Origin of the sequence: Picosynechococcus sp. NKBG042902 (assembly GCF_963864045.1) — a bacterium.
GTDB lineage: Bacteria > Cyanobacteriota > Cyanobacteriia > Cyanobacteriales > MRBY01 > MRBY01.
Genome location: NZ_CAWLTV010000072.1, coordinates 1 through 115,343, shown reverse-complemented (window position 1 = coordinate 115,343; position 115,343 = coordinate 1). Strand labels below are relative to the sequence as shown.

General features: G+C 48.8%; 95 protein-coding genes, 5 tRNA genes and 2 pseudogenes (1 of these 102 running past the window's edge). 62 read left to right on the top strand and 40 right to left on the bottom strand.

Annotation, left to right across the window (positions count from 1 at the left end):
- Positions 1-144, top strand: partial view of a ribonuclease PH gene (gene rph / locus AACR41_RS10825; RefSeq protein WP_030006668.1) — the 3' portion only. It extends 579 nt beyond the left edge of the window; only the last 144 of its 723 coding nucleotides appear in the window; its start codon lies off the left edge, out of view; it ends in the stop codon at positions 142-144.
- A 38-nt stretch (positions 145-182) separates the two neighbouring features.
- Here the strand turns inward: rph and AACR41_RS10820 are convergent, their stop codons facing one another.
- A complete protein-coding gene (locus AACR41_RS10820; protein WP_223209893.1) occupies positions 183-1,100 on the bottom strand; it encodes a tetratricopeptide repeat protein in 918 nt (305 codons plus the stop codon).
- 239 nt (positions 1,101-1,339) lie between these two features.
- On the opposite strand from AACR41_RS10820, the gene AACR41_RS10815 reads away from it, so the two are divergent.
- From AACR41_RS10815 to AACR41_RS10805, 3 genes are all read left to right on the top strand, one after another.
- On the top strand, positions 1,340-3,367 hold the full coding sequence (locus AACR41_RS10815; protein ID WP_030006666.1) for an elongation factor G: 2,028 nt from the start codon (positions 1,340-1,342) through the stop codon (positions 3,365-3,367).
- 128 nt (positions 3,368-3,495) lie between these two features.
- Entirely contained in the window at positions 3,496-3,744 is a 249-nt protein-coding gene (locus AACR41_RS10810) for a Ycf34 family protein (RefSeq protein WP_030006665.1), read from the top strand.
- 82 nt (positions 3,745-3,826) lie between these two features.
- The gene (locus tag AACR41_RS10805; protein WP_030006664.1) at positions 3,827-4,207 is read left to right on the top strand and encodes a hypothetical protein; all 381 of its coding nucleotides are present in this window, start codon (positions 3,827-3,829) and stop codon (positions 4,205-4,207) included.
- Positions 4,208-4,234: 27 nt separating this feature from the next.
- Here the strand turns inward: AACR41_RS10805 and AACR41_RS10800 are convergent, their stop codons facing one another.
- Together AACR41_RS10800 and rpsD are read right to left on the bottom strand one after the other, a co-directional pair.
- A complete protein-coding gene (locus AACR41_RS10800) occupies positions 4,235-5,377 on the bottom strand; it encodes a hypothetical protein (protein WP_030006663.1) in 1,143 nt (380 codons plus the stop codon).
- A gap of 127 nt (positions 5,378-5,504) precedes the next feature.
- Positions 5,505-6,113 (bottom strand): 30S ribosomal protein S4, encoded by a 609-nt coding sequence (rpsD, locus tag AACR41_RS10795; RefSeq protein ID WP_030006662.1) that lies wholly within the window; start codon positions 6,111-6,113, stop codon positions 5,505-5,507.
- A gap of 313 nt (positions 6,114-6,426) precedes the next feature.
- Here rpsD and AACR41_RS10790 point away from each other — a divergent pair.
- Positions 6,427-6,511, top strand: a tRNA-Leu gene (locus AACR41_RS10790).
- A gap of 155 nt (positions 6,512-6,666) precedes the next feature.
- On the opposite strand, the gene AACR41_RS10785 is transcribed toward AACR41_RS10790, so the two are convergent.
- Both AACR41_RS10785 and AACR41_RS10780 read right to left on the bottom strand, forming a co-directional pair.
- Positions 6,667-6,918, bottom strand: a complete 252-nt coding sequence (locus AACR41_RS10785; RefSeq protein ID WP_012307691.1) for a hypothetical protein — start codon at positions 6,916-6,918, stop codon at positions 6,667-6,669.
- Between the two features lie 104 nt (positions 6,919-7,022).
- Positions 7,023-7,343 carry a Mo-dependent nitrogenase C-terminal domain-containing protein gene (locus AACR41_RS10780; RefSeq protein ID WP_045441732.1) on the bottom strand — a complete coding sequence of 107 codons (321 nt, stop codon included), beginning with the start codon at positions 7,341-7,343 and terminating at the stop codon, positions 7,023-7,025.
- 244 nt (positions 7,344-7,587) lie between these two features.
- On the opposite strand from AACR41_RS10780, the gene modB reads away from it, so the two are divergent.
- Together modB and AACR41_RS10770 are read left to right on the top strand one after the other, a co-directional pair.
- Complete coding sequence (modB, locus tag AACR41_RS10775) at positions 7,588-8,289, top strand: molybdate ABC transporter permease subunit (RefSeq protein WP_030006660.1); 702 nt, start codon at positions 7,588-7,590, stop codon at positions 8,287-8,289.
- Between the two features lie 91 nt (positions 8,290-8,380).
- Positions 8,381-8,451, top strand: a tRNA-Gly gene (locus AACR41_RS10770).
- 107 nt (positions 8,452-8,558) lie between these two features.
- On the opposite strand, the gene AACR41_RS10765 is transcribed toward AACR41_RS10770, so the two are convergent.
- From AACR41_RS10765 to AACR41_RS10740, 6 genes are all read right to left on the bottom strand, one after another.
- The gene (locus AACR41_RS10765) at positions 8,559-9,518 is read right to left on the bottom strand and encodes a DUF362 domain-containing protein (protein WP_030006659.1); all 960 of its coding nucleotides are present in this window, start codon (positions 9,516-9,518) and stop codon (positions 8,559-8,561) included.
- Positions 9,519-9,640: 122 nt separating this feature from the next.
- Complete coding sequence (locus tag AACR41_RS10760; protein ID WP_030006658.1) at positions 9,641-10,741, bottom strand: branched-chain amino acid ABC transporter permease; 1,101 nt, start codon at positions 10,739-10,741, stop codon at positions 9,641-9,643.
- Positions 10,742-10,806: 65 nt separating this feature from the next.
- The gene (locus AACR41_RS10755) at positions 10,807-11,490 is read right to left on the bottom strand and encodes a 4'-phosphopantetheinyl transferase family protein (RefSeq protein ID WP_052349642.1); all 684 of its coding nucleotides are present in this window, start codon (positions 11,488-11,490) and stop codon (positions 10,807-10,809) included.
- Positions 11,491-11,500: 10 nt separating this feature from the next.
- The gene (mdh, locus tag AACR41_RS10750; protein WP_030006656.1) at positions 11,501-12,472 is read right to left on the bottom strand and encodes a malate dehydrogenase; all 972 of its coding nucleotides are present in this window, start codon (positions 12,470-12,472) and stop codon (positions 11,501-11,503) included.
- Between the two features lie 15 nt (positions 12,473-12,487).
- Complete coding sequence (locus AACR41_RS10745) at positions 12,488-12,703, bottom strand: NAD(P)H-quinone oxidoreductase subunit O (protein WP_012307699.1); 216 nt, start codon at positions 12,701-12,703, stop codon at positions 12,488-12,490.
- Between the two features lie 44 nt (positions 12,704-12,747).
- Positions 12,748-13,347 carry a chromophore lyase CpcT/CpeT gene (locus AACR41_RS10740; protein ID WP_030006655.1) on the bottom strand — a complete coding sequence of 200 codons (600 nt, stop codon included), beginning with the start codon at positions 13,345-13,347 and terminating at the stop codon, positions 12,748-12,750.
- 312 nt (positions 13,348-13,659) lie between these two features.
- Here AACR41_RS10740 and AACR41_RS10735 point away from each other — a divergent pair, with 312 nt between their 5' ends.
- Entirely contained in the window at positions 13,660-14,688 is a 1,029-nt protein-coding gene (locus AACR41_RS10735) for a hypothetical protein (protein WP_030006653.1), read from the top strand.
- Here the strand turns inward: AACR41_RS10735 and pyrC are convergent.
- From pyrC to AACR41_RS10720, 3 genes are read right to left on the bottom strand one after another with little or no spacing between them, the layout of a single operon-like run.
- Complete coding sequence (gene pyrC, locus AACR41_RS10730; protein ID WP_030006652.1) at positions 14,685-15,725, bottom strand: dihydroorotase; 1,041 nt, start codon at positions 15,723-15,725, stop codon at positions 14,685-14,687. The genes AACR41_RS10735 and pyrC overlap by 4 nt on opposite strands.
- 56 nt (positions 15,726-15,781) lie before the next feature.
- Positions 15,782-16,678, bottom strand: a complete 897-nt coding sequence (locus tag AACR41_RS10725; protein ID WP_030006651.1) for a branched-chain amino acid ABC transporter permease — start codon at positions 16,676-16,678, stop codon at positions 15,782-15,784.
- 1 nt (position 16,679) lies between these two features.
- Complete coding sequence (locus tag AACR41_RS10720; RefSeq protein ID WP_030006650.1) at positions 16,680-17,630, bottom strand: branched-chain amino acid ABC transporter permease; 951 nt, start codon at positions 17,628-17,630, stop codon at positions 16,680-16,682.
- Between the two features lie 138 nt (positions 17,631-17,768).
- Between AACR41_RS10720 and AACR41_RS10715 the strand changes: the two genes are divergently transcribed.
- The 3 genes from AACR41_RS10715 (at position 17,769) to argC (ending at position 21,375) form a co-directional block, all read left to right on the top strand.
- Complete coding sequence (locus AACR41_RS10715) at positions 17,769-19,064, top strand: PAS domain-containing sensor histidine kinase (RefSeq protein ID WP_030006649.1); 1,296 nt, start codon at positions 17,769-17,771, stop codon at positions 19,062-19,064.
- A gap of 839 nt (positions 19,065-19,903) precedes the next feature.
- Entirely contained in the window at positions 19,904-20,158 is a 255-nt protein-coding gene (locus tag AACR41_RS10710) for a hypothetical protein (RefSeq protein ID WP_041443573.1), read from the top strand.
- 158 nt (positions 20,159-20,316) lie between these two features.
- Entirely contained in the window at positions 20,317-21,375 is a 1,059-nt protein-coding gene (argC, locus tag AACR41_RS10705; RefSeq protein ID WP_012307707.1) for an N-acetyl-gamma-glutamyl-phosphate reductase, read from the top strand.
- On the opposite strand, the gene AACR41_RS10700 is transcribed toward argC, so the two are convergent.
- Positions 21,372-23,621: an ATP-dependent helicase gene (locus tag AACR41_RS10700; protein WP_030006648.1), complete on the bottom strand. Its 2,250-nt coding sequence runs from the start codon at positions 23,619-23,621 to the stop codon at positions 21,372-21,374. The genes argC and AACR41_RS10700 overlap by 4 nt on opposite strands.
- A 398-nt stretch (positions 23,622-24,019) precedes the next feature.
- Between AACR41_RS10700 and AACR41_RS10695 the strand changes: the two genes are divergently transcribed.
- From AACR41_RS10695 to AACR41_RS10685, 3 genes are all read left to right on the top strand, one after another.
- Complete coding sequence (locus tag AACR41_RS10695; protein ID WP_223209892.1) at positions 24,020-25,147, top strand: septal ring lytic transglycosylase RlpA family protein; 1,128 nt, start codon at positions 24,020-24,022, stop codon at positions 25,145-25,147.
- 37 nt (positions 25,148-25,184) lie between these two features.
- On the top strand, positions 25,185-26,168 hold the full coding sequence (locus tag AACR41_RS10690) for an ABC transporter ATP-binding protein (RefSeq protein WP_030006646.1): 984 nt from the start codon (positions 25,185-25,187) through the stop codon (positions 26,166-26,168).
- A 203-nt stretch (positions 26,169-26,371) separates the two neighbouring features.
- Entirely contained in the window at positions 26,372-29,311 is a 2,940-nt protein-coding gene (locus tag AACR41_RS10685) for a calcium-translocating P-type ATPase, PMCA-type (RefSeq protein WP_030006645.1), read from the top strand.
- Positions 29,312-29,317: 6 nt separating this feature from the next.
- On the opposite strand, the gene AACR41_RS10680 is transcribed toward AACR41_RS10685, so the two are convergent.
- The 3 genes from AACR41_RS10680 to AACR41_RS10670 all read right to left on the bottom strand — a co-directional run bounded on the left by AACR41_RS10680 (position 29,318) and on the right by AACR41_RS10670 (position 30,921).
- Positions 29,318-29,794 carry a Spy/CpxP family protein refolding chaperone gene (locus AACR41_RS10680; RefSeq protein ID WP_198161459.1) on the bottom strand — a complete coding sequence of 159 codons (477 nt, stop codon included), beginning with the start codon at positions 29,792-29,794 and terminating at the stop codon, positions 29,318-29,320.
- Between the two features lie 108 nt (positions 29,795-29,902).
- The gene (locus AACR41_RS10675) at positions 29,903-30,325 is read right to left on the bottom strand and encodes a hypothetical protein (protein ID WP_030006643.1); all 423 of its coding nucleotides are present in this window, start codon (positions 30,323-30,325) and stop codon (positions 29,903-29,905) included.
- The gene (locus AACR41_RS10670) at positions 30,322-30,921 is read right to left on the bottom strand and encodes a sigma-70 family RNA polymerase sigma factor (RefSeq protein WP_030006642.1); all 600 of its coding nucleotides are present in this window, start codon (positions 30,919-30,921) and stop codon (positions 30,322-30,324) included. The genes AACR41_RS10675 and AACR41_RS10670 overlap by 4 nt, the downstream gene beginning before the upstream one ends.
- Positions 30,922-31,068: 147 nt before the next feature.
- Here AACR41_RS10670 and AACR41_RS10665 point away from each other — a divergent pair.
- Positions 31,069-31,140, top strand: a tRNA-Asn gene (locus tag AACR41_RS10665).
- Between the two features lie 179 nt (positions 31,141-31,319).
- Positions 31,320-33,713 (top strand): transglutaminase TgpA family protein, encoded by a 2,394-nt coding sequence (locus AACR41_RS10660; protein WP_030006641.1) that lies wholly within the window; start codon positions 31,320-31,322, stop codon positions 33,711-33,713.
- A gap of 2 nt (positions 33,714-33,715) precedes the next feature.
- Here AACR41_RS10660 and AACR41_RS10655 read toward each other — a convergent pair.
- Positions 33,716-33,802: transfer RNA gene (locus AACR41_RS10655), tRNA-Ser, on the bottom strand.
- Between the two features lie 296 nt (positions 33,803-34,098).
- Positions 34,099-36,144 carry a SpoIIE family protein phosphatase gene (locus AACR41_RS10650; RefSeq protein ID WP_030006640.1) on the bottom strand — a complete coding sequence of 682 codons (2,046 nt, stop codon included), beginning with the start codon at positions 36,142-36,144 and terminating at the stop codon, positions 34,099-34,101.
- A 613-nt stretch (positions 36,145-36,757) separates the two neighbouring features.
- On the opposite strand from AACR41_RS10650, the gene AACR41_RS10645 reads away from it, so the two are divergent.
- On the top strand, positions 36,758-39,448 hold the full coding sequence (locus tag AACR41_RS10645) for a DUF3131 domain-containing protein (RefSeq protein WP_223209891.1): 2,691 nt from the start codon (positions 36,758-36,760) through the stop codon (positions 39,446-39,448).
- An 87-nt stretch (positions 39,449-39,535) separates the two neighbouring features.
- On the opposite strand, the gene AACR41_RS10640 is transcribed toward AACR41_RS10645, so the two are convergent.
- On the bottom strand, positions 39,536-40,618 hold the full coding sequence (locus AACR41_RS10640) for a hypothetical protein (protein WP_223209890.1): 1,083 nt from the start codon (positions 40,616-40,618) through the stop codon (positions 39,536-39,538).
- A gap of 482 nt (positions 40,619-41,100) precedes the next feature.
- On the opposite strand from AACR41_RS10640, the gene AACR41_RS10635 reads away from it, so the two are divergent.
- The 5 genes from AACR41_RS10635 (at position 41,101) to AACR41_RS10615 (ending at position 46,247) form a co-directional block, all read left to right on the top strand.
- A complete protein-coding gene (locus tag AACR41_RS10635) occupies positions 41,101-42,993 on the top strand; it encodes a glycosyltransferase family 2 protein (protein ID WP_223209889.1) in 1,893 nt (630 codons plus the stop codon).
- Complete coding sequence (locus AACR41_RS10630; RefSeq protein ID WP_339367637.1) at positions 42,990-43,463, top strand: hypothetical protein; 474 nt, start codon at positions 42,990-42,992, stop codon at positions 43,461-43,463. The genes AACR41_RS10635 and AACR41_RS10630 overlap by 4 nt, the downstream gene beginning before the upstream one ends.
- 52 nt (positions 43,464-43,515) lie before the next feature.
- On the top strand, positions 43,516-43,848 hold the full coding sequence (locus tag AACR41_RS10625) for an STAS domain-containing protein (RefSeq protein WP_030006637.1): 333 nt from the start codon (positions 43,516-43,518) through the stop codon (positions 43,846-43,848).
- Between the two features lie 534 nt (positions 43,849-44,382).
- A complete protein-coding gene (locus AACR41_RS10620; RefSeq protein WP_030006636.1) occupies positions 44,383-45,555 on the top strand; it encodes an NAD(P)/FAD-dependent oxidoreductase in 1,173 nt (390 codons plus the stop codon).
- A 14-nt stretch (positions 45,556-45,569) separates the two neighbouring features.
- Complete coding sequence (locus AACR41_RS10615) at positions 45,570-46,247, top strand: HAD-IA family hydrolase (RefSeq protein ID WP_030006635.1); 678 nt, start codon at positions 45,570-45,572, stop codon at positions 46,245-46,247.
- Between the two features lie 118 nt (positions 46,248-46,365).
- On the opposite strand, the gene AACR41_RS10610 is transcribed toward AACR41_RS10615, so the two are convergent.
- Positions 46,366-47,223 (bottom strand): urease accessory protein UreD, encoded by an 858-nt coding sequence (locus AACR41_RS10610; RefSeq protein WP_030006634.1) that lies wholly within the window; start codon positions 47,221-47,223, stop codon positions 46,366-46,368.
- A 267-nt stretch (positions 47,224-47,490) separates the two neighbouring features.
- Between AACR41_RS10610 and glgA the strand changes: the two genes are divergently transcribed.
- The 3 genes from glgA (at position 47,491) to accC (ending at position 50,844) form a co-directional block, all read left to right on the top strand.
- Positions 47,491-48,963 carry a glycogen synthase GlgA gene (glgA, locus tag AACR41_RS10605; RefSeq protein ID WP_030006633.1) on the top strand — a complete coding sequence of 491 codons (1,473 nt, stop codon included), beginning with the start codon at positions 47,491-47,493 and terminating at the stop codon, positions 48,961-48,963.
- Positions 48,964-49,104: 141 nt separating this feature from the next.
- On the top strand, positions 49,105-49,386 hold the full coding sequence (locus AACR41_RS10600) for a hypothetical protein (RefSeq protein WP_030006632.1): 282 nt from the start codon (positions 49,105-49,107) through the stop codon (positions 49,384-49,386).
- A gap of 111 nt (positions 49,387-49,497) precedes the next feature.
- On the top strand, positions 49,498-50,844 hold the full coding sequence (gene accC, locus AACR41_RS10595) for an acetyl-CoA carboxylase biotin carboxylase subunit (RefSeq protein ID WP_030006631.1): 1,347 nt from the start codon (positions 49,498-49,500) through the stop codon (positions 50,842-50,844).
- A 65-nt stretch (positions 50,845-50,909) separates the two neighbouring features.
- Here accC and AACR41_RS10590 read toward each other — a convergent pair whose 3' ends face one another.
- Positions 50,910-51,395 carry a hypothetical protein gene (locus AACR41_RS10590; protein ID WP_030006630.1) on the bottom strand — a complete coding sequence of 162 codons (486 nt, stop codon included), beginning with the start codon at positions 51,393-51,395 and terminating at the stop codon, positions 50,910-50,912.
- Between the two features lie 256 nt (positions 51,396-51,651).
- Here AACR41_RS10590 and AACR41_RS10585 point away from each other — a divergent pair, with 256 nt between their 5' ends.
- The 6 genes and pseudogenes from AACR41_RS10585 to AACR41_RS10560 all read left to right on the top strand — a co-directional run bounded on the left by AACR41_RS10585 (position 51,652) and on the right by AACR41_RS10560 (position 57,330).
- Positions 51,652-51,939: a YggT family protein gene (locus AACR41_RS10585; RefSeq protein WP_012307731.1), complete on the top strand. Its 288-nt coding sequence runs from the start codon at positions 51,652-51,654 to the stop codon at positions 51,937-51,939.
- Positions 51,940-52,026: 87 nt separating this feature from the next.
- A complete protein-coding gene (locus tag AACR41_RS10580) occupies positions 52,027-52,506 on the top strand; it encodes a hypothetical protein (protein WP_030006629.1) in 480 nt (159 codons plus the stop codon).
- Between the two features lie 76 nt (positions 52,507-52,582).
- Complete coding sequence (locus AACR41_RS10575; RefSeq protein WP_030006628.1) at positions 52,583-53,878, top strand: homoserine dehydrogenase; 1,296 nt, start codon at positions 52,583-52,585, stop codon at positions 53,876-53,878.
- A 150-nt stretch (positions 53,879-54,028) separates the two neighbouring features.
- Positions 54,029-56,781, top strand: a pseudogene (locus tag AACR41_RS10570) (class I SAM-dependent DNA methyltransferase).
- 7 nt (positions 56,782-56,788) lie between these two features.
- Positions 56,789-57,187 (top strand): nucleotidyltransferase family protein, encoded by a 399-nt coding sequence (locus AACR41_RS10565; RefSeq protein ID WP_052349639.1) that lies wholly within the window; start codon positions 56,789-56,791, stop codon positions 57,185-57,187.
- A complete protein-coding gene (locus tag AACR41_RS10560; RefSeq protein ID WP_012307736.1) occupies positions 57,184-57,330 on the top strand; it encodes a hypothetical protein in 147 nt (48 codons plus the stop codon). The genes AACR41_RS10565 and AACR41_RS10560 overlap by 4 nt, the downstream gene beginning before the upstream one ends.
- Here the strand turns inward: AACR41_RS10560 and AACR41_RS10555 are convergent, their stop codons facing one another.
- Together AACR41_RS10555 and AACR41_RS10550 are read right to left on the bottom strand one after the other, a co-directional pair.
- Positions 57,331-57,915: a Uma2 family endonuclease gene (locus AACR41_RS10555; protein ID WP_030006626.1), complete on the bottom strand. Its 585-nt coding sequence runs from the start codon at positions 57,913-57,915 to the stop codon at positions 57,331-57,333. It abuts the gene before it with no gap.
- 41 nt (positions 57,916-57,956) lie between these two features.
- Positions 57,957-58,538 (bottom strand): TIGR04376 family protein, encoded by a 582-nt coding sequence (locus AACR41_RS10550; RefSeq protein ID WP_030006625.1) that lies wholly within the window; start codon positions 58,536-58,538, stop codon positions 57,957-57,959.
- 79 nt (positions 58,539-58,617) lie between these two features.
- Between AACR41_RS10550 and AACR41_RS10545 the strand changes: the two genes are divergently transcribed.
- The 4 genes from AACR41_RS10545 (at position 58,618) to AACR41_RS10530 (ending at position 62,977) form a co-directional block, all read left to right on the top strand.
- Positions 58,618-58,706: transfer RNA gene (locus AACR41_RS10545), tRNA-Ser, on the top strand.
- Positions 58,707-58,921: 215 nt separating this feature from the next.
- Positions 58,922-61,486, top strand: coding sequence for an alpha-glucan family phosphorylase (glgP, locus tag AACR41_RS10540; RefSeq protein ID WP_030006624.1), 2,565 nt, complete (start codon positions 58,922-58,924; stop codon positions 61,484-61,486).
- Between the two features lie 180 nt (positions 61,487-61,666).
- Positions 61,667-62,152, top strand: a complete 486-nt coding sequence (gene apcD, locus AACR41_RS10535) for an allophycocyanin subunit alpha-B (protein WP_012307741.1) — start codon at positions 61,667-61,669, stop codon at positions 62,150-62,152.
- A 279-nt stretch (positions 62,153-62,431) separates the two neighbouring features.
- Positions 62,432-62,977, top strand: a complete 546-nt coding sequence (locus tag AACR41_RS10530) for a hypothetical protein (RefSeq protein WP_030006623.1) — start codon at positions 62,432-62,434, stop codon at positions 62,975-62,977.
- A gap of 246 nt (positions 62,978-63,223) precedes the next feature.
- Here the strand turns inward: AACR41_RS10530 and AACR41_RS10525 are convergent, their stop codons facing one another.
- The 3 genes from AACR41_RS10525 to AACR41_RS10515 all read right to left on the bottom strand — a co-directional run bounded on the left by AACR41_RS10525 (position 63,224) and on the right by AACR41_RS10515 (position 65,579).
- Positions 63,224-63,775 carry a hypothetical protein gene (locus AACR41_RS10525; protein ID WP_030006622.1) on the bottom strand — a complete coding sequence of 184 codons (552 nt, stop codon included), beginning with the start codon at positions 63,773-63,775 and terminating at the stop codon, positions 63,224-63,226.
- 106 nt (positions 63,776-63,881) lie between these two features.
- On the bottom strand, positions 63,882-64,724 hold the full coding sequence (locus tag AACR41_RS10520; RefSeq protein WP_030006621.1) for an SWIM zinc finger family protein: 843 nt from the start codon (positions 64,722-64,724) through the stop codon (positions 63,882-63,884).
- A 69-nt stretch (positions 64,725-64,793) separates the two neighbouring features.
- Positions 64,794-65,579 (bottom strand): M15 family metallopeptidase, encoded by a 786-nt coding sequence (locus AACR41_RS10515; RefSeq protein WP_084150002.1) that lies wholly within the window; start codon positions 65,577-65,579, stop codon positions 64,794-64,796.
- A 135-nt stretch (positions 65,580-65,714) separates the two neighbouring features.
- On the opposite strand from AACR41_RS10515, the gene AACR41_RS10510 reads away from it, so the two are divergent.
- The gene (locus tag AACR41_RS10510) at positions 65,715-66,650 is read left to right on the top strand and encodes an AEC family transporter (protein WP_030006619.1); all 936 of its coding nucleotides are present in this window, start codon (positions 65,715-65,717) and stop codon (positions 66,648-66,650) included.
- Here AACR41_RS10510 and aroC read toward each other — a convergent pair.
- On the bottom strand, positions 66,647-67,741 hold the full coding sequence (gene aroC / locus AACR41_RS10505) for a chorismate synthase (RefSeq protein ID WP_030006618.1): 1,095 nt from the start codon (positions 67,739-67,741) through the stop codon (positions 66,647-66,649). The genes AACR41_RS10510 and aroC overlap by 4 nt on opposite strands.
- Positions 67,742-67,938: 197 nt before the next feature.
- Here aroC and AACR41_RS10500 point away from each other — a divergent pair.
- Positions 67,939-68,968: pseudogene (locus AACR41_RS10500) on the top strand (ABC transporter permease).
- Here the strand turns inward: AACR41_RS10500 and AACR41_RS10495 are convergent.
- Positions 68,969-69,832, bottom strand: coding sequence for an energy-coupling factor transporter transmembrane component T family protein (locus tag AACR41_RS10495; protein WP_030006617.1), 864 nt, complete (start codon positions 69,830-69,832; stop codon positions 68,969-68,971).
- 131 nt (positions 69,833-69,963) lie between these two features.
- On the opposite strand from AACR41_RS10495, the gene AACR41_RS10490 reads away from it, so the two are divergent.
- Positions 69,964-70,815 carry a universal stress protein gene (locus tag AACR41_RS10490; RefSeq protein ID WP_030006616.1) on the top strand — a complete coding sequence of 284 codons (852 nt, stop codon included), beginning with the start codon at positions 69,964-69,966 and terminating at the stop codon, positions 70,813-70,815.
- Positions 70,816-70,908: 93 nt separating this feature from the next.
- Here AACR41_RS10490 and psbM read toward each other — a convergent pair whose 3' ends face one another.
- Both psbM and AACR41_RS10480 read right to left on the bottom strand, forming a co-directional pair.
- Positions 70,909-71,013 carry a photosystem II reaction center protein PsbM gene (gene psbM, locus AACR41_RS10485; RefSeq protein ID WP_012307751.1) on the bottom strand — a complete coding sequence of 35 codons (105 nt, stop codon included), beginning with the start codon at positions 71,011-71,013 and terminating at the stop codon, positions 70,909-70,911.
- Between the two features lie 132 nt (positions 71,014-71,145).
- A complete protein-coding gene (locus AACR41_RS10480; RefSeq protein ID WP_012307752.1) occupies positions 71,146-71,442 on the bottom strand; it encodes a 2Fe-2S iron-sulfur cluster-binding protein in 297 nt (98 codons plus the stop codon).
- A 172-nt stretch (positions 71,443-71,614) separates the two neighbouring features.
- Between AACR41_RS10480 and AACR41_RS10475 the strand changes: the two genes are divergently transcribed.
- The 9 genes from AACR41_RS10475 (at position 71,615) to AACR41_RS10435 (ending at position 81,673) form a co-directional block, all read left to right on the top strand.
- Positions 71,615-73,585, top strand: coding sequence for a hypothetical protein (locus tag AACR41_RS10475; RefSeq protein ID WP_030006615.1), 1,971 nt, complete (start codon positions 71,615-71,617; stop codon positions 73,583-73,585).
- Between the two features lie 39 nt (positions 73,586-73,624).
- Positions 73,625-74,365, top strand: coding sequence for an HAD family hydrolase (locus AACR41_RS10470; protein ID WP_030006614.1), 741 nt, complete (start codon positions 73,625-73,627; stop codon positions 74,363-74,365).
- A gap of 5 nt (positions 74,366-74,370) precedes the next feature.
- Complete coding sequence (locus tag AACR41_RS10465) at positions 74,371-75,426, top strand: metallophosphoesterase family protein (RefSeq protein ID WP_030006613.1); 1,056 nt, start codon at positions 74,371-74,373, stop codon at positions 75,424-75,426.
- A 75-nt stretch (positions 75,427-75,501) separates the two neighbouring features.
- The gene (locus AACR41_RS10460; RefSeq protein ID WP_012307757.1) at positions 75,502-75,702 is read left to right on the top strand and encodes a hypothetical protein; all 201 of its coding nucleotides are present in this window, start codon (positions 75,502-75,504) and stop codon (positions 75,700-75,702) included.
- A 79-nt stretch (positions 75,703-75,781) separates the two neighbouring features.
- Entirely contained in the window at positions 75,782-76,354 is a 573-nt protein-coding gene (locus AACR41_RS10455) for a Uma2 family endonuclease (protein WP_030006612.1), read from the top strand.
- Between the two features lie 161 nt (positions 76,355-76,515).
- Entirely contained in the window at positions 76,516-77,340 is an 825-nt protein-coding gene (locus AACR41_RS10450; protein WP_041443935.1) for a tetratricopeptide repeat protein, read from the top strand.
- Between the two features lie 107 nt (positions 77,341-77,447).
- Positions 77,448-79,706 carry a molecular chaperone DnaK gene (dnaK, locus tag AACR41_RS10445; protein ID WP_030006611.1) on the top strand — a complete coding sequence of 753 codons (2,259 nt, stop codon included), beginning with the start codon at positions 77,448-77,450 and terminating at the stop codon, positions 79,704-79,706.
- A gap of 98 nt (positions 79,707-79,804) precedes the next feature.
- On the top strand, positions 79,805-80,752 hold the full coding sequence (locus AACR41_RS10440) for a DnaJ C-terminal domain-containing protein (protein WP_030006610.1): 948 nt from the start codon (positions 79,805-79,807) through the stop codon (positions 80,750-80,752).
- A 9-nt stretch (positions 80,753-80,761) separates the two neighbouring features.
- Positions 80,762-81,673, top strand: a complete 912-nt coding sequence (locus tag AACR41_RS10435) for an RluA family pseudouridine synthase (protein ID WP_030006609.1) — start codon at positions 80,762-80,764, stop codon at positions 81,671-81,673.
- Here AACR41_RS10435 and AACR41_RS10430 read toward each other — a convergent pair.
- The gene (locus AACR41_RS10430) at positions 81,662-82,528 is read right to left on the bottom strand and encodes a mechanosensitive ion channel family protein (protein ID WP_012307763.1); all 867 of its coding nucleotides are present in this window, start codon (positions 82,526-82,528) and stop codon (positions 81,662-81,664) included. The genes AACR41_RS10435 and AACR41_RS10430 overlap by 12 nt on opposite strands.
- A 200-nt stretch (positions 82,529-82,728) precedes the next feature.
- Here AACR41_RS10430 and psbA point away from each other — a divergent pair, with 200 nt between their 5' ends.
- The 10 genes from psbA to AACR41_RS10380 all read left to right on the top strand — a co-directional run bounded on the left by psbA (position 82,729) and on the right by AACR41_RS10380 (position 104,031).
- Positions 82,729-83,811 (top strand): photosystem II q(b) protein, encoded by a 1,083-nt coding sequence (gene psbA / locus AACR41_RS10425; RefSeq protein WP_030006608.1) that lies wholly within the window; start codon positions 82,729-82,731, stop codon positions 83,809-83,811.
- Between the two features lie 221 nt (positions 83,812-84,032).
- Positions 84,033-84,680, top strand: a complete 648-nt coding sequence (locus tag AACR41_RS10420) for a Tll0287-like domain-containing protein (protein WP_084150001.1) — start codon at positions 84,033-84,035, stop codon at positions 84,678-84,680.
- 23 nt (positions 84,681-84,703) lie between these two features.
- On the top strand, positions 84,704-85,192 hold the full coding sequence (locus tag AACR41_RS10415; protein WP_030006606.1) for a DUF3122 domain-containing protein: 489 nt from the start codon (positions 84,704-84,706) through the stop codon (positions 85,190-85,192).
- 289 nt (positions 85,193-85,481) lie between these two features.
- A complete protein-coding gene (locus AACR41_RS10410) occupies positions 85,482-86,309 on the top strand; it encodes a putative bifunctional diguanylate cyclase/phosphodiesterase (protein ID WP_052349637.1) in 828 nt (275 codons plus the stop codon).
- Positions 86,310-86,562: 253 nt separating this feature from the next.
- Positions 86,563-87,381, top strand: a complete 819-nt coding sequence (locus tag AACR41_RS10405) for a hypothetical protein (RefSeq protein WP_030006604.1) — start codon at positions 86,563-86,565, stop codon at positions 87,379-87,381.
- 503 nt (positions 87,382-87,884) lie between these two features.
- Entirely contained in the window at positions 87,885-90,614 is a 2,730-nt protein-coding gene (locus AACR41_RS10400) for a beta strand repeat-containing protein (protein ID WP_152550984.1), read from the top strand.
- Positions 90,615-90,755: 141 nt separating this feature from the next.
- The gene (locus AACR41_RS10395; protein ID WP_030006602.1) at positions 90,756-91,313 is read left to right on the top strand and encodes a DUF11 domain-containing protein; all 558 of its coding nucleotides are present in this window, start codon (positions 90,756-90,758) and stop codon (positions 91,311-91,313) included.
- A gap of 60 nt (positions 91,314-91,373) precedes the next feature.
- Entirely contained in the window at positions 91,374-92,903 is a 1,530-nt protein-coding gene (locus AACR41_RS10390; protein WP_084150000.1) for a DUF11 domain-containing protein, read from the top strand.
- Positions 92,900-97,774: a hypothetical protein gene (locus AACR41_RS10385; RefSeq protein WP_052349635.1), complete on the top strand. Its 4,875-nt coding sequence runs from the start codon at positions 92,900-92,902 to the stop codon at positions 97,772-97,774. The genes AACR41_RS10390 and AACR41_RS10385 overlap by 4 nt, the downstream gene beginning before the upstream one ends.
- 155 nt (positions 97,775-97,929) lie before the next feature.
- Positions 97,930-104,031, top strand: coding sequence for a DUF11 domain-containing protein (locus AACR41_RS10380; RefSeq protein ID WP_084149999.1), 6,102 nt, complete (start codon positions 97,930-97,932; stop codon positions 104,029-104,031).
- Between the two features lie 66 nt (positions 104,032-104,097).
- Here AACR41_RS10380 and AACR41_RS10375 read toward each other — a convergent pair whose 3' ends face one another.
- Together AACR41_RS10375 and AACR41_RS10370 are read right to left on the bottom strand one after the other, a co-directional pair.
- Positions 104,098-104,628: a tetratricopeptide repeat protein gene (locus AACR41_RS10375; RefSeq protein ID WP_030006598.1), complete on the bottom strand. Its 531-nt coding sequence runs from the start codon at positions 104,626-104,628 to the stop codon at positions 104,098-104,100.
- A gap of 314 nt (positions 104,629-104,942) precedes the next feature.
- Positions 104,943-105,506 (bottom strand): hypothetical protein, encoded by a 564-nt coding sequence (locus AACR41_RS10370; protein ID WP_030006597.1) that lies wholly within the window; start codon positions 105,504-105,506, stop codon positions 104,943-104,945.
- 567 nt (positions 105,507-106,073) lie between these two features.
- On the opposite strand from AACR41_RS10370, the gene AACR41_RS10365 reads away from it, so the two are divergent.
- Positions 106,074-108,788 (top strand): hypothetical protein, encoded by a 2,715-nt coding sequence (locus tag AACR41_RS10365; RefSeq protein WP_339367636.1) that lies wholly within the window; start codon positions 106,074-106,076, stop codon positions 108,786-108,788.
- A gap of 20 nt (positions 108,789-108,808) precedes the next feature.
- Here the strand turns inward: AACR41_RS10365 and AACR41_RS10360 are convergent, their stop codons facing one another.
- The 3 genes from AACR41_RS10360 to rpmI all read right to left on the bottom strand — a co-directional run bounded on the left by AACR41_RS10360 (position 108,809) and on the right by rpmI (position 110,323).
- Positions 108,809-109,591 carry a transporter substrate-binding domain-containing protein gene (locus AACR41_RS10360; protein ID WP_030006595.1) on the bottom strand — a complete coding sequence of 261 codons (783 nt, stop codon included), beginning with the start codon at positions 109,589-109,591 and terminating at the stop codon, positions 108,809-108,811.
- 99 nt (positions 109,592-109,690) lie between these two features.
- Positions 109,691-110,041, bottom strand: a complete 351-nt coding sequence (gene rplT, locus AACR41_RS10355; protein WP_012307780.1) for a 50S ribosomal protein L20 — start codon at positions 110,039-110,041, stop codon at positions 109,691-109,693.
- Positions 110,042-110,119: 78 nt separating this feature from the next.
- Positions 110,120-110,323, bottom strand: coding sequence for a 50S ribosomal protein L35 (gene rpmI / locus AACR41_RS10350; protein WP_012307781.1), 204 nt, complete (start codon positions 110,321-110,323; stop codon positions 110,120-110,122).
- Between the two features lie 188 nt (positions 110,324-110,511).
- On the opposite strand from rpmI, the gene AACR41_RS10345 reads away from it, so the two are divergent.
- From AACR41_RS10345 to AACR41_RS10330, 4 genes are all read left to right on the top strand, one after another.
- The gene (locus tag AACR41_RS10345) at positions 110,512-111,360 is read left to right on the top strand and encodes an ABC transporter permease (protein WP_030006594.1); all 849 of its coding nucleotides are present in this window, start codon (positions 110,512-110,514) and stop codon (positions 111,358-111,360) included.
- 4 nt (positions 111,361-111,364) lie between these two features.
- Positions 111,365-111,814, top strand: a complete 450-nt coding sequence (locus tag AACR41_RS10340) for a hypothetical protein (RefSeq protein WP_030006593.1) — start codon at positions 111,365-111,367, stop codon at positions 111,812-111,814.
- A gap of 69 nt (positions 111,815-111,883) precedes the next feature.
- Positions 111,884-112,582: a C40 family peptidase gene (locus AACR41_RS10335; RefSeq protein ID WP_030006592.1), complete on the top strand. Its 699-nt coding sequence runs from the start codon at positions 111,884-111,886 to the stop codon at positions 112,580-112,582.
- Positions 112,583-112,591: 9 nt separating this feature from the next.
- On the top strand, positions 112,592-113,596 hold the full coding sequence (locus AACR41_RS10330) for a glycosyltransferase family 2 protein (RefSeq protein WP_045441721.1): 1,005 nt from the start codon (positions 112,592-112,594) through the stop codon (positions 113,594-113,596).
- Between the two features lie 67 nt (positions 113,597-113,663).
- On the opposite strand, the gene AACR41_RS10325 is transcribed toward AACR41_RS10330, so the two are convergent.
- Together AACR41_RS10325 and AACR41_RS10320 are read right to left on the bottom strand one after the other, a co-directional pair.
- Complete coding sequence (locus tag AACR41_RS10325; protein ID WP_012307786.1) at positions 113,664-114,839, bottom strand: TRC40/GET3/ArsA family transport-energizing ATPase; 1,176 nt, start codon at positions 114,837-114,839, stop codon at positions 113,664-113,666.
- Positions 114,840-115,022: 183 nt separating this feature from the next.
- The coding region (locus AACR41_RS10320; protein ID WP_030006590.1) for a GmrSD restriction endonuclease domain-containing protein at positions 115,023-115,343 on the bottom strand (321 nt) is incomplete at its 5' end.

The following is a 115,343-nucleotide window of genomic DNA, read 5'->3' as shown; positions in this document are numbered from 1 at the left end:
GGCGGCCAGGCGTTAAATCTCATCGAAGTGCAGGGCACCGCCGAGGCAGGCAGTTATAACCGCGCCCAACTGAATCAAATTCTCGATGTTGCAGAAAAAGGGATTCAAACCATTATGACCCTACAAACAAAAGCCATTCACTAATGGATTTTTTGGGAAAAGGCGATCGCCTATTTCTGACCCTACTGCGGATTTTGGAATTGTTGCCGGAGAGCTTGAACTGCTTCTAGCCAGGGAGTCTGTTGCTGCTGGCCGTAGAGGGAATGGGCATAGTCCAACAGGGGCATCGCGGCGGCACGTTGGTTATTTCTGATCAGAAGTTGGGCCGCTGCAAAGTAGGCATTGGCGTAGGTTGGGTCCCGCTCGCTACTGGCCCGAAAAGCGGCGAGGGCTTCCGAAAAATCCCCCCGCTGGGTGAGTAAACGTCCCTGGAGATAATGCACAGCGGCGAGGTTCGGCTGATTTTGCAAGAGATCTTGGATCAAGGGTTGGGCTGCTTCGGGGCGATCGCCGGCGAGGTACAGCTCCGCCAGTTGGATGGTAGCGTCAGGAAAATTGGGAGCCAGTTCACGGGCCCTTTGCCACGCTTGGATTGCGGCGTCCCGGTTGCCCCGGTGACGCTGAATTAAGCCGAGGTTGTAATGGGCGATCGCCAAATTGGGATCTAAAGTTAAAGCCCGCCGCAGATAGGTTTCTGCCTGGGGCCAATTTTGACTATCAATGAGCACTCCCCCTAAATTGCCATAGGCCACCGCAAAATTAGGCTGAAGGGCAATGGTTTCGCTAAAAGCCTGGGCTGCGCCTGGTAAATCACCCCGTTGCCCCAGGGCTAAACCCAGATTGTAATGGGCCTGCCACAGGAGCGGATCAAGGGCGATCGCCTGTTGAAATTGCGCGATCGCCCCGTCTAAATTTCCCCGTTGGATGAGGGCTAATCCCTCACTGAGCTTAGCTTTGGCTGCCGGAGTTGTTGGGGTAATGCTCGGCCATGCTTGCGGCACTGAAGTCTGGGGAACGTCTTGGGCGATCGCCCCTCCCCTCGGCCAACCCACCAAGATCAGCGCGATCAAAACATTGCGAAGCGTAAACAAATTCAGCACAGATTTACAGATATTTATCCAACTTAAACTTAAACGCAAAATACCTTACGAGACATATCAGTTTTACGCGGCAGGCTGCCAAACGGCGTTAGGCTTACCACTAGGGCGTATCTTGTCCCTCTTACCCAAGAAGATTAGCTTTTCCCATAAGTTCCAGCGTTTTTCAGCGGATCATCTCCTACTTCCCCGCAAATATTGCCCCATTGCGCCCCCTGCTTCAATCACGAGACGAGAAAATCATGACCAGAACGACCGAAAATATCCGTAACATCGCGATCATTGGCCCCTATTCTGCGGGTAAAACCACCCTCCTCGAAAGCCTACTTTTTCTCACCCAAGCCACTACTCGCAAAGGCCGCATCGAAGACAAAAATACCGTTGGCGACAGTAGCCCCGAGGCCCGTGACCATAACATGAGCGTCGAACTGTCCATCGCCAGCACAAAATATCAAGATATTGAACTGACCTTTCTCGATTGTCCCGGCTCCATTGAATTTCTCCAGGAAACTTACAATGCCCTTGTGGGCGTCGGCACCGCTGTGATTGTTTGTGAGCCAGAAACCGAAAGAATTCTCACCCTGTCGCCCCTGTTTAAATTCCTCGACGATTGGAATATTCCCCACATCGTTTTTATCAACAAAATGGACCGGGCCAAGAATAACTTCCTCGATGTCCTCGCTGCTCTCCAGGAAGCCTCGAACCGTCCCTTGGTGCCCCAACAGTACCCCATCCGCAAGGATCAGCAAACCCTCCTGGGCTACATCGACTTAGTTTCAGAACAAGCCTATCACTACCATCCCGACTGTCCAGCAGATCCGGTCCCTTTCCCGGAGGAACTACACATTGAAGAAAAGATCACCAGGGAAGAAATGCTAGAAACCCTGGCCGACTTTGATGATGAACTTTTAGCAATGCTCCTGGAAGAAGTAGCCCCTTCTTCAGAAGAAATTCTCCAGGATCTCCGCAAGGAACTCAGCGCGGATCAAATTGTGCCCGTGGTGTTTGGGATTGCCAGCGAAGATTATGGTGTCCGACCACTCCTCGATATTTTGGTACAGGAGGCCCCGGCCCCTGTGGATACCACCGCCCGTCGGGAACTCAAAGCTTCCCCCCAGGAAACCGTTGTGCAGGTTTTAAAGAACTTCTATACGCCCCAGGGTGGAAAACTATCCCTAGTGCGGGTTTGGCAAGGGGAACTCCAGGAAGGGATGCTCCTCAATGGCCTGCGACCAGCGGGAATTTACCAACTGATGGGACACCAGCAAAAGCCGATCCAAAGGGCGATTACCGGAGAAATTGTTGCCCTGGCTCGCCTGGAGGATATCAAGGTCGGCGAAACCCTCAGTAGTGGTGATAAACCCCTTAAACCGCTCCGGACAGCCACGGTGATGCAACCGGTTTATGCTTTGGCGATCGCCCCAGAAAATCGCAAAGATGAAGTCAAGCTGAGTAATGCCCTCAACAAACTAGTCGATGAAGATCCATCCCTGGCCTGGGAACAACATGGTGACACCCACGAAGTCATCCTTTGGGGCCAAGGGGATATCCATCTCCAGGTGGCCCTCGAACGTCTCCGCCGCAAATACAATCTACCGATGACGACCCATTTACCACGGGTGCCCTACAAAGAAACAATCCGCCACGGTGGTAGCTCCCATGGTCGTTACAAACACCAAACCGGGGGCCATGGGGCCTTTGGGGATGTGTACCTCGAAATTAAACCCCTCAATCGGGGCACGGGTTTTCAGTTCCACGAAACCATCGTCGGTGGCGTTGTCCCCAGACAGTACATTCCTGGGGTCGAAATGGGAGTGCGGGAATACTTAAATCAAGGGCCTTTGGGCTTCCCGGTGGTGGATGTGGATGTGACCCTCACCAACGGTTCGTATCATGCCGTAGACAGTTCTGAGCAGGCTTTTAAACAAGCGGCACGCATTGCCATGACTGAAGGGATGCCCCTCTGTGATCCTCAGTTGCTAGAGCCTATTTTGCTGATCAATATCTATATTCCCAATGAATTTACCTCCAATGCCTTGCAGCTCATCAGCAGTAAACGGGGTCAAATTCTCGGCTACGAAAGTTTGACCGATTGGCGCGGTTGGGACCACATCACGGGTTATTTCCCCCTCGCCGAAATGCACAATTTAATCATCGAACTGCGATCGCTCACCTTTGGGGTCGGCTTTTTTGATTGGCAATATGACCACCTCCAGGAGGTACCGGATAAGGTTTCGGAGCAAGTCTTGGCAACCCTAAAAGATCATTAAATCTAATTATTGCCAAAAAGTAATAAATCCCTGGTGTGTGCGGCATTGGGGATTCTTCTTTGAGGCGATCGCCTCTGGGGATCTCGCTATACTAAAACAAAGTTCCGTAACCCCTGGAGGTGCGCCCCATGTGCATTTGCGTGGACTGTGAATATGTTGACCGCTGCGAAACCTACCATGTCGTTGAAACCCAGCACCAACAACCCCACCTGACCGACCAGCCTGATTTTTCGCCCATCGAACCGACGATCAACGTCAATATCCGCTCCGAGGGGGAGATGATCGAGATGGAATGGGATGTGGTGGGTTGTGCGAGTTTTTCCCAAGAAAAAGGAAAATGGGCGCGGCTCCGGCCTGGGGAGGCGATTCCCACCTAGGTAATCAATTAACCTTTCACCAAAGTCTAAAGGTTTTCTCCAGTAAAATATGGGCGTGAACATCGCTGTGAGGAAACATCCGATGAAGATAAAGGGTTTTGTTTGGGCCTGTGCCTTGGCGGGAATGCTCCTACCGGGGTCAAAGGCGATCGCCCAGGCCAATATGAAAAATGGCTTTCTCAATGTTCAGATGCGAGAAGCCCTCTGCGGGCAAAACTGGCCCCGGGCGATCCAAGTCCTCGACACCATGAAGCGCATTAGTCCCAAAGATCGGTCTAGTCTGGAGCGATACCGGTCTTTCCTCGTAAATTTCCGCAATAATAATACTCGCATTGCCGCTTGGCCCGCGTCTGATTATTGTGCTGGGACGGTGGAGGCGCTGCCGAATCCCAATGCAACTAACCCCAACTCCAGTTCTGGCAGCAACCCCAATATGCGCACTGATACGGTGCCGACTTTTTAGGGTTATTTAAGTTAACAAAATCAATCGTTAGTTCTTTTGGGCGATCGCCTCAGAATGGGTTTCGGCACCATGGGCGAAAATAATTGTGCTGTAGAGGTGCCAGGCCGGATCCCAATAGGTATCTTGGTGAGTTTCCTGGCGGAATAGATTCACTTGGGGTTGGATTTTACGCAGCAGTTCCGGAAAGTCACGGGCATTATTTGCGAAACTCTTAAAGTCTGACCATTTTCGACTATGGCTCAGGTGCTCAGTAAGACGGTGTTGCATCTGATTCCAGTTGTGGCGGTTACTGAGATGTTCAATGGGATTTTGGGTTGCTTCGAGAAAAGATAATCCCTGCTGGAATTGGTAATGCTGGTCATTCAGCCGGAAAATCACTTGGCGATCGCCCCAATGTAAATCGCAGAATTGAGCATAATCAAGGATTTTTGTTTTGTAATAAGATTTGCCGCGACCGTCTTTTTCGAGAGATTCTTCAAAAATGGGCAACATGCCCGTTACCCATTGGGAAATCTCCGACCAAGGCACTGTATATTCAACGGCCTGTTGGGTTTCATCAAGGCCCCGGAGCAGCAAATGGGGATCGAGTTGTTCAATGGTCTGGACTTGGATCACCGGAATATTTTGTAACTGGGCCAAAGAGAGACAAAAACTGGGAATATTGCCCTGGGTGAGGGCTTTCTTTAAAAAACGGAGTTCTCCCAAGGCACCTGTGCGGAATAAGCGCCAAGATTTCAGGGGCAGCTGTAATCCCGCCGAGTAGGCATCGGTGCGTAATACCGTCGCGAAATATTGGGCGGCTGTTTTCTTTTGTTTGGGGCTAATCGGTTCTAACACCATCAGACCATAGACATCTCCGCCGGGGGCGGCCTTTTCCTTGGCGATCGCCGTCTGGGTCAGAGCTAATTCCCTTGCTTCAAGTCGTGCCAAACCTTGCCGTGCTTGGGTGACTACCTTGGGCACAGAAACGCCTTTGAGTAACCGTCGATAACCCTTTTCGGCCTTCTGCCATTGTTCCGTTTCTTCACACCACCGGGCCACATACAAACGGAACCAAGGATTTTTTGGCTCTACCTTTTGCCATTGCAGCAGCAGTTGGCGCATCCGGCCATAGTCCTTTGCGGCAAGGGCGACCTGAATTTGTTTGAGGATCGGAACAGACTGAACCATAGCAATACAAAGAAAAAGGCGATCGCCTCTGACATTTCCCTCATTCTAGCCACTCTCCCCCACAAAAAAAGGGGCATAATTGCCCCTCTCCCAAATAATGAACTTTGCAAAAATTGCCAAATAATATTTAGGCCATCCGAGAGTAGTATTCCACAACGAGTAGCTCGTTAATTTGGAGTGCAACCCATTCCCGTTCGATGATGCCGTTAACCTTACCGGTTAGAGTGGGCTTATCAAATTCCAAGTGGCTGGGAATATTCGCTAAACCAGGAAATTCCATGTTCGCTTCGACTAATTTCCGAGAGCGATCGCGGTCACGCACGGTGATCACATCTCCAGGACGACATTGGTAACTCGGAATATCCACAACCCGGCCATTAACCAAGATGTGACCATGGTTTACCAACTGGCGCGCCCCAGGAATGGTACCAGCCATCCCAAGACGGAAGACAGTATTATCCAAGCGCATTTCTAACAATTGCAGAATGGTCTGTCCCGTAGAACCAGTCGTCCGTCGCGCTTTACGCACATAACGAATGAGCTGCTTTTCAGATACACCATAGTTGAAGCGTAGCTTTTGTTTCTCTTCCAAACGAATTGCATATTCAGAACGCTTGCGGCGACCCTGGCCATGCTGTCCCGGGGGATATTCCCGACGGGCGCTTTTACGGGTTAAACCCGGTAGTTCTCCGAGTCTACGGGTGATGCGTAGACGTGCTCCACGATAACGAGCCATAAGGTTTTCTTTCTCCTTACAAGTAAAAAATGAGTGTAGAAATAAAGACCCCAAACCGCTTACTACGGCTCTTTTTGAGATTTTTACCCACGGGAGGGAGGTCGAAACTTGACGTCCCACGGGCTGTAAACATTCCAAAATTTGACAATCTTTTTCCTAAAGACCATCAAGGATTCCAGAAAATTCCACAATTTAACAAGCATATCATGCTCCCACTCGAAACGGTGACTAAATTGCTTTTCTGGGGCGATCGCCAGAGGTGAATGCTTGTCGAAACCTAAAAACTATGATTTACTTGTAAGAGTGCCCAAACGGGGGTGTGGCGGAATGGTAGACGCTGCGGACTTAAAATCCGTTGACAGTAAAATGTCGTGAGAGTTCAAGTCTCTCTACCCCCATCAAAAGTCAAATTCGTACTTTCAGATTAATATTTGTGTCACGACCCTCAGTGCTTTTCAAAGGAAACTGGGCCGATTCTGAGCTGTACGGTATCAGATAAATCACTGGACAATGTGATCCGATGAAGTTCAAATAATTCCAAGAACGAAATATTTTAGAAACGCTCAATACTACCGAGAAATACAGGTTCTACCCGAATGGCCTTGATGCTAGAAGGGCGAACAACCATAAATTCTCCCTGCATATTCTTAATCGGCACATTGATAAAGTCGTCGGCCTCAGCCTTGGGAATTAGAACACTGCTGTACCATTTTTGAAATTCTTTGATGTCGCTAAAGCGAACTTCCTCACGGTGACCACCTTCGATCAGGAAAAAAATAGCGTATTCGTCTGCTTGTCTGGGCATAGGGTCTTGTACTCAGCAGGGGTCAAATTCAGGAAAACCAAAGGGTAATTGATTCTTGACCTAGTGTATCTCAGGTTGTGGGATCTGCCATAGGGCTGTGTTTCTTATTGGCAGTACATATTGATGTCTTCACCGGTTTCAGCGAGGAAGGTGAGGGCTCGGAAGCGGAGTGCGACCAGTTCGTTATAGAGGGGGTTGAGTTTGCACAAGGGCGGAATACTAAATAAAACGCGCCCTAAAAGGCTCACATCGCGGGCAAAGGGACATTGGGCGGGAATCAAGCGGCAGACGAGGTGGGCGGCTTCGGGAGTCGTGAATTCGATGGCATTGAGCCAAAATCGTAGGGATTGGAATAAATCAAAGCGTCGGTTGCGAAAAAGGCCGGAATAATGAAGATGATGACGATTACTAGGAGAAGAGTGCATTGAGATGATCCCTTGATAAAAATGATGGGTGTGCGGAGCGATGATGGGAAAATTTGGTGTAGGGGATTTTGGGGCGATCGCCAAACAAATGCTGACTTGTTTCGGGGGTTAACTCTATTTTAGTATCGATAAATTGGCTTGGAAAAAACGTGATTGAATTGACAATTTTCCGGCAAATCGAGATTTTTTCTGGGATTCTCCGCTGTTTTTTGAACTTTAAGCGCGTTTTGAGGTCTGGGGTTTGATGTTCTCGCCTGAGGCGATCGCCGTTGTGTTGCCTGCCCTGTGGATTTCCCTCAAGGTGGCCGGATTCGCCACAATTTTATCGACGTTTTTTGGGGGAGGGTTGGCCTATGGCGTCGTGCGCTATCAGTTCTGGGGGAAATTTTGGCTAGAGGCGATCGCCACTTTACCGTTGGTGATGCCGCCCACCGTCGTTGGCTTCTATTTACTACAACTCTTGAGTCAACAGGGTTTACTGGGATTCTGGTTAGATCAATGGTTTCAAATTCGCCTAATTTTTTCCTGGCAAGGGGCCACCATCGCGGCGACGGTCATGGCTCTGCCACTTATGTTTAAAACCACCAAAGCAGCCCTACAAAGTGTCAATCCTATTTATTTGGAGGCGGCGGCGACCCTAGGGCAATCGGAATGGCAAATTTTTTGGCGGGTGTGGCTGCCGCTAGCGAACCGTGGCGTTTTAGTGGGAATTTTGCTGAGTTTTACCCGGGCCCTCGGTGAATTTGGCGCAACCCTGATGGTAGCTGGCAATATCCCTGGGTTAACCCAAACGATGCCCATGGCCATTTATGAAGCGGTGCAAACGGGCGATCAGACCCTTGCGGCCATATTTGTGGCGATTTTGACGGGGATTTCTTTCCTCAGCCTATTAATGACCCAATACCTAGAATCTCGTACCGCGACTAAACCACAGTTTTTCCGGTAACAATCCCTTGGGGGAGAAGAGAAAAAATTTATGATTTTTCTGGTCAAAGTGACTTAAAGATGCTAGATTTGTGTGAGTGTCTAAACCGCTTGCGGGTGTAGTTTAGTGGTAAAACCTCAGCCTTCCAAGCTGATGATAGGGGTTCGATTCCCCTCACCCGCTTAGTTTACAGAAAACCGAAAGCCGCAATTGTCCGAGAAGGAATTCTAGGTTAGATAATTTGTGCTGGCCCAGACTAAATTTTGCAACTAGACAGGGCCAAACTCAACCTACTTGCCGCTATAGGAAGCCATGGGTTCTTTGATAAAGCGAATGTAGAAGTGTCGAAAAGTAGACTTGAGAATGCGGGGTAGGGCAAAGTCGATGGGCATCAGGGCTTCGGGGAGTTTCCAATCGGCGATCGCCAACTGTTGCGGCGTCGCTAGGGGAAAGTGAATGTTTGTCAGATCACTACAGAGTCCTAGTTCCATGGATTTCGCCACCGTCGGCACTAATTCCGGTTCAACGCCTAAAATATCTACCATCGCCCGATCTAGAACAAAAACGTCCGTAGAAGCCCCTAATACGCCTAATTGCTTCGGTTCGCCACCGCTTGGGCCATTGCCTTCGTGGCCAATAATCCCATCAAGAATCGTCAGATCTGGGGCGATCGCCTGGGCCGTTTCGATGAGCATTGTCGCAAACTGTTCAGGATCCTTTCCTGCTTCCATGTGCCACCAAGCTTTCATTTTCCCAGGCACACAGCCAAACAAATTTTTCACGCCCAAAGTCAGGGTGAGTTGCACATGGGATTTTACTTTGGGCAGATTAATCACCACATCCGCCTCCATGGCTTCTTTAGAAAGGCGCAAATTTTGGTAGTTGTCCCCTGCCGTGCGGTACCGTTTGCCGTGGAATTCCACCAGGGGAATCCCCAACTCTTCGAGCAAGGGTAAATAGCCGTTATTTTTCGCGACCCCCTGGGCTGACCCAAAAGCCGGACTGTCACCAATAAAGGGTTTGCCGCCTGCTTCTAAAACCATCTGGGCGACGCAATAAACCACTTCCTTACGGGTAATGCATTCTTTGGTCGGTCGCGCTCCGGTGAGCATATTCGGTTTTAGCAAAACGCGATCGCCAGGCTTCACAAAAGCCGCCATGCCCCCCAATGGTTCCAGCAACGTCTTTAGGGATTGGCGCAGTTCAGGCAGTTCGTAGGATTGGGCCGCAAGTAAGCTAACGGTAGACATGGCAAATGGAGGAGGACAATGGGCGAAAAAATTACTTTCCATAGAGTAGCGTAGGAAAGGATTAGGAGTTGTTTTAATTTCAGCGGCAAAGGGAGAGAGTCACGAGAAATTTCCCTAACTAATTATTTACCGAGGGTCAACTCATCTTTGTTGCCTAAAATGCCCTGGGGCCGCCACACCATCAGTACCATCAAAATTAGACCAATCACCATAACCCGTAGCGCACCTAGGCGGGCATCATCCACCAAATTCAACTGAGGTAACACAAACCGTGTCAGGGAGTCGTAGGCAAAGAAAATGAGCGCACCAATTAAAGTACCGGGATTCGTGCCAGCGCCGCCCAACACCACAATCGTCCAAGCGTTGAAGGTGACTAACGGATCAAAATTAGCCGGATAAACATTGGTCAACTGCCACGCATAAAAAGAACCCGCTCCACCGGCGATCGCCCCACCGAGCATAAAGGCCTGCAACTTATACCAAAAAACATTTTTACCGAGGGCACGGGGAATTTCCTCATCTTCGCGAATCGCCTTCAGCACCCGACCCCAGGGGGATTGCACCAGATATTCCAGACCGGCATACACCAAAGTCAAGGCAACCACCGACAGCAACATCAGCCCTGCTTTGTAGTTGTAATTTTGGAGGGCAATGCAGCCATTGATAAACAAACTGGTGATGATCCCACCCCCAAGGATGCCCCAGACAATCACCCCTAAACCAGATTTTTCCTGTTTTTTGAGTTTTTTCCAGCGCCAGCGCAACCCTCGCCACAGTTGCCATGCCGCAAAAATTGCAATGATCGTCAACCAAAAAATCAAAGAAATCTTACCCACTTGGTTCGGTCGAAAACTTCCCAGGGGCAACGGATAACCCTGCACCCCAAAGGCTCCCCTGGTTAACCATTCTTCGTTGAGGGCCACCAACCGCACCAATTCAGACACCCCAATGGTCACAATTGCCAAATAATCTTCCCGCAGCCGCAGGGTTGAGAGGCCAATGAGCAGCCCCAGTAAAGCCGCGACCCCAGCCCCAATAGCGAGAGAAAGCAGTAAGGGAACGCCTTGGCTGGAGAGTAAAACTGTGGTGTAGGCACCGACGGTCATAAAAGCCACATGACCAAAGTTAATCAGGCCCGTAAAGCCCCATTGCAAATTGAGGCCCAGACAAAAAATGCCGTAGGTTGCCGCTGAGATGGTGAGATAGACGAGATAGCCGACCATAGTGATTTGTGATTTTTATAAGGATGGAGATTAAAAAGCTTGTTTTAAAAAGACGAAGGAAAGCCTCAAGCTGCCCCATCATATAGCATCCATTCCCCCCGGTTTGTAAACTGGGCACTGGGTTGATCAATGGCGATCGCCCCCCAATGATTTTGATCCGGCTCCCCTAAAAATAACGACCAAGGTTGCGAGGCGGGGGTAATGAGTTGGGGTGTGGGTCTTAGGTGCACTTCAACGGCGTCTAATCCCCCCTGTAAGCCTAAACCGGTGCCCTTTAGGTAGGCTTCTTTTGCTGTCCAGAGTTGTAAAAAGGCCGATTGTTGCGCTGTTTCTGGGAGCTGTCGCAGGAAATCAAATTCTGCTGCCGTAAAAAATCGTTTTGCAAGCCCTAAAATGTCACTTTTTCGTCTTTTTGCTTCTAAATCCACCCCTAAGTGACCTTGGGGAACATCTAAGCTAATGGCACAAAGGGCTAATTTTTTTGTGTGGGATAAATTAAACGCAATATCCGGCAACAGCGGTTTCCCGTGGTCACCATAATCAAAGGCGATCGCCCTGGGATCTCGCTGGAGATAAAACCCAAGGATTTGCCGTAAACCAGCCCGTGCCAGAATAAAACGTCGTTGCAAGTCTAGGAATTTAAACTCCTTGGCCCGCTGTTGTTCGTCATCGCTCAAGAGCCACCACAGTGCCTTCGACTGTCCCAGTTTTTCCAGGGAAATTAACCAATATTCCACCGACACTGCCATGGACGGTCTATCAAAAACTCAGTTTAGAGAGGGCTTTATCAAGGCTATCCCGTACCGAAGCCGCAGAGCGATGCAATTGTGCCAGTTCAGCATCGGTCAAAGGGATCTCAACAATTGCTTCTACGCCCCGGCACCCCAACCGACAAGGCACCCCCAAGAACAAATCCGTCAAACCATACTGACCTTGAAGATAAACCGAGGCAGGTAACAGACGAGATTGATCCTGAATGAGGGACTCAATCATGTGACAAACAGACGAAGCCGGGGCATAGAAAGCACTGCCCGTTTTAAGGAGGGACACAATCTCTGCGCCACCGTTCTGGGTGCGTTCAATTAACCCTTGAATTTTAGTGGCATCCATCAACTCAGTAATTGGGATACCACTGACCGTACAGTAATGGGGCAGCGGCACCATCAAATCCCCATGGCCCCCAAGGACGAGGGTTGAGACATCCCCAGTACTGACCCCTAGTTCCATCGCAATAAAGGTGCGTAAACGGGCTGAATCTAGAACGCCCCCCATCCCCAACACATGGTTCACTGGCAAACCCGTCACTTTCCAGGTGAGGTAGGTCATCACATCCATCGGGTTTGTCACCACGATAAAAATGGCTTGGGGGCTGCGCTCCATGGCTTCCCTTGCGGCATGGACAACGATCTTGGCATTGTAATGGAGCAGATCTTCTCGGCTCATGCCGGGCTTGCGGGCCAGCCCAGCAGTAATCACCACAATGTCGGAACCCGTTGTATCAGCATAATCATTGGTGCCGAGAATGGTTTTATGGTGCCCTTCTAAACCCTGGGCCTCGTATAAATCAAGGGCAATGCCTTGGGGAAGACCTTCAACAATATCGAGCAAGACCACATCCGCGAGGTTTTTTTCGATGACCCGTTGGGCTAGGGTACTACCGACTTTCCCGGCACCGATCACCGTCACTTGGGGCGCTTTACAGGAAATGGAAGGGACGGCGATCGCACACATGGGACTATTCCAAATTTAGACAGCTTCGAGTTGATCGAGACGGAGCCAAACACTGGGGGTTGGGGTATAGAAGCGCACAAAGGCGTATTCATCGTCGAGATCGAGGATTTCGCCTTGGCTTCCGAAAAAGTAGGCGGGTAAACGGGAATCACTCGCTTTCGCTTCGAGGCTATTGGTGAATTGTTCTTTAATCACCCGCACAAGGCTTCCTTTCTTTAGTTTAGCCGCCATAATTTTTGCTTTTCTCCTAATTGTGATGAATTTTATTTTAGAGGTTAATGGGGTTGAACTTCCCCAGAGAAATTGTTGATCTTTTCAAACTCAAACGCCCCCGCCAGGGAGCCCCAGAGGATTTTATCGGTAACCGGATCACGACCGCGATCAATACTGATCAAGGCGTTATCGGTGATTTCAAAGCTGTTGTCGAGGTAGCTTTCTTTGTTATAACGCACAACCCGGCAGCCTTTTCCGGCCTGAACAGTGCCCTTAAAGCTCGTCCCACTCCAGGTGACGATCATGTCGCAACCGGGCATCGGGTCTAGATCGGCCATGTCAAAGTGCTGCATCATGGCAGGGTTGCGGGCAGCGCCCATATATTTGGTTTTGGCGTCATCTTTGGGTTTGTAATGCACCAGTTCCATGTGGTCATCGACGGGTTTGATATGAAACAGGCGCAAACGGTAGGGGGCAGAGGTATCGGAGCTGTAGGCCTGTTCGAGGTAGAGGCCATAGCCATCGAAAAATTGATTGGGCAGGGGGCGCATACAAACTTTGATATGAGCCCAGAGGGGCGGATTGGCGAGGGCCTGGGCTTCGTTAGAAAACTCCCCTGCCATCCAGCGGGCAAGGGTATGGGCATCGGTAGAGTGGGACATAGGAAATTGCTTTGATAATTTGATAAATGGTTTGGTAAAGGATTTTCTAAAAAGATTGGGGTCAGCTTTGGGGGCTGATTGTCTAAGCTTAGGAAAAAGGGGGACAGCTAGGCAACATTCGTCGTCTTGACTTTCCCCAGCAGAAATTGACGGCTTAGGTGGGGCGATCGCCCCTTGGGGAGTGCGGCATCCTCCCTTTCCTTTTCGTCGACCATCTCAGACAATAAAACATCTTGAGGTTTAATTTTTGCACTCGTTACATCGTTACCCGTCCAAATAAGCCCCCGTACACCAATAAGATTTAGGAAGTGAATGGTCAAAGCAATTGAACAGGTTCGTCGAGATTTAGCCACCATTAGTGAGCGGGTAGTGGGGGTGCGTGAAGCCCTGACCAGCGCCTATGGCGATTACCTCAATTGCCTCGGAGATAGCCTCAAACGTCAATTGGTTCTTGCCAGTTATCAACTCTGCACCCAGATTTATCCTCAAAAATTTTTGCAACTTTCCCATAGTCAGCGGCAAGCTCTACAACAGGAACTGCGTCAATTGGGAATCGATCTCCAGACACGCCTACACACCCTCCTAACGGAGCCAGAGGATCAGCCGAGTGAAGCGGAATCGGAAGTAATGGCCGAATTTTTTGTTGATGCTGGCGACATGGAAAATAGCGAGGATCTTGATCAAGAATTGTTTGAAGTTTTTGAAAGCCTCGATCAGGCGATCGCCACCGATGAGCCGCCAGAAGACAAAATAGATAAAGATGATCAACTGCCAGCCCAACTCGAAGACAAAGAAAAGCGGCGGGAATTGTCCCAGTTGGCAGAGCGCATCGCCGATAGTTTGGCCGAAATGATGCAGGGGCCTGCGGTCGAAGTCTCCACCGATGAAAATAGCCCAGACTATTGGCTCGAATGGTGCAAAACCACTGAAAAACGTATTCGTCGCACCCTTAACCAAGTCTCCCAAACGGTTAATCACCAGCTCCAGGACGCCAAGATTCTCCCGGAAAATATCCCAACCACCGTCCTCGATATGGCGATCCAAGCCGATAATCAACAGCATGGCGGTCAGATGCCGAGCCATTTAGTAAACGTCGTCATCGAAGCTGAACTGGGTAAAAAAAAGAAGAAGAGGAAGCACCGTACCCACCTAACCGCTGTGCACCTCAAAGTTTCAGAAGTCGAGTTTACGGAACCGGAAGTTTCGGCCCAGCGCCGCCGTCTCCGGGAACAGGTTGATAAGCTCCGTAATTTGCAAAAGTATTACCAAAAGGCAAAACAGGATTTGGCGATCGCCGAAGCAGAAGCTGCCTGGCGCGCCAGTTGGTACGAAAATTCCTAGGCGACTGGGGTAAATTTCCAGCTTAATTCTTGACCAGCCCAAAGGGGCACAAGACTTGATTCCGGAAAAGGCAGCGCGTCGGGAATCTGCCAAGGGGTTTTCGTCAAAGTAATTTTTTCGGTGTTGCGGGGTAGTTGGTAAAAATCTGGCCCATGGAAACTGGCAAAACCTTCAAGTTTATCTAAGGCATCTGCTGCTTCAAATACCGTGGCGTATAGCTCTAGGGCATGGAGTGCCGAATAACACCCCGCACAACCGCAGTCACTTTCTTTGCGATCGCGGCCATGGGGCGCACTATCGGTGCCGAGGAAAAACTTTGGATTGCCAGAGGTTGCCGCTTCTAGCAGGGCTTCCCGGTGGGTCTCTCGTTTCAAGATCGGTAAACAGTAGAAATGGGGCCGAATGCCGCCCTGGAAAATACGGTTGCGATTGAACAGCAAATGTTGGGGGGTAATCGTCGCCGCCACTTTTTCATCGCTCGCCAGGACAAATTCCACCGCATCTTTGGTGGTGATGTGCTCTAAAACAATGCGTAGCTGCGGAAAGCGTTCCTTCAGGGGACGGAGATAAGTTTCGATAAAAACTTTTTCCCGGTCAAACACATCCACCCGATGATCAGTCACCTCCCCGTGGAGCAGCAGGGGTAGGTCAAGCGCTTGCATCGCCTCAAACACCGCATCACAGTTCCGAATATCTGTAACGCCAAGGTCAGAGTTGGTTGTGGCACCAGCGGGATAATATTTCACCGCTTTGACAAACCCGGATTCTTTCGCAGCCTGAATTTCAGCAGGACTGGTATTGTCCGTGAGGTAGAGGGTCATCAGGGGTTCAAAGGTCTGCCCTGGGGGAATGGCGACCAAAATGCGATCGCGATAGGCAGCGGCCTCAGCAACGGTCCGCACGGGGGGCTTGAGGTTGGGCATCACAATAGCCCGGGCAAATTGGCGCACCGTATCGGGCAAAACAGCCTTGAGCGCTTCCCTGTCGCGGAGGTGCAAATGCCAGTCATCGGGGCGAGTGAGGGTGATTGTTTCCATTATTTCTAGATAAATTGGTCAAAAAAGGGGGAAAAGCGGCGATTTAACGCTAAAAACTAGATTTTAGGCTTCAAGGCAGTGGGTAAACAACGACGTAGCAGTTCGGGGGTAATCAAACCCTGGGGATAAAAAATCGTCCCCAGCAGCAAAAGCAAACCGAAAAAGATCAGCCGCGCATCCCCTAGACCCCGCAGCACTTCCGGGAGAGCCGTGAGGACAATGCCCCCCAGAATCGGCCCTAAAAAAGTACGACTGCCCCCGACCAACACAAAGGCTAGGTAGGTGATACTGGCATCAAAGGTACCCTGGCGCGCATTCCAGGTGTTGAGAAAATGGGCGGCGATCGCCCCGACAATCCCCGCTAAAATTGCCCCCAATACAAACGCCAACACCTTATATTGAGTTGGGTTAACGCCCATGGCACTGGCGGCAAGTTCATCCTCACGGATGGCGTTAAAGGCGCGGCCCACCTTCGTATTTTCTAGACGCCACACCAAAACGCCCACGATGATTAGCAACGGCCCCACCAACCACAGATAACCGAGGGGACTGCGAAAGGGTTGGGGAATGCCAAAAATCCCCACAGCGCCCCCGGTAATGGGCAAATTTAGCGACAATACCCGGACAATTTCCACTAAAGCAATGGTGGCGATCGCCAAATAAATCCCCCGCAACCGCAACACAGGCACGCCAATGATCAGAGCAACTATTCCAGAGGCTAACCCCGCCAGGGCCATTTCCCCCAGGAGCCAAGGCAGTGGAAAGGTTGACCCCGTAAAGGCGATCGCCTGGGTCGAGAGGATCGCCGCAATGTAACCCCCCAGGGCATAAAAACCCGGTGTCGCTAGAGAAAGCTGTCCCGCCATCAGTGGTAGGTAAACCGATATCCCCAACAGTGCCCCCAAAAGAGTCGAGACGATCAAATAGCCGTAGGTACTCAAAAATGCCGCCATCTCACACCTTTTGAATGGTTTTTTGGCCCAATAACCCCTGGGGCCGGAGCAGCAACATCCCAAACAGTAACGCAAAGGCGATCGCCTCCCGATACCCTGAAAAATCCGCTGGAATAAACGCTTCTGCCATGCCGATAATTAAACCGCCCAGCACCGCTCCCGGAATATTCCCCAAACCCCCTAGAACAATTACGCCTAATCCCTTCAAACCATAGCTAATGCCGAAATAAGGCCCCGCAATGCTCACGCTAGAACCTACCAATGTTCCCGCCAGTCCTGCCAAAGCACCACTCACAAAAAACGTCACCCGCACCACCTGTTCCGTATTAATCCCCAAGAGACTGGCGGTTGTGCTGTCCTCTGCCACCGCTTGGATCGCTTTCCCAAATTTCGTTCGGGTCATGCCGTAGGTCAACAGGGTCACAACCAGTGCGGAAACCATCAAGATAATGAGCTGTACTGTCCGGATCAGAATCGGTCGCTCTGGAGAGCCAAAATTAATCGACTCCGGCAAACCACCGTAAATATCCGCTGGAAACGTATAGATCTCTGCGCCCACCAACAGCTGAATCCCATTCACAATCACCACGGCAGCCCCCAGACTGGAGACCAAACTCAGGAGGGGATCGGCGCCCCGGAGGCGTAAAGGACGAAACGCGAGCCATTCTACTAACATCGAAACGCAGCCCGCGAAACCGCAGCCAATTAACAACGCTAAACCAAAGGGTAGGGCAAAGGGTAATTTCACCTGGGCCAAGAAGCCATTGAAGCCAAATTGTCCCCCGGCAAAGAGATAAGTGAAGTAAGCGCCTAGGGTAAAAATCGCTCCGTGGGCAAAGTTAATAATGCCAAGAATCGAAAAAACGAGGGTATAACCCAGGGCAAAAATCGCGTAGACACTACCAATGGAAAGACCATTGAGAAGTTGCTGGAGGAACAGGGTAAGATCCATGTTGTCAGGCGAAGAACGGCACGGTGGTTTCTAAATAGTAATACCACCAATGGGAAAGTCCTGCCCCATTCTCAACGCCATCATCCTGAGTAACCCCTAGCAAATAACGGCGATCGCCAAAAGCACCCGTATCAAAGCATGATTTGGATTCCGATAATCATTGGCTGTGGCACAGCAGGCATTATTTGTTTCACCTGGCAGCAGCGCCAAAAGCAACAAGTCCGACAAATGCTTTACTCCTACGGTGAACATCCCAGTGACGAGCTTCTCTTTGCGCCCCTTTCTTCTCTCCGCCGGGAACTAAAAAGCCTCTATGAAGAAAAACAAGAACTCCAGGCAGAGTTAGACCAATGGTATCGGGTGATCGAAAATGCCCCCTTTGGGTATCTGCGGGTTGACGTGGATAATCAATTAATTTTATGCAACCCAAAGGCCCGACAGCTCCTGTGCTTGAATCGTTGGCAGCCAGGGCAAATCCGTCTTTTGCTGGAATTAGTCCGTTCCTATGAGTTAGACCAGCTCATCGAAACCACCCGCAGCGCTCGCACCGCCCAAAGCCAGGAATGGGAATTTTTTCCGAGCCATGACGCCCAAACCCGTGCTGAAGGCCCCAACCAACCGATACACCTGCGGGGAAGCACTATCCCTTTAAGTCGTGGCGATGTGGCGGTTTTTTTAGAGAACCAAGAGCCGATTCACATCCTGAAACGTTCCCAAGAAAAATTACTGTCTGATCTGACCCACGAATTGCGGACGCCCCTAACGGCGATGCGGCTCCTCGCAGAAACCCTAGAACAGCGTCTAACGGGCTTGGAATTGAAATGGGCTGGTCAAATTCTTAAGGAAATTAATCGTTTGTTTTACCTTGTCCAGGACTGGCTAGAACTGAGCCGACTAGAGTCCCACCCCCATCAGGTGCTGAGCTACCAAACCTTTGATCTGGTGCAGTTGATTAACGACGCTTGGGAAACCCTTACCCCCCTCGCCCAACAAAAACAAGTCACGCGACAATATCAGGGGCCAGACGCATTAAAAATGACCGCCGATGGCGATCGCCTGACTCAGGTTTTTCTCAATCTTTTTGACAATGGCATTAAATACAATCCCGTTGGGGAGGCCATTTTTGTGACTCTATCTCCCCCTGAAGTCGATTCAGACTTCGTTACCGTAGAAGTGATCGATCAAGGCGTTGGCTTTGATCCAGAAGACTTGCCATTTGTGTTTGAGCGCTTGTACCGGGGCGACCAAGCAAGAACAAGACCGGGAGATAATACCGATTTGCGCCAGGGGAGTGGGCTAGGTTTAGCGATCGTGCAGCAAATTATTACTGCCCATGGCGGCACAATTACCGCCCGCAATCACCCCAAATATCGAGGTGCTTGGCTAACCTTCACCCTACCGCTGCAATTACCTAATGAGGATCTTGATATTTAATTTTTTCCCACAGGATCGTGAATAGATAAACAACGATCAAGAAATAAATTTGCACTGGCATATGATCTTCCCCCACATATCTGAACTAGATGGTGTCTCTCTGTGCTGGACAGAGACAATCAACTGCAGCGAAAAGTTGCATTCCGAAGCACCAACTTTCCCGGTGGTTAACCTTTATGCCACAGGTAAAATTGTTTTTTTGTTCCCCATAATCCGAAATTACAACTGGAAATTATGCTAAGTCCTCAGATTTTTCCCAAAGGGATCAACCTGAGACTATTGTTCGCTTTTCTTTACAGCTTTAATATTCCCATTCTTCGCTTTTTACACACACATTCAACGAAAATAAAAGCCGCAATTAGGCCGTATTTTCCCGAACCAATTAAGATCTAAAATAGATCGACCCACTTAAGGGGGACTCCCCAAGGCAGCGCCTAAATGGCATTCTGCTTGGGCTTAAGGGGTTATTACTCTGTGTAGAAAACTAAAGTTTCAAAAAATTTAATTATCCCTATCCAATTTCATCCTAACATCTAACCCCCCCCTCCATTCAAGGGGGAATTTCCAGGATAGGGTCTTTTGAGGGGCTAATGAAACTCATTTATGCCCACAATGATCACCCTTGTTCCTAGGACAAATATCGTTCATTTGTACCTAATCATGGGGGGGTGAATCAATAGATTTTGGCGCGGTTGTCCTGGGCAACAATCCGTAAACTTCTATGGCAGATCCTGATTTTTGGAATATTTTCTGTATCATTAAATACAAACATTGCAGTGATTAGGCTGGCTAATCATCTATGCTCTGTATCTCAAATACTCGTCTCGGAGAAAATCCTGATGCAACGCACCCCTTCCCTTGATTTATCCAGTATTCGCTACTGCCCCAACACAACGGAACACCCCTTTGATACGACTTTTGCGCCGGCCCAAGCAAACAGTGATTGGGTTAAGTTAGCCCAAACCCCTGAGGCGATCGCCGAAGAAGAATATGCGCTTTTGCTATGTCCCCACGGAGAACAATCCTGGGTCGCTTGGCTCCCGTCCCAAGGGGAAGTTGTGCTCCACCAAGATCAACTGTGTCGCTTGATTTAGGGCCAGACTGATCGGCGAGTTTACCTCCGAATGACAACGGTTTTTCTTGGCCACGGTGATGGCGCAAAATAAAATCGGTTGTCCTTAGCGTTTCCCTGTACAATTGCAGCCAACAAGGGCGATCGCCCCCAGGCAATGTTCAGGTAATAGCAGGATTTATGAGCAGTTCGGAAAAGGTTTCGGTCGGGATTGTCGGCGCGTCGGGCTATGGCGGAATGCAACTTGTCCGTCTGCTAAGTGATCATCCCCAAGTGGAGCTGACCTATCTAGGGGGCAATAGCAGTGCCGGAAAACCCTACGCAGAACTTTATCCCCATGTCGGCCACCGCATCAAAATGATCGTCGAGCCCATTGATCTCGATGTGATTGCTAGCCGTTGCCAGGTGGTTTTTCTCGGTCTGCCCAATGGCTTGGCCTGTGACCTTGCCCCCCAACTGATCGAACGGGGTTGTAAAGTCCTTGACCTTTCGGCTGACTATCGCTTTAAGGATCTCGATACCTATCAGGCTTGGTATAAAACAGAACGCACTGACCAAGATACGAATGCGATCGCCGTTTATGGTCTGCCAGAACTCTACCGGGATGACATTCGCCGCGCCCAACTGGTGGGTTGCCCTGGTTGTTATGTCACTGCTAGCCTCTTGGCCCTGGCCCCCCTTTTCAAACAGGGCTTGATTCAGCCAGAAACCGCAATTATTGATGCCAAATCCGGCACATCCGGCGGGGGTCGCCAAGGGAAAATTAATTTACTCTTAGCTGAAGCCGATGCTTCCCTGGGAGCCTATGGAGTAGCCTCCCACCGTCACACGCCAGAAATTGAACAAATTTGTAGCAAACTCGCCAGCCAAGATATTCGCGTGCAATTTACGCCCCACCTCATCCCGATGCCCAGGGGCATTCTGGCGACGGTCTACGCAACCCTCCGGGATCCGGGTTTGGTGCGCGATGATTTACTGACCATTTACAGCGCCTTTTATCGAGCAGCTCCCTGTGTAGAAGTTCTACCCAACGGTGTTTATCCCCAGACGAAGTGGGCCTGTGGTACAAACCTCTGCTATTTGGGAATTGAAGTAGATCACCGCACGGGCCGCGTCATTGTGATGTCCGCCATTGATAATCTCCTGAAGGGTCAGTCGGGCCAAGCCGTCCAATGTATGAATATTATGCTGGGCTGGGAGGAAACGGCAGGCTTACCGCAGTTAGCGTTTTATCCTTAAATTTTTCCTTGTAAAACGTCAAAAATTGGACAGGGTTTCTGGGACTGCAATGAACTTTGGTGGGGTTTAAAGGTACTCCAGGAAAAGGGAGCTTGTTTAGCCGCAGAAAGCCACAGGAGTCGTTTGGCGCGGGTCATGGCCACATACAGAAGTCGATATTCTTCTTCGGTTTTAAGCTGTTGGGCTTCTTGCCAAAGGGTCGCAATCGTCGCTGGGGTCGTTGGCGATCGCCCCTGATCTTGGCCATGGACAAAATGACGAATTTGGGCCCGGGCCACCTGCGCCAGGTTGTAATCGCCGAGGAATTGCGCCCCACTAGGCACCCAACTCATGCCGGGGATTTCGGAGTCGTGCAAAAAAGGAATAAAGACATAGTCCCAATCTAAGCCCTTCGCCTTGTGCATGGTGATCACCGTAATTTGCTGCGGGCGAGTGTAGCGGGCGTCGGTGTCGAGTTCAATGCCTTCAAAACCATCCCGGAGGAGCATCTCAAACACTTCGAGGGTCTGGCGTAGATTTTTTTGACCCTGGGTTTGCTGGGCGATGCGTTCGGCGAGTTTTTGCACCGTGGCGAGTTCGACATCGCGATAATCTAGGGTCATCGCCAAAAAGGGCAGTAGCTGATAGTGGGGCAGTTGCCAGCGCGCCTGAAGCAGTTGAACACAGAGGGTTTGGGCGGCCTGGGCGGGGCCAGAGGCGAGGGCCGGGTCGAGGGGGCCTGGATAGAGAAATTTTTCGGGATAGGTAGCGAGACGGGCTAAATCCTGGGTGGGGATTTTTTGGCGATCGCCTAAAACATCGAGGGCACCCTTCAAGCAGTCAGGGGAGTGGGGCCGTTCCAGAAACCGCAGAATTTGATAAAGCTCCAGCACTAAGTGGTTAGCATCATTACCGCTGCGGGCGTCATAAAGGCGAATCGTTGTTGGCTGAAATCGCGCCCTTAATTGCTCAATGACAAATTTAGCCTGGCGTTGTTTGCGCACGAGAATTGCTGCACTGTGGTCTGGGTTTGCGGTTAATAAAGTTTCGAGGCGATCGCCAAGTTGTTGCACCGTCGCGTAAATATCCTGGGGGTAATGGCGTTCTACCCCCGCGCCAATGGGATCAGGATTGGCATTTTGTTGGGGGTCATGGCTGGGCACCGGGAAAATTTCTTGCCAGCGAAACGCAAACCGATCCGGCGGTGAAAGGGTGTGACTGGCCCAGTGGAGCATCTGATTCGCCGCAATGATAATTGGCAAGCTAGAGCGGCCCGCGTAGTGAATTTCGGCACAGTCTACGGCCTGACAAAAGCGATTGAAATAAAACGGGTCAGCGGGGGTAAAGGTGGAATTGATCGCCTGATTTGGATCGCCCACCCGCACGAGGTTACATTCTCCAGATTCGGGAGCTGTGGCCAGGAGGCGAATCAATTGCTCTTGGAGGGGACTAGAATCCTGGGCCTCGTCTTCAAAAATTCCGTAAATTTGTCCCTGCCAATATTGCTGTAACTCCGGCTGTTGCAGCACGCGGATTGCCCCTAACACCAGATCGTCGTAGTCAAGGACATTGTTCTCCTGGAGCAGTTGTTGATAATTCTGATAAATGCCAGCGGCGATCGCCAAGGATTGGTAGGGATCGTCCAGGGTTTCTCCCAGTTTGGCTACGGCCTGGGGCGAGAGATTAGAACTTTTGCTTTCATGGATCACCGTATGGGCAAGGTCTGGCAAAATTTCTGTGCTGAGGGCAAAGCGGCGGCGCAGTTGCTCCGTTTTTTCCTGATCAGAGCGTGCTCCCTGACAAAGACGTTCATATTGTTCCCCATGGGCTTGAATCCACTGCTCAACGGCGGCGCGGAGGATGGGGTGATTTGCGGGAATATCCTGGAGAGAAAGGCTATCTAGATCCACGCCAGAAACCTCCGGGTGCCGACTAGCAATTTGCAAGGCTAAACCATGGATCGTTTGTACCGAAAAACCCACGATAGGTAACTGGGCGGCCTTGAGGCGGGTCAAAATTTTTTGCTTAATCCCCTCGGCTGCGGCTCGCGTAAAGGTCACAATGACTAACTGTTGGCCGTGGTGCAAAGACTGCCGGGCAAGGGTGAGGACAGCGGCAACGGCTAGGGCATGGGATTTTCCGGAACCGGGAACGGCGGCGATCGCCATTTCTCCAGACCGCCATTGGGCCAACGCATCTTGGCCAGGGCGGAGGCCAGCGGCCAGTTGCGTTAAAAATTGCTGTTGATGCACACTAAGGTGGTTCATGGGTCTCACTTACTGCCTGGAAGTTTTGTAGCAGAACGAACAAAATAGCGGGATTTTAAATTAGCTTTCGTTATCAGTGGCGATTTTTTGCATTAGTAAAAACATTAAATAAGAAATCATAATGTCGTGTTAACCAGAGATTTGCCCAGCGGTGCCTAAAGGTGGTCACAGTAAGCGCCTGGAAGAATTTTTGGGATGACGGAGAGGGGGATTTCCCGTCAATTCAGCCTCGGATTGTCGCTGAAGGCCAACTTTTTTCGGAAATTCATGGGCTATAAAACATAGAGCAATTTATCTGATGAACCTGCAATGTGACGCGGCACCTAAAACCCAGTTTCAGATTATCTCTGCTAAACAATGGGTGCTGTCTGTGATTTTTAGCTTTTCTTTTATTCTGTATGCATTTACCGAAATTCACAGGATTATTATCTACTTTGGGCGCTTCCCTGGTGATGGGCCTCGGCGCGGCAGCCGTTAACCTCGCTCCCTTTCAAACTAAGGCGATCGCCACCAGTGCCGACCCAGTCAAAACAGTGAGCCTCAACGCCCAACGGGAAACCCTGGCCGAAAATCCCCTGTGCCGTTTAGCGAGTACCCTGGATAAGGCCCCGGAAGCGCAACTCGTGGCCGATACAAACCCGGAACAACTCACGCCCCAGGTCTCTAAGTGGTGGGCCTTTAATTTATTTCAGCGATTTACCCAAAGTCTGGGCCTCGATGCTTTACTCCAGTTAGAAGTGCCGCTGGCCACTGCCCCCCTCGTCGCGGTGGTGCCTACGCCGGAAGCAATACCCCAAGCTGCTGCTGAGTCTGGGGCACAGCTGATTAGCTACGACGCAGACCGCCCCACCACCAACCCCCAAAGCCATCAACTTTGGCTTCAGAATAAGCCCGTTGCCACCATTCGTTCCCAACAGGAGGCTGAACGGTTGGCCCAACGCCTTGAACAACTGGTGGCGATGGCGGAATTCCAAGCCACGGCGATCGCCCCGACGTTACATGAAGACAAACCGGCGATCGCCTTTGGTGATGACATTCTTTTAGTTGTGGACGAAACAATTACCCATGAGGACGTTCTCAACCATGAGATCCTCGCTATTCAGTGGGCCAATAATCTTCGCCTCGCCCTCGGTGTGCCGGCGCTGGATATGGTCACCGCCCAGCAGCAAATGTACCAGCTCGAAGAAACGGGTCAATCCCTCGAAGGACTAGCCTCCTGGTATGGCCCCTACTTCCATGGTCGCCTGACGGCCAATGGGGAAACCTACGACCAATATGCCCTGACGGCGGCCCACCCTTCGATGCCCCTGAATACCTACCTCAAGGTCACCAACCTCAACAATGACCGGAGTGTAATCATCCGCCTTAATGACCGTGGCCCCTATATTCCGCCCCGGAGCCTGGATTTATCCCTCGGTGCCGCCCGCTGTCTCAATAGCGTGGAAACGGGTGTGATTCCTTACAAGGCCACGATCATGGAACAAAAATCGCCCGAACCAGAGGCGATCGCCCCTGATATGATCTAGGTCTATCTTGAGTGCTGCCTAGGCCCGTTCCCTGACCATGCCAATTATTGAAGTCGATTCCCTCAGTAAAATCTATCCCGTCGCCCTCAAGCAACCCGGTTTTAAGGGAACCCTCAAACACTTTTTCCAGCGGCAATACCGACAAATTAAAGCCGTTGAGGAGATCACCTTTAACATTGAACCCGGCGAAATTGTGGGCTTTTTGGGGCCAAACGGGGCCGGCAAAACCACGACCCTCAAAATGCTCACGGGGCTAATTTATCCTTCCACGGGGGTAGTACGTGTGGCAGGGGCGATTCCTTTCCAGCGGCAGCGGGCGTTTCTCAAGCAGATCAGCCTAGTCATGGGGCAAAAACAACAGCTCCTTTGGGATTTGCCTGCCCTCGATTCCCTCCGCATCAATGCCGCCGTTTATGACATTCCCGAATCTGTTTTTGAGGAACGCCTAGCAGAACTCAGCGCGATGCTCTCCCTAGAAGGGAAGCTGACCCAACCCATGCGCAAACTCTCCCTAGGAGAACGGATGAAGGCGGAACTCCTGGCCGCCCTATTGCACCATCCCCAGGTGCTCTTTTTGGATGAGCCGACCCTCGGTTTAGATGTAAATGCCCAGGTGGCGGTACGGGACTTTCTGCGGGAATATAACCAGCGCTATGGGGCGACAATTCTTTTAACCAGCCACTACATGGCGGATATTACGGCCCTCTGCGAGCGGGTATTGCTCATCTACCAGGGAAAACTGATCTACGATGGCAATTTAGAAAAGTTACTGGATCGCTTTGCGCCCTATCGAGAAGTGCGGGTCGAATTAACAGAAACCTATTCCCGCGAAGCCCTGAGTTTTTTTGGGGAAGTGGAACACATCGATGGTCAAGCGGTACGTTTTTTGGTAAAGCGAGAAAATTTGACCCAGAGCATCGCCAAAATCTTAGAAAATTTGCCCGTAGCGGATCTCAGCGTCAATGATCCCCCCGTTGAAGAAGTAATTGGCCGGGTGTTTAGTGAAGGCATCGTCGCCTAGGGGCAAAGTACAGCATTTTTTCGGTGATATTTTCAAAAAGGCGATCGCCTTTCTGATTTCTAGAAAAAAAGGGCTTAGGGCAGTAACCCAGAGACTAAATTTTTCTAACGTTCCCCCCCATCGGCCAAAGGGTGAAACCTACCATAGGAGTAGAAGTAGCGACCACTACCGTAAGGGTCAGCCTTTTCCCAGCATTACTACCTATGACTATTGCATCTCCAGGCGATCGCCATCTGCCCTATGCAGGGTTGACGGCCGCACAAGTTCAGGCGAATCGTGCCGAATATGGCGCCAATGTTTTAACCCCGCCCCAACGGCGTCCCTGGTGGCAACTTTTTTTAGAGAAATTTACTGACCCGGTGATTCGCATTCTGATGATTGCGGCGGCGATCGCCCTTGCGGTAGGGGTGTTGCGGGGCGAATATGCCGAAGGTCTGGGGATTATTGTCGCGATCTTGTTGGCTACCGTCGTTGCTTTTTTTAATGAGTTTAAAGCGAACCAAGAATTTGCCCTCCTCAACCATGTTTACGATCAAGTCATGGTCAAGGTGATTCGCGAGGCCCAGTATCACAGTCTGCCGCGCCAGGATTTGGTGGTAGGCGACATTATCTACATCGAACAGGGCCATGAAGTTCCCGCCGATGCCAAAATTCTTGAAAGCGTTTCCCTTCACATCGATCAAGCAAAACTCACGGGGGAATCAGAACCCGTTAACAAATCAGCCCAAGCGGATCCTTTCCAGGTAGAAGCCGAGCAGTCCGCTTACCCGTTTAATTGTGTCTACCGCAGTACCATCGTCACCCAGGGCCATGGTTTTTGTGAGGTCATTGCCGTTGGCGATCGCACTGAAATTGGTAAGTTAGCCCAAGCGGTGGCCACCGTTGAAGATGATCCCAATACGCCCCTCAATCAACAACTCGAAACCCTGAGTAAAGCAATTGGGGTGGTGGGCTTAACTGTCGCCATCTTGACGTTTATTGCCCTATTGATCCGGGGTCTCCTCACCCAAGAACTGAGGCTAACAGGCTCCCAGGGTTACGTGATGGCCTGTTTACTGGGGGCGATCGCCATGATGTCAGCACCCGTGTGGCTGCCGGTGCTCGAAGATGGCCAAGAACTACTCGAACGCTTGGGGAAGTTACCCGAAGTTTTCGCTGTTCCAGCCCCGGCGGCCCTAAAAAATACCCCCTTGATGTTGCTTGGGGGTAGCCTCTGGTTAGGAGGCAGTCTCGGCTATGGTGTTGCTACCCACTGGCTGTCCCCCACAGTGAGAGAATGGCTCCCCCTAGATGTGGGGCTGGCCCTCCTCAATTACTTCATGGTGGCCGTGACGATTATCGTGGTGGCTGTGCCAGAAGGACTGGCCATGAGTGTCACCTTGTCTTTGGCCTACAGTATGCGCCGCATGACCGCCGAAAATAATCTGGTGCGGCGGATGCATGCCTGTGAAACCATTGGCGCAACCACCGTGATCTGCTCCGATAAAACCGGAACATTGACCTGTAATCAAATGCATGTCCATGAGACCTGTATCCCTGGGCTGGTGGAGGCTGAACCGGCGCAAGCCACCCATGTTCGTCAGGTGCTCGCCGAGGCGATCGCCGCTAACAGTACCGCCGACCTAGAGTACGCCACCCAAGCGCTGCCCACGGTCATTGGGAACGCCACAGAGGGAGCCCTTTTACTCTGGCTCGATCAACAAAACCTTGACTACCTCGACTACCGTTACAATTTTGACCTCAGTTCCCAGGGGGCATTTTCTGCCGAAAAAAAGTACATGACCAGCCTCGGCAAATCGCCCATTTTGCAGGAGGAAGTTCTCTACGTTAAAGGCGCTCCAGAAGTCGTACTCAAACGCTGTGATTATCAATTAAGTGCTGGTGGGGTTATGCCCCTCACCGAACGGGCTGCCATTATCAAAACGCTCCAAGACTACCAAAGCCGGGGGATGCGGACCCTGGGTTTTGCCTATCGTCCCCTGGGGGATCTCAAGCATTTTAAAATCACTGAAATCGAACGGCACCTGGTATGGCTTGGTTTTTTTGCGATTATTGACCCCCTGCGGGATGATGTCCCCGCCGCCGTTAAAGCCTGTCTCCGTGCCGGCATTCAGGTCAAAATTGTTACCGGTGATAGTCCCCAAACGGCGAGGGAAATTGGCCGACAAATTGGCCTCTGGCATCAAACCGAAGAGGTTAACTTTAAAGCCTTGCACCTGACGGGGCCGGAGTTTGCCGCCATGGATGATGACACCGCACGGGAAGCCGTGAAGTCCTTAAAGATCCTCTCCCGCGCCTGCCCCCTAGATAAATTACGCTTGGTGAAGTTGCTCCAACAATCGGGAGAAGTGGTTGGTGTGACGGGGGATGGGACGAATGATGCGGCGGCCCTCAAACAGGCGCAAGTGGGGCTTGCTATGGGAAGTGGTACGGCGATCGCCAAGGAAGCCAGTGACATTATTCTTTTGGATGATTCCTTTAGCAGCATTGTGAATGCGGTGCTCTGGGGGCGATCGCTCTATGAAAATATTCAAAAATTTCTTCTCTTTCAGCTCACCATTAACGTGGTAGCCCTGGGGACAGCTCTTTTGGGGCCATTTATTGGCATTGAGCTTCCCCTAACGGTGACCCAAATGTTGTGGGTCAATTTGATTATGGATACCTTTGCTGCCCTGGCCTTAGCCACGGAACCGCCCAATCCAGAAGTCCTAGGGCGATCGCCCCGCCAAGCTGAGGCATTTATCATCACCGGGGCTATGGCCAAACAAATTGCCTTCTTAGGGTGTGGATTTCTGGTGCTGATGGTAGGCATTTTGGAATATGAAATGCGCGATGGCACCATCAATACCTACGAGCTTTCCGTCTTTTTCGCGATTTTCGTCTTTCTGCAACTGTGGAATTTATTTAATGCCCGCTGTTTTGGCCTCTCGATTTCTGCGTTTACAGGGCTCTCGAAAAATCCAGCTTTTAGCGCGATTATTGCCACCATTTTTATCGGTCAAGTGGCCATGGTGCAGTGGGGAAGCAGTGCTTTTCGTACCGTCCCCCTGGCCTGCCGCGATTGGCTATGGATTATCGGAGGAACCTCTTTTGTGTTGTGGTTCGGGGAAATTTGGCGCAAAGTGCAAGGCTCGTCTCAATAATTTTGACTACTGCCGCCAGCCAAACCAGCTCCGCCACCGTTGGAAGCGATCACCCTGGCGTTTTTGGGCCATGTGCTGCGCTAATTCTGCCCGTTGGGCGGGGGTGAGCACTTCACGAATGTCTAACATCTGCCGGAAATGGAGATCTGCTAAATCTTGGCGTAGGTTTGTAATGGTACGGTGTTGGGCCTCTAATTGATTGCGGGAAGTCGTGCTATTGCGCATTAATGTCCGCATGGTATTTTTTGCCTGTTGAATTGCCGCCCGTTTGGCCCCCATTTGGCTACGGTAATTGGCGCGGATTCCTTGGATTTGTTGTCTCTGGGCAGTACTGAGGTCAAGCCGATCAACGAGATCTGCTTCCCGCTCATCCCCTTGGCTCATGAGGACTGGTGCTGGGGCAACGGTGAAGTGGGTGGCTTTCGTGGTTGAGTCGGCGATCGCCATTTCCCCTGTCAACGAGAGGGCCACCGCAGAAGCCATTAATACTTGTTTTTTAAACATGATTAAAATTCATCTCCAAAACTAATCACAGATTCCGCTAGGACGGCATTAGCCCAGTGTTGAAATTTAGGAATGTTTTGCGAAGCACTAGGGATCAGTATTGACAACAAAATCAACGTACTCGTAGGACAGTTCCTGTTCTTGGTAAAGGTGTTCCCCAAAGGAGTAAGACCAGCTTTCTTCAAGAAAAGCCTCCAGTTCTTCATCGGCTCCCCCGGCGATCGCCTGTGGCTGGGGTTGTTCAACTCTCCCCCAATACTGTTGCGGCATCACCTCCGGCAGCGACCCAAATTCCTGGTGCAGTTGTCCATGGCCAACCACGAGCACAAGCCCGGCAGCAATCACTGTCGGAATCCACCATTTCCCCTGGGACGAAGCTGTCAGGTTTGACGGTTCTGTTTGGTTGAGTCGCGCCAAAAGCCTTTCTTCATGATCCCCTGGTGGCGGTGGCCCGTAGGGTTCGTGGTTCTTTAAAAACCGAATTAAGTTGTCATGGTCATGGAAATTCATAGACTGACTCCTTGGGTTTCTAAAAACTGACGCAGCGATCGTCGGGCATGGTGGAGGCGAGATTTCACCGTTCCTGGCGGAATCCCAAGAATTTCAGCCACCTCCTTTTGGGGCAGATCCTTGAGATCATGGAGCACCAAGACCGCCCGGTGTTCCAAGCTTAGCGATTGCAAACCCCGCTGCACCAAATCTTGATAATAAATTTGACTCAGCCCCTCCGGCCCTGGATCTGCCACCGCACCAATTTGCGCCTCTAAGCCTGTGATTAAGGTCATCTGCTTCGCAAAGCGTCGCCGTTGATCCGTCGCCACATTCCAAGTAATGCGGTACAACCAGGTGGCAAAATAGTCCGGATTTTTGAGGCGCGGGAGTCCCTGCCAGGCCTTTAAAAAAACCTCTTGAACTAAATCATCCAAGAGCGCCACCCCACAGAGTTGATACAGAGTAGACCGTACCTTTTGGTGATAGCGTCGGTACAGGATTCGGAAACTTTGGCGATCGCGCCGCCCCCGAATAGACCCTATTTTCCCTTGGCAAAGACAAACCAATTCCCTATCCGAAATGGCAGTAGGGTGGTCAACAGCTTGATCGGGCATATCCCTCTCCAGTCATCGCACGTCCCTTTAGACTGAACCTTTACCCAAAAAGTTCAACCGGCTCAAAAAAAACTTGAACCAAGGTATTGCCAAATCCAAAAACTGTGGCTACAATGTTAAACCGTTGGAACACAACGCGCTGCACAATCCTCAGTAGCTCAGCGGTAGAGCGGTCGACTGTTAATCGATTGGTCGCAAGTTCGAATCTTGCCTGGGGAGTACAAAAAATTAAATCACCCGCTAATCGAACCACGGAATTTCGGATTTTATCGGTTTACGTCAGGATTCAAAAGAAACTGTAGGTTGCTGTTCTGCTTTATAGCGTCAGTGGGATTTATGCTGAATCTGAAGGATAAGGGTAGTCTAGTAGAAGGTTTTTGATTTCCGCCTACAGCACGATGACATCACCCTCTTCCCAACGCCTCAAACCGAAATCCTTTGCGGATTTAGTGGCCCAATTGCGTAATTTTCCCAAACCCCAAAGCGAAGATTCCGTACTGCTACGGGCCTTGGTACAGCTATTGGTGGTTGTCGGCATTATTGCGACGGATGTGGCCTCAGAAGGAAACATGATCTGGTTTGGCTGGCCGATCAGTGTTTTAGCGGTACCCTTAACGCTCCTGGGGGGAGTCTGGAGTTGGCAAAACCGTCAGAAGGCGAATGTGGGGGCAAAATTTTTTATTGCCATCGGCATGTTGGGCATGCTGTTGCTCTTTTTCCGGAATCTGTATGCCAATTTAAACGATACGCGTTTGGTGCTGGCAGAGCTCCTCATTCAACTGCAAATTCTCCATAGCTTCGATTTGCCCCGCCGAAAGGATCTAGGTTATTCGATGGTAATCGGCCTTATTTTGTTGGGGGTGGCAGGCACTGTTTCTCAAACGCTAACCTTTGCGCCCTGGTTAATTCTATTTTTGGCGATCGCCCTCCCTGTTCTAGTTTTAGATTACCGTTCACGCCTTGGCCTAGCTGGCTTGGAGACGATCCTTTGGCCGCAGCGCTCCAGTGCCCGTAAAGGTCGCGCTGACCTCCTGAGAAATTCTCCCCTGTCACCCAAACGCCTGGGCGCAATTTTGGGGATCACCTTGGTATTGGGCTTGGGACTCTTTAGCATCATGCCCCGTTTTCCTGGCTATCAACTCAGCACCTTGCCTGTGAGTTTGCCCGCCGATGCCCCTGAAAATGAACGTTTTAGCCCGACTAACCTTAGCCTCGTCAATCCCGGTTACGAGAATCCTGGCGGCGAAGGGAATGAAAACGCCGATGGTGCGACCTTTGGGAATAGTCCGGGTATTGGGGCAGGCACGGGTGAAGGTAGTAGTCCCAGCGAAGGTCAAGGGGAACTCGATAAAACTCAGTATTACGGTTTCAATAGCAAAATCAACCAAAATCTCCGGGGTGAGATGGAAAAGGTGCTGGTGATGCGGGTGCGATCGCAGGCTCCTGGTTTTTGGCGCGTGATGTCCTTTGACCGTTACACAGGCCAGGGCTGGGAAGTCACCAATGCCGATGATTTGCAACTCACGGAGCGTTCCCGCTGGGCAGGACGTTTTTTCCTAACGCCTTTTATCCCCAACCCAGTGGAAAAGAAAAAAATTATCCAGAGCTATACCGCCGTTTTGTCTTTGCCGAACATTGTCCCGGCGATGCAGTATCCGACGGAGCTTTATTTTCCCACGGCGGAGATTGGCCAAGATCCAGAGGGTAATTTGCGATCGCCTTTGGGACTTTTAGAAGGTCTAACCTATACCGTTGTTTCTAAAGTACCCTACCGTAACCGGACGGAATTGGCGGCGGCAGGGACAGATTATCCGCCCTTTGTCACCGAGAAATATCTAGATGTCCCCCCAGAGATAAAAGCGGAGGTACGGGCCGTTGCCGAGGAAATTCTCTCCCAGGCCAATAGTCCCATCACTTCCCCCTACGAAAAGGCCCTCTATCTCGCCCAAGGGTTGAAGCAACGCTTCCCCCAAGCCCAAGAAATTCCGTTCTTCGCAAACGATGAAGATCTTGTTGAGGCCTTCCTGTTCAAATACAAGGGGGGCTATGCCGACCATTACGCCACAGTCCTTACAATCATGCTGCGCTCTATTGGGATTCCGGCTCGGTTTGCAACGGGATTTGACCAGGGGGATTTTAATCCATTTACGGGCTATTACCTCGTCCACAATACCGATGCCCACGCTGTCACAGAAGCCTATTTTCCGGGTCAGGGTTGGTTTGCGTTCAACCCCTTACCAGGCTATGAAGTTGTGCCGCCTTCCTTTGAGGATGGTGGTGCTTTTGGCGTATTGAGATCATTTTGGCGTTGGGTTGCGGGTTGGGTGCCGTCGCCGATTCTTGGCTTCTTTGAAGGGTTATGGTTTACCACCCTGAAAATACTAGGCTACGTGGTTTCGCGGTTGTGGGGCTTTGTTTCCAGTGGCCTCGTTGGGGCCATTACGGGGGCGATCGCCGTTGCCGTCGCCAGCATGGGCGGTTGGTTTGTCATTAAACAAATTCGCAACTGGTTCCAACGACGCCGCTTTGCTCGATTACCAATGATGGAGCAGCTCTACCAACAAATGCTCCTGCTGCTCCAAAACAAAGGGCACCAAAAACAACGTACCCAAACTCCTTGGGAGTTTTTGCAGACGATTCAACCACAATATCGTCCTGAAACCTTAGAAATTTTGACGGAACTGACCGAAGCCTATGTCAACTGGCGCTATGGTGAACAGCCTGCCAATACGGACTACCTCCGGCAGCAACTCAAACGCCTACGACGTTCCTTTTATCGGGGTCAATCCTAAAACGGAGAGGGGGGGATTCGAACCCCCGACTGAGTTGCCCCAGTAACGGTTTTCGAGACCGCCGCATTCAACCACTCTGCCACCTCTCCAGGGGCCTAAACTATTCTAAGCACAATTCAGGGTCTTGGCTAGTCCGATTGCCATAAAGAACCCAAAAGTTACTGGCTCCCCGCAAGCACTCCGGGGTCAATAGTTCATTTGTTCTATGATTGTATTAATGATGGGTTACTCTTTCTCTGACAAAAGGTAAAATTCAAACGATTCGGTATTAATTCATTGTAATTTTTTACGTCATCGGAGTTTTTGAGTTTGTTTTTTTGAAAGCTATTTCTTCGAGAAATTTAGTTTTAAAATGACGTGACCTAAATACATGAGATATTTTTGATTAAAATATTATTTCCATGATTGAACAATCATCCTCCAACTCGTAGTCATAATTGAGATTGTTGATTTGTTGAAAAAGAAATTGCAAATCGGGTGATGAATGTGATCGAGCATAGGACAAGATTAACTGACGCCAGTTTTGTAGGCCAAATATGTTTTTGTTTTCATTGACAAAAAATTCATAGGTGCCATCGCTAAAAAGGAAAAGTCGACTTTCTTTTGTTACTTCAATTTCAGCCGATATAAAAGGAAAGTTAGAAAATAACCCTACAGCAATATTGCCTGAATTTAGACCTTGAACTTCATAATCTGCTTTTTGTTTATTTGGGGTCAGAAGAAAAGCCTCAGGATGACCCGCTGAAGCATATTTCAAGATATTAGATTTTTTATTTAAAACACCATACCAGATAGTGAAATAATCTTCACCACTCTCATTAATTTGAAACAATCGATTTAGATTCCCTAAAACAATTTCAGGCTCATACAAATTCATTTTTGTATAATCCTGTTGACGTAGGATGTTTAAAATTGATACTGAAAGCAACGAAGATTTGATGCCATGGCCTGCGACATCTAAAACATAGAACATCAGGTTCTCTGGATCAAGCCATACATAATCAAAGATATCTCCACCAAGGGCATTGGAGGGCTTAAAAAGTGTTTCAATTTGTACTGAGGAGTGCGTCTTAGAAAGGGTTTCATGCGGCAATAGTGACTCTACATAATGTGCCGCCTGATCAAGTTCAAATTGCAGTAGATCATTTTTTTGTTGTAGTTCTTTTTCGATTTGTTTTCTTTTGAGGTACTGTCCAATTTGTTTTCCTAAAACCTCTAAACCCCTTGAGAGAATATCATTTCTTTTTTGTTGTTTTGTATCAAAAAAGACCATTAAGCCTAGCGTTTCTTGGCTATGGTTAAGGATGCAGTTTTGAGCATATTTAAATGAAATGATCTGGGAAGATTGATGCGTACTTTCGACCTCGAGGATTTCTTGTTGAGACTGGACTTCACTGATGTGAGATGTAATATCATAAATACTTTCCATCCAATCTTCTAGATAAAAAGAATCAGGCGCATTGTTTGAATTTTTGATTTTATATTTTTTTAAATGCCAATGAACAGTTTTTTTTAATTCTTGTTTTTGGGGATCTAATAGCCAGAATTCTGCAAGGGAAAACCCTAAATTTCCGCTAATTGCTTGTAATATGTATTGAATGGTTAGATTGGTACTGTCGGAGCGGGAAATAATTTTGTTAATTATATGTTCCAATCGACGATATTTTTCATTATAAAAATCTTTAGTAATATCGTATAGTCTGCCAGCGATTCCGGATGATTCTAGTGATTTTTTATCGATTTTTCCGGAAATTTGAATATTTACCCAACGAACTTCTTCTAGTTTCGTAATAAAACGAGTTTTATAGGCCCTTATCTTGCTATTTCCTAGTGCTTTTTGCAGCTTTGTTTGATTATGATTTTTCTCTTTGGGATGAAGAAAATCGAGAAAATTTTGACCAATTGTTTCATCTGGTTGATAGCCCATGATTTGATACCAAGCCGGATTCACAAAAGTAATATATCCCTCTGGAGTAAGGTGAAATAAAACCTCTTGAAGACTGCTTACAAGTGTTTGATATACTTTTTTACTGTCGCGTAGTGCTTGTATTGTATCAACAAGTTCTAACATATGTTGAATCCGTCCAAGCAAGACTGAAGTGCGAATGGGTTTTGTAATAAAATCACTGACACCTATTTGAAATGCTTTATCGATAGATTGATTATCTCCAAGGGAAGTTAACATCATTATGGGAGTATCTTTGCCCTGTGGAAACTCTCTAATAATCTGACAAAAATCAAAGCCGTCAAGTTCGGGCATCAAAGCATCTACTAAAATCAAAGCTGGCGATCGCTCTTGAAAGAGTGAGATCCCTTGCTCTCCATTTTCCGCTTCAATCACTCGATAATTCGCTTTGATTAAAATATGTTTAACTAGCTTTCTGGATAGGGCATCATCATCAATGAGAAGGATTTCGGCGGCTGGTTGCATTTTTGTTTAACAGGACTTAGTAGATAACATAAAAAAGATATGTGTATATTGCGCTGGAGTAATCCAGGCAGGCTAAAGCAGTTATTTGTTTTGTTTAAAACTCAGGATTGATATTAGTATCAGACTTTGTTAACTAGAATGTTTTGATTTTTAAAATATTGTTATACTGTCATTTTAATAAAAGTAAGCCAATGAGGCTAAGTCATCAAGAGTATTAATTATTTTTACGTATTACTTGACACTTGGTGAGGATGTTTTTTTGATTTATGGATGATGAGAATTTTGAAGCTCCCCCCACAATATTAGTTATAGGTACCGTAATTGCAGGGGTGCTATCTGGTATCGGACTGATTATTCTCTTGGAATACTTAAGTAAAAAAATTCCGCCCCAGCCAAGTTCAACTTCTAATCATCGAGTTATCTCAATGGTCATACCCTGGAGTGATTACTCTTCGTCTTCATTTTTCAGCCAGCCTCAATCTAAGTGCGACTGATATTGCTTTTCTATTATTTGAATTAAGAGCGCATGTCTTTTTCTTACATGATTCGCAGATCTAAGGTTCTTCTCGTTTGTCTGGTTTTCGGTCTTTTTTTATCCTACGGGCTAAATTTTATGCCAACTCCACTGGTAAAAGCGCAATCTGCTCCAGAAATGTGTGGGGCGATCGCCATACCTCTGACCCCGGAAGAGCAAAAATATGCTCAGTCTGCTTGGCAATACTTTGTCGATAATGTACAACCCAGTACTGGATTATCAAATGCTGCTGGGAGTTTCCCAGCTAGTACGATGTGGGATTTAGGTAATTACTTAATGGCCATGAATGCGGCACGGGGGATAGGACTGATCAACCAAGAGGACTTTGATAGTCGATTAAATCAGTTTTTGACGAGCCTCGCCGAACTGCCACTCTTTGAAAATACTCTGCCCAATAAAGTCTATAACAGCGCAACTAAAGAGATCGTAGACTATGGCAACAATGCCATTGAACGAGGCATTGGCTGGTCTGCCCTTGATATAGGCCGTCTCCTTGCTGCTTTTCATATCGTCCAAAGGTGCCATCCTCAATATTCAGACTGGATTTCTGGCATTGTTTCAAGTTGGAATGTTGCGGAGTCCGTTGAAAATGGCAGCCTCTATGGTGCAATGGTTTTACCCGACGGCTCGACTCTCAAGGTACAGGAGGGGCGGCTTGGCTATGAGGAATATGCAGCCCGGGGTTATTCTCTCTGGGGATTTGAGGTACCAGCGGCGATCGCCCACGAACCTTTTGAATTTGTCGATATCTATGGTGTGCAAATTCCGGTTGATACCCGCGATTACTTTGAGACTAATGCTAATAACTACGTCGTCAGCGAAGCCTACATTTTAGATGCCATCGAGTTTGGCTTACAGGGAGAACGGGCAGATCACGCTCGTCGGGTATTTGAAGCGCAGAAACGGCGTTATGAGGAGACAGGACTGTTGACCTCTGTTTCAGAAGATAATATTAATCAGGCCCCCCACTTTCTCTACAACACAGTTTATGCCAATGGTCAGCCCTGGGCTGTAATCACAGAAAACAACGAAGCATATCCAGAACTACGCACTCTCAGTTCAAAATCAGCATTCGGTTGGCGCTACATTTATCCCGACGATGCCTATGCCCAGAAAGTTTTTGACCATATCAAAGACAGTACAAATTCCGGTAGAGGTTACTATGCGGGGATTTATGAGTCGGGCCTCTATGATCCGCAGCCGCCCCTCAACGATATTTTGACGGGGAATACCAATGGGTTGATCCTTGAAATTCTCTATTACAAAGCCAGGGGTTTTAAACCGATGGTTGAGGGACAAAGCTCAGTCCCTAGCTCCTCTGCGCCAAGGGTTTCAGTTGCTCCCATTGCGCCACCTACCAATAGTGCTACGGTTAGTTGTGCGCCCCAAGCTGAAGAAATTGATGTGGCGGCGATCGCCCCCGTGCGCCCAGTGAAATCCAGCAATTGTCCTGCCCCAGGCGAGGAAATAAATCCGGCTGATCGTCGTCACGCAGAAATCGCCTGGCAATATTTTGAAACCAACCATCGAAAAACAGGTCTGGTGCCAGATCGAAGCGATTTAGAAGGCATAACCGCGTGGGGAATGGGAGATTATTTGGCTGCACTCCATGCGGCCCGTACCCTTAATATAATTTCCCCAGAAACCTTTGATCAGCGCGTGCGCCACTTTCTCGGTGCCTTGCAAGAAATGGAGCTATTTGGGGCGGAGTTGCCCTACCGCGCCTATGATACTTTGAACCTGAAACCCATCGACTATGGTGGTAACCACAGCAACAATGGTTGGTCTGGTTTAGATCTGGGTCGGCTTTTGACCTCTCTCCATGTTTTAAAAACTTGCCACCCAGAATATCAAGAGGCAGTCGATCAGGTAGTTTTAGATTGGTCGTATCTACGGGTTGTGCGCGATGGCCAAGTTGCGAATATCAGTGTGGAGAAAAATAACCGGGGCAGACAACAGCGTCTCCAAGTTCAGCCAGCTCATCTGCTTGGTTATGAAGAATATGCTGCGCGAGGATTTCAGCTTTGGGGTTTTGATGTCCATCGTTCTGCCATTGGGGATGATTATGTAACCCAAACGGTTGCTGGGGAAAAAATTCCTGTGGCGCGCTCTCAAGTAAACCAGGGTCAACAACAGAAGAGAGCCAGCACTATCACGAATCCCTTTCTGCTTTATGGTTTGGAATTTGGTTTTGACCCCCAAAGGCGTAATTTTATTAACAGTATCTATCGAGCAGAGGCAAAACGCTATGGAGAGACGGGGAAGTTGAGCGCATCGGGAACCACACTGATTCAGGAGCCCCCCTATGTGATCCACAGTACGGTCATTAATAATGGGAAGCCTTGGGCCGCAGTGGATGACGGGGGAAACCTGGTACCACAAGGCCGTGTTGTCAGTACGGCGATCGCCTCTGCTTACCATGCGTTGTTTCCAGATGATGACTATGGGAAAACCCTATGGCAAGCAACGTTAGACCTATACGATCCAAACCTAGGCTATTACGAAGGTTTGTACGAAGAGAGCGGACAGCCTAGCCTCGGACTGACCAGCGGTACAAATAGCTTGATCCTGCAGGCTTTGCTCTATAAATACATGGCTCAACAACCGATTATCCGACCCCATCAAAATCTAGAAAGTCGCTGGTGGCAGGAAATCAAAAATGGCGATCGCCATGGCTTAGGACTCCCCAGTCGGAGCTTTCCTCGCATCGAACTTAAAGGGACTGGAAATCGCCAATATTGGGATCTCAAAACTAATGTAAATGACTAACTATAAACGTCTCATTTTTATTTCTATTTGTTAAGTAGAATCTTCTTTTTTCGTGTCTCAAAATCTCAGAAATCATTAGTTAAAAAATCAAAGCTGTACCCGCAATATTGTTCTCCATGTTTCGCTATTATATCGACTGTTACTGTTGTCTCCTAAAACATTACTAAAACGATAATCTAGATCCCAGAAAATATCTTCAGCAAGTGTTGTGGTACAGCGACCACCATAGCCATATACAAAATCCCATTGTCCTTGGAGGCGTTGCTGGCCAACAGATGCGGACAAATTACAATCCAGCCAGGAAAAAATATTTTTATTCCAAATCAATTCACCATTGATAACAAGAAAATCTTCTGGTGAAAAATAGCCACTTTCTATTTCTTTATCTTCGCGATAACGCCAGTTAAAAAGATTCGCTGCTAACTGAAATTCACCGCTAGTATGTTCTAATCGACTAAAGGATTGTTGTTCATGATTGCCATCACTGTAACGACCCCAACGAAGCAAACTAAAAAAGCTTGTATCTGGAGAAATTTGCCAGAATAGATTGGGGCCATAACGCCAATTTGTGATTTCATTTTCAACGGTTTTTGCATTAAATTTATAGGGAGCATGTTCGACAAAAAAAGACAAACTGGCTCGTTCACCGATATTCACACGGCTATTGGCCCGAAAACTAAGAGCTGGCGTAACGCGATCAAACCAATCAATTCCAGTCCCAATAGCACTCTCTAAACCAGCAATTTTTCCTTCCCAATCAAACTGTAAAGGAATATTTTGGATCGAATCAATCTCTGGTTGCTGGAATCGATTAAAGCCACTTGTCAAACTCAGGCGATCGCCATTAGGTAAAGTACCAGTAATGCTGGGTTGAATTAAAAGATTATCCTGCTCAAAATTGGTGGTAAAGTAGCGAAAATCTATGGTGACTGATTCCAAATCCCAAAAAGATGTTAGATTTTTTGTCTGTTGTTCTTCATTGTCTGTAGAAGAAGTCTCAAAAATAGTCTGTAAATCTTCCGTTACATCTTCAGAGGATGTAGATGTTTCTCGTAAACTAGGGTTTAAATTTTGCGGTGCCGCTAGATACCAAACCTTTTTTATCTCTCGTTCTTCCCTCTGGATTGGTACTTCAATCGGGGTGGTATTGCTGTCAATATTCAGTAACATAGTGAAGATAGACAAAATGATTTATAAATATTTTTCTTAACAGAGATTATAAACTGTTTTTTTGGATGTAATATAAACTCAATTTGAGTGTGACTTGTCTAAGGAAAGCCATAGGCAATAAAATCACTGCTAATACATACTAACTAAATGAGTAAGCAAATGATCTATCTAGAAAAGATCAAGTCAAAATTTAATTGGCTATTTTTCATGAAAATCGTTCTTCTTACTAGAAAATTTTCTTGTTATTAATAATCTTAGGGCAAAGTTTTATGGAGGTCATGCAAGAGAAATGCAGTGTTTAAGAAAAGAATACATTCTACAAAAAAATCAATTCAAAAATACAATCAACTTGTCTCATAAAACACTATTTTTTTGAGTCAAAACAATATTTAATTGAACTTGGGCACTAGACTAAATCGAATTTATTTTTCTTTGATTTAACTTCTTGGCGAGCTTATTTTTATTCATTTTATTTATTAACCATGTTGGAACTAGTCCCCTCATTTAAAAACAAAAGAGTCACACTTCGAAAGCATACATTGTTAATGCGCTATATGATTTTAATCAATCTGATTATAGGTGCTTGGTATTTGTATTGGCGTTGGACAGAGTCATTAAATCCTCAGGCATTATGGTTTGCCATACCTCTCGTTTGTGCAGAGACCTATATGTTTCTTGGAGGAATACTTTTTTTCTATTCTATATGGCGACCGATTGAGCGTAATAATAAAAACTTATCTGCTCTCAAGCCGCGGTTTTTATCAAAAAATTTCCCCTCAGTTGATGTTTTTATTACCTGTTACAATGAGCCGAGTGAAATGGTCTACACAACGGCTCAGGCAGCACTATCAATGGACTATCCATTGGAAAAACTCCGAGTCTATATTTTAGACGATGGTAATTCTCCCGAAATGAGAGCAATGGCTGAAAAGCTCTGTCTTCAAGATTTACAGCGGCCGACCCTACAAGAAATAGCAGAAACAATTCAAAGACAAAAATATTTACGTCAATCGCATATTGCTCAATTGAATGCTATTAAAAAAGATCTAGTCGAGATAGAAGGATTTATTAATAGCTATCGCTTGATTATTCCTAGCGATCACCAAGAATTGAAGAATGTCCTTGATTGGCTTAATGATCTTCGTCCAAATACAATTTCAGATCGAGACTGGATAATTTGTCAAACAATCCTCGGAGAGGGGTTAGATAATGCTATTGTCCATGCCCATAAAAATTCACCTCAAGAGCAGTCAATTACTTTAGAAATTGCGATTTTCAATTATGCTTTTGTTCTTAGAATTTGGGATAAAGGTGATTTTTTTGATTTAGAAAGCCATCTAAAAGATCTCAATGATGTCGAAGAGGACGCTGAACATGGGCGAGGCATTTCTATTATTTATCAATTGGCAGATCAATTCTTCTATATTCGCACTGACGATGAACAAAATTGTTTGATTGTCGTCAAAGAACTTTCTCCTGTTGATGCCCAAGACGAAAAAGAAAAGTATCAAAATTATCTTCAAGGCCTTAAACAGTTGATATTGAGTGATTCCACAAACTCTCAAAGTATAATTGATGTTTATGAGGAAAAAATCAAAGAATTAGAAGACGAAGTTAATAGGTATACGCAGCAACTGATCGATCTCCCCAGATGTCGCTACATTGCTCGTCAAAAGCCAAAAGGTCGTCCCCATCATGCCAAAGCTGGCAACATAAATCATGCAATTTTTTCTGGAGAAACCAATGGCCAGTTGATTCTCACTCTGGATGCTGATCATATCCCTAAACCAAATTTTTTACAAAGAGTAATTCCACATTTTTATAGATTCAATATAGAAAATGGCTGCTATGAATTAAATCATGTCGCTTTTGTACAGACGCCTCAAGCTTTTTCAAATCTTCCCAGTGATGATCCTTTTGGTCATAATGCCCACTTTTTTTATGGCCCTATCCAACAGGGAAAAGACGGCATGAATGCAGCTTTTTACACGGGAACAAATGCTGTTCTAAGACGAGAAGCCTTGGTTCAAATGGGGCTGCAACATTTTTCTGATGATTATATTAGTAATGAAAATAAATTAGAAGAATTTGAAATGATTGGGGCTTTGTCTAGCATTAGTATTACTGAAGATATGAATACAGCGATGCGTTTACATGCGACAGGGTGGAGATCTATTTATCATAATGAAATTCTTGCAGAAGGTTTGGCTCCAGATGATCTGCGATCTACGTTGCAGCAAAAACTACGATGGGCTCAGGGCACAATTCAAGTCTTACTTCGAGATAATCCTTTATTTAAAACTGGTTTAAGTTTTGGACAACGTATTCAATATTTCCAAACTATGTACAGTTATTTTTCCGGTTTTTTGTTTTGATTTTATTATCTTGTCCGCTAATTTCTCTGGGGACAGGACTAATTCCAGTGGGCTCCTTTGGAGCTGATTTTGCGTGGCATTTTATTCCAGCATATATATTAAATCGAATAACATTATGGATTTCCGCTTGGGGAATATCATGGCGTGAGCTTTGGCGTAATGAACAATATATGATCGGTCTTTTCCCTTTGCAGATACAGGCTGTTTTGAGCGTTTTTACTGGAACATCGATTAAGTTTGAAGTCACCCCAAAACAACGCCAGTCTGGTATATACTTCAGTCTAATTCCGGTTCAAATATTTTTCTTTTTGGCAACAATAATGGCCTTGATCTGGGGAGGATTTCAGTTATTATTCTATGATGGACTTTCTGAATTGACTTACTTCATTAATGCCGTATGGTGTGTATACCATTTAGGTCTTTTGTGGAGTATTATCAGAGCTGCTTACTGGCAGCCAGAAGAGCAATAGCTTGTTTTAGGAGACAAGTAAGTCATCGTTATTTGCATTTGGAGAAAAGCTCATGTCTAAGGAATTTGTGATTCTTGAACCTCAGGGGATATTAGATGGCCCCAATACAAATGAACTGAGATTGCAGATAATTGATCTATTAAGGGGAGAAATAGATGGTATTTTGCTTGACTTAAATCAAATTGAGTTTATGAATAGCTCAAGTATCGGTGCGTTGGTCGCTATTCTGAAAGTAGTTCGTGCCGAAAATAAAAAATTATACTTATGCTCGTTGACAGACCAAGTAAGTATGATTTTTGAGCTAACAAAGATGGATCGTATTTTTACTACCTTTAAAGATCGTGATGAATTTAATAGGAAAGTGATTGAAGCTTCTGAGGCATAGTATTTTTGTCTTCTTGAGTTTGGTTTGTTATTGGTCATTGCTGCTAAAAAAATCATGATAGGTAGGGCTTTTAAGCAGAGTATATCGAGCGGCAACAAGACTGAATCAAGAGTTCCAATTACATATTTTGTCCTAAAATTCTTTTGTCTATTCTGTAGGGTGTGACTTCTTGACAGACAGAAATCAAAGGAGTATTGGAACATGATTTTGCTTCTCATCCATTACTAAAGTTCTTTTTTACTACTTTTTGATCAGCTTGATTTTAGTTGTACTTGAGTCTCCTCTGTGTGCATCGCTATTGGAGATTATGGGCATCATTGCACCCAAAATAGACGGGAAAAAACCTAAAGAAGTTAAAAAGATTACATTTCCCCAGTGATCCCCGCGCTAGGTTAGCAATACCCTCCGATTGCTTATCAAGCTAGACCGTCCTCACCCAGTGGCGGTTTTTTATTGCCCAAGGGCTGGCCCCCCCCGACCGGAAAATTAAGGCACAATAGTTAAACGTTGCCCGCCCTCACCTTTTATTTCTCCATGAGTCAGCCCCACATCGTCATTATCGGCGGCGGTTTCGCCGGACTCTATACGGCGCTCCGTCTGTTGCAATTTCCCTGGGAGACCTCCCAACGGCCAGACATTACCTTAATCGATCGCCAGGATCACTTTGTCTTTAGTCCCCTCCTCTACGAGCTGATCACGGAGGAAATGCAACCCTGGGAAGTGGCTCCCACCTACACGGAATTGTTGCGCCATGGCCCGGTGAAATTTGTTCAAGCCCAGGTACAAACCGTTGACCCGGAGCAAAAAACCGTCGTCTGCGGCGATCGCCAAATCACCTATAACTATCTCGTCATTGCGGCTGGGGGGACAACAAAATTTGTGGATTTGCCTGGCATCAAGGAATACGCGCTCCCTTTTAAAACCCTCAATGATGCTCTGCATCTCAAGGAAAAATTACGGGCTTTGGAAACCAGTGCGGCGGAAAAAATTCGCATTGCCATCGTTGGGGGTGGCTACAGTGGTGTGGAATTAGCCTGTAAATTAGCGGATCGCTTAGGCGATCGCGGCCGGTTACGGATCATTGATCGCGGCGATGAAATCCTCAAAAATGCGCCTAAATTTAACCAACTGGCTGCTAAGGAAGCCCTGGAAGCACGGGGGATTTGGGTAGACTACGCCACGGAAGTCACCGAAGTCACCGCCGATAGCCTGAGCCTACGCTACAAAGGGGAAATAGATACCATTCCCGCTGATCTCGTGTTGTGGACTGGCGGAACGGCGATCGCCCCTTGGGTAAAAGATCTCGCCCTGCCCCACGCAGACAATGGCAAACTCGATGTCAATGCCCAACTCCAGATCCAGAACCACCCGAACATTTTCGCCCTTGGGGATGTCGCCCAAGCAGAAGACAATTTACCGATGACGGCCCAGGTGGCGATTCAGCAGGCCGATGTCTGCGCCTGGAATTTGCGGGGCCTGATTACAAATAAGCCTCTTTTGCCGTTTAAGTTCTTTAATCTTGGTGAAATGCTCACTCTCGGCGAAAATAATGCCACCCTCAGCGGTTTGGGCCTAGAACTCGAAGGCAATCTCGCCCATGTCGCCCGTCGCTTGGTTTATCTATACCGTTTGCCGACCTGGGAACATCAAGTGCAGGTGGGCCTCAATTGGCTCGTGCAACCCCTTGCAAAATTATTGGCCCAGTAGACGAAACAAGCAAAATGATGGCAACACAACCAAAGGTTATTTTTTTCGATGCGGTGGGGACGCTCTTTGGCGTCAAGGATGGGGTCGGGGCGACCTACGCCAAAATTGCCCAACGTCACGGGGTAACGGCGGATCCGGAGCGCTTAGAACAGGGGTTTCGTCAATCCTTTAAGCGTAAACCTGCCCCGGCATTTCCAAATATTGATGCTGAGTTGATCCCGAAACAGGAATTTCTGTGGTGGGAGGCGATCGCCCAGGAAACCTTTACTGCTGCCGGGGTGATTGAGCAGTTTCCTGATTTTCGTGCTTTTTTTACGGATTTGTACCAGCATTTTGCGACGGCAGAACCCTGGTTTATTTTTGCGGAAACCTTGGCTTCGGTGCAGACTTGGCACGCCCAGGGCATTGAGTTGGGTTTAATTTCAAATTTTGACTCCCGCCTGTTGCAGGTGCTAGACGCCTTAGAACTAGCCCCCTATTTCCAGAGTGTGACCATTTCCTCCCTAACCGGAGCAGCGAAACCAGACCCTAAAATTTTCCAAGCAGCCCTCGCTAAACATCGTTGTCAGCCAGAAGAAGCGCTCCACATCGGCGACAGTCGCCTGGAAGATTACGAAGCTGCAAAACGGTTGGGGATGCAGGCGCACCTCATCGAACGGGATCAGCCTTTTCCCTACAGTCGCCAGCCTTAACTCCCACCCCCCCCAGGGGGAGACCTTTCTGGTTCCTCTCCAGTGGAGGGGTTAGGGGAGGGTCAACTACCTCCCTCAAGGGACACCCCTCTAACTCCCCTCAAGGGGAGAATGTTGGTCAATAGGTTTGCCAGACGCGGGACAGGGTTGGTGGTTGCGGGGAATAGAGCGATCGCCAATTTTGCCAAAGGGAGATAAACCAGCGTTTTACTTCCGTGCTGGAGTGGCCCCGGTAGCGACAAAGCACGCCTTTCGGTAATTGTGTGATTCCACCCAAACCTTTCTGAAGAACTGCCATGGTTTGCCGCAACTCAGCAATTTGAGCCTCACTAATCTCTAAACCCACCAAGGCCAGACTCCCCACCACCGGCTGATTATTGAGGCCATTCCAGGCAGCAAAGACTTCTGGATTTCCCGGTAACCATTGGCGATCGCCCCAGAGCAGTTCATCATCTTGCCAAATTTCTGTCAGCCCCCGCCAGTTACCAGAGATGAATTTTTCGCCCCGGGCCGTGCGCCCAAACCGAAGAACTTCCCAGCCACACCACACCGCACCGGGAGCCAGATTGACCCGCAGGCTCTGGTGATATTCTGCCCCGTCGAAAATAATCATTTCTTGGGGAAAGTATTCCAAAATGCTGCCCGGAGCCTGGTTAATAATGCCGTCCTGTTGCGCCGTTTCCCCGTTAGTACGATAAAGTTTGTTGGCCGCCGCCGTTGTGAGGAAAACATGACTTTCTGGCTTCAGTTCGAGATCCAGAGATAGGCGATCGCCGCCGACAATGCCCCCTGCCGTGTGGAGCAAGACCGTGTGACACACTCGATTTCCTTCCGGATAAAAAGGCCGCTGGATGCGAAACGGCGCTTGGGTAAAACAGCGTTGCATTTCCGTCCTGCCCTGGCGTTGCCCGTAAATTAAGCCCACCTTGCCGTGCCAGGGCTGCGCTTTGTGAATCACCTGTTGTTGATCTTGCATTTTTGTCTGAAATTGATGGGATTAGGGGGACTAAAAATTGCTGCCAAAACAGCCCCCAACAGCAGTCTATTTTCCCGATCATCCCACTGATCCGGGCAGGCCCAACGGCGATCGCCAAATATTTTGTTCCTAAAACAATGGAGCAAACAAACCTCAAGAATCCTAATCACACTTCCGCCTCCGTATAGTTGCCGCTCACAGACAGATGCTTTATCTTTGAAAAAATTTTACGAATTTCCCATTCTTTCAGAAACATAAGGAGTCCCTATGTACATCGTCCAGATTGCTTCGGAATGCGCCCCCGTCGCGAAGGTAGGTGGACTTGGAGATGTGGTTTACGGACTCAGTCGCGAGCTTAGTCTGCGCGGTCATTGTGTCGAAATCATTTTGCCCAAATATGATTGTCTCCGTTACGACCACATTTGGGGGATGCACGAAGCCTATCGGGATCTTTGGGTACCCTGGTTTGGCGGTGCGATCCACTGCACCGTTTTCTATGGCTGGGTCCATGGCCAACAATGTTTCTTTATCGAACCCCACTCCGGTGATAACTTTTTCAGTCGGGGCTTTTTTTATGGGGCACTAGACGACCACATGCGCTTTGCCTTTTTTAGTAAAGCGGCCCTCGAATTTTTACAAAAATCCAACAAACGCCCCGATATTATCCACTGCCATGACTGGCAAACAGGTCTGGTTCCGGTGATGCTCTTTGAAATGTACAAGTGGCATGGCCTGTGGAATCAGCGGGTGTGCTACACCATCCACAACTTTAAACACCAAGGTATTGCGGGCGCTGACGTCTTATGGGCGACGGGTCTCAATAACGAAGGCTACTATTTCCACTACGATCGCCTCCGGGATAACTTTAATCCCTTTGCCTTAAATTGCATGAAAGGGGGCATTGTCTATGCCAATGCGGTGACGACCGTTTCTCCCCACCACGCCTGGGAAGCCCACTACACCGATATTGGCTGTGGTCTGAGCCATACCCTCCATCTCCACCAAGACAAGTTCAAGGGAATTCTTAACGGCATCGATTACAGCACTTGGAACCCAGAAGTAGACCACAATATCGAGCTGCAATACAGTTGGGATAGCCTCGAAAATAAAGCGAAAAACAAAAAAGCCCTACGCGATCGCCTATTACTTGAAGATAACGACCGACCGATCATCGCCTACATTGGCCGTCTCGATGACCAAAAAGGCGTTCATCTCGTTCACCATGCCATGTACTATGCCTTAAATCGGGGAGCCCAATTTGTCCTCCTTGGTTCCGCCACCGAAGGCTCGATCAACTCCTGGTTCTGGCACGAGAAATTCCACCTCAACGACAACCCCAACTGTCACATCGAGCTGGGCTTCAACGCCGAACTGTCCCACATGATCTATGCCGGGTCTGATATGCTTGTCGTCCCCAGTAACTACGAACCCTGCGGCCTGACCCAACTCATCGCCCTGAAGTATGGTGTGGTGCCCATTGTCCGCGGTGTCGGTGGCCTCGTGAGTACCGTGTTTGACCGGGATCATGATGATAAACATCCCCCCGAAGAACGCAATGGCTATGTCTTTTACCAAACGGATAACCATGCCCTCGAATCCGCCATGGAACGGGCCATTGGTTTATACACCGTGTACCCAGAGGAGTTCCGAAAGCTGCAAATCCGGGGGATGAAATATGACTATTCCTGGAACAACCCCGGCAATGAATACATCGATCTCTACGAGTTTATCCGCGCCTAAGGGGGGCTGATCAAAAGCGTTTCGAGGTTTGACGACGAAAACCTACCTGGGAAGTTTGTCCCCAAAGCCTGAACCGAGGTTCCTAACAATTCCCAGGGAAGTCGTTACCATGGTAGGCAAGTTTTTCCTTTGTCCGTGCCTATGGATGCCTTTAGCCCCTATCCGCCTGAGTGGATCAAAAATGCCAGTCACGCCCTCAGTTTCCATTGTCCTAGCTGTGAAGCGCTCCCCCATGATGCGAAACGGGCTTGGTTAAATCGCTATGCCCCCGTGACCGATGCGCTGCACCGTCGCCGCTGGCAGGAGTTTTATGAATGTCAATGCGGCACCGTTTGGTGGGCCTGGAGTAGCGATCGCCCCCCATCCCGTTACCAAACAGATGACCGGGGTGAAAATGACGAATTTCGCCAGGGCTTGTTTTAGGGGAATCGTGAAAGTCTGTTCCGGGGCGATCGCCGCTTGCCGAGGGATACCCCTTACCATGATAATGTTGGCTACCCATCACACTGGGGACGCAAACGCCAACGGAACACCATGCAGTTTTCAAAGATTCTCATCGCCAATCGCGGAGAAGTTGCCCTACGCATTATCCACACCTGTCAGGAGCTCGGCATTGCCACAGTTGCCGTCCACTCCACCGTAGATCGCCAAGCCCTCCACGTTCAGCTCGCCGATGAGAGCATTTGCATTGGCCCGCCCCAGAGCAGCAAAAGCTATCTCAACATTCCCAATATTATCGCTGCGGCCCTCAGCAGTAACGCCGACGCAATTCACCCAGGCTACGGTTTCCTCGCCGAAAATGCCAAGTTTGCAGAAATTTGTGCCGACCATCAAATCACTTTCATTGGCCCTTCCCCAGAAGCAATGATCGCCATGGGGGACAAATCCACCGCCAAAAAAACGATGCAGGCGGCAAAAGTCCCCACCGTACCCGGTAGTGCGGGGTTGGTGGCCTCCGAAGAACAAGCCCTAGAAATTGCCCAACAAATTGGCTACCCCGTGATGATCAAAGCCACGGCGGGTGGTGGCGGCCGGGGGATGCGCCTTGTGCCCAGCGCCGAAGAATTGCCCCGTTTGTACCGAGCGGCCCAGGGGGAAGCAGAAGCAGCCTTTGGGAATGGCGGCGTTTACATCGAAAAATTTATTGAACGGCCCCGTCACATCGAATTTCAGATCCTCGCGGATCAGTACGGCAATGTGATTCACCTCGGCGAACGGGATTGTTCGATCCAGCGACGGCACCAAAAACTCCTCGAAGAAGCGCCCAGCGCGATCCTCACCCCCAGACTCCGGGACAAAATGGGGAAAGCAGCGGTCAAAGCGGCGAAATCCATTGATTATGTCGGGGCGGGGACGGTGGAATTCCTCGTGGATAAAAATGGGGATTTCTACTTTATGGAGATGAATACCCGCATTCAGGTGGAACACCCGGTCACAGAGATGGTGACGGGACTAGATCTGATCGCCGAACAAATTAAAGTTGCCCAAGGCGATCGCCTCAGTTTGAATCAAAATCAAGTGAACTTAACTGGTCATGCCATCGAGTGCCGGATTAATGCCGAGGATCCCGACCATGATTTCCGACCGACCCCAGGCAAAATCAGTGGTTACCTTCCCCCCGGTGGCCCTGGGGTACGGATGGATTCCCACGTTTACACCGACTATGAAATTTCTCCTTACTACGATTCTTTGATCGGTAAATTAATCGTTTGGGGGCCAGACCGAGATACCGCCATTCGCCGCATGAAGCGGGCACTCCGAGAATGTGCGATTACTGGAGTATCGACCACCATTAGCTTCCACCAAAAGATTTTGAATCACCCAGCTTTTTTGGCGGCCGATGTCGATACAAACTTTATCCAGCAACACATGTTGCCCTAGGGGCGATCGCAAATAGTCTCTAACCTTGAGGGCAACCCCCATAAGCGACGATTGGGGAAGTGCCCTTACTTTTTCGCGATGACTTGCACCAAAGTCTGGTCTTGGTCTGCGTAGATCATGATTTGGGAAGCGCGCTCTTGCTTTTGAAACCCAAACATCGATTGCCCGTTGACGTCCATGGTCATTTCTTGAGTCCAACCGTTTTTGGCCATTTCTGCGGTGTATTTGTCCTTGACAGCGGCCACACTTTCATTAGTGACAAAGGTGACAGAAACCCCTTCCGGTAAATCCATCGCCATTCTAATTTCCGCATTTTTATCGAAATAAATGTCCTTGGGGAAGGTGTCGGGGAGTTTGACGTTGTCGCCGCTGCTGACAGAGAGATTCCCTTCGTTGGTTTTGATATCGACGGATTCTTTGGACATATCGATATCGACTTTTTCGCCGGAGCCAGCTTCAATCGCTTTTTCAAAAATTATTTCCTGAACCATACCGCAGCCACCGAGGCTGAGGGCACAGAGGAAGAAGGCAGGGAGAATCAACTTTTTCACAGCTTTTTGTCCTTAAATTTTGTTTGTCGATCATTGGCTTGCGGTACTTGCCATGGCCCTTTGGGTTATGTGCTTTGGTTTTAAGGGCAATGGTCAAAACAAACCGCCAATAATAATTTATAGTGGGCACCCAGGCAGACTGATGCAGTTTCTAAAAATCCCAGGTCGTTGCCCCCATTTTCAATGGGTTCGGTAAAAATCAAGGTCGCAGTTAAGTTAAATTAAGTCTTAACGCAATGAATTTTTGGTGAATGCGATGTCTTGGTTAGCTGTGACAAGTTTAGGGCTCAATCTGCTGTTGGGTGCGATGACTCTATTTTTTATTTTCCGCATTGTGCTCACTTGGTATCCCCAGGCGGAATTAACGAAACTGCCCTTTAGCTTGGTGGTGTTGCCGACGGAACCGCTTTTGGCCCCGACGAGAAAACTGGTGCCCCCCCTGGGTGGTATCGATATTTCTCCGGTGATTTGGGTCGGAATTGTCACTCTCCTGCGGGAGGTACTCTTGGGTCAGCAGGGTCTATTGGTGATGCTATTGCGTTAGGTGGATTGAAGGGGCGAGCCGTTGGAACCCCAGGCTTTTGATCCGCGTCTAGCGAGGTAATGCTGGAATCAAAAAAGGATATTCGATATGTGGCGACGGTGCTTATTGGCGTTAACGGGGGCTTGGGGGATGGGACTGGCGATCGCCCCGGTGATGGCCCAACCGTTACCAAAACAAGCCATTTTTGAAAATCTCCAGTTGCGCCCTAATTTTGCCCCCAATCCCCAGCTATTACGGGGGGTCAGTGGGGGAAGTGAACCCGCCGCAGAATTTTTAGGAATCGAGGATACCCCCACGGGGTCTTGTGTTGGCTTTATCGATAACCATGCCGACCATCGCCTCAGCCTCATGACGTTTTTTAATGATTTAAAACTGAGTGTTGAAAGTGCCGGGGATACGGTGCTCGTGGTCAAAGGCCCCGGTGGTGTGTGGTGCAATGACGATGCAGTGGGTCAAAATCCGGCAATTCGCGGCGAATGGCAAAAAGGACTGTACCAAGTTTGGGTTGGCTCCCGGGGACAACGGCAATATTATCCCTATATTTTAGAAATTCACCATCGGAAGTAGTTGATCCCTAAGTTGGGAGATCAGGTAATGGGGGATAATGGAAACATTATCTTGATGTTGCACTAGAGAAAACATTGTGGCTATCGGAATTGGTTTACTTGGCTTAGGAACGGTTGGCACGGGCACCGCAGAAATTTTGCTGTCGCCCCAGGGCCGCCACCCGCTGTTGGGGGAAGTGGTTTTGAAACGGGCAGGGGTGCGCTCCCTAGACAAGCCCCGCAACATTGATTTACCAGCGGGTTGCCTAACCACTGATCTAGAAGCCATCGTCAAAGATCCAGAGATTCAGGTGGTGGTTGAGTTGTTAGGCGGCCTGGAGCCAGCGCGGACCCTCATCCTGGCGGCGATCGCCAATGGGAAACATGTGGTCACCGCCAACAAAGCAGTGATTGCCAAATATGGTGAAGAAATTTACACCGCAGCGAACAAAGCGGGGGTCTATGTGCTCCTTGAGGCGGCGGTGGGCGGTGGCATTCCGATCATTAAACCCCTCAAGCAATCTTTAGGAGTGAACCGCATTACCCGCGTCATTGGCATTATCAATGGCACCACCAACTACATCCTTACCCAGATGGCCCAGCACGGAGCAGACTTTGGGGAAGTATTAGCGGAAGCCCAAAAGCTGGGTTATGCCGAAGCCGATCCCAGTGCCGATGTGGATGGGGGCGACGCGGCGGACAAAATTGCAATTCTTGCTTCCTTGGCCTTTGGGGGACGAATTCGGCGGGAAGATGTCTACTGCGAAGGGATTCGTTCCATTAGTGCGGCAGATATCAGTTTTGCGAAAAAGCTCGGTTTTGTGATCAAATTATTGGCGATCGCCGAACGACCAGACCTCGAAGAAGATGCCCTGCAGTTGCGCGTTCACCCGACTTTAGTACCAGAAGATCATCCCATCGCCAGTGTGAATGGTGTCTTTAATGCGATCCTCGTGGAAGGGGAACCCCTCGGTCAGGTAATGTTTTATGGCCCTGGGGCTGGGGCTGGGGCAACGGCCAGCGCCGTAGTTTCTGACATTGTCCATGTGGTGGGTCTGTTGCATTCTGACCAGGTGATCCAGAAACTCAACCCTCTCCTGGGCTGCACCCACGAGCATTACAGCAAAATTTTGCCCATTGATACCCTAAAAACTCGTTTTTATGCGCGCTTCTTGTCGCGGGATTTGCCCGGTGTGATCGGCGATCTGGGGACTTGCTTTGGGCAGCACCAAGTGAGCTTGGAATCAGTCGTTCAGATTGGTCTTCAGGATGATTGCGCTGAGATCGTCGTCGTGACCCATGATGTCCATGAGGCGAATTTCCGGGAAGCCATGCGAGAAATCGAAGGCCTAGAGGCGATCAAGGAAGTGCCGAGTATTCTCCGCGTCCTTTAGTAATCATTCAACTGCAAAATTCTTGATCCTCCACATTTCTGGAGGATTTTTTGTTAATTTGTCTACAATTCTGACGATGTTTTCCAGAGTTGGGCTAAGTTAGTGAATAAATGCCTCTTTAGCGATACTTTTTGAGGATATCGAGAAATAATGCCTTTAAGTTGGAATGAAATCAAAAGTCGGGCGATCGCCTTCTCGAAGGAGTGGGAATTTGAGGAGTCAGAAAAATCAGAAGCACAATCATTTTGGAATGATTTTTTTCAGGTATTTGGCATTTCTCGTAAGCGAATCGCAACATTTGAGAAGTCAGTTAACAAATTAGGGAATAAGAAAGGTTCTATTGACCTGTTATGGAAAGGAAATATTCTTGTTGAGCATAAATCGCGGGGAAAAAGTTTAGATAAGGCGTTTGAACAGGCAAAAGATTATTTTCCGGGGTTAAAGGAACATGAGTTACCTCGATATATTTTGGTGTCGGATTTCGCTCAATTCCGGCTTTATGACCTCGAAACGGATCAGACCCATGAATTTCTCCTAAAAGATTTCGTCAATTATGTTCATCTGTTTGATTTTATTGCGGGATATGAGCAGCGAACTTATAAGGATGAAGATCCGGTTAATATTCACGCGGCGGAGTTGATGGGTAAGCTGCATGACCGTCTCAGGGAGATTGGTTATACGGGTCATGATCTAGAAGTTTACTTAGTGAGGTTGTTATTTTGTTTATTTGCAGATGACACAGGCATTTTTGAAAAGGGAATTTTTGAGGAATATCTCGATATTCATACCAAAGAAGATGGTAGTGATTTGGCGATGCACTTGGGGCATATTTTCCATGTGTTGAATACGCCACCGGAGAAGCGGTTAAAAAATCTGGATGAGAGTTTAGGACAGTTTCCCTATGTGAATGGCAAGTTATTTGAAGAGCAGTTAGCGCCTGCGGCTTTTGATCGCAAAATGCGAGAAATGTTATTAGAAGCTTGTGGATTTAATTGGGGGAAAATTTCTCCGGCTATTTTTGGGTCAATGTTCCAAGCGGCGATGGATCAGCAGACTCGACGAAATTTGGGGGCGCATTATACGTCTGAGAAAAATATTCAGAAGGTGATTAAGCCTCTGTTTTTGGATGAGTTGCACGAGAAATTTAAGAAGGCAAAAGGCAGTCCAACGGCGTTAAAGCGGCTCCATGATGAGCTTGGGGAATTACATTTTCTTGATCCGGCTTGTGGCTGTGGAAATTTTTTGATTATTTCTTATCGGGAATTGCGAGATCTAGAGTTATTGATCCTCAAAGAGCTTTACAAGAAGAAGGAGGGGTTTATTGATATTCGTTTGTTCCTGAAGGTGGATGTGGATCAGTTTGGGGGCATTGAATATGATGAGTTTCCGGCGCGGGTGGCAGAGGTGGCAATGTGGCTCATCGATCATCAGATGAATATCAAGGTGAGTAATGAGTTTGGGCAGTATTTTGTCCGGTTGCCGCTAAAGAAGGCTGCCAGAATTGTGAATGGGAATGCGTTACGGCTTGATTGGGAAGAAGTGATCCCAAAGGAAAAGCTAAATTACATTCTCGGCAATCCGCCTTTTGTTGGAAGAAATCTCCAGACTTTCAACCAAAAAGAAGATATGCAAATAGTTTTTGGAAATCACAAAGGTGGCAAAAATTTAGATTACGTAACTGGATGGCATTTAAAGTCAGCGGAATTAATCAGAAAAACAGAAATTAAGGTTGCTCTAGTAAGCACTAATTCAATATCTCAGGGTGAACAAGTTGGAGATTTATGGAATATCCTCTTCCACGAATATAAAATCAAAATTCATTTTGCTCACCGAACATTTAGTTGGAGTAATGAGGCACGAGGCAATGCCGCTGTTCATTGTGTGATTATTGGTTTTGCAGCAACAGATACTAAACAAAAGAAAATTTTTGATTATGTAGATATTAAAGGTGAAACAGTAGAAAGAAAAGTTGGAAATATCAATCCATACTTAGCAGAGGGGGCAGATTTATTTATTACGAAAAAACGTGCTCCGTTATGTGAAGTTCCAATAATGACAAAAGGTAGTCAACCGACTGACGGAGGTAATCTTTTGTTAACGGAAGAAGAAAAATATAAATATATCAGTCTAGAGCCAACTGGTGAAAAATTTATTCGATTATTTCTTGGTTCTGAAGAATTCATAAAAAACAAATCACGATGGTGTTTTTGGCTAACTGATATAAAACCAGGTGAACTAAAAAAATGCCAGTTTTACTTTCTAGAATTCAGAAAGTCAGAGAAATGAGGTTGCAAAGTACAAAAAAAGCCACTCAAAAATGGGCAGATTCTCCAACACTATTCACGGAAAATAGACAGCCTCATTCATCTTATTTGTTAGTTCCAAGTGTGTCCTCTGAGAATCGAAAATATATCCCTATTGGCTTTTTAGATAAAGAAGTTATTGTAAGTAATTTAGCTTTTGCTATTTCCAATGCTAATCTCTATCTTTTTGGTGTGATAACTTCAGAAATGCACATGACTTGGACAAAGTATGTATGTGGAAGGTTAGAAAGTCGATTCCGTTATTCCAATACCATTGTCTATAACAATTTTCCTTTTCCACAGGACGTAACCGAAAAACAAAAACAAACAGTCGAAAAAGCAGCGCAGTTAGTGTTAGACACCAGAGACAAATATCCCGATAGTAGCCTTGCCGATCTTTACGATCCCCTCACCATGCCCCCCGACTTAATGAAAGCCCACCAAAAACTCGATAAAGCAGTGGATCTTTGTTACCGTCCCCAACCCTTCACCAGCGAACTCAACCGCATCGAATTTTTATTTAACGAATATGAGAAACTGATAACACCACTCCTACAAAGTACAAAACAGAAAAAAGCCCGCAAAAACAAAACATCTTAATTTCACATTGAATAATGAGAACAATGACCATCAAAGAATTATTACAAGACCAAGAAAGACTCTATTTCTACTATCAATCAGCGTTGAAAAAGTCACAAAAAAAATTGAGATCAACAAAAATCATCAGAAAAATAGTCTTTATTTAGCCAAGCAAGCAGCAATAATTTTAAAAGAAAAATTCAATGCTTCTAAAGTTGCTTTGTTCGGTTCAATTCTTGATTTAGAAACATTTACCCAATGGTCAGATATTGACATTGCTGCATGGGGACTAGAGCCAAGTGAAACGTTGTTAGCTATGGACACAGTACAAAGCCTTAGTGATGAGATTGAAATCAATCTGGTCGATATCAACACAGTCAAATCAGAAGTTTACCAAAGCATTCTAAAGAACCACCAGGAAATATGATTTCTTCTTATTTGAAAGTCGCAGGACATATTAATGATGAACTTGTTAGCTTAGAAAAAACCTACCAGAGAATTCATCGTGCCAATCAAGCTCGACAATCGAATGCCCTTGATAGTGACTTATTGATCGATGCGATCGCCTAATTATTCACTATCCTCTGCCGCTAGAATTACATCAGCATAAATATCTGCCACTGCCCACTCAAATTCAATACTTGGAATCACCAGCGTATCGTCAACACCAAAATCTCGATAGCCCCACATTTCTCCCGTTTGCCGTTGATAAAGCTCCACATAAATATGCTCAGAATCAAGCAAAATATATTCCTCTAAGCTAGGAATTTGTCGATAATATTTCAACTTTTCTTTGCTGTCATAACTTGAAGTGCTGGGTGATAAAACTTCAACAATTACTTTTGGATACTGAATCCATTTACGCGCTTTGAGATCTTCAGGATGACAACTGACCACCAGATCCGGATAAAAATAACGCCGATTTGCTTTCCCTTGCACTTTCACATCAGACATATTTACCCGACAACCTCTGGGCTTAAGATGTGCTCTCAAAGCAACTAATAGATTGAGTGCAATGTCATTGTGAGGTAAAGTCTCTCCGGTCATTGCAAGAACTTCACCATCAATATATTCATAGCGAAGTTCCTGCTGTTCTTCCCACTGGAGATATTCCGCTGCGGTCATCTTTTCTGGAAACTGAGGTGTTGCAATCATCGTTATTTTCCTCATTCTAAGCTGAGTGGCTTGGCGAAAAACTAGCGACCCATTTTTTGCTTCATCTGACGGATCTGTTCGTCCATTTCCCACTTTTGGAACTGAGCTTCGAGGGGATCAGTGGCACTGTTGTAGGTTTGGCGATCGCCACTGGTGCTACTAAAGTTTTCCCAGCTGCTGGTGTAAGCATCCTCTACTTTTTGAGACGCTTGCAGTTCGTCCATTTTTTGCTTCACTTCCTGGCGTTTTTGCTGGAGCTGTACCAAAAGAGACTGGGCCTGTTCAATGCGTTTTTTGGTGCCTTGCATCTTGCCCCAAAGTTGATTCCCTTGGCGGAGGAGGGCCGCTTCCCTAGCTTTGGCCGCACTGGCGAGATCCGGTCTCCTGCCCGCTTCGGCTTGTTGTACCCGCTGGTGCCAATGTTGGATATCCTGGGCCACCTGGGCGATCTGTTGCTCCACCTGGGTTAGTTGCCGTTGTAAATCCTGGGTGAGGCGATTGGCTTCTTGTTCTTGTTCCTGGAGTTGCTCGGCGATCGCCTGGAGTTCTAACTGGGGATGTGCCTTGAGAAATTCCTCTAATCGCGTCTCAAAAAACTGCCCAACTTCGCTAAAAAGACCCATAATTTCGCCGTTTTCACAATTGCTGACTTTAGGTTAGCTTTTTTAGGGAGGTCTGCTACAATCATTTATCGTCACGCCAGGAGAGATGGCTGAGTGGTCGAAAGCAGCACATTGCTAATGTGCCGAGTCGTGTACGCGGCTCCGAGGGTTCGAATCCCTCTCTCTCCGTACCAAAATCAACTAAATATATTCCCCTGTATTTCCCGCAACTCCCTACGATTGGCGGGATTTTTTAGTATTTACCCGGTGCCTTGGGCTTTCAGAAGAAATGTGTGGAGTTCTATCGATTTATAAATTCCCCAGGGGCGATCGCCAGAAAATCAAAGGGAATTCGCTATTTATTAAAGACAGATCATCCCGTTGTCCGTTGAAGGATTTTTCCCATGAAACCGACCCACAAGTTTCAGGTCAAAGCCGTTTTACCCCCTGTCCTGGAACCCCTACGCCGCCTCGCCCATAACATCCACTGGGATTGGAATGTCGCCGCAAAAAGTCTCTTTGTTCGCCTCGATCCAGACCTATGGCAGCAGACGAGCCACAATCCGGTGGCGATGTTGGGTCGCGTTGACCAAGCCCGCCTCGATGAACTAGCCAAGGATGACGGTTTTATCGCCCACATGGAACGGGCCATTGAACAGCTCGATGACTACCTCCAACAACACACCTGGTACCACAAAGCACGGGGCGAAACCAAAGGGAAAGAATGCTATGCCTATTTCTGTGCGGAGTATGGCCTCAGTTACTGCCTGCCGATCTATTCCGGGGGATTGGGGATTCTTGCGGGGGATCACCTCAAATCCGCCAGTGATCTCGGTTTACCCTTAGTGGCCGTTGGTTTACTGTACCAGGAGGGCTATTTCGCCCAGTATCTCAACCATGACGGCTGGCAACAGGAAGAATATCCGATCAATGATTTCTACAATATGCCCCTCCATTTAGAAAAAGATGACCAGGGAAATGAACTGATCATTGAGGTGGAATTTCCGGGACGGATGATCTATGCACGGGTTTGGCGCATCGATGTGGGGACGGTACCCCTCTATATGTTAGATACCAACATTGAGCAAAATACCAACCCCTACGACCATGACATTACCGATGAACTATATGGAGGCGATCGCGATCTCCGGCTCCACCAAGAGATTCTCCTGGGCATCGGTGGCGTGCGCATGCTCGAAAAACTAGGCTACAAACCGACGGTCTATCACATGAACGAAGGCCACAGCGCCTTTTTGATCCTGGAGCGCATCCGCAAACTCATGCAAGAGCGGGGCTTAACCTTCCGCCATGCCCAACAGTTTGCCCTCTCGACCCAAATGTTTACGACTCACACCCCAGTTTCTGCTGGTTTTGATCTTTTTTCCCCGGAGCAAACTCTGCATTATGTGGGCCACTATGCCGAAAAATTTGGCCTCTCCCCAGACCGCTTCCTGGGCCTGGGTCGGGAAAATACTGGGGATCTAGAAGCGCCCTTTAATATGGCGATCTTTGCCCTCAAACACAGTGCTTTTATCAATGGTGTGAGTCAACTCCATGGCCAAGTTTCCCGGGAAATGTTCCATAGCTTGTGGCCTGATTTTCCCCGCGACGAAGTGGGGATTACTTCGATCACGAATGGTGTCCATGCCCGCAGTGTCACCGCCCCCGCAACCCAAGATCTCTACGACCGCTACCTTGCCCCCACCTGGGATGAAGCCCCCGCCGAAAGCCATATCTGGGAAAAAGTCAGCACCATTCCTAACGAAGAACTGTGGCGTAACCACGAGCGTCAACGCTCCGATTTGGTTGTCTATATCCGACAGCACCTCGCCAAGCAACTGCAAAAACAAGGAGCCACTGAAGCGGCGATCGCCAAAGCCCGCCAGGTACTCAAGCCCAACCTCCTGACCATCGGCTTCGCCCGTCGCTTTGCCACCTACAAACGGGCTAACCTTTTTTTGTATGACATTGAACGCATTAAAAAAATTATCCTCGGCAATCCAGAGCGTCAAGTGCAATTTGTTATCGCCGGGAAAGCCCACCCAAAAGATATTCCGGGGAAAGAACTAATCCGCAACATCATCCATACCGTCCAGGAAGAAGGCCTCGAAGATTACGTCGTCTTCTTACCCAATTACAATATTCACATTGCCCGCAAAATGGTGTCTGGATGCGATGTGTGGCTTAATACCCCCCGACGACCCCGGGAAGCCTCTGGTACTTCCGGGATGAAAGCGGCGATGAATGGCTTGCCGAATTTAAGCGTCCTTGATGGCTGGTGGGATGAGGCCGACTACACTCGCACCGGTTGGGCGATCGGCCACGGGGAAATTTACGATGATCAAGATTACCAAGACCGGGTAGAAGCCAGTGCCCTATATGAACTGCTAGAAAAAGAAATTGTGCCGCTGTTCTATACGCGCAACAGTTTCGATGTCCCCGAAGGTTGGGTCAATAAAATGAAGGAGGCCATTCGCCTGAATTGCCCCATGTTTAATACGTCGCGGATGCTCCGGGACTATGCCCAGAAGGCTTATTTTAAATTGAGCGATCGCCATTTTGAACTCAGCGACAATCACTACCAAGCCGTCCAAGAACTCGCCGATTGGAAATCCCAACTATTTAAAGCCTGGTACAACATCCGCGTCGAAGCCTTTGATGTCGGGGAGTCCGCCGAAATCGATATTCAACAGCCCGTCCATGTCAAAGCAATCCTCGATCTCGCGGCCCTGACCCCAGACGATCTGGCCGTGCAAATTTACCTCGGCACCATCAATGACCAGGACGAACTCATTAACGGCGAAAGTTACCCTATGACCTTCCAGGGCCTGACCACCGACCAAAAAGCAATCTACCAAGGCGTTGTGCAATACAAAAAAAGTGGCTACCAAGGCATGGCCCTACGTATTCTCCCCCACCACCCTCACCTAGATGATGCCACCGAGCCCCGGCTCATCCGTTGGGCCTAGGACAAACCGTCCAAGAGACGATGCCAATGGCAATTTACCCCTATACTGGGGAAGAACTTTCCCTGAGAGAGTTTACGTTTCTTAAAATTATCGGGCAATCATTAAAGCCCGAATGCCTTGTGAGACAATAGTCTAAGCTATTAAACTAAGCAAGAATCCATTTATTAAAACAGCAATAATATGAGCGTCGTTAGTCAAGTTATCCTGAGAGCCGATGACGAACTCCGCTATCCCAGCAGCGGTGAACTCTCGGGGATTAAAAACTTTTTAGCCACTGGGGCGGTACGGATCCGCATTGCGGAGGCCCTTGCCGACAACGAAAAGAAAATCGTTGACCAAGCCCAAAAGCAACTGTTTAGCATCCACCCAGAATATCGAACCTCGGGCGGGAATGCAGCCACCACGAAGCAATATAACCAATGTCTGCGGGACTACGGTTGGTACCTACGTCTGGTCACCTACGGTATCCTCGCTGGCGACAAAGATCCCATTGAAAGAATTGGTTTAATCGGGGTGAAGGAAATGTACAACGCCCTCGGTGTACCGGTGCCTGGGATGGTTGATGCGATTCGCTGCCTCAAGGATGCCGCCCTTGGTGTGCTTGATTCAGAGGAAGCAAGAATTGCTGCTCCTTATTTTGACTTCATTACCCAAGCAATGTCCTAGGGTTGAGTTCTGGGATTGCGGTCTAATTCAATTCAATTATTTCGTTGGGGATCAGGGTTGTTTGCGCACCCTGATTTTTTATTGCTTTCAGCTACCCCTCTAACTCCCCTCAAGGGCCACCCCTCTAACTCCCCTCAAGGGGAGAATGGCACCCTCCGGCCTGACGGCCACCTCCCTCAAGGGAGAATTCCTTCCGGCTTTCAGCCACCTTCCCCAGGGAAGGATGGTTGTTGGGTATCCTAGCAAGTAATAGGATTTGTCCGTGGGTAAAGAATAGAGATGACAGCATCACGAACCCAAGATTATGGTTTTCCTTGGATTTCCTTGGGACTTTTTTGTTTGGCCTATGGGGTGTTTGGTTGGCTGGTGGGGGAAATGATTCCCGCGTGGCAGGCATGGCTCTTAGGGCATCAGGCATGGTTTTTCTGGCCTATTGATCAGGCGATCGCCTTGAAGATGGCCTGGGGATTTGGCGGGGGACTTGTGCTGCTTTTGATGGTGGTCTTAGTGGCTCCCCTACGAATCATGCAATTGTTATTTGGGACTTGGTTGCGCTCCGATGCCAAGGCCTTTACGTCGGTCTTAGCCTGGGCCTTTGCGGCGGTCTTGATTATTTGTTGGCTAGAGCAATTTGTCCGCTTTTTTGTGTTGCTTTCAGCGGGGATTTTGTGTCACTTAGATTTACAGATTCGCGGTTATCGGGTGTGGCAAGTGTTCCTCATCCTCAGTGGGATGGGCCTGGGGAGTTTTGCCTTGGGGGGATATTTATTTTCTCAGTTTCAAATTGAAATTGCTCAACTTTGGTCTATTTTTCAAGCAGCTTAAAGTCTAAGCAGTATCAAAAACAATTAAATTTTGCCGAACTCTCACCCCTAAGACTCTGGCGGTTTAGGAGATTTTTCTTGTGAATTCTTAGTTTTCCCAAGATTGGGGGTAAGGAGGCTATTTTCCCCAGGGAATAATACCTCCAACCTGACGGCCTCCTCCCTCAAGGGTCTTCCCTCTAGCTCCCCTCTGGGAGAGAATGGCACCCTCCGACCTGACGGCCTCCTCCCTCAAGGGAGGATTTCTTTAGGCTTGGGCAAGAATCGGCGGAATGCAGGGTTTGCCGCTGGGGGTGGCGAGGCTGGGGCCTGAGGTTTCAGGGCGACAGTGAATTTCGGCAGCGAGAATTGGGGGTTCAAAGGAGGCGATCGCCGCTTCAACGGTTTGGAAAGTCACCCCTTGGGCGAGAATTGGCGGAATGCAGGGTTTACCACTGGGGCTACTCACCAAGACGGGGGTCGAGTCCGTGCGGGGTTGGATGGTGGCGGCCAGGATCGGCGGTTCTAGGGTATCCGGGACGGTGTGATCCTTCAGGCTTGCTGTTTCTGCTGGGGCCGGATTTTTTGCCGCTGCAAGTTGCGCTTCCAGGGTGGCAATTTTGCCTTGATACTCTTGCTGTAAGGTGGCGATCGCCTCCCGCAACCGTTGCTCATGGTTGGTTTCGCTGGTTTGTAGATCCCGTCGCAGTTGACTCAGTTCCGTTTCTAAAGTGCCCAGCCGATTCAGATCGTCTTTTTTGACGAGGTAAAACGCCCCCGCACCAACACCACAACCAATCACAAAGGGAATAATCCACATAATTTCAATACACTCCAGGCAAAACCACTAAAAAAACAGATCGATTGTGACCTTTTTGCTGTATTTCAAGGCAATCGGCTTTTGATTTTAGCGAATTTTTCTGGATTTAGGCTGATTCGCTCGCATTCAACCCCTGTAAAGCTTGCATTAACCCCTTTTGACTAGCCATGCCATAGACATAATTGAGGTAACTTTGGAAAGCTTGGGCATCCTCTGGATTCAGGGCGATCGCCCCCAAAAGATCGAGGCTCGTGGTGCCATCGGTGGGCGGCGTAATCACAACCAAATCTGGATCGAGGGGATGGTCATATTGCCAGAACTGTTTAATATCAATAGTTTCCGGATTCTGTTGCGGTTGGGATGTTTCAATTTCTGCTTGATCATGGCTGGGTAAATTGGTCGCAGTTGCCGTGGCGAAATGTTGCCGTCGGTAGTCCCGGAGTGCATCGAGGATTTGTTGCTTGGTGCGGCCCCGCAGTTGAAAAATCACAAAGGGATCTTCGTTAAAGCGATCGCCGAGTTGATAATAAACCGCGCCAATGTGCTTACAGGGGTTGGCTTTATCGGGGCAGGTACAGCGGGAGTGGATATCTGCCAGGGTAAAGGGAAACAAATTCAAACCATTTGCCGTGAAGACCTGCTCAATGGCCGCCGGCATTTCCCCGGCTAGCAGTTGGGCCGAAAAGAGCGCCTTTTGGGCTAAACTTTCCACCACATAGCCCCAAGCTTCGTCACTAAAGGGGTCTAGTTTTAAAGAAACGCGGTAGGGTTCTGGTTCGCTCCCCTGCACGAGGGCGATCGCCTGGGCTTCGACGAAATCAATTTGCAGCACATTACCCGCTTTCGCATAGATGCGCGCCCGTTCGAGACGTTTTTTAAAGCGGTAAGAATCCAGTAATTCTAGCCACCGTTGTACCCACCAACGCTGTTGATCGAGGGTTTCTACCATGATCTAATGTTCCTCTGAGAATGTACGCCCATCACCTTTGTCTCTCCCAATCGTTTCCCAAGAAAAGGGCTACGGATTCAAATTGCGGGATTTGTAAAACGTTTCCAGACTATCTTGATCCCCCACAAAGCGCCAATGCCAAGGCTCGTAGGCGATGCCCTGGGGATTATCTCGCGGGAAAGACAACTCAAAACTATAACGGGCGGCATTATTTTGGAGCCACTGAAACGCCGCTGTATTTTCAAAATTTTCCTGGAGGTGGGTCGCTGGCAAATTTCCATCCCCTAGATCAATGGCATAGCCCGTATGGTGCTCACTGTAGCGGGGGGGCGCACTCACCTCCGCCCGTTTGGTGGTGTCCTGGGCGCGCTGTTCTTTAATGTCAAAAAATAAATATTGTTGCTCTTCGATGGTGCGGAAGGCTGAGAGTAAGGCTAAGTTGATCCCGGCTTGTCTGGCATCGGCCTGCATTTGAAGAAACTTTTCGGCGGCGGCGGGGCGTAATTTCAAGCGACCATCGGCACTCACGGCGACCAGTTCACTGACCTCGGCTTCGGGGTAGGGAAAATGACCGAGAATTTGTTCGCTGGTTTCGGTATCATTGCTGCCTGATGCGGACGGAGAAACATCGCTGGCAAGATCCTCTGGGGCAGCGGGATCCGGGGTGGCCTGGAAAAACTGGCGCGAGGCGATCGCCCCAAACCCGACAATGAGGATTCCCCCCAACCCCAACAAGAGGCGTTGCTTGGGGTTAGATCCTGTGGTTTTTTCGCTTTGTTCTGGATCTTTGTCCCGCACGACCTCAGGAATATCAATGTCATCCAGGACAGAGAGGTCATCAAATTCTTCGGACACGCTCAATTCCTACCGCTGCACTCCCTAAATATTTTGTGGTTCTATCTTATGTTGCTTTTTGAAGAATAGGAAAGTTCTCCGGCACAATCATCATCTGGTGTTAGGCTCAAACAAGGATCAAAGGTTAGGGACTCTATGGCAGAATTGCTGCTGCAATTGGCGCTCATCTACGGCAAGTTGGGGCTAGGCATTGGGGGCGGTTGGCTCCTGGGGAAATATCTCCCTGCATCCCTGGGGCGCAATCTGGGCAAAGGTCTGTTTTGGTTTGGCATTCCCTTGAGTGTGTTTGGCTTTGTGCGCCAGGTGGATTTGACAGGCACTCTCTGGTTTGCGCCGGTCGTTGCTTGGTTGGCAATGGGACTCTGTTTTGGGGTGGCTTGGCTCTGGTTGCGTTACCGTACCCCCGATTTATCGCTCCCCTCCCAGGGCAGTTTCCTGTTGGTTTCGAGCATTGGTAATACGGGCTATCTGGGCTATCCGATCAGTTTGGCGATCGCCGGGCCGGAAACTTTCGCTTGGGCGTTATTCTACGATCTGCTCGGTAGTCTGCTCTGGGGTTACGGTGTGGGGGTAATGGTGGCCACCTACTACGGCCAAGGAGAAAATCAAACTTGGTTAACACGCCTCAAAAATATGAGCACCCAGGTGGGCATCAACCCCTCCCTCTGGAGCTTGGTACTGGGGTTGGCCTGTAAACCGCTCGTTTTTCCTGAACCTCTGGAATGGAGTTTAGAAGTGGCGTCTTGGGTGGTGATTGGTTTAGCGATTATCTTGATCGGGATGCGCCTGGGGGAATTGGAACCAGGCACAAAAATACCTCCGGTGCGCAGTAGTCTCTTAATCAAAATGGCGATCGCCCCGTTTCTGTTCGGCTTGATCTTGCCTTTTTTCAATTTGCCCAACGTTATTTGTCTAGTGTTGGTGTTGCAGATCGCGATGCCGCCCGCCTTTGCCACCCTGATCGTCAGCGAAACCTATGCCCTCGATCGCCAGTTAGCCGTTAGTTCTCTGGCCACTGGCACCCTACTTTTGTTGGGAACACTGCCCATTTGGCTCTTGTGGTTTCGTTAGCTGAGTGTGCGACACTGCCCTTGGTGCCGCAAGAGATGATCACACAGCACGAGGGCAACCATCGCTTCCACCATCGGTACGGCACGGGGTAACACGCAGGGATCATGGCGGCCTTTGGCGGCGAGGGTTGCTTCTTCACCGGCTCGTGTGGCTGTCTGTTGTTCTTTCCCAATGGTTGCAGTGGGTTTAAAGGCGACCCGCAGGACAATGTTTTCGCCGTTGGAAATGCCCCCTTGGATACCCCCAGAACGGTTGGTTTTAGTGCGGATCTGGCCCTGGTCATCCACGGTAAATTCATCGTTGTGTTCTTGGCCCGTGAGCAAAGTCCCCGCAAAGCCAGAACCAATTTCAAAGCCTTTGCTGGCTGGGAGCGACATGGCCCCTTTGGCTAAATCTGCCTCGAGCTTATCAAATACAGGCATCCCCAGGCCGACAGGGACATTGCGAGCCACACATTCAACCACCCCCCCGATGGAATCCTTTTGCTTGCGAATCTCATCGATCAGGGCAATCATTTTTTCCGCCGCCGCCGCATCGGGACAACGAACAATGTTGCTTTCTACTTGCGCAAGGGTGACTTGATTCGGGTCAATATCAACGGCTTCACAGTCTTTGATCCGCTTGACATAGCCGATAATTTCTACCCCGGCCACCTGCTGGAGGATTTTTTTGGCGATCGCCCCCGCTGCCACCCGACCGATAGTTTCCCTCGCCGAAGAGCGACCACCCCCTTCATAGTTGCGAATCCCATACTTCGCATCGTAGGTAAAATCCGCGTGGGAAGGACGATATTTTTCCTTCATTTCCGAATAATCCTTGGAGCGTTGATCTTTATTGCGCACCAAAATTGAAATCGGAGTTCCCGTTGTTTTTCCCTCAAAGACCCCAGACATAATCTCACAGCGGTCGGCTTCGTTCCGAGGGGTTGTAATGCGACTTTGGCCCGGACGACGGCGGTCTAACTCCGCCTGGATTTCCGCTTCAGAAATTTCCACGAGGGGCGGACAACCATCAATCACGACGCCAACGCCACCCCCATGGGATTCACCATAGGTTGTAATCCGAAATAAATGTCCGAAGCTGTTGCCCATAGGTCTGATCGCAATGATGAAAGAGAAAAATTTGTGCCGAAATTTCAGAAAATTTCGAGACTGTATTGTAACCCAGTTCCCCAACCCTACCGCCTGTCATGACGTTAATTCCCCTCACTAGCCCAGAATAATTTTCTTGAGGAACGACCGCAGTTTCCTATAATTTTTCCAGTTCTATCTCTCCCCACCCATTGCCCATGGCTTCCCGTAGTAAAGCTCTCCAATACTACATCTTGGTGCGTCTGCTCCTGGCTCCCTTGATGTTGTTAACCATTATCACCGTCGTCTTCTTACTACTCCGGGCGACCCCAGGCGATCCTGCTGATGCAATCCTCGGCAACCGTGCCCCTGAAGCGACCAAGGCCCTACTCCGGGAACAACTAGGCTTAGATCTGCCCCTCTGGTTACAGTATGTCCGTTACCTCGGTAGCCTATTGCAATTTGACTTGGGGACATCCCTCACCAGTCGCGGCTTACCGGTGTGGGAGGTGATTCAGCAGCATTTTCCCGCAACCGTAGAATTAACCTTGTTTGGCATGATTGTTGCGGTGGTGGTGGGGGCTGGCGTGGGGATGATTGCAGCCTCCCGCCAAGGCACTTGGTTTGATGTGGGCGGGCGATTATTTGGGATTATCACCTACGCACTGCCTTTGTTCTGGATGGGAATGGTAGTGCAACTCATTTTTTCGGTGCAGTTGGGGTGGTTTCCCCTGGGGACACGCTTTCCGTTGGATGTGCCCCCACCGCCCACCTTGTCGGGCCTCTATACCCTCGATAGTCTACTCACGGGAAGTTTTTTTGCAACTCAGAACGGCTTTGTATTATTTGGTGTTGCCCTGCTGTACGTTGGGAATCCTTTTGAGTGGTATTTTTGAGCGCATTGTGCGGGTTAATCTGCGCCAAACGTTGCAATCGGACTATGTCGAAGCGGCGCGGGCCAGGGGTATTCCTGAACGAAAAATTCTCTGGAACCATGCCCTGAAAAATGCGCTCATTCCGGTAATCACGGTCTTGGGTTTAACCTTCGCGGCTTTGTTGGGAGGAGCGGTTTTAACGGAAGTGACATTTTCCTGGCCGGGTTTGGGGAATCGTCTTTATGAGGCAATTTCCCTGCGGGATTATCCAACGGTGCAGGGGATTATGGTGTTTTTCGGGGCAATTGTGGTGGTAGTCAGTCTGGTGATTGATATTGTGAATGCGTTGATCGACCCACGGATTCGTTACTAACTAGCCCCAGAGGAAGCGCAATGACCAAAAGGGCAGCAGCAACACAAGGATCAGCCAATCCCAACGGTGGAAGCGCAGTTGATGCCAACGGACAAGGTGCTGGTTTGGACTGGTGAAGCCCCGGATATCCATCGCCGTTGCCATTTGTTCAGCTCGCATCAGGAGATTTTCGAGGAGTTTTTCGGAGACCATCAGCCACAGTTGAGCACTCTGTTTGAACCCTAAGGTCTTCCAGGCGATCGCCCTTGTGCGGACTGAACGCGTTAAATTCTGAATTTCCTCCAACACGAGGGGAATAAATCGGAGCGAGAGGGTCAGGGTGAGCAAAATTTCTGTCACCGGAACCTTGAGTCGGCGCAGCGGCCCCAGGAGAAACTCTAAACCCGTGGTGATTTCTTCCGCTGCCGTGGTCAACAGATAGAGATTGGTGCTGTAGAGCAACGTGAAAATTTGTGTACTGAGCTTAATGCCCAGATCGAGTTTGAGGCGCGTGACGGAGATAAATTGAAACTGCCACACCACATATTCATAGTTTTGCTGAATATCTAGATCCTCTGCCGGTAAACGGGGCTGATGATCAAGCACCAAGCCATCGGGGGTGATTAACGTAACCCCAAACAACACCAAACAAAAAATTAATAGCAACCCCATCTGTTGTTTCCAGACCCGCAGGGGAATTAATGCCGTTAGGGTGATCGCGATTAATAATCCCACCAAACCCAAGCGCCACAGGTTGTTCGCCAAAATCGGCCCAATCAAAAAACTCATCAACCAAGCGAGTTTTACCCGGGGGTCTAGTCGGTGGAGCCAGGTTTGGGGCTGCTCCAGATATAACCCAATGGGCAGCGATCGCATCAAATCCATCGTGGTGAAAATTCCGTAAAAAAATCAACTTCCATTATGTAATAAGCCTTAAAATTTCCCGCCCTCAGAAGGGAGTATGCTGGATCCTAGGGATAAAAGCCCATTTGAAAAACCCCGTTAACAGTCGTCCCATGATTAGAAAAATTCTCTTCGCTGATTCTGGCACCGGGCAAGTCCAGGATATGTTGAAAAACTTGCTCAAGCTCCCTGCCTTCAAAGACACTAGCATCAATATCCTCCATGTCGTGAAGGAAGAGCTGACTCCTGATATCGAACAAAAAGGCTACGAAACCGGCGGTAAGCTCCTCGCCCAAGCCCTCCAAGACCTCAAGCTCGATCCTGGCAACGTCAACACCATTCTGCGCCAAGGAGATCCCAAAGATGTGGTCTGCAAGGTCGCCGATGAAATTGATGCCGACCTAATTTTAATGGGTTCTCGGGGACTCAAACGGCTACAGTCGATTCTCGCTAATTCTGTGAGCCAATACGTGTTCCAACTCACCAACCGGCCGATGCTCCTGGTTAAGGATGACATCTATGTGCGCACGGTCAAAAAAGTTATGGTCGCTATCGATAAGTCCGATGCGGCGATGTATGGTTTGGATTTAGCCCTGCAAATGCTGCGGGACTATAGTGGCTGCGAACTGCTACTCCTGCGGGTTAACCCTGATCTGCCAGGGAATCTTTCCCTTTCCCAAGCAGAAATGGACGCGAATCCGGCCCTCGCTCCAGCGATTCAACGGGCTAAACAAATGGGCATTGCGTACAAAACGTTAGTCGTTGGGGGTCGTCCTGGGGCCACGATCTGTAATGTCGCCAAAGACCAAAACATTGACTTGTTAATCCTCGGTTCCCCAGACCGCCGTCCTTCCATTGCTAAGAGTATGCCTGACCTGGATCGCTTGCTGGGCACGTCTCTATCGGACTATGTGCGGGTCAATGCGCCTTGTCCTGTGCTCTTAGCTCGGACTGATGCCAGCTAAAAAGAAAATCAATTCACAGCCATAAAAAAGGGGGCGATCGCCAAGGATCTGTCCCCCATTGTTTTTTATCGTGTTTTTTTAAAATGGTTTTTCTTAGGAAGCCGTTTTGTTGGTCTGGATATAAAGGATCAACAAAAAAACGGTGGGTACGAGTACAAAAAGAATCGTTGCAATGAAACCGAGATCGTTAACTTGCATTGAATAATCGCCTCTTCATCGAGCTAGATCACAATGATATCAAGAATATCACCTCTAGCTCCTTACCAGGGGCGATCGCCACGGGGATTCCCAAAGAATATCTTCCTAAACAAAAAACCAAAGAGGCTGCCCTTAGGGTTTGGTTTTTACAACAACATCCCCATGGGCCAAGGTTTGGCAAGCAAGGCGATAGCTGGGGGGCTTACGCTTGAGACGCCGCTTCTCAAAATCAGTCTTGGGCGACAGGTTTTCCATCCCCTCCAGAATCTCGACAATGCAGGTTCCGCATTGGCCAACACCACCGCAATTCATCAATTTTCCGCCGAAAGTGTACAAATCCACGCCATTTTGCAGGGCTTTTTCCCGTAAATTTGCACCATCTGCCGCAATCACGTCCTTATTTGCCGGAACGTAGGTGATATTAGCCATGAACCCTCCTGTGTTGAATAAATGATCAATTCTATTTTAACAAGGTTAAGTTTTTATAAGAAAAATTACGAACCCAACGCTGTTTTCTCGATCCTAAGGCCTTTCCCTTGGGCAAATCAAAGCGGGTATGATAATCCAGAGTGACATCACCCCTCACCCATCTGTAATTTCCATGGAAGAACTGCTTTATCTCGAAGTCCCTACCCCCGACACTGACAAAGTTTGCCATTGGCTACAGACCAGTTGGCAACCCCGACACGGAGAGAAGCAGCAGACCCCCACAGGCATTCGCCTAGTCGCCAATGGGGCCGAACTCTCGATTTTCACCTGGAATGTGCAGCGTACCACCTACTTAAAAGTATTTGCCTGGGCGTCAGGATTTCCCCAGCCCCAGAGTCTTTGTCGCCAACTCAAATCAGATTTAGAACAAGCTTTCCCCAATCAGTACCCAGCCCCCCCTGAAATTCAACCAGGCCAATCCATTTTTGACGCTTTGGCCGCAGATTATCCGAAAACAGTCGAATATTTCCAGAAATTTCCCCAGGGAGAGTTTGACTTGCAGCGGGCCTATTGGTGGGAAAAACGCTGGCGGGAAACGGTGAAAAATCCCCAAGCGCCCCAACCCGTTATTTTTGAAAAAAATCAGCCCGCCGATCCCCAGTTCGCCCAATATGACTTGGTTTACATTGGTGGCGCTTTAGGGGTGATCCATGCTGCTGTTATGGCACGACTGGGTTACAAGGTGTTGCTAATTGAGCGGTTGCCCTTTGGGCGGATGAACCGGGAGTGGAATATTTCTCGCAGTGAACTCCAAAGCCTGATTAATCTGGGCTTGTTTGATGAAACAGAAATTGAAACCTTAGTTGCCCGTGAATATAAAAACGGATTTAACAAGTTTTTTGATGGGAATAATCCGCCCCACCTCAAGGCGAATATTCTCTACACGCCGACGGTGCTGAATATTGCCGTGGCTTCGGAGCTGTTGCTCGAAAAATGTGGTGAAAAACTACGGGCTGCTGGGGGCGAAATTTGGGATCAGACGGAATTTGTGCGGGCAGATATTGGCCGAGAACGGGCGCAGATTTTCACGAAATCATTGGCGACCGGGGAAGAAAAAATTGTTCAGGCGCGGCTGCTGATGGATGCGATGGGGACGGCTTCTCCCATTGCGGCGCAGTTGAACCAGGGACGTCCTTTTGATAGCGTTTGTCCGACAGTAGGGGCCGTGGTAAAGGGGTTTGATCCGGCGGTGTGGGATAGCGAATATGGGGATGTTTTAAATTCCCATGGGGATATTTCCCGGGGCAGACAGTTAATTTGGGAATTGTTTCCGGGTCAGGGGGACGAGATGACGATTTATCTGTTCCATTACCACGAGGTAAACCCAGAGAATCCGGGGTCTTTGTTGGAAATGTACGAAGACTTTTTCAGCATTTTGCCGGAGTACCGCCGCTGTGACATGGCACAACTCACCTTTGAGAAGGCGACGTTTGGTTATATTCCGGGTTATTTCAATGTGGGCGCAGGCGATCGCCAAGTGGCCTTTGATCGACTGTTGGCCATTGGGGATGCAGCCTCCCTCCAGTCTCCGCTGGTCTTTACGGGGTTTGGTTCCCTGGTACGCAATTTAGACCGTCTGACGAAACTGCTGGATATTGCTCTCCAAAAAGATCTCCTCGACCAGCAAAATTTGAGCAAGATCCGCGCCTACCAAAGTAATATTGCGGTGACTTGGCTCTTTTCTAAGGGGATGATGGTGCCGACGGGGATGAAGTTACCGCCCCAACGGATCAATGCCATGTTGAATACCTTCTTTGGGCTTTTAGCGGATTCCCCCCCAGAGGTGGCCGAGACCTTTATTAAAGACCGCACCAGTTGGCTAATGTTCAATAAGCTGGCCCTGGTTGCCGCCCGCCAAAACCCGGCTTTAATTATGTGGATTTGGCAAATGGCTGGGGCAAAGGACTTTATCCGCTGGGTCGGTGCTTATTTTGCCTTTAGTTTTGATGCGGTGTTGAGTCTGCTGTTGATGGGTTGGTTACCCCAGTGGCTCGAAAACTCGGAAGCTTGGCTATCGGAAAAATACCCTTCCCTCTGGCTGAGTCTGCTCAGTTTAAAATATCGGCTCACCGTCGGCACCTAAAATGTTATTGACCTTGGCAACGGATTAGCGGCATTTACGATGATTACAGTGCAAGTGGGCGATCGCCTTTTTGAAAACATTACGGGAATCATTTTTGATAAAGATGGCACCCTCGCTGACTCCCAAAACTACCTGCGGGAACTGGCCCAAAAGCGCGCCCGGTTGATCGATGCCCAAATTCCTGGGGTGGGAGAACCGCTCCTGATGGCCTTTGGGATGGTGGATGGAGTGCTTGACCCGACGGGCTTAATGGCGGTGGGCAGTCACCCAGAAAATGCGATCGCCGCCGCTGCCTACATTGCCGAAACGGGGCGCAGTTGGTTTGAGGCCCTTGACATTGCCAAAAAAGCCTTTGCCGAAGCAGAAGAAATCCTTGGCGATCGCAGCGACACATCTCCGCTGTTTACCGGCAGCCTAGAGGTGCTGAAATTTTGCCATGATGCCGGGTTGAAGCTAGGCATTCTTTCCATGGACAGCACCGCCAACGTGGAAATTTTCGTCAAAACTTACCAGTTGCAAGACTATATTCAGCTAAAAATGGGCGCAGAATTTGGCCTCAAACCCGATCCAGCCTTATTTTTACAAGCCTGTGCAACCTTAGGCACTGAGCCACGTCAAACCCTAATGATTGGCGATGCCCCAGGGGATATTCAAATGGCCAAGGCGGCAGGGGCCGCGGGCACCGTGGGAATTTGTTGGGGAGATGCTACCCAAGCGCACCTAGAAACAGCGGATGTGGCGATCGCCAACCTCGATGAAGTGAAAATTTTGCGGGGCTAAAACCAATGCACGGGAATCGACGACAATTTTTAACCTATGGGGGCTTGGCCCTAGGGAGTTTACTTATTTCGCGCGGGATTATTGCAAAATCTCAGGCGATCGCTAATCCTGTACCAACTGCTCTCAATACCCCAGCCCCAGGGGAGACGCGCCTGGTGGTGATTAGCGACCTGAACAGCGCCTATGGTTCCACGGATTATCTGTCCCAAGTGAAACGGGCGATCGCCTTGATTCCTGATTGGCAACCGGATCTAGTGCTCTGTGCGGGCGATATGGTCGCAGGTCAAAAAAGCAGCCTCACCCCAGCCCAGCTCACCGCCATGTGGCAAGCCTTTGAACGATACATTGCCCAACCCCTGCACCAAGCAAACATTCCCTTCGCCTTCACCCTAGGGAACCACGATGCTTCCGGCTCCCTGCGTGATGGAGAATATGCCTTTGCCGCAGATCGTCAGGCGGCCAGTCAATATTGGCGCAACCCTGCCCATACTCCGACCCTAGACTTTGTTGACCGTCGTCATTTCCCTTTCTATTACAGCTTTACCCAAAACAATATTTTTTATTCTGTGTGGGATGCTTCCACCGCCCGCATTAGTCCAGCACAGTTGGCTTGGATCGAAGCCAGTCTCGCCAGTGACCAAGCCCAACGGAGTCGTTTACGGTTCGCCCTAGGGCATTTATCCCTCTATCCTGTCGCTTCGGGCAGCCGCTCAGAACCAGGAAATTATCTCCATGACGGCGATCGCCTCCAAGCTCTGCTCGAAAAATACAACGTCCACACCTATATCAGCGGTCACCAACACGCTTACTATCCCGCTCACCGGGGGCAATTGGAACTGCTCCATACTGGTGCTTTAGGAGATGGGCCGCGTTCTCTAGTTCAAGGCAATCTTTCCCCCTACCGGAGCCTCACGATGATTGATATTCCCAGGGGCGGCACAAACTTGCGCTACACCACCTACAACATGGATCGCCTGACTGTGGTTGATCACGGCACTTTACCCGGCAGTTTGAATACTCCGAGGGGACATTTGCAACGTCGCGATTTACGGGCCACTTGAGCAAGATATCTGGCGATCGCCAACCTGGATGCGCTAAAAATTACCTAGACTGTCGGGATTTGAGGAGAAAAACAAATGCAAGTTTGGTTAACGAGTGTTGTCGTCCTGTTTATCGCAGTGCAAATTTTTCAGCTAATCAAAGGATTTTTTGTGCCCTTGCCTTTCTACATTTTGGGGGGCGCTTTTTTGGCGATCGCCTCCAACTATGACAAAGGCATCATGACAGTCTTCAAATCAAAGGAATCACCCGACGACCAAAGCAACACCAAATCCTAATCGCTAAGGCAATCTGCGCGAAAAACTTATGTTAGCTTGAAGGCAAGGCAAGCGGTAAAGTCCCAGGTGAGAAAAAACCATGACCCCACAAACATTGGCAAAACCCATTTCCCCCGAAGCCTATTTAGCCCAAGAAGAACAGGCAAGCGATCGCCACGAATATATCCAAGGAGTGATTAAACCCATGGCTGGTGGGACACCAACACACCATAAACTCGCGTTCAATACGGCGATTACTTTAAAAATTGCCCTCAAAAAACAAGCCTATGAAATCTTCCATGCAGATCAGCGACTCTGGATTCCTTCCCAGCAAATTTATACCTATCCCGATGTGATGGTCACTGGCAAGCCCTTGGTGTTGCAGGAGGGGCGAAAAGATACCGTTTTAAATGCCTGCCTCATTGCCGAAGTGCTTTCCCCTGCGACAAAAAACTATGACCGCAGCGAAAAGTTCCATTACTATCGCTCTATCCCAGAGTTTCAAGACTATCTGCTCATCGAACCGGAGTGGCTATTTGTGGAGCATTACCATCGTCAAGGCCCGAAACAATGGAGCCTCACGGAATACACGGCCATTGATGAAGTGATTCACCTTGTTTCCATCGATTGCGATCTGGCCCTAGCCGACATTTACGAAGACATCGAATTGTAATTTTGCTTATTCGCCGCGGCAAATGTGTGGGAATGCGGTAAGTTAGGCGATCGCCATCAATCATCAAACTAATGCAAAGTCTTAAGGACGGGAACTTAACGCTGTCATGGCCCTCTAAGATGGAACTAGGTAACTATGCGCAGCCCCGAACGAAAATTCCCATGAACAGCAGCACCCCTTGGATCCTTTTGGGAACAGTCCTCCTCCTCGGCTCCGGCACCCCCGGACTGTCCCAGACCGCCCCTGAAACAAGCAATAACGCCGCCAACGCGATCCAACGGTATAACGCGGGGGTCGATGCCCTCACCCAAGGGAATTTTGAGGGGGCGATCGCCGAATTTTCAGCGGCCATTAACCTCGACGAATCCGACCCCGACGCCTATTACAATCGCGGCTACAGCTACCATGTCCTGGGGGAATACCAGGCCGCCTACGATGACTATAGCCAGGCGATCCAGCTCAAACCCGAATTTGCCGACGCCTACGGGAACCGCTGTTACGCCGCCTATTTGCTCGACAACTATGAACAGGCGATCGCCGATTGTGACCAAGCGATCATCCTCAAAAATAACAATCCAGATTTTTTCATTAACCGGGGCAACGCCTACGACGATCTCGCGCTTCAGGCCCGCAACGCCAACCAAACCGAACTCGCCAACGGTTACCATGCCAAGGCGATCGCCGACTACAATGCAGCCCTGACCCTCCGGCCCAACTATTTCAAGGCCTACTACAATCGCGCCCTGGCCCACAACCGTTTTGAAAATCACACCGCCGCCCTCCAGGACTACACCGCCAGCATTACTGGCAATCCTGAATTCGCCGAAGCCTACTACAACCGCGCCATTACCCACTACAAACTCGATAATCTCGAACAGGCGATCGCCGATATGACCCAAGCTGTCTCCCTTTTTGAGCAGCAAAACCAAGCCACAAACCAAACCCAAGCCCTCAAAATTCTCGAAAGCCTCCAAGGTCAGCTCTGAAATTCCCCAATCGCTCCGATAAAATAAAGGGCAAATATTGTTAACAATCGTGGCGCAACCTAATATATATAGATTGTCGGGCCACACCAAGGAGAATCAAAAAACGCATGGGTAGAGTAGTCGGCATCGATCTAGGAACCACAAATTCCGTCGTTGCAGTGATGGAAGGCGGCAAACCCCTTGTCATTGCAAATTCCGAAGGAGCCAGAACCACCCCCTCCGTCGTTGGCTTTAACAAAGATGGCGAACTCCTCGTCGGCCAAATGGCGCGCCGTCAAGCCGTACTCAACCCCCAAAACACCTACTACGGCGTCAAACGTTTCATGGGTCGCCGCTACAGCGAACTCACCCCCGAATCCAAACAAGTCCCCTATACCATTCGCCGCACCGATACCGATACCGTCAAAATTCGTTGTCCCCGTCTCCGCCAAGAATTCGCCCCCGAAGAAATTTCTGCCAAAATTATTCGCCGCCTTGCCGACGAAGCCGAACGTTACCTCGGTGAACCCGTCACAGGCGCCGTAATCACCGTACCCGCCTACTTCAACGATGCCCAACGCCAGGCAACCCGTGATGCCGGACGTATTGCCGGTCTCGAAGTCCTGCGGATTATCAACGAACCCACCGCCGCCGCCCTTGCCTATGGCCTAGAACAACAAGGCAGTTCCTCGATTCTGGTCTTTGACCTGGGGGGCGGAACCTTTGATGTCTCCGTCCTAGAAGTGGGCGATGGCGTTTTTGAAGTGAAAGCCACCAGTGGCGATACCCAGCTTGGTGGAAATGATTTCGATAAAAAAATTGTTGATTGGCTCGCTGAAAAATTCCTCGAAGCGGAAAATATTGATCTGCGCAAAGACCGCCAATCCCTCCAACGACTCACGGAAGCTGCTGAGAAAGCCAAAATTGAACTGTCTGGGGTTACGGTCACGGAAATCAATCTTCCCTTTATTACCGCCACCGAGGAAGGCCCGAAGCACCTCGAAACCCAACTCGACCGTGCCACCTTTGAGAGCCTTTGCGGAGAATTGATTAGTCGTTTGCGTCGCCCCATTAAACGTGCCCTCCAGGATGCAGGCATTAGCCCTGTGCAAATTCGAGAAGTAGTTCTTGTGGGGGGGTCTACCCGTATTCCCCTCGTGCAGGGTCTCGTGCGGAGTTTCATTGACCGCGAACCCAATCAAAACGTCAACCCCGATGAAGTAGTGGCAGTGGGGGCAGCGATCCAAGCGGGGATCCTCGGTGGAGAAGTCAAAGATATTTTGCTGCTTGATGTGACGCCTTTGTCCCTTGGGTTAGAAACCATCGGTGGGGTGACGAAAAAGCTGATTCCCCGGAATACGACCATTCCGGTGCGGCGTTCAGATATTTTTTCGACGGGAGAAAATAACCAAACCGTCGTCGAGATTCATGTCGTCCAGGGGGAACGGGAAATGGCCCAGGGGAATAAATCCCTCGGTCGTTTTAAGTTAACGGGAATTCCGCCAGCGCCCCGTGGAATTCCCCAGGTACAGGTATCCTTTGACATTGATGCCAATGGTATTTTGCAGGTGTCAGCCCGGGATAAAACCACCGGACGGGAACAGAGCATTACGATCCAGGGTTCCTCCACCTTGACAGATAGTGAAGTTAACCGGATGATGCGGGATGCAGAGCAATTTGCCCAAGAGGATCGAGAGCGACGGGAGAAGGTTGAAAAACGGAACCGGGCCAAAGCTTTAACGGATCAAGCCCAACGCAGATTGAAGGAAGTCACCCTTGATTTTGGTAGCCAGTTTGCGAGCTACTATCGTCGCCGCATTGAGAGTTTGTCCCAGGAAATTTTAGAGAGCCTCAAACAAAATGACGATCGCCGTTTGGATCGCGCCCAGGCGGATTTACAGGATGCGTTGTATGAGCTTAACCGCGAGGTACGCCTCCAGTATGACCAAGGGGAAGATGATTCTTTCTTTGACACGATTAAGAAAACCTTGATCGGTGATGACGAGGATGATTTGTACTATGATTCCCGTTCTAACTACCGACCAGGGGCTGGCTACCCACCCCAGCGGGGCTATGATGCGCCACCACCCCAGCGCAACTATGACTATGCCCCCCGGCCACCCCAAAGGCCGCAACCGACCCGCAATTATGATTATGGGGCTGCCCAACCGCGCCAAAATTATGGGGGCGATCGCCCACTAGATGACCGTTATGGGAATGGTACTGCCCCCCGTCGTCCCGTGGAACCGCCCGCTTCTCGCCCACCGCGACCCACCAGTCGCGATCCCTACGAACAACGGAACGTCTCCCGCAAGTATTACAGCCAAGGCCAAGGGCGCAATATCCCCTACGAAAATGATTGGGACGAGGACGATGAATGGTTCTAGACAGTTGTTTTACTTCGTAATTCCGGCATAATAAACATCACATCTGGGAACAGTGCGCCATTATCTAAGGAGAGAATTCCTCACTCTGTCGCCTAAATATGAACAATTTGCGTAACTATTATGAAATTTTAGGCGTTCCTCGTAATGCCTCTAGTGATGAGATTAAGCGCTCCTTTCGACGGTTAGCGCGGCGCTATCATCCGGATGTCAACCCAGGGGATAAGGTAGCAGAAGAAAAGTTTAAGGATCTCAACGAGGCCTATGAAGTGCTGTCCGATGATGGGCGGCGATCGCAGTATGACCAGTTCACCCGGGCCATGGGGGGAAAATACAGTCGCCCTGGTTTTAACCGCACCAATCGACCCCAGCGCAACGATTTTAGCCAGTTCGCCAATATTGGCAGTGTCAATCCCTTTGGGCCGAAAGACCGACAGCAGACCACCGCCCGGGTCCGGAGCAATAGCTACGAAGATTTTCGCCCCGGCACCACAAAAACAACCAAAGTGGCTACCCCAAAATCCCCTGCTAAACGGGATGTGGAAGCACGTCTCACCCTGCCCCTGGAAAAAGCCTATCGGGGGGGACGGGAACGGATTCGCCTCGAAGATGGGCGATCGCTCGAAGTTGATATGCCGCCCCACATGGTCGATGGCCAGCGCATTCGGTTGCGTAATCAGGGTATCAATGGCGGTAACTTATATCTCAAAATTACTGTGGCCCCCCATCCTTTCTTTGAGGTGCAAGGCGCTGATATTTACTGCCAAGTGCCCCTCAGTCCTAGCGAAGCTATTTTGGGTGGTTCCATCGAAATTCCGACCATTGACGGCCTAGTGAAAATGACTGTGCCCAAGGGCGTTAAACCAGGGCAAAGATTGCGGTTGGCGAATAAAGGGTATCCCCGTAGCTCTGGCTCTCGCGGTGACCAACTGGTGGAAGTCCAGCTCGTTTTACCACCAGAGATTACCGAAGAGGAGCGGGCTTTGTACGAAAAACTGCGGGAAGTCGAAAGTTTTAATCCCCGCAAAAATATTTATCAGTATTCATAAATTTGTAAAATGCTCAATCAAGGCTGGGTCTACCGGGATCGCGTGAAGCCCTCCCAAGCGGGCCTATCGGTCTTGGATTTTTATGGGCAATTTTATCGCCATTCAACGCGACAGGAATGGGCAGAACGTTTTGAAAATCAGCAGATTTTCGTAGACGGCAAACCGGCCACTGCCACACAACGTTTAGCAAAGAATCAACGGCTAGAGTATCATCGCCCCCCTTGGGAAGAGCCAGATGTCCCGTTAAATTTCCAAATTTTGCACCAAGACCTACATTTTTGGATCATTGATAAACCAGCGGGTTTACCGGTGTTGCCAGCGGGCAACTTCCTGGAAAATACGTTGTTAGCGCAACTCAAAAGGCAATTTCCTGACGAAACACCAGTGCCGATTCATCGCTTGGGACGGGGAACTTCTGGATTAATGATCCTGGGGCGATCGCCTTTGGGGCGACAGTCCCTAACACGCCAATTACGAGAACATCAAATCACAAAAATTTATCGGGCCGTCATTCCAGCGGGCGATTATCCTGATCAAATCACCATCACCACGCCCATCGGCAAAATCTGCCATCCTAGCCTGGGGACAATCTTTGCCGCCACAGCAGATGGTTTATCTGCCCATAGTGAAATGCGAGTTCTAGAACGTCTAGCAAAAGTTTCACGGGTTGAGGTGCAAATTTTCACTGGACGCCCCCATCAAATTCGGATTCACATGGCAGCAATGGGCTTTCCCCTGGTCGGCGATCGCCTTTATCTTCCAGGGGGCTTACCGGCTATTTACAAAGATGCTAATCACAGTCCTTTGCCAGGGGATTGTGGTTATTCTCTTAATGCTTATTACCTAAAGTTTCAACATCCCCACCAGGACAAACCAATCGATTTTTTCTCGCAGCTTCAGGCGTCTTGTCTAGATTTCTGATTGCAATTGCACAGCCAGGGGAGTGAGCTGGATCGTTTCAAAGGGCATATCAATCCCTGCTGCGGTTAAAGCGGTAAAAACTTTTTCTCGGAGAGCAAAGCGTTCGGGAATATGGGTGCGCTCATTGCGTAACCAAACCTGAAGTTGGAGTGCCACATTATAGTCATTGAGAGCTGTCACCACCACTTTAGCGGGCGGTGTGTCGGTAAATATGCTGCGATCATCGACCAAAGACAAGAGGATCTGTCGTACCCGCTCTAGATTTTCATGGACAGCGACGGTGACATCAATATCGAGGCGTAACTGCGGAAAATTGGTGTAGGAGATCACCGTTGAATTGATCACGACAGAATTGGGCACCGCTAACATCCGGCCATCAACGGTAACAATGCGCGTGCTCCTTAGGGTAATTGTTTCGACGCGACCATAGAGGCCATTAATTTCCACGAGGTCATCAATCACAAAGGGCCGATCCCAAAAAATGAGCAGTCCAGAAATCAAGTTAGAAAGGGCATCCCGGGCAGCAAAACCGACCGTTAATCCCACAAGTCCCAGGCTGGTGACGATTGCGGCCATGTTAATCCCAACTGCGTTGAGGGCTTGGATCGCGCCAAAGGTCAAAATGGCGTAGCGAACGAGGGTTCTTAAGAAGCTGGCGGAGGTTTTATCGAGTTTTGATTTTTTGAAGGACGCATAGAGGGGCACATCAACAATCTTCCAAAGGCAGTAGAACACCGCGAAGGTAATGAGGGCAACGACGAGGTTGATTAGGCCCTGGGCGATTTGGTCACCGATAACCTCTAGGTTAAAAACGTTTTGGAGGCGATTGGCGATGCTGGTGAACAGGGTTGACATGGTGCTGCGTAGTGGCAATGACTTTAGTGTAATGGGGCGATCGCCTCTCAAGAAACGGACAGAAAAGATTATTTGCAGCTTTAGTTTCCGCAAGCCTTGTCTTTTTTAAAAACGATGCTATATAATCAAAAAGTGATTAAGCAATAAATCGATTGAGCGATTTGCTTAGTCCCCAGTACTTTAAACTGGTACATGCAATTATGACTACACTTCTACAACAGCAAGGCTCTGCCAATCTTTGGGAGCGCTTTTGCCAATGGGTCACCAGCACAGAAAATCGTTTCTATGTAGGCTGGTTTGGGGTTTTAATGATTCCCACGCTGTTGACCGCAACGATTTGTTTTGTCCTGGCATTTGTCGCCGCGCCCCCGGTTGATATTGACGGGATTCGCGAACCGGTTTCTGGCTCTTTGCTGTATGGCAACAATATTATTACCGCCGCCGTTGTGCCGAGTTCTAATGCGATCGGTCTGCACTTTTACCCCATTTGGGATGCGGCGAATCTGGCTGAGTGGCTTTACAACGGTGGCCCCTACCAACTGATTGTGTTCCACTTTCTGCTTGGCATCTTTGCCTATATGGGGCGGGAATGGGAACTGTCCTACCGCTTGGGGATGCGTCCATGGATTGCGGTTGCCTATTCTGCTCCGGTGGCGGCGGCGACGGCGGTACTCTTGGTTTATTCAATTGGCCAAGGATCTTTCTCGGATGGATTACCGTTGGGCATCTCTGGCACCTTTAACTTTATGTTTGTGTTGCAAGCTGAGCATAATGTGTTGATGCATCCTTTCCATATGCTGGGGGTTGCAGGTGTCTTTGGTGGTGCGTTGTTTTCTGCGATGCACGGTTCCCTCGTGACCTCTTCTTTGATTCGGGAGACCACAGAAACGGAGTCCCAAAATAGTGGCTATCGTTTTGGTCAAGAGGAAGAAACTTACAATATTGTGGCGGCCCATGGTTATTTTGGACGCTTGATCTTCCAATATGCTTCTTTTAATAACAGTCGCGCCCTCCACTTTTTCCTTGCTGCTTGGCCAGTGATTGGTATCTGGTTTGCTTCTTTAGCCGTAGCTTGTTTTGCCTTTAACTTGAACGGGTTTAACTTCAACCAATCTCTGTTAGATTCCCAAGGACGGGTGATCAATACTTGGGCGGATATTCTCAATCGGGCAAATCTGGGGATTGAGGCCATGCACGAACGCAATGTTCATAATTTCCCCCTCGATTTAGCAGCCGGAGATCAAGCGCCTGTCGCCCTCCAAGCCCCGGCAATTAATGGCTAACTGGAAGTTTGAATTTGGGATTGCAGTGGCATGATGATTGCTTTGAATAATCTTGGTTTGCTCTGAATCCTGAACGAAAAATATACTCTAAATGCTCTTAGCCTCTGCCATTCAAGTAGAGGCTTTTCTTGAATTTTAAGAAGATTTAATTATCAATCCTAAAAAGCGAATTTTTCCTGAGAAATTGACTAAACTATTGAATAAAAAATGGGAAAAATACAATGAAGATTTTGCGTTTTATTCTTAAAAACAAACCATTCAATGTGCAAATGAGCAGTGGTCGAAAGTTTTCACATTTTCTGACCGGCATTCTCATTAGTGCCTTGGCGATCGCCACCTTGGTTTGGCCCATTGTCCCTGTGCAAGCAGCTCCCAATCCCCCGGATTTTGCCCGTGCGGTGCAAGCCATCGAAGATCTCGACCAAATGCGCTCTGAGTTGGCCAAAACCATTGACCCGACTGCAGACATCACGCCGCAAACCATGCAGGAAGTGTGTAAGCCAGTGGGGATGAAAGCAAGGCAACTGAGTCAAGACAATGGTTGGCAAGTCAAGCAGGTGGCTAAAAAATATCGCAATCCAGACCATGCCCCGCAAAATCTCCAGGAAACCATGGCGATCGCCAAATTTACGCAACACCCCGAACTCCTGAGCTATAGCCAAATCCAAGGCGATCGCCTCCACTACTACCGCCGCATTAATGTCGAAAGCAGTTGTCTGGCTTGCCACGGCCCGAAGGACAATCGCCCCAATTTCATCAAAGCTAAATATTTAGATGATCTCGCCTACGACTTCAAAGCTGGCGACCTACGGGGACTGTATTCCGTTATTATTCCTAGCCTAGAAGCGGCCCAGACTAACCCTGAGTAAACCCCTCACCCCAGATTCAGCCAATGTTTTTTCTTAAAAAAGGATTGATTCTTCTCAGCTTAAGCCTGATTTTCTTGGTCAGTAGCGGCATTTGGGCAGAACCCAGTTTCGCCAGTATTCGCCAACAGGAAGAAGCCCCTGGACAAATCCTGTATCAGTCTCGCCAATCTATCCAAGATAATCACGGTCAAACTTGGCAGGTGGTGCTGTTTAAACGGGTTAAAGATGGTCGTGTTGATACCGTTGACCTACGCCTTGTGGCCTACCCCGGCCAGGCGACTTTTATCCATCCGGGTTCTTTGAGTTTATCTGCTCCCAATCAAGCGATCCTCACAGCACCAGATCAATTTGCCACCGAAGCCCCTGCGCCCAACGTCGGTCAATTTGATTTAAAAAAGATTTTGCCCCAGTTGCCCACCGATCAAAAAGTCCAACTTGGCTTGCCCCTCAAGGAACAGACGACCATCGAGATTCCCCCGGCAGTTCTCTTGGAGTGGCAACTCATGGCCTAGGCTGAAATTTTCGTACAGGTAAACAACTCCGGACAAAGGAGAGGTCTGGGGAGACTTCGTAGCGACGATTACTTTTTTATCTTGGTTTTGCCTTTTATATTGTCTTTATGAACTTTATGAATTCTTAGAATTCACAGCATCTTAAACATTTGATGAAGTTGTCTTGGCTTGATCGTGATAGATTTCAGATCAGGCGCAAAGCTCAACACCAGCGAACCTCTCCTTGCTAGACGACATATATGGTTGTCCTACGCTTGATTCAAAAAGGTGTGACGGATAAAAACTGACTATGGCAACTATATTCCCCCAAGAACGACGTTTTTTAGAATTAGCCCTTGCCCAGGCGATCGCCCGCCATCAGTTGACCGTCGTTTACCAGCCCCAAGTCAATCCTCAAACGACGATGGTGACGGGATTTGAAGCCTTACTTCGTTGGGATCACCCCCAGTTCGGTTCGATTTCTCCCACGGTATTTATCCCCATTGCTGAAGAAGCGGGTCTGATCCACGAGCTTGGGGACTGGGTCTTGCAGCGGGCCATAAAACAGTTAAAAAAATGGCATCAACAGTCCCAGCAAACCTTTCGGATGGCCGTTAATATTTCAGTACATCAGGTCACGGCTCCTCACTTCTTTGAGCGGCTCCAGAATCTCCTGGTTTCCCATCAAGTTGCGCCCCAACATCTAGAGCTAGAGATCACGGAGTCAGTTTTGATTGAGGATTTTCAAAATATCTGCGCCGTTTTAGCATCACTGCAAAAATTAGGCGTCAAGATTGCCATTGATGACTTCGGTACAGGCTATGCTTCTTTTAATTACACCAGGTTGTTTGGCTGGGATACCCTGAAGTTAGACCGCTGCTTCATTAAAAATTTACATTGTAATAAAGTGAATTCGGCGATCACCAAAAATCTCATTAATATGTCCCATGATCTGGGGTTCAAGGTGGTTGCTGAGGGCATCGAACATCCAGAAGAATTGGCAATGCTCAAGCAGTTTTGTTGTGATGAAGTCCAGGGATATTACTTTAGTCGCCCCCTCATGCCAGCTCTACTCGAAATTCAGCAGATTACGGGTGGTCATTTGATGCCTGGGGCGATCGCCTATTTAGCTGCCTGAGTTAAACATAGTCCGTTGCAGTAAAGCCTCGTGACAGATCACCTGTTCGATTAAGTGTGACGGTGATTAATCAAAATTGATCAGCAAAATTTTTCAGAGAATATAGATTCAGCGGCAAGATCACGGCAATGTGCATCGGTAAATGGTAACGCCCACTATGATTTGATTAGGCTGAAATCGTGCTGGGCGATGATTTCATGCTTTTTCCCAGGAAGAGATCTACGTTGATGTCTAGGAGCGTCGGGAATAGGAAATGTTTAAGCTTGGGACAATTAGCCAATTTTTTTCGCTGTTGTATTTGGGATTAATGCCTGGGGCGATCGCCGCGCCGCCGGATGCGAGTCAAATTGTCTCCCTCACGGGCGATCGCCTCATGATGCAGCAGGGTAGTCACCGTCAACAGGCGGCCCAGGTGGGCGATCGCCTCGAAAACCATAGCCAAAGCCTGATTGTGCCGGGCAATAACCACTCCTTTGCGCGTCTTGTCCTGGTGGGCGATCGCCAAACCTATGACGGACTGCTTTTACAAACTGGCCCCGCCCCCCAACAGACTCAATATCGGTTTCCCTGTGTGGTTGAAGGGGGCACCATCACCCTGAGTTGGCAAAAAGGTCAGCAACGGGGCTGTGCTGAAGGTCTCCGCATTCGCCCAAACCCTGAGGGGCGATCGCCGACCCAACGTCTCAAAATCTTTGCCTATCAAATGGTGCTTTCGCCCGCCGCTGCCAGTGCTATCCCCACCGATTCAGAACTCGTCATTCAGCCCAGTGGAGAGACACCGATCTGTGTTCGCGTCACAACCCAAAACAAGCGCCAAATCGTTGAAGTGTTGTGGGGCGAAATTATCCTCAGCACACCCAACGCTCCCCAGGGTCTCAAGCTCCGCAAGGGGACGCAATACGACCAAGGCGAACTTCAGTTTTTTAATCCGGATACTCGTCTCGCAAGCCCTGCAATGCAAGCATTCTTTTCGGCTGCAGCTTGGTCAAATGCAGCAACTTCTACACCTTTGTCCGGCGAGATTCAAAATCACATTGACGTGATCCGCACGGCTTTTGCCACAGCACAGTAAAAGATTGCGATGCTGCCCTAATTGCTTTTTGACACAAAAAAATACAAGAAATTCATCAAATCTTCTTTTTTTGCTGAGTATGTTCAATTGACAAAGAAAAATAGTTGAATATGCTGAATGTTTCTAAAAAACTAATTGTTTAAATTTTTCATAGTAAAAATGTCTGACAAACCTAAAGAAATTTACGCAAAAGAGGTTGGAATTGCATTATTCGACATCTTCAGTCAAGCCCTCGAAGAAAAATTTATACTTTATCTTTTCCGCAAACGGTATTAATATTCCCTTCACAAAGTTGAGAGAAAGCTTGTTTAAATCTTTAAAAAGAGCAGCTGTGCTCGACCTAACTGATGGGTAATCTGAGGAAGCAAGCTGACAGGCAATATGAAATCGTTGCTTATTTACACAAAACCAACAAGTTAATTTCCACCTATGGCGCTAGCAAGAGAGTAGGGCTTCTTGTCCGCTCTTGACTGTTAGCGAATTTTTATTTGAGGAATTTTTAAGTGAACAATCAAGTTTGGCGATCGCCAAAGTGCAAAACCCCCAGAAAAAATACAATCCGTAAGCTCGCTAGTCCCTTGGTGATTGCGGGCCTCATGGCCGCCGGTCAATTCCAGCTCATCCCCCAGGCGATCGCTGTCGGGACAGCTGCTGGCACCACGATTAATAACACCGCGACAGCAACATTCAATGATCCCAGTGGTAATTCCCTAACAACCATTTCTAATGAAGTCACTGTCACCGTCGCTGAAACAGCTGGCTTGACTAACGTTGCCCAAACACCTATCGATCCAAATGGCGGTAGTGTCATCCCTGGTGATACTGTTCAAATTCCCTTTCTCATAACCAATACAGGGAATAATCCAACAGATATTTATATTCCCGACGTTACCAACATCACAGTCAATAATTTAAACTCTCCGGGAGTTTATCTGGATCTTGATAATGATGGTATACCAGACTATTTCTTGCCTTCTGGCGGTGGCACTGGTGCTCAGGAAGTTATAGTTAACGGGGATGATTCATTTAGTCCTGGTGCAGATACTACTGATCCTAATCCGCCGACCTATCAGACTAATGGTTGGGTTGTTCCCGGTATCGTCGCCGACGATAGTATTACCGTCATTGTTCAAGGAACAGTACCGACGGATGCAGATCCTGGTGATCAAATCACTGTTGTTTTAGGTAGTACCGGTTCCAACAATTCTGATGACGCTGATAGTCAAAACCGACCAGATGATGGTACTAGTGCCGATGCTTCTGATGGTGGTACAGACACTCTGGCTGCAGTTGATGAAGTTCGCACAACCAGCGAGGCGGGTGGCGCGAATGGTAACCGTGAAGCTGCCGACACTTCCGACCCCCTCACTGTTGGTCAAGGGGCGGATCAACCCCTCGCCCTCGTCACCGCTGAGAAAGAGGTCGATAGTGTTGACCCAGGCGCAACAGGTGCAATCAGTGATGACATCATTACCTACACTGGTGGTTTTGTCGTCGGCGATGAATTACCCTTTGGCTATACCGGTAACTACGCTCCTGCTGCTCTAACGGGTACTCCACTTAAGATTGACAGTTCTACCGCTGGCGGTAGCTATATCCTCGTTTCCGACGCGAAACCTCAGAACGCAGCATTTGTAGATCCAAACACAACTCCACCAACTGGTCCCAATGCGAACTGGACAGTCGTTTATACAACAGATGCTTTAACTATCGCCCCCACTGATGCAGAATGGAGTACAACTATTCCTGCAACTCCAGCAAACATCACCCGGATTGGTTTTATCTATAACACTAGTAACCTTAGTCCGATCGCTCCGGGTACGAGTGTTGGTCCATTTACTCTCTTTGCCACAGGAGCAACAGCTTCACCGGTACGGAACCTAATCCAAGTCTTTGGTACATCAGCGGGCGATCCTAACGACAACATCGTCTTTGATGAATCCGGCGACCAAAACCCTAACAACTTCTTAGGTGATACGCCTAAGGATGGTGATCCCTACGGTGAATATGATCCCGCCAATGATCCTGAGGATCTCGGTGATCCGGCAAATGAAGATGGTTCTGACCCCAATGACGGCACACCGAACGATGGTGGCGGCAATGACACCCCAGACGGTGAACCGAATGAGTTGGTTCTCACTCCTACAACCGGAGCCTTAGTCAACGGCCCGTTCAATGTCCCCGTGGCGATCGGTCCAACTAATTTCAATGATGATTTCGTTGAAAAATCTATTACAGAACCAGTCACCACCGGCGGGTCAATTGCTGATCCAAATGCTGTCGTTTTTGACAACTCTGTTAAAAATGACTCAACGGTTCTCCTCGAGAATGTTGTGTTGCGACCTATTGATCCAGCTGCTGCAGCCACAGTCTGTGCAGCCTGTGACACAGCGGGTAGCTATGACAGCATCGATGAAGCAGGGAGTACAATCGAAATTCCCGCTGGAACTACCGTTACTATTACCCTGCCGGTTCAACCGGGTGTTGCCACCCAGCAAACGGCTACCTACTCATGGAATGCGACTAACGATGCGTTTGACCTGACTAGTCCTAGCCAAGTTTCCATCCCAGCTCTAGCTGCTGGCCAGGAGTTAGACTATAAAGTCTCCGTAGATTTACCCAGCGGCAGTGTTGTTGACGCGTTTGATGTATTCAGCATCCCGGTTGTGGCCTACGTTAACAACGATACGAACACTACCTTTGAGCCTGCGAGTGAGACGATTCGTAACCTCAAAGTGGATCGCCTCTATGCTGGCTACCTGAAGCTCACCAAGACAGTAGAGGTGTTCTATGCTGATGGTGGCTCAGATGGTCCTTCCAGTGTAGGTACTGACATTGATCCCCAACCCGGTCCTGGAGATACTTTAGAGTATGTAGTTACCTACGAAAATATTGCCACCACCGCGCCAGTTAGTCCTGCAATTGGTAATGTTCTTCTCCCAGCCAATAATGTAGTTATCCGCGAGAATGGCTTAGGTCTTGATCCGAATGCTGGTGATAACAACTGGGCTTTGGACAATGACGGCAATAGTATCATTGACACCAGCAACGTAGTGGGTACTGCAGCAGGTACTGGTACGATTCTGTACTTTAGTGGCAATCCTGCGAGCACTGCTGCTGCAGATCAAACTGGTACCACGGCAGTGGGTGATGTCACTGAATATCGCAACAATGTTGGGGTTGTCGCGCCTGGTGCTACTGGCACATTCACTTTCCAACGGAAAATCAACTAACTGTCTAGTCTATCTCTGTGAAGTCTACTGGTTAGGCTTCACAGGGCTCTTTGTGATGACACAATTCGCCGTTGAAGTTGCCCAAGACATTTTGATAGCGAATCCATTCAATCCTTCATTTACAACAAACTTTCCTGGATCATGAAAAAGTCTCTTTTTACAATCTTGGCTGGTATTTCCTTAGGCGTTGGCATCGTACCCCAGACGATGCCCCAAATTTCTCCCCAGCCTGTCCTCGCCCAAACCCAGCAGAACCTTGATGTTGAGCTAGCTGGCCATCTGCGGGTAATCGAAAAAAATTGGCGTGGTGAACAAAAAGTTGCCTGGCGTAGCCTAGAGGGTGGTTTTATGCGGCCCGCCCCTAGGGTCAAACCCGGTGACACCATTCGCTACACCGTCAGCGGCAACAATCGCACCGAACAACCCATTTCCGGCCTTGTCCTTACCGATGATCTGCCCGCCAATACTGTCTATGTGATGGGGTCAGCGGCCTCTGTGGGTGGCGCAACAATCACTTACAGCATCGATGGCGGCAAAACCTACAGTGCCAACCCGACGATTCGCGTCACCTTGCCCGATGGTCGTGTGGAAACGCGCCCGGCCCCAGCGGAACGCTATACCCATGTGCGTTGGACCTTCCAAAATGCTGTCCCTGCAAGGGCTAGCGTGAATGGCCAGTACCAAGTCCGCGTTCAATAAACGTCAAACATTCACTGGTCTTTACTTTTTTGGAGGCCTTCGTCGGCCAGAGTTTTTTTAATGCCTAATTTTCTTGACCATTCACGACTAATCCTCAAGCGATCGCCACTGGCGATCGCCCTAGTTAGCGTTGGCTTGAATTTAGGTATGCCTTTGGTTTTGGCCCAGTCCCCAGAGACGACAGACACCGTTACCCTCTTTAACCGGGCCGGAGCCAGTTATCAGACGGGTGATACGACTTTTAGCGTCAACACCAATCAAATCGTCCTTGATTTTGACAATTCGCGACTGCTTACAGATCCCTTGGGTCGAGTGGTCGGTTGTGCCGGGGAACCCCTCGCCGACTACCGTGGCTTTTTGATCGCGTTATACGAAGCAACTGGCCCTTTACAAACAGAGCTTGGCCCTTTACTCGTCCTTGAGCCTTCCCCTAATGGCATTCCGCCTTTCCCCCCAGGCATCGTGAATGTTAACCCTGAGAATAAAAATCCTTTTGACTTAGGCGAAACCGAGGCTCTAGGAAACCCAGACTTGCGGGGCCAGTTTAATTTCTTACTACGCAATGACCAGATTGCTGTTGATACTACATATATTTTGCTGATTCGGCCACCGCTTGGCTCGTTCCTGGATGAGCGCCGGATCCAAATTCGGATTACAGCAGTTGCGCCAAATTCTTTTACCTATGTAGCCAACGCCCTCGATGGTCTTCCCCTGAGTCTGGATAATCCTTCGATGATGAATCAGGAGATCACCATTCCCCGTGCCGAAAGAAATGCCCTAGTCGTGTTCACTACATTCTTTGCAACTCTTTGTCAGAACGAAGCGATCGCCATCCAAAAAACCGCCGACCGCGCCACCGTTACACCTGGAGGCATTGCTGTTTATCGCCTGAGTATCAATAATCTCAGCACAAGCAGTTTAGAAAATGTTGAAGTACGCGATCGCCTTCCCCTCGGCTTCCAGTTAATTGAAGATTCCGTGCAAGGGATCATTGGCGAAAATCCGGCGATTCTGGAAACCCAGGTAAATGGTCGAGATATTACCTTTACATTTCAAGAGCCCTTACCCGGTGGAACCCCTCCCGAAAATAACCCCCTGGCCCGCATTGTCTATGCCGTAGAAATTACCCCCGATGCCCTGCGGGGTGATGGGCGCAATATTGCTTTTGTCGAAGGCGATCGCAGCGATAACGACTTCCCGATCCGCGATGGCCCCGCCGTTTATACCATCGGTATCCGCAATGGGCTGATTTCAGATTTGGGCACGATTATCGGGCGAGTTTTTGAAGATAAAAACTTCGATGGCGAACAGCAATATGGTGAACCCGGCATCCCCAACGCCGTCGTCTTTATGGAAAATGGCAACCGCATTGTCACCGATGAAAATGGCCTGTTTTCCGTCGCCAATGTTCTCCCTGGTTGGCATGCAGGGGTCTTGGATCTGACCAGTGTCCCCGGTTATGCCCCCGCCCCTAACGAAAAATTCATTGCCGAAGACCGCACCTATAGTCGCACAGTGCGCCTCGAACCCGGTGGCATGGCCCGGATGAACTTTGCCGTAACGCCTTTAATCCCTGGAGAAGACGAATGAAAAAACGCTTCTCCGTTCCCCTAACAACATTAATTTTGGCCCTCAGCGGTTGGTTTACTGAAGTAACGGCCCAAACGCCAACAGTGACAACGGCTGAAATCAGTGGGGTTGTAACCACCCAGACGCCAACAGGCCCCCAGGAAACTGAGTTTCAAGCGATCCTCAATAAACCGTCTGCAGCAAGTGAGATCCAGGGAGAAATCCTACTGGCCCAATCATCCCCGACTGTACCCGTGGCGACTGAATCGCTAGACAGTCGGGAGACCCTGACGCCGGTTATTGAGTCTACTCCAATGCCAACGGCGATCGCCCAACCCACCGTGCAATTTATTAGCCCTGGGTCGGGGACGATTTTAGAGAAAAATGCCAGTGCCGTCGTGATCGAAGTCCCCACAAGCAGCACCACCACCCTCAGCGTTAATGGTGTCGAAATTGACTCGAATCAAATTGGCCAACTGGAAACCAACGGTAGCACGGGGATGGTGCGTCAAACCTGGTACGGGGTGATTTTTAGCCCTGGGGAGAATACCCTCGAGGCGACGGCCACCCTCAATGGCACCACGGTTAGCAATGAAATCCAAGTGCAAGCGCCGGGGGATGTGGCAAATTTACGGCTCTCGACCGTTGAAACGCGGGTGCCCGCCGATGGGCGATCGCCTGTGACAATCCAAGGGATATTGCTCGATAAAAATGGCAACCGGGCCAGTGGGGGCGGTCGGATTACCCTCGAAGCCACCGCCGGCGAATTTCTTGGAGAAGATGCCGGGCCTGAAGCACCGGGTTTCCAGGTGGATGCCAAGGATGGGGAATTTACTGCTACCCTCCAATCCTCCCTTGACAGTGGCCCCGTCCAAATTCGCGCCCGCCTCTTTGAACTAGAAGCCTATACCCAAGTCCAATTTGAAACCGCCCTCCGTCCTAGCCTGTTGACGGGGGTAATCAACCTCCGGGTCGGGGCAGACAATACGGACTATTTCAGTAGTTATCGCGATTTCCTCAACCCTGATGCTGACGGCGATACCGTCATTGATGTGGATGGCGCAGCCTTTGCCACAGGTACGATTGGGGATTGGCTCTTCACCGCGGCTTTCAATGGCGATCGCCCCCTAAATGAAGCCTGTGAAACTTGTACCAATCGCCTCTTTCGCGCCGACCAAACCATCGAAAAACCTTATCTGACCTATGGCGACAATTCCACCGTCCGCAACCTGACCCCCTCCCAGGACAGTCTCTACCTCCGCCTCGAACGCACTCCGGATATTGAAGGCGCGACTGACCCCGACTACGTCATGTGGGGGGACTACGGCACAGGTCAGGAATTTGCCACCAGCTCCCAAGAATTCACCGCCCTCAGTCGCCAACTCCACGGTGCAAAGCTAAACTACAACCTTGGCGATCTGCAAATTTCTGCCCTTTATAGCCAGGGCGGAGAAGCCTTCCAGCGGGATACCCTCCTCCCCGATGGCACGAGCGGTTTTTATTTCCTCACCCAACGCCTCGTCGTCCCCGGCAGTGAAGAAGTGTACTTTGAGCTAGAGGAACTCGAACGACCCGGTACGATTATTTGGCGCGATCGCCTATTCCGGGGCCAAGATTACGAAATTGACTACGACCGGGGCAGCATTGTCTTTAACGATCCTGTACTACGCACAGAAATAGGCGACAACGGTGAAATTCTTGTGCGGCGGATTGTTGTCACCTACCAAAATGAAAGCGGTGAAGACAATAAAGTATATGCCGGACGACTACGCTACCATTTCAAGCGCAACCCAGGGCAGGCCAGTTGGATCGGGGCGACCTACTTCCGTGAAAACCAAGGAGAGCGAGATCTCGAAGTTTATGGGGTTGATGCTCAAATTCACCTCGGTGAAAACTACAAATTTATTGGTGAATACGCCCAGAGCCAAAATAGTTCTGCCGAATTAGGGAACGTTTCCGGTTCCGCCTACCGCTTTGAATTGGATGCTAAATTTGCCGATGGTTTTACCGGACGGGCCTACTACCGCCATGCCGACACCGGTTTTGCCAACCGTTCCACCATTAGTTTTGTCCCCGGCCAGACTCGCTATGGCGTTGACCTAAATGCCCAGCTCTCCCCCAGCACCCAACTGCGTTTTAACTACGACCACGAAAAAAATCAGGGGGTGAATATTCGCCCCATCGTTACCCTCGGTGATCTGATCAACGCCGGCCAAGAGGGGATTCCCACTGGACTGGTGGACAACGAACTCACCACCATCACCGCCGGCCTCGCCCAGCGTTTCGGCAAAGCGAATCTGAATGTGGATTTGTTATTCCGCGATCGCCTTGATTATCTCAACCCTGAAAACGACGGTAGCTCTACCCAACTGCGTACCAATTTCACAACGCCCCTCAGCGATCGCCTTAAACTGCGCCTCCTCAACCAAACCACCCTCTCGGCGGAATCTGATGCCGTATTTAGCGATCGCAGTCAAATTGGCCTGGACTGGAAGATCGCCCAGGGCATCAACCTAAACCTGAACCAAAACTGGTACCACAGCGGTACCCTCGCTGGCCAAAGCACCACCAGCATTGGCCTTACTGGCGAATACAAACCCTGGCACAACACCATCCTCAGCGCCCGTTATGACATGGAACGCTTTAGTACAGGGATGCAGGATGCAGCGACCTTTGGCATTAAACATAACTGGGCCGTCTTCAAAAATTTTGACCTCGATTTTGCCTACGAGAAAGTTGTGGGTAATCTTTTTGTGGGTAGTGATGGCGCAGTGGGTCAAGGGGCATCCCGTTCGACCGGCCTACGTGGGGGCGATAGTCTGAGTATCCGGGGCCGCTATCGAGGTGGAGGCGATGGTGAAAATTTCCAGGCCGAAGCGGGCTACGAATTCCGCAATACCAACGGCAGCAGCACCAGTAACATTACCGCCTCAGTGCGGGGCAAACTATCGCCATCTCTGACAGCCCTCGCTAATTTTGACCGACGTTTCGCCGCAGGCCAAGCGACCCGTGGTTTACCTCCTTCAACGGATTTGCGCCTTGGTCTCGCCTACCGCAATCCCTATGAGGATAAATTTAACGCCCTCCTCCGCTACGAATATCGCAAGAATCCAAACACCATTCCCGACACTCTCCTCACGGGTCTGGGCAATGACGTTACGGAACATCTTTTTGCGGCCGAAGCAATCTATGCGCCTAACTACCGCTGGGAGTTTTATGGCAAGCTCGGTTATCGTCACTCCACCCTCAAGCTCGCCGAGGATTTTGAAACAACGACTTCTGCGACCCTCGCCCAACTCCGGGCTACTTATCTGCTTAATCGTAATTTCGACTTAACTGGGGGAATTCGTTGGATTAATCAACATTCAGCAGGCTATAGCGAAATGGGTTGGCTCGCGGAGGTGGGCTATTATGCGACACCAAATCTCCGCTTTGCGGTGGGCTACAGTTCTGGTCAAGTGAACAATGATCGGGATTTCTCTGGCAGTCGCTCGGATGGGGGTTTGTATGCGGGGGTTACTCTCAAGCTGGACAGTTTGTTTGATTTTGGTCGCCAGCAACCCGTTGCTGCTGTGCCAGAAACCCGCAAATTAATGGTCGAAGCCCCCAAACCGGACGCAAATCTACAGGCAGCCTTGGCAGCACCCCTGCGTTTGGATGTGTCCCAGGCCATTGATTTTGAGCGAGGGAAAACCAGTGTTTCCCTAGAAGGACAAATGGTACTCGATAGTTTGGTCACTGTTTTGGGTCAATATTCAGACCTAAAATTGGATATCCAAGGCATCCTCCCGCCCCTGGCTGAACTTACCCCCGATAATCTCGAAGCCCGTCGTCTGCAAACCGCCCGCCAATATCTCCTCAGTCGCGGGATCAGTGGCGATCGCCTGACGCTCCGATCCCTAGGCAACAGTTCCCAAAACAAAGTTCCAGAACAGCCGATTACCTTTACCCTGAGTGGTACTGCTGCCACCTTCCAGGCCATTTCTACCCAGCTCGGTGGCAATCCCATTGTGGGTAACTTAATCAACACAGAATTACCCCAATTAGCGACTTTACCGCCTGATCTCCCCCAAAACACCACCAGTACAGTGAATCGCAACTCTCGCCAGGAACGGCCCCAAAGTTTTTCATTGAACTTATCCCAGGCTACCTTTACCCCCGACGATACAAATCTCCAAGTCCAAACCTATAACCGCACCGATGCTGACCTCAACCCCAACTTTACCTATCTGCCCTACTGGATCCTCGGTTTTGTGGCACTTGCTGATCCCGATACCCTCCTCCTTGCCGATGTTACGCCGATGAATCCGATCACCGAATTTGTCACGAGCTTGATGCCAGAATCTGACCCCATTGCAGAGATCCCGACAGAACGGCTCCTCACCCGCAGCGAACCCCAGCCCAGACCCCAACCAGAGGCGCAAATTCTGGGCGATCGCCGTTTGGATGAATCAGCAGCCAATGAGTTGATCACGAATAGCACCACCGAACCGCTGATCTTTGGCGATCGCCGTTTAGATGAGTTGAGCGAGAGTGAACTCCAGGCCCTCGCCCCCGAAATTTATGATGCGGTCTTTGGGGGTGAGATCCAGGCCCGCCGCCTCGATACCAACGACAGTTTCCTCTTTGGTAATGCCAATACCGAACCGCTGATCCTTGGCGATCGCCGTTTAGATGAAAACACTCCTGAGCTTTCCGCCCTTGAACCCACCTCGAACTTCCTCAGTGCTAGAGAAATTCGTCGTTTAGAATCAGCGCTTTATTTCCTCCTCAGTGAAGATCTAAGCAACCTAGATAATCTTTTCCAAATCAGTGGCCGCCAACGTAGCCGCCAACTTGGTCAAACCATTGACTTAGATCGTCTCTGGAATGCCAATACCTCCCCAGATTAATTCTTCTAAAAAAATCCAATGAGCTTAACTTTGTCAAATCATAAAATATTTCCCTGGATCAAACTACTTTTCTTCCCATAGAGGCCATGCAATAAACAATATCCCTTAAGTCTTTTGTTTTCGTATTCTCATCGCAATACCCTCCTTAAAACTCCATGGCAAAGAGTACCAATTTCCAAAAAAATCTTAAAGTAATGTGCTTTAAATCTCTTATTAAAGTACTATTACTGCCCCTATCCTTTCTTGTTGCCATAGGAGATTTTTGCCGATTTGTAGTTTTGAAAAAAAATCCCAAAGAACAACCTCTTCAAAATTCTTTCCCTACCAATCCAGTTCGGAAAAAAACACAAAAAAGAAAACATCAAACCCAGCGCTTTCTATTTAATTTTTTCGTTACATTAATCCTGACCATCCAACTATCTGGCTTACATCTTTTATTCCACATACAGCCGGCGATCGCCTCTGGCCCCCTGAGTATTGAACCCCTCACCTGGGATATCATCGGCCTAGATAGTAATAATCCCAATGATGGTCCCGACAAATTTCTCGTGGGCGCCAGGGTTTGCAACCTCAGTACTACGACAGCAGCCCAAAACCTCAGAATTCGCTTTGTTCGCGAAGGTGCTTTTAATCCTCTTATCAGTGTGAGCACCACAGGACTTTACAAAGATCAATGGCTTGTGCCGAGCCTGCCTCCATCAACTACAAGTACACCCCCCCTAAACCATCACCAACAAACAAGCAGGCCCAAAAACTGCTTCGATGCCTACTATGTTTTGACCTTAACTCGTACTTCGGATATTTATAATCGAGTCCAACGTTACCGTATTGAAGCTTTCGCTGATAACGCCGCCACTGTCGATACCAATAGTTACCCCGATCCTTACCAAGGCACTATTAATGAGTACGATACAGGGCACCCCCGCCAGATTTATATCGAAAAAATTCTTTCCCAAGCTCGTAATAGTGTGACTGGTTTCACTCAACTCGCTCCCACAACGGCGGCCAGTATTTTTGGGATCAATGCCAATGATCTTGATACTGCGAGTGGTGGTGGTAGCAGCTACAGTGTGGAAGTGGGCGGAACCTATGCCTTTGAGCTCACTACTCGAACCGCAACGGCCTATCCCCAGTTAACCGTCAGTTCCGACTTTCCCAATGCTGTCTTTCAAATCCTTGATGTCCAGACAGACTACAGTAACGTTGGCGGCAACCCTGACAATTCCAGTATCTATGCCAATGCCTGTGGCTGGATTAGTGACCCCACAGTGACAGGATATTTGGCAAGTTCTAGCGTATGTGAGTACGAAACAGTAGCCCTAAATGGTACCCCAGACCAATATCCAAGCACTGCCGGCAAGGTGGGTAACACCGTTAGAACGCGCTATCTCTTCAAGATTCTTGGGGGCAATGGTAACTACACAATTAACCACCTGATCCTTGATTTTTCTGGTGGTAGCTTTCACTACAATGGCGGCTTTGGGTCAGGTCTTGGGGTTGTCGATTTTAATGTCACAAACCCTAGCGCTGATTTAGTAATCAACAAAAGCCATATTGGCAACTTTACACCGGGAGACAACATCTATACTTTCCAAGTGACCAACAATGGCTTGGATACAGCCCGTAGTGATCTTGTTATCACAGACACATTACCCCAAGGTTTTATTTTCAATCCTTCCAATTCCAACATTGGCGTAGAAAGTCAATCAGGGACGATTGTCGGTTGGACTTGTATCGGTGCAGGAACACGTAATATCACCTGTGCCAATCCTAATGACTTAGCAAATGGAGGAGTAACAACCTTAAGTATCCGTGTTAATGTTGCTGAAACTGCCGCAGCGAATACCTTTAACCAAGCAACAGTAAGTAGTCCAACCACCGATCCTAATCTTGCCAACAATACAGATATTGACCCCACGAGCATTATCCAAGCCACAAATCTGAAACTCACAAAAGCAGATAGTAGTCCTGATGCGGCCGCAAATCCAGCCAGTAATAATGCCCCGGTGGTTCTCTCTGGATCTCCGATTACCTATACCTTCACTGTACAAAATCAGAGTAGCCTAACAGCGGCAGCGCCAGTGATCATTACCGATACGCTACCGGAGGGACTTACTTTTAGCTTGGCTGATAATCCGAATATTCCTACGGTCTGGAATTGTACGATCGATGGTCAAAATCTAACCTGTACCTACGTTTCTGGTACTAATCCTATCCCTTTACCCGGCAATACAACTGCGACGGCTTTACCCTTGGTTTTTCGGGCAAATGGTGGTGTGATTACTTCGGGTACTAGCGCCGTTGTCAGAAACACAGCGACCGTTACCAGTGCCACGACAGAAGCAAATAGCAGTGATAACACCAGCAGCGATGATTTTCTGATTACATTGCCAGTTTCTGATTTGACGATTACAAAAAATGATTTTGAGGCAGCTTTTACTTACAATCTTTCTGGTCAAACTTATACCGGAGAAAATTTAACCTATGAAATCGCTGTAAGAAATAATGGCGTTGCACCAACTGTCGGCCCCATCGCCATCACTGAAACTTTGCCGAACAGCAATAACAATATTATTGAATTAGCTTCAACAACCTTTGCTGGAGTAGGGCCAGATGGTTCAGTTATTAACTGGACTTGTAACCAAGGGATTAATAATCCAGTTTTACCCGCAAGTGGAACAACTTGTGCTGTTGGCAATAGCGGACTTTTTACATTTGTCTATCCTGGAACTTTAAATCCTGGTCAGACTGCAACATTGCGCCTAATTGTGCGAGGAAGACAGACAAATACAGTCCCAGGGACGAGTACTGCGCTGATTAATACGGTTGGAGTTTATAGCGCTAATGACGGGGTAACACAATCAAAGACAGCAACTGAATCTACACCTGTTTTGATTGGTAATAATGACAAATACAACATTGGGATTCGGAAGCAATTAACTCAGATTAACGGAGTCACTCCAAGTCCTGCTTGTACTTTATCTGGTGGAACTAGCAATTATGGAACCACCGAAAGCTGTACGGCGACAGTAAGCCCCGGCAATCCCATTCAATATACTGTTACGGTCGCTAATAATAATAACGGTGGGCCAAATGGTGTTAATGTGGCTATTTCAGACTTTATCCCGCCTGAAATTAACATAACGGGGGTAACTTGTTCTGCAACTGGTAGCCAGGGCCAAACCTTAACAGTCTGTGATAATCAAGTTGCTAATTCAGGGCGCACAAGTCCCATAGCCGTCAATTTTAATTTAGTGCCTAATACTAATCCCCCAAGATATCAAGTTGATAAAACAGCTTTTTTAAACAAAGGTACGGGGATTGTTACTTATACATTCACTGGCAGCATTAAAACTCTAGCTCAATTACAAGCATTAGGTATTGTCAACAGCAATATTGTTAACCGAGTTAGCGCACCGAAGACTGATGGAACTTTTGTTGATACAGATTCAAATGATAATCTTTCTTCTACTTCGATTCGTTTAAATGTTACTGATCTGAGTATTACCAAAACAGATGCAATGGATGGAACAACAGATCCTGGTACGACGAATTTCACGACTGGAGGAGAAGGTGTTTATACTCTGAGGGTGAACAATCTGGGCACTAATGCTACGGTTGATGACATCAATGTGGTAGATGATGTGCCGGATCGTTTTCAAGTACTTGAGGCATCTGGAACAAACTGGAATTGCCTGGTTGAAAATCCAACCCCTGCTAATCCTATTAGTAATCCGGCAGCAGATAGCATTAATAACAATATTGTGCGTTGCGCTCGTAGTACGGCTATGGCGGCTGGTACTTCTAGTACGATCAGGATTCGTGTCAAGCCCATTGCTACTTGGATTCCCGCCGGAACCGAAACGTTACCACTTAGTTTTAATAATATTGCCCAGGTCACAACAACGGGGGATACGAATACGGCGAATAATGGTTATGCACCAGGTACAACGACTGGATTAGCAGAATTTTTTGGCTATGAACAAACTCTAGTTGTGGCACCAAATTTCGATCTCAAGGTTACGAAAAGTGTCCCTGGCGGTAGCTTTGCTATTGGACAGACGTCTTCTTATCGGTTGGATATTCTTAACAATGGCCCAACGGAGGCGATCGCCTCGACGACAAATCCGATTACTGTAACGGATACCTTGCCGACAGGTTTTACTTTTATTTCCGGCACCGGATCCGGTTGGACTTGTACTGCTTCCGGTCAAAATGTGACTTGTACGCGAAGCAGCAACCTCGCAGCAGGCGCAACAACATCGATTAACCTAAATGTTTTCGTCGATGGTACTGCCACTAATCCCACTTCAAATACTGCGCAAGTAAACCTAACAGGAGAACCCAGCGCCAATATTGTTTTAAATGATAATAATTCCAATAGTCGAAATCGTCATACCATCTCAACAGCCGTTCAACAGGCCGCAGACCTCAGCATCACTAAAACATTAATTTCGACGATCACAAATACCTCTCCCCCCCCAGAAACTATTCCTGGTTTAGTTGCCGGAGAACAAGCAGTCTACGAACTAGAAATAACGAATAATGGCCTTTCTAATATTTCTGATGGCGAAGCGATCACTGTTATAGATAATTTGCCAAGCAACTTGAATTTTGTTTCCGGTTCTGGCGATGGCTTTAGTTGTAATGCCTCTGGTCAAGCTATTACTTGCACGAAAACTAACGGCCTAACAGTCGGCCAAAACGCTACGATCACTTTAGTTGTCAATGTAAATAGCGCCGCCACTGGCACTATTACGAATTTAGCTAGCGTCGATGCTGCGACCACTCCAGATCCCAACCCCAATAATGACAATAGTAGTACAACAGATCCTGTACAAACCCGCAACCTTGATTTGGCGCTCACCAAAAGCCACCTGGCTAGTAGCTTTGCCATTGGTCACCAAGGAACCTATAGCTTAGAAGTGAAAAATGTCGGCAATATCACCATTACAAATCCGATCACCATTACAGACACGCTTCCTCTGGAGTTGTCCTATAACAGTGCAGTTGGTCAGGGCTGGAGCTGTAGTGTTACAACCCAAGGAAATACCAGTACCCAAGAGGTCGTCACTTGCATAAGTAATGATGATTTGGCCCCCGGTCAAACAAATACCGTTGATATTGTTGTAGATATCGGCCCAACTACACCAACAGGGACTAATTCCATCACCAACAGTGCCATCGTCACAACGCCGGGAGATGCTGATACGAATAATAACACTGACACCGATCCCACCAGTATTACAGGCAGTGCAGATCTGTCTGTTGACAAAGCTCATAGCGGCAATTTCACAAAAGAAGCCCAAGGAGTTTATACATTGACCGTAAAAAATGAAAGCGCCAGTACAGCCGACGCAACAGGGATACAGTTAATCGATCAGTTGCCTGATGGTCTTTATTATGTTTCGGGCACAGGCACAGATTGGACTTGTCCGCTTGTGAGCTTTACCGCCCCAGGCCCGCCAACCCCCGAAGATCTGAGGGATATTGAATGCAGTTACAACGGAACCCTTACCCCAGGAGCCACGGCACCAACCTTGACGATTACGGTGTATGTCCAAGACACCGCCCCCAGTACTCTCGAAAATTTTGTTACAGTCTTTGGCGATCAACCCGATCCCAATGACGACAATAATACGGATTTAGACCGGACAACGATTACTGATGGTGTTGCTAACGCTCCTGATTTAATTCTTGTAAAACGTATTACTGCGGTTATCAGCGAAAACAATACTACAAATTACACTGTGTATAGGGATGATACGAGTAGTGACAGTACCGCAGCTAATGATAATGCGCCGTTTTGGCCTGGTTATAGTGCGGGCAATCAAAGTAACACCTTCACAGTGGGAGAGTTAGGCCTTGAGGCTAAACCGAATGATACAGTTGAATACACTATTTATTTCCTCAATCAAGGCAATGCCCCGGCCAGCAATATCAAAATTTGCGATCGCCTATCCCAATACTTAGATTATTCGCCAGATGCTTACGGTTCATCTATGGGTATTAAACTGAACTTTAACAACAGTGAAACCAATTTAACGGGCGTTGCTGATGTTGATGCGGGACAATTTTTCGGCCCTGACCTTACCCCTAGCGGATGTATTCGTCCAGACAACCTACAACCCATGACCGCCGCCGATAATCCAAATGGAACCCTGAGAGTTGAGCTAGCTAATGTTGACCCCGCGACTAGCCCTGCAACTCCAGCTAATTCCTATGGCTATATCCGCTTCCGGGCTCGTGTGAAATAATTCAGCCGCCAAAAAAGGCCCCAGCACATCCTTCTCTGGGGAAGGTGGCCGAAGGCCGGAAGGGGTCTAAGAAGAAACAAACCGTTTGCGGAGTGATTCGGCCCGTTTTTTGGCTGTTTTATTCTCTGGTTCTGCTTTTAGGGCAAGTTCATAGGTTTCCAGGGCTTTCGCTGTCATTTGCTTTTTTTCGTACACATTGGCCAGATTGTTTAAAGCTGTGACGTAATCCGGGACTTCCTTTAGGGCTGCTTTGTACTGGCGAATGGCGAGGTCATATTGTTCCTGGGCGAAATAGGCATAGCCGAGGGCATTGTAAACGAGGGCTTGGTTTTCCGGTTCCAGCTCATTCTCAATTTTCAGGGCTTTTTGCAGTAGCTGGGCCGCTTGGACGTAGAGTTTTTTGTCGAGATAGAGGCTACCCAGTTCGTAATATTCTTTGGCAGTGCCAGAGCCTGCCTTGAGCTTGGTTTGTAGCTTAGAAAAGGTATTTTCAACGCGGCGGGTCTTAATAACTTGACGGAATAGAAAAAAGGCTAATCCCCCTAGCAGAGCAACGAGGATAGACAGATAAAAGATTGGCAGAAACTCTTGATCCATAACAGGAAATGATTGATAGCAGGTTTTATAAAAAATTTTTATTCTTCCCTAAGTCTGCTGCGGCAAAATCAACAGAAACTTAAGCCCTGCTAGTGTATCAGGTCTTTAGGGGAGTCCCCAATGATTGATACGTTCCGTTAACCATCCGCTGCTTTGCCGTGGTTTCTTGTTGGGTTTGGCTGAGGCTTTGGTAATACAACTATAGATCTTAGTGAAAAGCACAAAAAAAGGTGCATTACTCTTAAGCAATACACCTTATCTGATTAGTTTCAAATTCCTATCGACTTAAATTTGTCTAGGATCACTATCAGGGATTAATTAGGAGTATTACCATCTACAAGGATAACTTCACCATTGACGGGATCGAAAACGACAAAGCTGCCACCACCACCGGCAAGAGCGTTAGCCTGTGGAGTACTCAAGTCGTCGTCGTTGCCACCAAACAAGACAGAGTTCGGTGCTACGTTGTTTGCATTAAGCGCTTCAGAAGAGGCAATACTGTTAACTTCGATGTCGCTACCTCCACCAAGAGCATAGGCTTCATTTGTTACACCATCTCCTACTACAGTCGGGGTTAAGACGATCTGATCGACTTCAATAGTGGAAGGAGTTGTACCACTTACAAAGTTTGGGTTCGCAATTGTAACTGTTTCAATGGTTGGGATGTCGACAATGATAGGAGCGAGCTGGCTACGGACGGCGACAGCAGCGGAATCCTTACCAACAGCGGCAGCAACAGACAAGCTTTCGACATTCCCATTGGGGAGGAAAGTGGCAGCGGCACCAGCGGCAATCCCACCTTGACCAGCTTGGGCAGTGGAAGCGAGACCGAGGGAGAGCGCACTAGCGGCGGCTAAAGCAAAAGAAAATTTTTTCATGGATTTAGGATATTTCCAAGTTGAGTTGATTGTTTTGTCATGCCTAGCAGTGACCTAATTGATAGGAAAAAATCACGGCTAGTTCTGAAGACGTAAGTATATGAGCAGAAAAGCGAACAATAAAGGATAAAGTATCTAAAAGCCATCAAGCTTTTAGCATTTAATCTTGTCCTCTTAGACAATATACCCATTTATCATAAAAATACAACAGTATTTGAGCTTTGTGTTCATATCTTAAATTTTTGTCTTTCCCAAAAAAATGATTTCTTGCTGTGAGTCCATCTAAGATATTGCTTTTTTCAGCAAATTTAGCTATCTTCTGGCGAGAGACATCATTGATACTGTTGTTTTGATAAGGTTAGCTTGTCGATAACTCAAATTTAACATTGTGAAATATTATCGAGTAATCTCTGCCTTGAATTTTATCGATTGGCGCAGCAAAATGGTGTTGAGCTAAAAGCAAAGCCCAACTTCAGGCCCGGTTGTATTACGCCGTACTACTTTTGTGTTTCTGTTGTAGATCTTTCTAGTGACCATCTATTTTTTACAATCCACAGCAAAATGACCTTGCCTAGATCTCGCCCCATTCTCCGTAGTCTTCTTTGTGCGATAGCCTCCACTCCCTTCGCCACCCTCGCCGCCGCAATGGAAGCGACTAATGTCAGCGTTGATAATTCCCTTGAGCAGGTCAATTTATCCCCCACTTCTGCACCAGAAGCCCAAGCAGTCCAGTCTCCAACAGAAGTTTCAACTGTAGTTCAGAATACTGTTCCTGGGCCTAATCCAAAGCAGCAACTCATCGCCCGCGCCCCTGCCACCACAGCACAAGATGAATCAAAGCCATCAGCCGAAGCTCCTCCAACAGCACAACTAATTGCCCAAGTCCCCACCACAGATAGCTCCGAAGCACCAGCAACAGGTCTCTCGTCGGCTGAGTTAATCCAGTTAGCCCAGCTCCTTTCGCAGCTCGGCGATCTCTCCGCACTCCAAGAACAACTCAGTAATATCCAAGAAGAGCTCAGTGAAATTAGATCCGTCGTCCGCGAGCTTCAACAAGAGAACTTAATCGATTCCCAAGAGCGTCCTCGCCTACCTGAAGCAGTGCAACCCCAAGGGAATGTTGCGACAAATCAAGAAAATTCGCGTCCTGTAGCAACATCATCACCAGTTCCTAGTACAGAAGCCAGCACAGAAACAGACAGTGACGTCGCGCAAATTCCTGTTCCAACACCAGATCCAATTCCAGAAGAAGAAACGCCAGCTCCTGAGGCTGACGATTTTCTTCAAAAAATGCCTCTCAATCGTGTTAATCCCTTAATCACGACACAAAATCTGGATGGCGTACCGATTTCTCATTTTTCCGATTGGGAAATTGCCGCCTCTGGCCTCCTGTCCGATGCCACAACAAGCGATGTGAATGTAGACGGCTTTGCTCGGCTGGATTCTGACATTTTCCAAGGAACAACCGCTGATAATGTGGCGGTGACAGATTTTCGGGGAACTTACGTACGCCTGCGATCTGCCGCCCAAGACCGGGAGGTGGAAACTGAGATTGATCAGGCTGTAACTCTAGGGGGCTATTTATACCAGTTCACCCTCACAGGAGGGTGCGACATCCTTGATCCCGGAGGAGGTGGTAGTGATGAGACTTGTAGTTTTTTACCCCCGGTTGCCTTCGATCCCCAAAGTTATGACCCAGATACCCTTCTCCCCGGTCGGCTCCTAGATTCGGGCGTTGCTTTTGGTGGGGTCGTTTCAGAAGAAAACTTAGCCTTTATCAAGCAACCTGGTTTCCAACGGGGATTACCCGGTCAAGAAGTCGGTATTGAACTAAACGTACCCAATTCTGGAATTGTTGCCGTTGGCCCAGAGACAGGTCGCCAGGGCCAAACCATTCGTCGCGAAAATTTAGATAATACCTACAGTGTTGGGATTGCCAATGTGCGGCAAGTGCTCAAGCAAAATGACCAGGAAGCCGTTTTAGGGCGAACAGTACGCGGGTTTGCAGCGATTCCCAACGATGAAGATTTTGGCCTCGATAGTGCAGTGCAGCTAGCAACCTTACTCTTGCCGGATGTTGACCCAGCCCTAGAAGGGGGAGATGCACCACCAAATCCGAATGTTAATGCTAACTTGTTTAGCGCTGCGAACAATTCCCGCTTACCTGCCAATAGCTTCACGGCTTATCAAGGGAGTGTTTCCCGTGCAGAAAGTGTTACGGATCTAAGTACTCCGCCAGAGGATATTCCCGCAGCAACCTCGAACAGTTTTTGGGTCGGTCTTTCTCCTGTGGTTGATCGTGAGATTGAAATCTTAGAAGATGGCAGTCGTTTTAAAGATTTTAGTGGGCCGCGTCTGGTGGCAGCCGCTTATGGTGAAGGGGGTGCCGAAGTTGCAGATAATTTGAGTGCCCAAGTAGCAGCGACATTACTCAACGAGGTTGGTGGTGTTGATCAGCAGCTATTGTTGGACTTTGATGATATTCAGAATGCCTATACTCAAATTGGCTTGGCCTTTTTTGAGCGGGATGCAACACAAATCATCAAAACTCGCTACAGTGAGCGAACAAATTATGTGCCTCACCTTAGCTTTACAGGCAACCGCACAGATAATCGCAACCGGACTCGTTACTATCTAGGAGCTTTAATTGATTACACAGCCGAAGATACCCAAGATTGGCTCAAGGCCTATGTCGGAGGGGATTATCGCTATCAAAATGTGAATGCTGGGGTGCGCGCAGAAGTGGGTGGTATTGGCTACCTCAATCCTGATAAAGACTACTACAGTCGTCTCTGGGGCAATGTTGCAAAAACTTTTTCGGCAAATAATGGCAATTCGTTTACTTTAGCGGCAGGCTTGGATTACGCGATTGACCAAGATCAGCAGATTGGCGATATTTTTGTGGGTTCGACCGGGAGTCGAGCAACGGTAAGTGCGGCGGCCCGACTTGGGGGAGTGACTTTATCGGCAGATCAAAACTTCGGTGGTCTTTTGCCCAACTCTGATGAAAGTAACTTGACGCTCAGATTAGGAACTCAGTTAGGAGATAACTTCTCTCTGTCTGGTTATTACACACCTTTTGATGAGGATACTGTGGTTGCTAGATATGGTGTGAACGCAGGGATTAAATTTGGATCTTTTTACAATAGTCCCAGCTTAGTCTTTGGTTGGAGTCAGGACGAGTATAAGTTTGCCACAGGAACTTTTACGGATGATCGTTTCACGGTCTCCTTTAGCACGGGTCAGCCTAATGCTCCTTTTGTGACGGGCACTCGCCGCTAGTTACTTTTGAGACTAAGTTGCTATTGGGGTAGACCCCAATAATTGATACGTTCCGTTAACCAATTGCTATTTTGCCAATCGGTTACTGTTTTCTGGAGGGCTTGACTCAGGCTTTGGTGTTGTCTTCCCTTGGGAAAGGCGATCGCCAAGGGATTTCCCGTGAGCCAAGCGGGGAGAAGTTGATATTCTGGGTATTCCTGTACCCAACCCGTGAGGACGGAATGATCCCCTGCAAAGAGGGCGGTTTCGTTATTTTCGAGGTAATTTAACGCCTCTTGGTAGGAGTTAACGCCAACGAGAGTGACTCCAGGGAAATAGGCGCGCACGGCGGCGATCGCCTCGGAACCTTCGAGGACAACGACCCGTTGATCACTGATTTGATTTAGGGATTGGATCTCACGATCCCGTGTCACGAAGCCAATCCCATCGAGGTAATAGTAGGGACTAAAATTCACGAGCCGTTGACGGGAAGCATTGAGACCGAGTTGGGCAATGACGAGATCCACTTCCCCGGTCAGCACCGCATCGAGGCGTTCCTGGTTGGTGAGGGGAATCAATTCTACCGCTTGGCGATCGCCTAATAATTCCGCCGCCAGTTGGTGCGCAATATCGATTTCCAAGCCCTGTAAATTTCCCGCTTCATCCCGAAATCCCAAGGGCCGCACATTTTCCTTGACCGCGACCCGGAGGATCCCCCGTGCTTGGATGGTTTCGAGGGGGGTGGCTTGGGTTAAAGATGTTGACCCGAAAAAGAAGCTAGCGGCGATCGCCAACCCATATCCAAATACTCCACCGCGCGCCATGAGTTCCCCCTAACAAAAAAACCCCAGAATGGCTACTCTGGGGGCTAATTCAATTCTTCACTTTTAATAATGCCACAACCTACGAAATGGTGTTACTGTCTAGGCACTTTTTGCCACTTCAACCACCTGGGCAAAGGCTTGGGGGTCAACAACAGCCAGTTCAGCCAGCATCTTCCGGTTGATCTCAATGTTCGCTTTTTTGAGTTGGTGGGTAAGCTTGCTGTAGCTCAGACCATTCAACCGAGCTGCGGCATTAACCCGCACGATCCACAGACGACGAAAATCACGCTTTTTCTTGCGGCGATCGCGGTAGGCATTCCGGAGTGCCTTCATGACCTGCTGGTTTGCAGTGCGGAAGAGCTTGGAGTGGGAACCCCGGAAACCTTTCGCTAACTTAAGGATTTTTTTACGACGCTTACGGGCGACGTTACCGCGCTTTACTCTTGGCATAAACTTTACCTATATATAATTTAAGTAATAAAACTCTCGATTTTTCAGAAACCAGACAGTTTCTACCGTTCGTTGTCTCTAGGCGTAGGGAAGCATCAGACGAACATTTTTCTCATCGCTCTTGTCCACGAGGGCCATCCCAGACAGACGACGACGCTTCTGTTCTGCGCTCTTATGGTTCAAAAGGTGATTCTTAAACGCTTTGCGACGGGCGATTTTCTTGCCGCTGCCAGTCAGCTTAAACCGTTTCGCAGCTGCACGGCGAGTCTTTAATTTAGGCATATAAGTTTCTATAAATCGACACAGCTTACAATAATACCTCGTTTATGCCAAATCCTTCAAGGCCCATGGCAGTTTGATTTGGTTTACGAATCTAGCCCCGAATCATTAGCTACCTAAATGATGAACCCTAGCAAGTTCGCCTAAAATTCGATAATGTGAAGCGATGTAAAGTTGTCCTAAAAAGCACCGTGACTAACCTAGAAGCCGTCTCCGATCAAGTCCGTACCACCACGACCCCACCGCCTCGTCAACGCTCTGAACTCGCCCATCTTTGGGGTGATACCCTCGGTGTTTTTTGGGGGGACTGGTTAAAGTTGCGGGTGCGCCTCAAACAGGTGGCAGCAACGGGTTTGGTTTCGCCACTCATCTATATTTTGGCTTTTGGTCTGGGACTCGGTAGTGCCCTAGATCAAGCGATTACTCCCCCCGCCGGGGATACCTACCTAGAATTTATCTTGCCGGGGATGGTTGCCCTGTCTTCGATGACCATTAGTTTCGGGGGGACGACTTTCTCGATCTGTGGCGATCGCCTCTACAGCAAAACCTTTGAAGAATTGCTCCTGTTGCCCGTCCATCCCCTCGCCTTACACCTAGGGAAAATGATGGCTGGCATCCTGCGGGGACTGATGACGGCGGGGTCGGTGCTGATTGTGGCGATTCTCTTTACGGGCAAAGTTTTTAGCTTTATCAATCCTCTGTTCATTCTGTTGCTGCTGTTGAACTGCGCTGTGTTTGCGGGGTTAGGGGTGATTGTCGGTCTACGGGTCAAATCCCTGGAAAGTGTGGGGATTTTTAATAATTTCTTGATTGTGCCGATGTCCTTTTTGGGGGCGACCTTTTTCGACCCGGAAACTTTACCCCGTCTGTTCCGGGCGATTGTCTATTGCATTCCCCTCACCTACACCACCACCGGACTGCGGGCGGCGGCCTATTTGCCTCTCTCAGAATTTCCCTGGCACGCGATTCCCATTTTGGCGGGGGTGGCGATCGCCCTAGCCTTTGTGGGTGCTTACCAATTTTCCCACCAGCGGGATTAAAACTATGACCTGGCAAACGGTGACGGGCTTGCTTACACGGGGTCATCAAGTGGCTTCGGGGCAAGCGAAAAACAGTCCCTATGAAGCGGGTACCATTGCGCTGCAAACACCTCATTTTCGTAACCTGGGCCTAGATTTATCCGGTTATTTTCCGGGTACTCTCAATATCTCCATTGCGCCCAAAACCTTTACTCTGATTCAACCCCGTTATACGTTCACAAATCTGCAATGGCACCCGGATTTTTCCCCAGAGACCTTTTCTTTTAGTCCCTGTTACATTGAGCACCGCCAGCAGCGGTATGATGGCCTAATTTATTACCCGCACCCTGAAACGAAACTGGGTCATTTCCAAGCCCCTGCCACCCTCGAAGTCCTTGCTCCCCTGATTCTGGATCTCACCTATGGCGATCGCCTCCAGTTATCGCTGCACCAGGCCGAGGTCAGGATAGAATAGGCGGCAAAGACGGCTGCACCGTTGATTTCTCTCCTCCCGCATCCATCCCCCCTAACCCCTTTGAAATCTATGCAACTGTCCCCTTCTCCCAGTGGTGAATACTTTTGCCTGCAAACCCTTGATCTATATGACGACGCCGAATGTCAGTCCCTCGGTACCCAAGCTGCCGCTGGTCGTCGGGTGCAAATGCTCAATAAAGAAACAGACCAGGCTGTGCGGGTGATGACCGTCGAAGATGGCTATTGTACCTGGCTCAAAAAAGCAGATTTACAACACCTCGAAGTCGCCGAAGAACCCTACGAATTTGTCCCTGTTGATCGCCCGGAAATCGAAGCGCGCATGGAAAATATTTTGATCTTTGCCCACGCTGCGAAACGAGTGAGTAATACCTATCTATGGGGGGGCACCACCGCACCGAATTATGATTGTTCTGGGTTTATCCAGGCGGCCTATGCTTCCCAGGGGATTTGGTTACCGCGCAACTCCTATCAACAGGGGGATTTCGTGGAGCCTATCTCCCAAGAAGAACTGGAACTCGGCGATTTGATTTTCTTTGCCAAAGAGCAACGCATTGATCACGTCGCCCTGTACCTCGGAGAAGGCTATTATATCCATAGCTCCGGCATCGAGATGGGCCGCAATGGCATTGGCATCGATCGCCTCTGGGAGCCGTGGGACATGATTAGTCGCGCCTACCACCAGACCCTCTGCGGTTTTGGTCGCGTCATGGAAAGTTACGCCCCACCGTCCTTAGCCTGTCAAATTTAACCACCATTGATGTCTAGCCCTGCCCCGATTACCGAAGCGCCTGCCACCACGCAAACCCTGTCGATTGTGGTGCCCATCTACAACGAAGTGGAAAGTTTGCCCCACTTGATCCAGGCGATCGCCTCGGTGATGCAAGCCCACAACTATGCCTACGAAATTATCTGTGTGGACGATGGCTCGAAGGATGGCTCCACGGCACTCTTAAAAAAATTAGCCACCGAGCGGGAAGACCTGCGGGCAATTATTTTGCGGCGCAACTACGGCCAAACCCCAGCGATGGCAGCGGGATTCCAACACGCCCAAGGGGAGATCATTATTTCCCTAGATGCAGATTTACAAAATGATCCGGCGGATATCCCCAACCTGCTCCAGAAAATGAACGAAGGTTATGATCTCGTCAGCGGCTGGCGCAAGGAACGACAGGATAACCAGTGGACGCGGCTTCTCCCTTCAAAAATTGCCAATGCCCTGATCCGTCGGGTAACGGGGGTCAATCTCCATGACTATGGCTGTTCCCTCAAGGCCTACCGGACGGAGATTTTAGCAGATCTCAATCTCTATGGGGAACTGCACCGCTTCATCCCTGCCCTAGCGTTTATTGAGGGAGCGACTATTTCTGAAATTCCCGTGCGGCACCATGCCCGCCAGTTTGGTAGCAGTAAATATGGCCTAGACCGGACGTTTCGGGTGCTGCTGGATTTGCTGACGGTGTGGTTTATGAAAAAATTCCTCACTCGCCCGATGCACGTTTTTGGCTACCTCGGCATTATTTTTATCCTCGTCGGCTTTATTTTGGGGGGCTATTTATCGTTCCTCAAGATCTTTTTGGGCCAAGCGATTGGCGATCGCCCTTTGTTGCTCCTGGTAGCGATCCTTTTATTAGCCGGGGTGCAACTCTTTGGTTTTGGCCTCTTGGGGGAACTGTTGATCCGCACCTACCACGAATCTCAAGGGCGGCCCATTTACCGGGTTCGTTCAATTGTTGGGCAGTCTAAACATTTTTCATCTCAATAAAAAAACTCTCCATTCCAGAGACAGAACAGAGAGTTGAGTGATTTTTATTTAAAAAATCCTGGGCAATCTAGGCCGCAAACTTAATCTTCAGGAAATCTTCCTCTATCTTTGCCCCAGAGGGTTTTAACGCTGCGAGGGCTTGGGGTAAAACTAAATTCCGGCGGTGGTTGCCGATGCGGATATTCAGTTCATCGCCCGTTTTATTGAGCTGGATTTGCTCCTTGGGAATGCCGGGGAGGTAAAGTTCGAGGCTGTAACCGCCATCCCCTTGGATCATCCGCACCGTATCTTCTTTGTAATAGACCTGGGTCGGATCTTCCTCACCATAAAGGGTTTCCTTGAGTCGTTCGAGGGCCGCCAAACCGCATAATTCCTCCTGGTAGAGGGGCACTTCCTTCACGGGCAGAGGGTGGAAATTGTCATGAATTTCCTGCTTATAGGTCTGTTGATTGTCTTTCCAGTTGGCAAAAAACGGATCATTCACACTGTCGGGGATAATCCGGTTGGCCACCACCATATCCGTCGAAACGTTGTATAAGCTCAGATAGGCATGGGCGCGGAGAGATTCTTTAATCACCATTCGCTCTGGATTCGTCACGAGCCGCACGGAGGTAACGGTGTTATCGGTCAGCACTTTTTCAAGGGCTTCGATCTGCTCATAAAATTCATAGGGCGCATCCATTACTTCTTTGTTAGGCAACGAAAAACCCGTGAGGGGCTTCCAAATGGGTTCAACGAGGGGCCGCAACGCCACGGACATTCCCTGGAGGGGCTTATAGAAACGGCGCATATACCAGCCGCCCACTTCCGGCAGACTCAATAAACGCAAAGCTGTGCCCGTGGGGGCCGAGTCGATAATTAAAACATCATAGGTGCCTTCGTCGTAGTGGCGTTTCATGCGCACCAGGCCAAAAATTTCATCCATGCCCGGCAGAATGGCGAGTTCCTCTGCCTGGACACCATCGAGACCGCGCGCTTGGAGGACTTCGGTAATGTAGCGTTTCACTGCGCCCCAGTTGCCTTCCAGCTCCCGCAGGGCATCAAGTTCTGCGCCCCAGAGGTTTGGTTTCACTTCGATGGGGTCGTGGCCAAGCTCTACATCAAAACTATCGGCGAGGGAGTGGGCGGGATCGGTACTGAGCACTAGGGTACGATAGCCCAACTCGGCACAGCGGAGTCCTGTAGCTGCTGCGACAGAGGTTTTGCCGACGCCTCCTTTTCCCGTCATTAAAATTACGCGCATGGTTGCGTTTGTCCTTTGCTGAGAGGTTTTTACATTTCTTTACTGATTATCTCTCATTGCCTCCGGTTTTCGCTATGGCTGGCTTTTTGGGGAAAGGCGATCGCCCACCTAGTTCTGAACACATAACAAGTTCAGTCTGCATCGCCTACCATCTTCTGAAAACAAAGGGTCGTCTGAGTGCAACTATTGTCGTGCGATTAATTCTTCTTGCTGTAAAAACTCAAAAAACTTGTCTAAAATTTTCCGATTACGATCCACTATCTGTTTTTCTTCAAATTTGTCGTACTCAATGAGTTGAGTTATTTCAGAAATCTTGCTAGGCTCTTGGTTCTTGCCACGTCTTTTTTCTCCGCTATATATCTTTTTTTTATCCTCGAATCGATAATCAGATGCTCGGATATTAATGTTTCCTTCAAGTAGAATTTTGTTTCCAAGAGACTCGATGACTTCCACATTTTTTAGTCCGTCTTCTATTTCTTGTCTTTTTTTTGAATAAATATGTTC

What these genes read in the sequence shown, in the direction of transcription:
- AACR41_RS10660 (WP_030006641.1), top strand. Translation starts at nt 31,320, where the DNA reads ATGACATCACCCTCTTCCCAACGCCTCAAACCGAAATCCTTTGCGGAT.
- AACR41_RS10330 (WP_045441721.1), top strand. Translation starts at nt 112,592, where the DNA reads ATGTCTAGCCCTGCCCCGATTACCGAAGCGCCTGCCACCACGCAAACC.
- AACR41_RS10340 (WP_030006593.1), top strand. Translation starts at nt 111,365, where the DNA reads ATGACCTGGCAAACGGTGACGGGCTTGCTTACACGGGGTCATCAAGTG.
- AACR41_RS10380 (WP_084149999.1), top strand. Translation starts at nt 97,930, where the DNA reads ATGGCAAAGAGTACCAATTTCCAAAAAAATCTTAAAGTAATGTGCTTT.
- AACR41_RS10680 (WP_198161459.1), bottom strand. Translation starts at nt 29,794, where the DNA reads ATGGCTTCTGCGGTGGCCCTCTCGTTGACAGGGGAAATGGCGATCGCC.
- AACR41_RS10720 (WP_030006650.1), bottom strand. Translation starts at nt 17,630, where the DNA reads ATGGATCTTACCCTGTTCCTCCAGCAACTTCTCAATGGTCTTTCCATT.
- mdh (WP_030006656.1), bottom strand. Translation starts at nt 12,472, where the DNA reads ATGTGTGCGATCGCCGTCCCTTCCATTTCCTGTAAAGCGCCCCAAGTG.
- AACR41_RS10760 (WP_030006658.1), bottom strand. Translation starts at nt 10,741, where the DNA reads ATGGTCGGCTATCTCGTCTATCTCACCATCTCAGCGGCAACCTACGGC.
- AACR41_RS10435 (WP_030006609.1), top strand. Translation starts at nt 80,762, where the DNA reads ATGCTCAATCAAGGCTGGGTCTACCGGGATCGCGTGAAGCCCTCCCAA.
- AACR41_RS10755 (WP_052349642.1), bottom strand. Translation starts at nt 11,490, where the DNA reads ATGGCAGTGTCGGTGGAATATTGGTTAATTTCCCTGGAAAAACTGGGA.
- AACR41_RS10385 (WP_052349635.1), top strand. Translation starts at nt 92,900, where the DNA reads ATGAAAAAACGCTTCTCCGTTCCCCTAACAACATTAATTTTGGCCCTC.
- AACR41_RS10715 (WP_030006649.1), top strand. Translation starts at nt 17,769, where the DNA reads ATGATTTGGATTCCGATAATCATTGGCTGTGGCACAGCAGGCATTATT.
- AACR41_RS10815 (WP_030006666.1), top strand. Translation starts at nt 1,340, where the DNA reads ATGACCAGAACGACCGAAAATATCCGTAACATCGCGATCATTGGCCCC.
- AACR41_RS10800 (WP_030006663.1), bottom strand. Translation starts at nt 5,377, where the DNA reads ATGGTTCAGTCTGTTCCGATCCTCAAACAAATTCAGGTCGCCCTTGCC.
- psbM (WP_012307751.1), bottom strand. Translation starts at nt 71,013, where the DNA reads ATGCAAGTTAACGATCTCGGTTTCATTGCAACGATTCTTTTTGTACTC.
- AACR41_RS10430 (WP_012307763.1), bottom strand. Translation starts at nt 82,528, where the DNA reads ATGTCAACCCTGTTCACCAGCATCGCCAATCGCCTCCAAAACGTTTTT.
- AACR41_RS10475 (WP_030006615.1), top strand. Translation starts at nt 71,615, where the DNA reads ATGGAAGAACTGCTTTATCTCGAAGTCCCTACCCCCGACACTGACAAA.
- AACR41_RS10785 (WP_012307691.1), bottom strand. Translation starts at nt 6,918, where the DNA reads ATGCCCAGACAAGCAGACGAATACGCTATTTTTTTCCTGATCGAAGGT.
- AACR41_RS10615 (WP_030006635.1), top strand. Translation starts at nt 45,570, where the DNA reads ATGATGGCAACACAACCAAAGGTTATTTTTTTCGATGCGGTGGGGACG.
- AACR41_RS10410 (WP_052349637.1), top strand. Translation starts at nt 85,482, where the DNA reads ATGGCAACTATATTCCCCCAAGAACGACGTTTTTTAGAATTAGCCCTT.
- AACR41_RS10405 (WP_030006604.1), top strand. Translation starts at nt 86,563, where the DNA reads ATGTTTAAGCTTGGGACAATTAGCCAATTTTTTTCGCTGTTGTATTTG.
- accC (WP_030006631.1), top strand. Translation starts at nt 49,498, where the DNA reads ATGCAGTTTTCAAAGATTCTCATCGCCAATCGCGGAGAAGTTGCCCTA.
- aroC (WP_030006618.1), bottom strand. Translation starts at nt 67,741, where the DNA reads ATGGGCAACAGCTTCGGACATTTATTTCGGATTACAACCTATGGTGAA.
- AACR41_RS10675 (WP_030006643.1), bottom strand. Translation starts at nt 30,325, where the DNA reads ATGAATTTCCATGACCATGACAACTTAATTCGGTTTTTAAAGAACCAC.
- AACR41_RS10335 (WP_030006592.1), top strand. Translation starts at nt 111,884, where the DNA reads ATGCAACTGTCCCCTTCTCCCAGTGGTGAATACTTTTGCCTGCAAACC.
- AACR41_RS10645 (WP_223209891.1), top strand. Translation starts at nt 36,758, where the DNA reads ATGCCAACTCCACTGGTAAAAGCGCAATCTGCTCCAGAAATGTGTGGG.
- AACR41_RS10585 (WP_012307731.1), top strand. Translation starts at nt 51,652, where the DNA reads ATGTCTTGGTTAGCTGTGACAAGTTTAGGGCTCAATCTGCTGTTGGGT.
- AACR41_RS10325 (WP_012307786.1), bottom strand. Translation starts at nt 114,839, where the DNA reads ATGCGCGTAATTTTAATGACGGGAAAAGGAGGCGTCGGCAAAACCTCT.
- AACR41_RS10370 (WP_030006597.1), bottom strand. Translation starts at nt 105,506, where the DNA reads ATGAAAAAATTTTCTTTTGCTTTAGCCGCCGCTAGTGCGCTCTCCCTC.
- AACR41_RS10550 (WP_030006625.1), bottom strand. Translation starts at nt 58,538, where the DNA reads ATGGGTCTTTTTAGCGAAGTTGGGCAGTTTTTTGAGACGCGATTAGAG.
- AACR41_RS10455 (WP_030006612.1), top strand. Translation starts at nt 75,782, where the DNA reads ATGACCCCACAAACATTGGCAAAACCCATTTCCCCCGAAGCCTATTTA.
- AACR41_RS10700 (WP_030006648.1), bottom strand. Translation starts at nt 23,621, where the DNA reads ATGAACCACCTTAGTGTGCATCAACAGCAATTTTTAACGCAACTGGCC.
- AACR41_RS10780 (WP_045441732.1), bottom strand. Translation starts at nt 7,343, where the DNA reads ATGCACTCTTCTCCTAGTAATCGTCATCATCTTCATTATTCCGGCCTT.
- AACR41_RS10690 (WP_030006646.1), top strand. Translation starts at nt 25,185, where the DNA reads ATGCCAATTATTGAAGTCGATTCCCTCAGTAAAATCTATCCCGTCGCC.
- AACR41_RS10420 (WP_084150001.1), top strand. Translation starts at nt 84,033, where the DNA reads ATGAAGATTTTGCGTTTTATTCTTAAAAACAAACCATTCAATGTGCAA.
- apcD (WP_012307741.1), top strand. Translation starts at nt 61,667, where the DNA reads ATGAGCGTCGTTAGTCAAGTTATCCTGAGAGCCGATGACGAACTCCGC.
- AACR41_RS10710 (WP_041443573.1), top strand. Translation starts at nt 19,904, where the DNA reads ATGCAACGCACCCCTTCCCTTGATTTATCCAGTATTCGCTACTGCCCC.
- AACR41_RS10395 (WP_030006602.1), top strand. Translation starts at nt 90,756, where the DNA reads ATGAAAAAGTCTCTTTTTACAATCTTGGCTGGTATTTCCTTAGGCGTT.
- AACR41_RS10465 (WP_030006613.1), top strand. Translation starts at nt 74,371, where the DNA reads ATGCACGGGAATCGACGACAATTTTTAACCTATGGGGGCTTGGCCCTA.
- AACR41_RS10560 (WP_012307736.1), top strand. Translation starts at nt 57,184, where the DNA reads ATGATTTCTTCTTATTTGAAAGTCGCAGGACATATTAATGATGAACTT.
- AACR41_RS10415 (WP_030006606.1), top strand. Translation starts at nt 84,704, where the DNA reads ATGTTTTTTCTTAAAAAAGGATTGATTCTTCTCAGCTTAAGCCTGATT.
- AACR41_RS10360 (WP_030006595.1), bottom strand. Translation starts at nt 109,591, where the DNA reads ATGGCGCGCGGTGGAGTATTTGGATATGGGTTGGCGATCGCCGCTAGC.
- AACR41_RS10525 (WP_030006622.1), bottom strand. Translation starts at nt 63,775, where the DNA reads ATGTGGATTATTCCCTTTGTGATTGGTTGTGGTGTTGGTGCGGGGGCG.
- AACR41_RS10450 (WP_041443935.1), top strand. Translation starts at nt 76,516, where the DNA reads ATGAACAGCAGCACCCCTTGGATCCTTTTGGGAACAGTCCTCCTCCTC.
- AACR41_RS10765 (WP_030006659.1), bottom strand. Translation starts at nt 9,518, where the DNA reads ATGTCTACCGTTAGCTTACTTGCGGCCCAATCCTACGAACTGCCTGAA.
- AACR41_RS10460 (WP_012307757.1), top strand. Translation starts at nt 75,502, where the DNA reads ATGCAAGTTTGGTTAACGAGTGTTGTCGTCCTGTTTATCGCAGTGCAA.
- AACR41_RS10735 (WP_030006653.1), top strand. Translation starts at nt 13,660, where the DNA reads ATGGTCAAAGCAATTGAACAGGTTCGTCGAGATTTAGCCACCATTAGT.
- AACR41_RS10805 (WP_030006664.1), top strand. Translation starts at nt 3,827, where the DNA reads ATGAAGATAAAGGGTTTTGTTTGGGCCTGTGCCTTGGCGGGAATGCTC.
- AACR41_RS10810 (WP_030006665.1), top strand. Translation starts at nt 3,496, where the DNA reads ATGTGCATTTGCGTGGACTGTGAATATGTTGACCGCTGCGAAACCTAC.
- argC (WP_012307707.1), top strand. Translation starts at nt 20,317, where the DNA reads ATGAGCAGTTCGGAAAAGGTTTCGGTCGGGATTGTCGGCGCGTCGGGC.
- AACR41_RS10495 (WP_030006617.1), bottom strand. Translation starts at nt 69,832, where the DNA reads ATGGATTTGATGCGATCGCTGCCCATTGGGTTATATCTGGAGCAGCCC.
- AACR41_RS10480 (WP_012307752.1), bottom strand. Translation starts at nt 71,442, where the DNA reads ATGGCTAATATCACCTACGTTCCGGCAAATAAGGACGTGATTGCGGCA.
- psbA (WP_030006608.1), top strand. Translation starts at nt 82,729, where the DNA reads ATGACTACACTTCTACAACAGCAAGGCTCTGCCAATCTTTGGGAGCGC.
- AACR41_RS10375 (WP_030006598.1), bottom strand. Translation starts at nt 104,628, where the DNA reads ATGGATCAAGAGTTTCTGCCAATCTTTTATCTGTCTATCCTCGTTGCT.
- glgA (WP_030006633.1), top strand. Translation starts at nt 47,491, where the DNA reads ATGTACATCGTCCAGATTGCTTCGGAATGCGCCCCCGTCGCGAAGGTA.
- AACR41_RS10695 (WP_223209892.1), top strand. Translation starts at nt 24,020, where the DNA reads ATGCATTTACCGAAATTCACAGGATTATTATCTACTTTGGGCGCTTCC.
- rpmI (WP_012307781.1), bottom strand. Translation starts at nt 110,323, where the DNA reads ATGCCTAAATTAAAGACTCGCCGTGCAGCTGCGAAACGGTTTAAGCTG.
- AACR41_RS10470 (WP_030006614.1), top strand. Translation starts at nt 73,625, where the DNA reads ATGATTACAGTGCAAGTGGGCGATCGCCTTTTTGAAAACATTACGGGA.
- AACR41_RS10600 (WP_030006632.1), top strand. Translation starts at nt 49,105, where the DNA reads ATGGATGCCTTTAGCCCCTATCCGCCTGAGTGGATCAAAAATGCCAGT.
- AACR41_RS10555 (WP_030006626.1), bottom strand. Translation starts at nt 57,915, where the DNA reads ATGATTGCAACACCTCAGTTTCCAGAAAAGATGACCGCAGCGGAATAT.
- AACR41_RS10440 (WP_030006610.1), top strand. Translation starts at nt 79,805, where the DNA reads ATGAACAATTTGCGTAACTATTATGAAATTTTAGGCGTTCCTCGTAAT.
- glgP (WP_030006624.1), top strand. Translation starts at nt 58,922, where the DNA reads ATGAAACCGACCCACAAGTTTCAGGTCAAAGCCGTTTTACCCCCTGTC.
- AACR41_RS10635 (WP_223209889.1), top strand. Translation starts at nt 41,101, where the DNA reads ATGTTGGAACTAGTCCCCTCATTTAAAAACAAAAGAGTCACACTTCGA.
- AACR41_RS10685 (WP_030006645.1), top strand. Translation starts at nt 26,372, where the DNA reads ATGACTATTGCATCTCCAGGCGATCGCCATCTGCCCTATGCAGGGTTG.
- AACR41_RS10390 (WP_084150000.1), top strand. Translation starts at nt 91,374, where the DNA reads ATGCCTAATTTTCTTGACCATTCACGACTAATCCTCAAGCGATCGCCA.
- rplT (WP_012307780.1), bottom strand. Translation starts at nt 110,041, where the DNA reads ATGCCAAGAGTAAAGCGCGGTAACGTCGCCCGTAAGCGTCGTAAAAAA.
- rpsD (WP_030006662.1), bottom strand. Translation starts at nt 6,113, where the DNA reads ATGGCTCGTTATCGTGGAGCACGTCTACGCATCACCCGTAGACTCGGA.
- AACR41_RS10530 (WP_030006623.1), top strand. Translation starts at nt 62,432, where the DNA reads ATGACAGCATCACGAACCCAAGATTATGGTTTTCCTTGGATTTCCTTG.
- AACR41_RS10745 (WP_012307699.1), bottom strand. Translation starts at nt 12,703, where the DNA reads ATGGCGGCTAAACTAAAGAAAGGAAGCCTTGTGCGGGTGATTAAAGAA.
- AACR41_RS10490 (WP_030006616.1), top strand. Translation starts at nt 69,964, where the DNA reads ATGATTAGAAAAATTCTCTTCGCTGATTCTGGCACCGGGCAAGTCCAG.
- AACR41_RS10625 (WP_030006637.1), top strand. Translation starts at nt 43,516, where the DNA reads ATGTCTAAGGAATTTGTGATTCTTGAACCTCAGGGGATATTAGATGGC.
- AACR41_RS10510 (WP_030006619.1), top strand. Translation starts at nt 65,715, where the DNA reads ATGGCAGAATTGCTGCTGCAATTGGCGCTCATCTACGGCAAGTTGGGG.
- AACR41_RS10610 (WP_030006634.1), bottom strand. Translation starts at nt 47,223, where the DNA reads ATGCAAGATCAACAACAGGTGATTCACAAAGCGCAGCCCTGGCACGGC.
- AACR41_RS10725 (WP_030006651.1), bottom strand. Translation starts at nt 16,678, where the DNA reads ATGGCGGCATTTTTGAGTACCTACGGCTATTTGATCGTCTCGACTCTT.
- AACR41_RS10740 (WP_030006655.1), bottom strand. Translation starts at nt 13,347, where the DNA reads ATGTCCCACTCTACCGATGCCCATACCCTTGCCCGCTGGATGGCAGGG.
- AACR41_RS10580 (WP_030006629.1), top strand. Translation starts at nt 52,027, where the DNA reads ATGTGGCGACGGTGCTTATTGGCGTTAACGGGGGCTTGGGGGATGGGA.
- AACR41_RS10520 (WP_030006621.1), bottom strand. Translation starts at nt 64,724, where the DNA reads ATGGTAGAAACCCTCGATCAACAGCGTTGGTGGGTACAACGGTGGCTA.
- AACR41_RS10650 (WP_030006640.1), bottom strand. Translation starts at nt 36,144, where the DNA reads ATGCAACCAGCCGCCGAAATCCTTCTCATTGATGATGATGCCCTATCC.
- AACR41_RS10640 (WP_223209890.1), bottom strand. Translation starts at nt 40,618, where the DNA reads ATGTTACTGAATATTGACAGCAATACCACCCCGATTGAAGTACCAATC.
- pyrC (WP_030006652.1), bottom strand. Translation starts at nt 15,725, where the DNA reads ATGGAAACAATCACCCTCACTCGCCCCGATGACTGGCATTTGCACCTC.
- AACR41_RS10670 (WP_030006642.1), bottom strand. Translation starts at nt 30,921, where the DNA reads ATGCCCGATCAAGCTGTTGACCACCCTACTGCCATTTCGGATAGGGAA.
- modB (WP_030006660.1), top strand. Translation starts at nt 7,588, where the DNA reads ATGTTCTCGCCTGAGGCGATCGCCGTTGTGTTGCCTGCCCTGTGGATT.
- dnaK (WP_030006611.1), top strand. Translation starts at nt 77,448, where the DNA reads ATGGGTAGAGTAGTCGGCATCGATCTAGGAACCACAAATTCCGTCGTT.
- AACR41_RS10620 (WP_030006636.1), top strand. Translation starts at nt 44,383, where the DNA reads ATGAGTCAGCCCCACATCGTCATTATCGGCGGCGGTTTCGCCGGACTC.